This window comes from Haloarchaeobius sp. FL176 (assembly GCF_024609245.1).
Classification (GTDB): domain Archaea; phylum Halobacteriota; class Halobacteria; order Halobacteriales; family Natrialbaceae; genus Haloarchaeobius.
On the sequence record NZ_JANJYH010000002.1, the window covers coordinates 326,936 to 436,944 of the forward strand.

The 110,009-nt window shown below is 68.4% G+C and carries 121 protein-coding genes and 1 pseudogene (2 of these 122 running past the window's edge); 61 read left to right on the forward strand and 61 right to left on the reverse strand.

Annotated features, from left to right (window positions below):
* A protein-coding gene (locus NO978_RS04840; RefSeq protein ID WP_257298400.1) for an MATE family efflux transporter crosses the window boundary here: on the forward strand, positions 1-894 show its 3' portion. The gene continues 552 nt to the left of window position 1, outside the view; 894 of the gene's 1,446 nt are visible here — the last part of the coding sequence; its start codon lies beyond the left edge, outside the window; the stop codon is at positions 892-894.
* A 27-nt stretch (positions 895-921) separates the two neighbouring features.
* Here the strand turns inward: NO978_RS04840 and NO978_RS04845 are convergent, their stop codons facing one another.
* Entirely contained in the window at positions 922-1,488 is a 567-nt protein-coding gene (locus tag NO978_RS04845; RefSeq protein ID WP_257298401.1) for a YbhB/YbcL family Raf kinase inhibitor-like protein, read from the reverse strand.
* 131 nt (positions 1,489-1,619) lie between these two features.
* Positions 1,620-2,315, reverse strand: a complete 696-nt coding sequence (locus NO978_RS04850; protein WP_257298402.1) for a phosphoribosyltransferase — start codon at positions 2,313-2,315, stop codon at positions 1,620-1,622.
* A gap of 145 nt (positions 2,316-2,460) precedes the next feature.
* Between NO978_RS04850 and NO978_RS04855 the strand changes: the two genes are divergently transcribed.
* A complete protein-coding gene (locus NO978_RS04855; protein WP_257298403.1) occupies positions 2,461-2,784 on the forward strand; it encodes a CTP synthetase in 324 nt (107 codons plus the stop codon).
* Positions 2,785-3,280: 496 nt separating this feature from the next.
* Here NO978_RS04855 and NO978_RS04860 read toward each other — a convergent pair whose 3' ends face one another.
* On the reverse strand, positions 3,281-3,889 hold the full coding sequence (locus NO978_RS04860) for a molybdenum cofactor biosynthesis protein B (protein ID WP_257298404.1): 609 nt from the start codon (positions 3,887-3,889) through the stop codon (positions 3,281-3,283).
* An 89-nt stretch (positions 3,890-3,978) separates the two neighbouring features.
* Between NO978_RS04860 and NO978_RS04865 the strand changes: the two genes are divergently transcribed.
* Together NO978_RS04865 and NO978_RS04870 are read left to right on the forward strand one after the other, a co-directional pair.
* Positions 3,979-5,019 carry a zinc-binding dehydrogenase gene (locus NO978_RS04865; RefSeq protein WP_257298405.1) on the forward strand — a complete coding sequence of 347 codons (1,041 nt, stop codon included), beginning with the start codon at positions 3,979-3,981 and terminating at the stop codon, positions 5,017-5,019.
* Entirely contained in the window at positions 5,009-5,338 is a 330-nt protein-coding gene (locus NO978_RS04870; RefSeq protein ID WP_257298406.1) for a hypothetical protein, read from the forward strand. The genes NO978_RS04865 and NO978_RS04870 overlap by 11 nt, the downstream gene beginning before the upstream one ends.
* Here the strand turns inward: NO978_RS04870 and NO978_RS04875 are convergent.
* The 4 genes from NO978_RS04875 to NO978_RS04890 form a co-directional block, all read right to left on the reverse strand.
* Positions 5,335-5,649 (reverse strand): hypothetical protein, encoded by a 315-nt coding sequence (locus NO978_RS04875; protein ID WP_257298407.1) that lies wholly within the window; start codon positions 5,647-5,649, stop codon positions 5,335-5,337. The genes NO978_RS04870 and NO978_RS04875 overlap by 4 nt on opposite strands.
* Before the next feature lie 94 nt (positions 5,650-5,743).
* The gene (locus NO978_RS04880; protein ID WP_257298408.1) at positions 5,744-6,322 is read right to left on the reverse strand and encodes an NUDIX domain-containing protein; all 579 of its coding nucleotides are present in this window, start codon (positions 6,320-6,322) and stop codon (positions 5,744-5,746) included.
* A 169-nt stretch (positions 6,323-6,491) separates the two neighbouring features.
* Positions 6,492-6,758: a hypothetical protein gene (locus NO978_RS04885; protein WP_089733242.1), complete on the reverse strand. Its 267-nt coding sequence runs from the start codon at positions 6,756-6,758 to the stop codon at positions 6,492-6,494.
* 166 nt (positions 6,759-6,924) lie between these two features.
* A complete protein-coding gene (locus tag NO978_RS04890) occupies positions 6,925-7,338 on the reverse strand; it encodes an Lrp/AsnC family transcriptional regulator (protein ID WP_257298646.1) in 414 nt (137 codons plus the stop codon).
* 104 nt (positions 7,339-7,442) lie between these two features.
* On the opposite strand from NO978_RS04890, the gene carA reads away from it, so the two are divergent.
* Positions 7,443-8,507: a glutamine-hydrolyzing carbamoyl-phosphate synthase small subunit gene (carA, locus tag NO978_RS04895; RefSeq protein WP_257298409.1), complete on the forward strand. Its 1,065-nt coding sequence runs from the start codon at positions 7,443-7,445 to the stop codon at positions 8,505-8,507.
* Between the two features lie 83 nt (positions 8,508-8,590).
* Here carA and NO978_RS04900 read toward each other — a convergent pair whose 3' ends face one another.
* The 14 genes from NO978_RS04900 to NO978_RS04965 form a co-directional block, all read right to left on the reverse strand.
* Positions 8,591-9,322 (reverse strand): NAD(P)H-binding protein, encoded by a 732-nt coding sequence (locus NO978_RS04900; RefSeq protein ID WP_257298410.1) that lies wholly within the window; start codon positions 9,320-9,322, stop codon positions 8,591-8,593.
* A 70-nt stretch (positions 9,323-9,392) separates the two neighbouring features.
* Positions 9,393-9,683: a hypothetical protein gene (locus tag NO978_RS04905; protein ID WP_257298411.1), complete on the reverse strand. Its 291-nt coding sequence runs from the start codon at positions 9,681-9,683 to the stop codon at positions 9,393-9,395.
* Between the two features lie 192 nt (positions 9,684-9,875).
* Entirely contained in the window at positions 9,876-10,859 is a 984-nt protein-coding gene (locus NO978_RS04910; RefSeq protein ID WP_257298412.1) for a PrsW family intramembrane metalloprotease, read from the reverse strand.
* A gap of 91 nt (positions 10,860-10,950) precedes the next feature.
* Positions 10,951-11,550: a plastocyanin/azurin family copper-binding protein gene (locus NO978_RS04915; protein ID WP_257298413.1), complete on the reverse strand. Its 600-nt coding sequence runs from the start codon at positions 11,548-11,550 to the stop codon at positions 10,951-10,953.
* Entirely contained in the window at positions 11,547-12,200 is a 654-nt protein-coding gene (locus tag NO978_RS04920; protein ID WP_257298414.1) for a hypothetical protein, read from the reverse strand. The genes NO978_RS04915 and NO978_RS04920 overlap by 4 nt, the downstream gene beginning before the upstream one ends.
* On the reverse strand, positions 12,197-13,186 hold the full coding sequence (locus NO978_RS04925) for a (2Fe-2S)-binding protein (protein WP_257298415.1): 990 nt from the start codon (positions 13,184-13,186) through the stop codon (positions 12,197-12,199). The genes NO978_RS04920 and NO978_RS04925 overlap by 4 nt, the downstream gene beginning before the upstream one ends.
* Positions 13,183-14,742 (reverse strand): methyl-accepting chemotaxis protein, encoded by a 1,560-nt coding sequence (locus NO978_RS04930; RefSeq protein ID WP_257298416.1) that lies wholly within the window; start codon positions 14,740-14,742, stop codon positions 13,183-13,185. The genes NO978_RS04925 and NO978_RS04930 overlap by 4 nt, the downstream gene beginning before the upstream one ends.
* 123 nt (positions 14,743-14,865) lie before the next feature.
* Entirely contained in the window at positions 14,866-18,204 is a 3,339-nt protein-coding gene (gene carB, locus NO978_RS04935; protein ID WP_257298417.1) for a carbamoyl-phosphate synthase large subunit, read from the reverse strand.
* A 206-nt stretch (positions 18,205-18,410) separates the two neighbouring features.
* Positions 18,411-18,647 carry a hypothetical protein gene (locus NO978_RS04940; protein ID WP_257298418.1) on the reverse strand — a complete coding sequence of 79 codons (237 nt, stop codon included), beginning with the start codon at positions 18,645-18,647 and terminating at the stop codon, positions 18,411-18,413.
* A gap of 75 nt (positions 18,648-18,722) precedes the next feature.
* The gene (locus tag NO978_RS04945; protein ID WP_257298419.1) at positions 18,723-19,253 is read right to left on the reverse strand and encodes a DUF5815 family protein; all 531 of its coding nucleotides are present in this window, start codon (positions 19,251-19,253) and stop codon (positions 18,723-18,725) included.
* Between the two features lie 45 nt (positions 19,254-19,298).
* Positions 19,299-19,562 (reverse strand): hypothetical protein, encoded by a 264-nt coding sequence (locus tag NO978_RS04950; protein ID WP_257298420.1) that lies wholly within the window; start codon positions 19,560-19,562, stop codon positions 19,299-19,301.
* Positions 19,563-19,612: 50 nt separating this feature from the next.
* Positions 19,613-20,020, reverse strand: coding sequence for a hypothetical protein (locus NO978_RS04955; protein WP_257298421.1), 408 nt, complete (start codon positions 20,018-20,020; stop codon positions 19,613-19,615).
* A gap of 61 nt (positions 20,021-20,081) precedes the next feature.
* Entirely contained in the window at positions 20,082-20,318 is a 237-nt protein-coding gene (locus NO978_RS04960; RefSeq protein WP_257298422.1) for a hypothetical protein, read from the reverse strand.
* Between the two features lie 105 nt (positions 20,319-20,423).
* A complete protein-coding gene (locus tag NO978_RS04965) occupies positions 20,424-21,677 on the reverse strand; it encodes an NAD(P)/FAD-dependent oxidoreductase (protein WP_257298423.1) in 1,254 nt (417 codons plus the stop codon).
* A 116-nt stretch (positions 21,678-21,793) separates the two neighbouring features.
* On the opposite strand from NO978_RS04965, the gene NO978_RS04970 reads away from it, so the two are divergent.
* Positions 21,794-22,384: a DUF6149 family protein gene (locus tag NO978_RS04970; RefSeq protein ID WP_257298424.1), complete on the forward strand. Its 591-nt coding sequence runs from the start codon at positions 21,794-21,796 to the stop codon at positions 22,382-22,384.
* 101 nt (positions 22,385-22,485) lie between these two features.
* Here the strand turns inward: NO978_RS04970 and NO978_RS04975 are convergent, their stop codons facing one another.
* Both NO978_RS04975 and NO978_RS04980 read right to left on the reverse strand, forming a co-directional pair.
* Complete coding sequence (locus tag NO978_RS04975; protein ID WP_257298425.1) at positions 22,486-23,502, reverse strand: PQQ-binding-like beta-propeller repeat protein; 1,017 nt, start codon at positions 23,500-23,502, stop codon at positions 22,486-22,488.
* Between the two features lie 313 nt (positions 23,503-23,815).
* On the reverse strand, positions 23,816-25,201 hold the full coding sequence (locus tag NO978_RS04980; protein WP_257298427.1) for an NAD(P)/FAD-dependent oxidoreductase: 1,386 nt from the start codon (positions 25,199-25,201) through the stop codon (positions 23,816-23,818).
* A gap of 329 nt (positions 25,202-25,530) precedes the next feature.
* Here NO978_RS04980 and metG point away from each other — a divergent pair, with 329 nt between their 5' ends.
* The gene (metG, locus tag NO978_RS04985; protein WP_257298428.1) at positions 25,531-27,627 is read left to right on the forward strand and encodes a methionine--tRNA ligase; all 2,097 of its coding nucleotides are present in this window, start codon (positions 25,531-25,533) and stop codon (positions 27,625-27,627) included.
* Positions 27,628-27,666: 39 nt separating this feature from the next.
* Here metG and NO978_RS04990 read toward each other — a convergent pair whose 3' ends face one another.
* Positions 27,667-27,954 carry a GYD domain-containing protein gene (locus NO978_RS04990; RefSeq protein ID WP_257298429.1) on the reverse strand — a complete coding sequence of 96 codons (288 nt, stop codon included), beginning with the start codon at positions 27,952-27,954 and terminating at the stop codon, positions 27,667-27,669.
* Positions 27,955-28,095: 141 nt separating this feature from the next.
* On the opposite strand from NO978_RS04990, the gene pyk reads away from it, so the two are divergent.
* The 5 genes from pyk to NO978_RS05015 all read left to right on the forward strand — a co-directional run bounded on the left by pyk (position 28,096) and on the right by NO978_RS05015 (position 32,751).
* Positions 28,096-29,865: a pyruvate kinase gene (pyk, locus tag NO978_RS04995; RefSeq protein ID WP_257298430.1), complete on the forward strand. Its 1,770-nt coding sequence runs from the start codon at positions 28,096-28,098 to the stop codon at positions 29,863-29,865.
* A 24-nt stretch (positions 29,866-29,889) separates the two neighbouring features.
* Positions 29,890-30,210, forward strand: coding sequence for a hypothetical protein (locus NO978_RS05000; RefSeq protein ID WP_257298431.1), 321 nt, complete (start codon positions 29,890-29,892; stop codon positions 30,208-30,210).
* Positions 30,211-30,264: 54 nt separating this feature from the next.
* Positions 30,265-30,837, forward strand: coding sequence for an NfeD family protein (locus tag NO978_RS05005; protein ID WP_257298432.1), 573 nt, complete (start codon positions 30,265-30,267; stop codon positions 30,835-30,837).
* A 66-nt stretch (positions 30,838-30,903) separates the two neighbouring features.
* Positions 30,904-32,073 (forward strand): SPFH domain-containing protein, encoded by a 1,170-nt coding sequence (locus tag NO978_RS05010; RefSeq protein ID WP_257298433.1) that lies wholly within the window; start codon positions 30,904-30,906, stop codon positions 32,071-32,073.
* Between the two features lie 60 nt (positions 32,074-32,133).
* Positions 32,134-32,751 (forward strand): MarR family transcriptional regulator, encoded by a 618-nt coding sequence (locus NO978_RS05015; protein ID WP_257298434.1) that lies wholly within the window; start codon positions 32,134-32,136, stop codon positions 32,749-32,751.
* Here NO978_RS05015 and NO978_RS05020 read toward each other — a convergent pair whose 3' ends face one another.
* Together NO978_RS05020 and NO978_RS05025 are read right to left on the reverse strand one after the other, a co-directional pair.
* Positions 32,752-33,213, reverse strand: coding sequence for an HTH domain-containing protein (locus NO978_RS05020; protein WP_257298436.1), 462 nt, complete (start codon positions 33,211-33,213; stop codon positions 32,752-32,754).
* 191 nt (positions 33,214-33,404) lie between these two features.
* On the reverse strand, positions 33,405-33,644 hold the full coding sequence (locus NO978_RS05025) for a hypothetical protein (protein WP_257298438.1): 240 nt from the start codon (positions 33,642-33,644) through the stop codon (positions 33,405-33,407).
* Between the two features lie 189 nt (positions 33,645-33,833).
* Between NO978_RS05025 and NO978_RS05030 the strand changes: the two genes are divergently transcribed.
* Positions 33,834-35,672: a flippase-like domain-containing protein gene (locus tag NO978_RS05030; RefSeq protein ID WP_257298439.1), complete on the forward strand. Its 1,839-nt coding sequence runs from the start codon at positions 33,834-33,836 to the stop codon at positions 35,670-35,672.
* Here the strand turns inward: NO978_RS05030 and yjjX are convergent.
* Entirely contained in the window at positions 35,669-36,187 is a 519-nt protein-coding gene (gene yjjX / locus NO978_RS05035; RefSeq protein WP_257298440.1) for an inosine/xanthosine triphosphatase, read from the reverse strand. The two genes, NO978_RS05030 and yjjX, sit on opposite strands and share 4 nt — an antisense overlap.
* Positions 36,188-36,419: 232 nt before the next feature.
* On the opposite strand from yjjX, the gene NO978_RS05040 reads away from it, so the two are divergent.
* The 4 genes from NO978_RS05040 to NO978_RS05055 all read left to right on the forward strand — a co-directional run bounded on the left by NO978_RS05040 (position 36,420) and on the right by NO978_RS05055 (position 40,345).
* A complete protein-coding gene (locus NO978_RS05040; protein WP_257298441.1) occupies positions 36,420-37,382 on the forward strand; it encodes a transcription initiation factor IIB family protein in 963 nt (320 codons plus the stop codon).
* A 122-nt stretch (positions 37,383-37,504) separates the two neighbouring features.
* Positions 37,505-38,182: a type I 3-dehydroquinate dehydratase gene (locus NO978_RS05045; protein WP_257298442.1), complete on the forward strand. Its 678-nt coding sequence runs from the start codon at positions 37,505-37,507 to the stop codon at positions 38,180-38,182.
* Between the two features lie 62 nt (positions 38,183-38,244).
* On the forward strand, positions 38,245-38,619 hold the full coding sequence (locus tag NO978_RS05050; protein ID WP_257298443.1) for a zinc ribbon domain-containing protein: 375 nt from the start codon (positions 38,245-38,247) through the stop codon (positions 38,617-38,619).
* A gap of 220 nt (positions 38,620-38,839) precedes the next feature.
* On the forward strand, positions 38,840-40,345 hold the full coding sequence (locus NO978_RS05055) for a hypothetical protein (RefSeq protein ID WP_257298444.1): 1,506 nt from the start codon (positions 38,840-38,842) through the stop codon (positions 40,343-40,345).
* Positions 40,346-40,372: 27 nt separating this feature from the next.
* On the opposite strand, the gene NO978_RS05060 is transcribed toward NO978_RS05055, so the two are convergent.
* From NO978_RS05060 to NO978_RS05070, 3 genes are all read right to left on the reverse strand, one after another.
* The gene (locus tag NO978_RS05060; RefSeq protein ID WP_257298445.1) at positions 40,373-41,551 is read right to left on the reverse strand and encodes a 3-dehydroquinate synthase II; all 1,179 of its coding nucleotides are present in this window, start codon (positions 41,549-41,551) and stop codon (positions 40,373-40,375) included.
* A 212-nt stretch (positions 41,552-41,763) separates the two neighbouring features.
* Positions 41,764-42,135, reverse strand: a complete 372-nt coding sequence (locus NO978_RS05065) for a hypothetical protein (RefSeq protein ID WP_257298446.1) — start codon at positions 42,133-42,135, stop codon at positions 41,764-41,766.
* Positions 42,136-42,366: 231 nt separating this feature from the next.
* Entirely contained in the window at positions 42,367-43,683 is a 1,317-nt protein-coding gene (locus tag NO978_RS05070) for a phosphoribosylamine--glycine ligase (protein ID WP_257298647.1), read from the reverse strand.
* A gap of 193 nt (positions 43,684-43,876) precedes the next feature.
* On the opposite strand from NO978_RS05070, the gene NO978_RS05075 reads away from it, so the two are divergent.
* A complete protein-coding gene (locus NO978_RS05075; protein WP_257298447.1) occupies positions 43,877-45,157 on the forward strand; it encodes a carboxypeptidase regulatory-like domain-containing protein in 1,281 nt (426 codons plus the stop codon).
* 19 nt (positions 45,158-45,176) lie between these two features.
* On the opposite strand, the gene NO978_RS05080 is transcribed toward NO978_RS05075, so the two are convergent.
* Entirely contained in the window at positions 45,177-45,695 is a 519-nt protein-coding gene (locus tag NO978_RS05080; RefSeq protein ID WP_257298448.1) for a gamma carbonic anhydrase family protein, read from the reverse strand.
* Between the two features lie 149 nt (positions 45,696-45,844).
* Here NO978_RS05080 and NO978_RS05085 point away from each other — a divergent pair, with 149 nt between their 5' ends.
* Entirely contained in the window at positions 45,845-46,096 is a 252-nt protein-coding gene (locus NO978_RS05085; RefSeq protein ID WP_257298449.1) for a hypothetical protein, read from the forward strand.
* A 241-nt stretch (positions 46,097-46,337) separates the two neighbouring features.
* Here NO978_RS05085 and NO978_RS05090 read toward each other — a convergent pair whose 3' ends face one another.
* Positions 46,338-47,375: an NAD(P)/FAD-dependent oxidoreductase gene (locus NO978_RS05090; protein ID WP_257298450.1), complete on the reverse strand. Its 1,038-nt coding sequence runs from the start codon at positions 47,373-47,375 to the stop codon at positions 46,338-46,340.
* Between the two features lie 240 nt (positions 47,376-47,615).
* Entirely contained in the window at positions 47,616-48,812 is a 1,197-nt protein-coding gene (locus NO978_RS05095; RefSeq protein ID WP_257298451.1) for a redox-regulated ATPase YchF, read from the reverse strand.
* 212 nt (positions 48,813-49,024) lie between these two features.
* Between NO978_RS05095 and msrB the strand changes: the two genes are divergently transcribed.
* The gene (gene msrB, locus NO978_RS05100; RefSeq protein WP_257298452.1) at positions 49,025-49,441 is read left to right on the forward strand and encodes a peptide-methionine (R)-S-oxide reductase MsrB; all 417 of its coding nucleotides are present in this window, start codon (positions 49,025-49,027) and stop codon (positions 49,439-49,441) included.
* 3 nt (positions 49,442-49,444) lie between these two features.
* On the opposite strand, the gene NO978_RS05105 is transcribed toward msrB, so the two are convergent.
* On the reverse strand, positions 49,445-50,392 hold the full coding sequence (locus NO978_RS05105) for a PfkB family carbohydrate kinase (RefSeq protein WP_257298453.1): 948 nt from the start codon (positions 50,390-50,392) through the stop codon (positions 49,445-49,447).
* A 98-nt stretch (positions 50,393-50,490) separates the two neighbouring features.
* Here NO978_RS05105 and NO978_RS05110 point away from each other — a divergent pair, with 98 nt between their 5' ends.
* Positions 50,491-51,447, forward strand: coding sequence for a nucleoside hydrolase (locus NO978_RS05110; RefSeq protein WP_257298454.1), 957 nt, complete (start codon positions 50,491-50,493; stop codon positions 51,445-51,447).
* A 22-nt stretch (positions 51,448-51,469) separates the two neighbouring features.
* On the opposite strand, the gene NO978_RS05115 is transcribed toward NO978_RS05110, so the two are convergent.
* Positions 51,470-52,333 carry a VOC family protein gene (locus NO978_RS05115; protein ID WP_257298455.1) on the reverse strand — a complete coding sequence of 288 codons (864 nt, stop codon included), beginning with the start codon at positions 52,331-52,333 and terminating at the stop codon, positions 51,470-51,472.
* Positions 52,334-52,450: 117 nt separating this feature from the next.
* Between NO978_RS05115 and NO978_RS05120 the strand changes: the two genes are divergently transcribed.
* A complete protein-coding gene (locus NO978_RS05120) occupies positions 52,451-53,509 on the forward strand; it encodes a type IV pilin (protein ID WP_257298456.1) in 1,059 nt (352 codons plus the stop codon).
* Here NO978_RS05120 and NO978_RS05125 read toward each other — a convergent pair.
* The 4 genes from NO978_RS05125 to NO978_RS05140 form a co-directional block, all read right to left on the reverse strand.
* On the reverse strand, positions 53,492-54,337 hold the full coding sequence (locus NO978_RS05125; protein WP_257298457.1) for a bacteriorhodopsin: 846 nt from the start codon (positions 54,335-54,337) through the stop codon (positions 53,492-53,494). The genes NO978_RS05120 and NO978_RS05125 overlap by 18 nt on opposite strands.
* A gap of 385 nt (positions 54,338-54,722) precedes the next feature.
* Complete coding sequence (locus tag NO978_RS05130; RefSeq protein ID WP_257298458.1) at positions 54,723-56,072, reverse strand: S8 family serine peptidase; 1,350 nt, start codon at positions 56,070-56,072, stop codon at positions 54,723-54,725.
* Positions 56,073-56,496: 424 nt separating this feature from the next.
* Entirely contained in the window at positions 56,497-56,724 is a 228-nt protein-coding gene (locus NO978_RS05135; RefSeq protein ID WP_257298459.1) for a hypothetical protein, read from the reverse strand.
* Positions 56,725-56,916: 192 nt separating this feature from the next.
* Positions 56,917-57,756 carry a response regulator gene (locus NO978_RS05140; RefSeq protein ID WP_257298460.1) on the reverse strand — a complete coding sequence of 280 codons (840 nt, stop codon included), beginning with the start codon at positions 57,754-57,756 and terminating at the stop codon, positions 56,917-56,919.
* A 426-nt stretch (positions 57,757-58,182) separates the two neighbouring features.
* Here NO978_RS05140 and NO978_RS05145 point away from each other — a divergent pair, with 426 nt between their 5' ends.
* Positions 58,183-59,067 (forward strand): NAD(P)H-binding protein, encoded by an 885-nt coding sequence (locus NO978_RS05145; protein ID WP_257298461.1) that lies wholly within the window; start codon positions 58,183-58,185, stop codon positions 59,065-59,067.
* Here the strand turns inward: NO978_RS05145 and NO978_RS05150 are convergent, their stop codons facing one another.
* The 5 genes and pseudogenes from NO978_RS05150 to NO978_RS05170 all read right to left on the reverse strand — a co-directional run bounded on the left by NO978_RS05150 (position 59,068) and on the right by NO978_RS05170 (position 61,831).
* Positions 59,068-59,496 carry a hypothetical protein gene (locus NO978_RS05150; RefSeq protein WP_257298462.1) on the reverse strand — a complete coding sequence of 143 codons (429 nt, stop codon included), beginning with the start codon at positions 59,494-59,496 and terminating at the stop codon, positions 59,068-59,070. It lies immediately after the preceding gene.
* Between the two features lie 119 nt (positions 59,497-59,615).
* A pseudogene (locus NO978_RS19915) lies at positions 59,616-59,867 on the reverse strand (FAD-binding protein); the annotation flags it as partial.
* Between the two features lie 103 nt (positions 59,868-59,970).
* Entirely contained in the window at positions 59,971-60,678 is a 708-nt protein-coding gene (locus tag NO978_RS05160; RefSeq protein WP_257298464.1) for a DUF2270 domain-containing protein, read from the reverse strand.
* A 417-nt stretch (positions 60,679-61,095) separates the two neighbouring features.
* The gene (locus NO978_RS05165) at positions 61,096-61,545 is read right to left on the reverse strand and encodes a universal stress protein (protein WP_257298465.1); all 450 of its coding nucleotides are present in this window, start codon (positions 61,543-61,545) and stop codon (positions 61,096-61,098) included.
* 43 nt (positions 61,546-61,588) lie between these two features.
* Positions 61,589-61,831, reverse strand: coding sequence for a hypothetical protein (locus NO978_RS05170; RefSeq protein WP_257298466.1), 243 nt, complete (start codon positions 61,829-61,831; stop codon positions 61,589-61,591).
* Positions 61,832-61,920: 89 nt separating this feature from the next.
* On the opposite strand from NO978_RS05170, the gene NO978_RS05175 reads away from it, so the two are divergent.
* On the forward strand, positions 61,921-62,148 hold the full coding sequence (locus NO978_RS05175; RefSeq protein WP_257298467.1) for a hypothetical protein: 228 nt from the start codon (positions 61,921-61,923) through the stop codon (positions 62,146-62,148).
* 15 nt (positions 62,149-62,163) lie between these two features.
* Here the strand turns inward: NO978_RS05175 and NO978_RS05180 are convergent, their stop codons facing one another.
* Entirely contained in the window at positions 62,164-62,937 is a 774-nt protein-coding gene (locus NO978_RS05180) for a Nif3-like dinuclear metal center hexameric protein (protein WP_257298468.1), read from the reverse strand.
* Between the two features lie 312 nt (positions 62,938-63,249).
* Here NO978_RS05180 and NO978_RS05185 point away from each other — a divergent pair, with 312 nt between their 5' ends.
* The 6 genes from NO978_RS05185 (at position 63,250) to NO978_RS05210 (ending at position 69,006) form a co-directional block, all read left to right on the forward strand.
* Positions 63,250-64,083, forward strand: coding sequence for an RAD55 family ATPase (locus NO978_RS05185; RefSeq protein WP_257298469.1), 834 nt, complete (start codon positions 63,250-63,252; stop codon positions 64,081-64,083).
* Positions 64,084-64,140: 57 nt separating this feature from the next.
* Complete coding sequence (locus NO978_RS05190) at positions 64,141-65,025, forward strand: hypothetical protein (RefSeq protein ID WP_257298471.1); 885 nt, start codon at positions 64,141-64,143, stop codon at positions 65,023-65,025.
* Complete coding sequence (locus NO978_RS05195; protein ID WP_257298472.1) at positions 65,022-65,624, forward strand: hypothetical protein; 603 nt, start codon at positions 65,022-65,024, stop codon at positions 65,622-65,624. The genes NO978_RS05190 and NO978_RS05195 overlap by 4 nt, the downstream gene beginning before the upstream one ends.
* A gap of 2 nt (positions 65,625-65,626) precedes the next feature.
* Positions 65,627-65,947, forward strand: coding sequence for a transcription factor S (locus NO978_RS05200; RefSeq protein ID WP_257298473.1), 321 nt, complete (start codon positions 65,627-65,629; stop codon positions 65,945-65,947).
* Positions 65,948-66,032: 85 nt separating this feature from the next.
* Positions 66,033-68,720, forward strand: coding sequence for a phosphoenolpyruvate carboxylase (gene ppc, locus NO978_RS05205; RefSeq protein WP_257298474.1), 2,688 nt, complete (start codon positions 66,033-66,035; stop codon positions 68,718-68,720).
* 94 nt (positions 68,721-68,814) lie between these two features.
* Positions 68,815-69,006 (forward strand): hypothetical protein, encoded by a 192-nt coding sequence (locus NO978_RS05210; RefSeq protein ID WP_257298475.1) that lies wholly within the window; start codon positions 68,815-68,817, stop codon positions 69,004-69,006.
* A gap of 50 nt (positions 69,007-69,056) precedes the next feature.
* On the opposite strand, the gene NO978_RS05215 is transcribed toward NO978_RS05210, so the two are convergent.
* A complete protein-coding gene (locus NO978_RS05215) occupies positions 69,057-71,393 on the reverse strand; it encodes a bacterio-opsin activator domain-containing protein (protein ID WP_257298476.1) in 2,337 nt (778 codons plus the stop codon).
* A 126-nt stretch (positions 71,394-71,519) separates the two neighbouring features.
* Between NO978_RS05215 and NO978_RS05220 the strand changes: the two genes are divergently transcribed.
* Together NO978_RS05220 and NO978_RS05225 are read left to right on the forward strand one after the other, a co-directional pair.
* Complete coding sequence (locus NO978_RS05220; RefSeq protein WP_369684106.1) at positions 71,520-72,029, forward strand: hypothetical protein; 510 nt, start codon at positions 71,520-71,522, stop codon at positions 72,027-72,029.
* Between the two features lie 80 nt (positions 72,030-72,109).
* A complete protein-coding gene (locus NO978_RS05225) occupies positions 72,110-72,688 on the forward strand; it encodes a hypothetical protein (RefSeq protein WP_257298478.1) in 579 nt (192 codons plus the stop codon).
* 6 nt (positions 72,689-72,694) lie between these two features.
* Here NO978_RS05225 and NO978_RS05230 read toward each other — a convergent pair whose 3' ends face one another.
* Positions 72,695-73,588 carry a ZIP family metal transporter gene (locus NO978_RS05230; RefSeq protein WP_257298479.1) on the reverse strand — a complete coding sequence of 298 codons (894 nt, stop codon included), beginning with the start codon at positions 73,586-73,588 and terminating at the stop codon, positions 72,695-72,697.
* Between the two features lie 72 nt (positions 73,589-73,660).
* A complete protein-coding gene (locus NO978_RS05235) occupies positions 73,661-74,350 on the reverse strand; it encodes an SDR family oxidoreductase (RefSeq protein ID WP_257298480.1) in 690 nt (229 codons plus the stop codon).
* 113 nt (positions 74,351-74,463) lie between these two features.
* On the opposite strand from NO978_RS05235, the gene NO978_RS05240 reads away from it, so the two are divergent.
* From NO978_RS05240 to cruF, 3 genes are read left to right on the forward strand one after another with little or no spacing between them, the layout of a single operon-like run.
* Complete coding sequence (locus NO978_RS05240) at positions 74,464-76,047, forward strand: phytoene desaturase family protein (RefSeq protein WP_257298648.1); 1,584 nt, start codon at positions 74,464-74,466, stop codon at positions 76,045-76,047.
* 7 nt (positions 76,048-76,054) lie between these two features.
* Positions 76,055-76,945, forward strand: a complete 891-nt coding sequence (locus tag NO978_RS05245; RefSeq protein WP_257298481.1) for a prenyltransferase — start codon at positions 76,055-76,057, stop codon at positions 76,943-76,945.
* The gene (cruF, locus tag NO978_RS05250) at positions 76,938-77,867 is read left to right on the forward strand and encodes a bisanhydrobacterioruberin hydratase (protein WP_257298482.1); all 930 of its coding nucleotides are present in this window, start codon (positions 76,938-76,940) and stop codon (positions 77,865-77,867) included. Before NO978_RS05245 ends, cruF begins: the two co-directional genes overlap by 8 nt.
* A 3-nt stretch (positions 77,868-77,870) precedes the next feature.
* Here the strand turns inward: cruF and NO978_RS05255 are convergent, their stop codons facing one another.
* Entirely contained in the window at positions 77,871-78,527 is a 657-nt protein-coding gene (locus tag NO978_RS05255) for a hypothetical protein (RefSeq protein WP_257298483.1), read from the reverse strand.
* Positions 78,528-78,747: 220 nt separating this feature from the next.
* On the opposite strand from NO978_RS05255, the gene NO978_RS05260 reads away from it, so the two are divergent.
* Together NO978_RS05260 and dnaG are read left to right on the forward strand one after the other, a co-directional pair.
* On the forward strand, positions 78,748-79,620 hold the full coding sequence (locus NO978_RS05260) for a helix-turn-helix domain-containing protein (RefSeq protein ID WP_257298484.1): 873 nt from the start codon (positions 78,748-78,750) through the stop codon (positions 79,618-79,620).
* 146 nt (positions 79,621-79,766) lie between these two features.
* Positions 79,767-81,203, forward strand: a complete 1,437-nt coding sequence (gene dnaG, locus NO978_RS05265; protein WP_257298485.1) for a DNA primase DnaG — start codon at positions 79,767-79,769, stop codon at positions 81,201-81,203.
* Here the strand turns inward: dnaG and NO978_RS05270 are convergent.
* Positions 81,200-81,631 (reverse strand): GNAT family N-acetyltransferase, encoded by a 432-nt coding sequence (locus NO978_RS05270; RefSeq protein WP_257298486.1) that lies wholly within the window; start codon positions 81,629-81,631, stop codon positions 81,200-81,202. The genes dnaG and NO978_RS05270 overlap by 4 nt on opposite strands.
* Before the next feature lie 2 nt (positions 81,632-81,633).
* On the reverse strand, positions 81,634-83,013 hold the full coding sequence (locus NO978_RS05275; protein WP_257298487.1) for a DUF92 domain-containing protein: 1,380 nt from the start codon (positions 83,011-83,013) through the stop codon (positions 81,634-81,636).
* 112 nt (positions 83,014-83,125) lie between these two features.
* On the opposite strand from NO978_RS05275, the gene NO978_RS05280 reads away from it, so the two are divergent.
* From NO978_RS05280 to NO978_RS05305, 6 genes are all read left to right on the forward strand, one after another.
* Positions 83,126-84,523, forward strand: coding sequence for a PAS domain-containing sensor histidine kinase (locus NO978_RS05280; protein ID WP_257298488.1), 1,398 nt, complete (start codon positions 83,126-83,128; stop codon positions 84,521-84,523).
* 52 nt (positions 84,524-84,575) lie between these two features.
* Positions 84,576-85,184 carry an undecaprenyl diphosphate synthase family protein gene (locus tag NO978_RS05285; RefSeq protein ID WP_257298489.1) on the forward strand — a complete coding sequence of 203 codons (609 nt, stop codon included), beginning with the start codon at positions 84,576-84,578 and terminating at the stop codon, positions 85,182-85,184.
* Positions 85,185-85,298: 114 nt separating this feature from the next.
* Entirely contained in the window at positions 85,299-86,111 is an 813-nt protein-coding gene (locus NO978_RS19920) for a DUF4129 domain-containing protein (RefSeq protein ID WP_257298490.1), read from the forward strand.
* On the forward strand, positions 86,108-86,680 hold the full coding sequence (locus tag NO978_RS05295) for a hypothetical protein (protein ID WP_257298491.1): 573 nt from the start codon (positions 86,108-86,110) through the stop codon (positions 86,678-86,680). Before NO978_RS19920 ends, NO978_RS05295 begins: the two co-directional genes overlap by 4 nt.
* Entirely contained in the window at positions 86,677-87,930 is a 1,254-nt protein-coding gene (locus NO978_RS05300) for a DUF58 domain-containing protein (RefSeq protein WP_257298492.1), read from the forward strand. The genes NO978_RS05295 and NO978_RS05300 overlap by 4 nt, the downstream gene beginning before the upstream one ends.
* A complete protein-coding gene (locus NO978_RS05305) occupies positions 87,927-88,445 on the forward strand; it encodes a hypothetical protein (protein ID WP_257298493.1) in 519 nt (172 codons plus the stop codon). Before NO978_RS05300 ends, NO978_RS05305 begins: the two co-directional genes overlap by 4 nt.
* Position 88,446: 1 nt before the next feature.
* Here NO978_RS05305 and uppS read toward each other — a convergent pair whose 3' ends face one another.
* Positions 88,447-89,370 carry a polyprenyl diphosphate synthase gene (gene uppS, locus NO978_RS05310; protein ID WP_257298494.1) on the reverse strand — a complete coding sequence of 308 codons (924 nt, stop codon included), beginning with the start codon at positions 89,368-89,370 and terminating at the stop codon, positions 88,447-88,449.
* A 120-nt stretch (positions 89,371-89,490) separates the two neighbouring features.
* Here uppS and NO978_RS05315 point away from each other — a divergent pair, with 120 nt between their 5' ends.
* Together NO978_RS05315 and NO978_RS05320 are read left to right on the forward strand one after the other, a co-directional pair.
* On the forward strand, positions 89,491-89,685 hold the full coding sequence (locus NO978_RS05315; protein WP_089733403.1) for a cold-shock protein: 195 nt from the start codon (positions 89,491-89,493) through the stop codon (positions 89,683-89,685).
* Between the two features lie 132 nt (positions 89,686-89,817).
* Positions 89,818-90,222, forward strand: a complete 405-nt coding sequence (locus NO978_RS05320; protein WP_257298495.1) for a DUF5778 family protein — start codon at positions 89,818-89,820, stop codon at positions 90,220-90,222.
* A gap of 230 nt (positions 90,223-90,452) precedes the next feature.
* On the opposite strand, the gene NO978_RS05325 is transcribed toward NO978_RS05320, so the two are convergent.
* Positions 90,453-90,971, reverse strand: coding sequence for a GNAT family N-acetyltransferase (locus NO978_RS05325; RefSeq protein WP_257298496.1), 519 nt, complete (start codon positions 90,969-90,971; stop codon positions 90,453-90,455).
* A 215-nt stretch (positions 90,972-91,186) separates the two neighbouring features.
* On the opposite strand from NO978_RS05325, the gene NO978_RS05330 reads away from it, so the two are divergent.
* From NO978_RS05330 to hemA, 3 genes are all read left to right on the forward strand, one after another.
* A complete protein-coding gene (locus tag NO978_RS05330; protein WP_257298497.1) occupies positions 91,187-92,299 on the forward strand; it encodes an Lrp/AsnC family transcriptional regulator in 1,113 nt (370 codons plus the stop codon).
* A gap of 118 nt (positions 92,300-92,417) precedes the next feature.
* On the forward strand, positions 92,418-93,071 hold the full coding sequence (locus NO978_RS05335) for a bifunctional precorrin-2 dehydrogenase/sirohydrochlorin ferrochelatase (protein ID WP_257298498.1): 654 nt from the start codon (positions 92,418-92,420) through the stop codon (positions 93,069-93,071).
* Positions 93,068-94,387: a glutamyl-tRNA reductase gene (hemA, locus tag NO978_RS05340; protein ID WP_257298499.1), complete on the forward strand. Its 1,320-nt coding sequence runs from the start codon at positions 93,068-93,070 to the stop codon at positions 94,385-94,387. The genes NO978_RS05335 and hemA overlap by 4 nt, the downstream gene beginning before the upstream one ends.
* 22 nt (positions 94,388-94,409) lie before the next feature.
* Here the strand turns inward: hemA and NO978_RS05345 are convergent, their stop codons facing one another.
* The gene (locus NO978_RS05345; protein ID WP_257298500.1) at positions 94,410-95,225 is read right to left on the reverse strand and encodes a hypothetical protein; all 816 of its coding nucleotides are present in this window, start codon (positions 95,223-95,225) and stop codon (positions 94,410-94,412) included.
* Between the two features lie 102 nt (positions 95,226-95,327).
* On the opposite strand from NO978_RS05345, the gene NO978_RS05350 reads away from it, so the two are divergent.
* A complete protein-coding gene (locus NO978_RS05350; RefSeq protein WP_257298501.1) occupies positions 95,328-95,603 on the forward strand; it encodes a 4a-hydroxytetrahydrobiopterin dehydratase in 276 nt (91 codons plus the stop codon).
* Positions 95,604-95,605: 2 nt separating this feature from the next.
* Entirely contained in the window at positions 95,606-95,983 is a 378-nt protein-coding gene (gene lwrS, locus NO978_RS05355; RefSeq protein WP_257298502.1) for an LWR-salt protein, read from the forward strand.
* A 17-nt stretch (positions 95,984-96,000) separates the two neighbouring features.
* Here lwrS and NO978_RS05360 read toward each other — a convergent pair whose 3' ends face one another.
* On the reverse strand, positions 96,001-96,618 hold the full coding sequence (locus NO978_RS05360; protein ID WP_257298503.1) for a universal stress protein: 618 nt from the start codon (positions 96,616-96,618) through the stop codon (positions 96,001-96,003).
* A gap of 161 nt (positions 96,619-96,779) precedes the next feature.
* On the opposite strand from NO978_RS05360, the gene NO978_RS05365 reads away from it, so the two are divergent.
* A complete protein-coding gene (locus NO978_RS05365; RefSeq protein WP_257298504.1) occupies positions 96,780-97,454 on the forward strand; it encodes an HAD family hydrolase in 675 nt (224 codons plus the stop codon).
* A 13-nt stretch (positions 97,455-97,467) separates the two neighbouring features.
* Here NO978_RS05365 and NO978_RS05370 read toward each other — a convergent pair whose 3' ends face one another.
* From NO978_RS05370 to NO978_RS05380, 3 genes are all read right to left on the reverse strand, one after another.
* A complete protein-coding gene (locus tag NO978_RS05370; RefSeq protein ID WP_257298505.1) occupies positions 97,468-97,794 on the reverse strand; it encodes a hypothetical protein in 327 nt (108 codons plus the stop codon).
* A gap of 174 nt (positions 97,795-97,968) precedes the next feature.
* Positions 97,969-99,876 carry a molybdopterin biosynthesis protein gene (locus tag NO978_RS05375; protein WP_257298506.1) on the reverse strand — a complete coding sequence of 636 codons (1,908 nt, stop codon included), beginning with the start codon at positions 99,874-99,876 and terminating at the stop codon, positions 97,969-97,971.
* On the reverse strand, positions 99,873-101,102 hold the full coding sequence (locus tag NO978_RS05380; RefSeq protein ID WP_257298507.1) for a molybdopterin molybdotransferase MoeA: 1,230 nt from the start codon (positions 101,100-101,102) through the stop codon (positions 99,873-99,875). The genes NO978_RS05375 and NO978_RS05380 overlap by 4 nt, the downstream gene beginning before the upstream one ends.
* A 104-nt stretch (positions 101,103-101,206) precedes the next feature.
* Here NO978_RS05380 and NO978_RS05385 point away from each other — a divergent pair, with 104 nt between their 5' ends.
* The 8 genes from NO978_RS05385 to NO978_RS05420 all read left to right on the forward strand — a co-directional run bounded on the left by NO978_RS05385 (position 101,207) and on the right by NO978_RS05420 (position 107,204).
* The gene (locus NO978_RS05385; protein WP_257298508.1) at positions 101,207-101,986 is read left to right on the forward strand and encodes an E3 ubiquitin ligase family protein; all 780 of its coding nucleotides are present in this window, start codon (positions 101,207-101,209) and stop codon (positions 101,984-101,986) included.
* 237 nt (positions 101,987-102,223) lie between these two features.
* The gene (locus NO978_RS05390; protein ID WP_257298509.1) at positions 102,224-102,580 is read left to right on the forward strand and encodes an Hsp20/alpha crystallin family protein; all 357 of its coding nucleotides are present in this window, start codon (positions 102,224-102,226) and stop codon (positions 102,578-102,580) included.
* Between the two features lie 6 nt (positions 102,581-102,586).
* Positions 102,587-104,257, forward strand: coding sequence for an ABC1 kinase family protein (locus tag NO978_RS05395; RefSeq protein ID WP_369684107.1), 1,671 nt, complete (start codon positions 102,587-102,589; stop codon positions 104,255-104,257).
* A gap of 120 nt (positions 104,258-104,377) precedes the next feature.
* Entirely contained in the window at positions 104,378-104,629 is a 252-nt protein-coding gene (locus NO978_RS05400) for a hypothetical protein (RefSeq protein ID WP_257298510.1), read from the forward strand.
* A gap of 58 nt (positions 104,630-104,687) precedes the next feature.
* Positions 104,688-105,755 carry an aminotransferase class I/II-fold pyridoxal phosphate-dependent enzyme gene (locus NO978_RS05405; protein WP_257298511.1) on the forward strand — a complete coding sequence of 356 codons (1,068 nt, stop codon included), beginning with the start codon at positions 104,688-104,690 and terminating at the stop codon, positions 105,753-105,755.
* Between the two features lie 128 nt (positions 105,756-105,883).
* On the forward strand, positions 105,884-106,261 hold the full coding sequence (locus tag NO978_RS05410; RefSeq protein ID WP_257298512.1) for a translation initiation factor IF-5A: 378 nt from the start codon (positions 105,884-105,886) through the stop codon (positions 106,259-106,261).
* Positions 106,262-106,266: 5 nt separating this feature from the next.
* Positions 106,267-107,070: an agmatinase gene (speB, locus tag NO978_RS05415; RefSeq protein WP_257298513.1), complete on the forward strand. Its 804-nt coding sequence runs from the start codon at positions 106,267-106,269 to the stop codon at positions 107,068-107,070.
* Entirely contained in the window at positions 107,067-107,204 is a 138-nt protein-coding gene (locus NO978_RS05420; protein ID WP_257298514.1) for a hypothetical protein, read from the forward strand. The genes speB and NO978_RS05420 overlap by 4 nt, the downstream gene beginning before the upstream one ends.
* 1 nt (position 107,205) lies before the next feature.
* Here the strand turns inward: NO978_RS05420 and NO978_RS05425 are convergent, their stop codons facing one another.
* Complete coding sequence (locus NO978_RS05425) at positions 107,206-107,610, reverse strand: hypothetical protein (RefSeq protein WP_257298515.1); 405 nt, start codon at positions 107,608-107,610, stop codon at positions 107,206-107,208.
* A gap of 1 nt (position 107,611) precedes the next feature.
* Complete coding sequence (locus NO978_RS05430; RefSeq protein WP_257298516.1) at positions 107,612-108,064, reverse strand: DUF2240 family protein; 453 nt, start codon at positions 108,062-108,064, stop codon at positions 107,612-107,614.
* A 92-nt stretch (positions 108,065-108,156) separates the two neighbouring features.
* On the opposite strand from NO978_RS05430, the gene NO978_RS05435 reads away from it, so the two are divergent.
* The gene (locus tag NO978_RS05435) at positions 108,157-108,531 is read left to right on the forward strand and encodes a 30S ribosomal protein S8e (RefSeq protein WP_257298517.1); all 375 of its coding nucleotides are present in this window, start codon (positions 108,157-108,159) and stop codon (positions 108,529-108,531) included.
* 168 nt (positions 108,532-108,699) lie between these two features.
* Positions 108,700-109,059, forward strand: coding sequence for a DUF5830 family protein (locus NO978_RS05440; RefSeq protein WP_257298519.1), 360 nt, complete (start codon positions 108,700-108,702; stop codon positions 109,057-109,059).
* 5 nt (positions 109,060-109,064) lie between these two features.
* Here NO978_RS05440 and NO978_RS05445 read toward each other — a convergent pair whose 3' ends face one another.
* Positions 109,065-110,009 carry the 3' portion of a hypothetical protein gene (locus NO978_RS05445; protein ID WP_257298520.1) on the reverse strand. The gene runs 519 nt beyond the window's last position, so the window shows 945 of its 1,464 coding nt (coding positions 520-1,464); its start codon lies beyond the right edge, outside the window; it ends in the stop codon at positions 109,065-109,067.

The following is a 110,009-nucleotide window of genomic DNA, read 5'->3' on the forward strand; positions in this document are numbered from 1 at the left end:
GTGCTCGACCCGCTGGTCATCTTCGGCGTCGGCCCGTTCCCGGAACTCGGCATCGAGGGCGCGGCGCTTGCGACCGTGTTCTCCCGCGGCGTCGCCACGCTGCTCGGCCTCTACCTGCTGTTCTGGACGGATGCCGGTCCCGACGTGGGGGCAGCCGACCTCGCGCCCGACCTCGAGACCATCCGCGACATCGTTCGCATCGGCGTCCCATCGGCGGCCGAGCAGTCGATGACTTCGCTCGCGCTCATCGCGCTGACGGGGATGGTCGCGACGTTCCCGCCCGCAGTCGTCACCGCCTACGGGCTCGGCAACCGGGTCATCTCGCTCGTGTTCCTCCCCGCGATGGGGCTGGGACAGGCGACGAACACCGTCGTCGGGCAGAACCTCGGCGCGGAGCAGCCCGAGCGGGCCGAACGGGCGACCTGGCTCGCCGCGAAGTTCGCCGCGGTCGGCCTGTTCGGCGTCGCACTGGTCATCTTCGCGGTGCCGACGCTGGTACTGCGGCCGCTGCTGACTGCCGACACCGCCCAGGCCGCCGAGACGCTGGTCTACGGCGCGGAGTACCTCCGAATCGCCGCCCCCGCGTTCGTGTTCATGGGCCTGTTCCCGGTGTTCCTCGGCGCGTTCCGCGGGTCCGGCGACACCAAGACAGCGCTGGTGTTCTCCGTGGTCGCACTCTGGCTCGTGCGCGTTCCGACGACGTACGTCCTCGTGTTCGTCCTCGGCTGGGACGCCACGGGCGTGTTCACCGCCGTCGCGCTCGGCGACGTGGTCGGTGCGCTCGCCGCGATGGCCTGGTTCAGCCGCGGTACGTGGAAGCACACCGTCGTCGAAGGGGGCCGTGAGCGGGAGTCGGCCGTGACCGACGGCGGGACCGAGAGTAGCGCGGACTGAGGTGGGGGACGACGGGTCGGTGCCCGGTCAGGGTCGCAACCCGCGTGGCCCCTCCGTTACGAACACGGTCCCCTGGTCGGCGCCGTACTGCCCGGTCAGCTCCCCGGCCGCCAGGACCGACCCCTCCAGCCCGACCGTGGACGCGACGCGAGCTCGACGTGTCGCCGCCGGGAGGTCGAGGTCGATGTCGAGCGCGTACACCCGGAACCGGTACGTCTCGACCTGCTCTGGCGGCGGCGACGGGCCGCCCCACCCCCGTCGGAGGAAGTCGTTGTACCCCTCGGTCGCATCCTCGAGCGGTTCGCCCCGCCGGAAGACCGTCGTCTCGGGGTCGACGCCCCAGGCCTGCCAGTGCACCCACTCGTGGTCCACCACGTCGGCCGCCTCGGGGTGGACCATCGTCACGAGCAACGACTCGGCCGCGTCGGGGACGCCCTGAATCCGAAGTTCGGGGCGCTCGTTCTCGTTCACGAACCCGGTCCAGTCGGGGAGTCGCTCCCCGTCCTCGAAGTCGGGACTGGTCACCGTAATCGGGGCGGCGTCGTCGAGCGCCGCGGTCAGCTCTGCGAGCATGTCGGCGGTGTTCGTGACCATACCACAAATATTTTTGTCCCGATACGATGCTGCCTGAAAGATTCGCTCCTGGGACCGGGTACAGCGTCGGTCGCGTCGTTACGGAGCGGCGTCGAGAACCAGACGGCTGCGGTCGGGTCGTCCCCACCGCCTCACTCAATCAGCGTCCAGCCGCCGTCCTCCGTGGCGGCGACGACGTCACGGCGCTCCATCTCGGTGAGTACCTCGGTCATGCGGTTCGGCTGGGCGATCTCCATCTCGATGCGCTGGAGGTCGTGGTCCTCCGCGAGGAAGTGGCGGATGTCCGCCTTGTGGAACGACGACTGCTCGTGACGCTCCATCAGCCCGGCGATGATGTCGATCATGTCCTCGATGAAGTTCCACGGGTAGACCATCCACGCCCACTCCTCCAGGCGCTCGCCGACGTAGTCGGGCTCGAACTCGCTCGTCTGGAGCAGCTGGAGCGTCGCCGTCTTCACCGTGCCCGCGTTGCGCTCCTCGACGTACTCCTCGGCCCGGCGGATGGAGCCGCCGGTGTCCGCGATGTCGTCGATGATGAGCACGTCCTTCCCCTCGACGCTGCCCTCCGGCATCGGGTAGCGGACCTGCGGTTCGTCGGCCTTCTGTGCAGTGCCCACGTAGTGCTCCATCTTCAGACTCGTCAGGTCGTTCAGTCCGAGGAAGTCACAGATGGACCGTCCCGCGAACCAGCCGCCGCGGGCGAGTGCGACGATGACGTCGGGTTCGAAGGAGTCCGCCTTGACGTCCTCGCTGACGTCCCGACAGAGGCCGTAGATGTACTCCCAGTTCGTGATGGTGCAGTTAAAATCGTCCGGGAGGTCGCTCATACCCGGGACTCGCGCGTGTCGGCACTTAACCGTTTTCAGGTGTCCCGAGCGTTCGTTTCGCTGGGGCCCCGGGTGCGCTCACGAGCGACCGAACCGCGACCCGGACGGGAAAGGCACAAAGCCTCTCCCCTCGTTCGTCCACGTGATGCACGCGATTTTCGCTGGCCACGACGAGCACGAGTTGGTACGCGAGCTGGAGGCAGTCGGGTTCACCGTCCACATCGTCGACGGCGTGGCGAACCGACCCGGGCTGGAGGAGGCTGGAATCGTCGACGCGGACCTGTTCGTCCTGACCGACGTGGGGCAGGCGACCGGTATCCCGGTCGCGAAGGACCTGAACCCGGACGTGCGGGTCGTCGCCTACTCCGACGACTCGCTCCCGGAGTTCGTCAGCGGTCAGGCCGACCTGGCCGTCGACCCCGCGTTGCTCGACCCGGCGACAGTCGCCGAGGAGCTGGCGGGCCAGTAACGACGGCCGCTGCGAGCGGGCCCGGAGCCTGCGCGGGGTCCCTGTCACGAGAGCCACTGGTCCAGCAGTCGACGCGCTCGACGCTGTGGTGACGCGCCGAGCGCTGTCGCGAGCCAGCTATCGTGTCTTGTGTTAACGCACCTTTCGGATCTGGCTGGCGCTGTGAACGGTTTCGGCGGCCTGGGGCCTCTGGAGACGCGGATAATGCTGGTTCCCGGATGATTTTACGATGCTCGTACTATCACATGAAGGACATCACGAAACGGGGGAAGAACTGTTCAAGACCGTTCAGAACCGGTAAATCGTCTGGACAGTTGTCCGTGTTCAAGTAGATACGAATCTTCGGCCCAGATGGAGACCACGAGGACACAAATAGGTCGGTGTCAGAGGGTCACGCCCTCGTTCCCTGACAGGCGTGGTCTCCCGGTACTGGATATCGTCCAGTAACACTCCCCCTTCCCTTTCAACGCTCCCACAGCCCCCGCCAGGCTTCGGCTCAGTCGGAGCGGCGCGCCAGCCCGACCAGATGCGGTGCCTCGGGGACGACGAGCTCCGCGACGCCGAGGCGCACCGCCGCCTCGCTCCCCGGGAGACAGCAGACGAGCACGCCCTCGTCGACACCGGCCATCGCCCGCGTCGCGATGGCCCGGGTGCCGATCTCCTCGTGTGAGCGCCGCCGGAACAGCTCGCCGAAGCCGGGGAGCTCCTTGTCGAGCAACGGCTCGACGGCCTCGACGGTCACGTCGTCGGGCGTGACCCCCGTCCCGCCGGTCGTGACCACGAGGTCGACGTCCTCTCGGTCGGCGAGTCGGCCGACCGTTCCCTGCACGCTGTCGTACTCGTCGGGGATGAGTTCGCGGACGGTGACCTCGTGGCCCTCGTCGGTGAGGAGGGACTCGATGCGGTCGCCCGAGGGGTCGTCGTCCAGTGTCCGCGAGTTCGACACCGTGACGACCGCGACACCGAGCCTGTGCTCGTCGTGCTGATGGTGGTGGTCGTGGTTGTCGTCGTCGTGGCCGTGACTGTGTCCGTCGTCGTGACTGTGACTGTCGTCGTGGCCGTGTCCCTCATGGTCGTCGTGGTCGTCCTCGGCGTGTTCGCTCATGTCCGGCGCGTTCCGGCGGCGGCGGCATAGCTCTTGTCCGAGTTGCCCGCGTCGGCACGCTTTTGCCCGCGCCACGAGTCACCACGCGCATGAAGGCCGTCCAGTTTACCGAGCACGGCGACGCCGACGTCATCGAGTACGACGAGTATCCGACGCCGGAGCCCGACGACGACGAGGTGCTGGTCGACGTGAAGGCCGGCGCACTCAACCACCTCGACGTGTGGACCCGGCGGGGGCTGCCGGGGATCGATCTCGAGATGCCACACGTCCCGGGAAGCGACGCTGCGGGCGTGGTCGAGGCGGTCGGCGCGGACGTGTCACGCTTCGAGCCCGGCGACCACGTCGCGGTCTGGTCCGGCATCGCGACGGGCGAGGACGAGTTCACCCGGAAGGGCGACCCGACGCTGTCACGGAGTTTCAAGGTCATCGGCGAGCATCTCCCGGGCGTCCACAGCGAGTACACGACGCTGCCCGCGGAGAACCTGGTGCCGGTGCCGGACGAGGTACCCTGGGAGACGGCGGCGGCTGCACCGCTCGTCTTCGGTACCGCCTGGCGGATGCTCGTCTCGCGCGGTGACGTAACGGCCGGCGAGTCCGTGCTGGTGCTCGGTGCCTCCGGCGGCGTCGGTCACGCCGCCGCCCAAATCGCCGACTACGCGGGGGCGGAGGTGTACGCGACCGCGAGCAGCGAGGAGAAGCTCGACTACGCCCGGGACTGTGGCGCGGACCACGTCTGCAACTACGAGGAGGAGCGTTTCGCGACGTGGATTCGCGAGGAAACCGACGGCCGCGGCGTCGACGTGGTCGTCGACCACGTCGGCGAGGAGACGTGGGAGGACTCGCTGAAGTGCCTCGCCCCCGGCGGCCGGCTGCTCACCTGCGGGGCGACGACGGGGCCGAACGCGGAAACGAACGTCAACCGGGTGTTCTGGAGCCAGCTGGAGATCATCGGCTCGACGATGGCGACGCCCGGCGAGGCCGAGACGGTCCTCGAACTGGTGTGGGACGGCACGTTCGAACCCCGCATCCGGGAGACGCTCCCGATGAGCGAGACGGGCCGGGCCCACGAACTGCTGGAGAATCGTGAGGGCTTTGGGAAGGTGGTCGTAATTCCGGACAGTGAGCTCTGACGCCGACACGAAGGAACGGGCGGACGACGGACGCGGGACACCCACCATCGACGGCGCCGACGCGGCGGCGGGCGACGGTGACGACGAGGGCTACGTCCACCGGCCGGCCGACGGCGTCCACCCGGAGGCTGTCGACCGTGAGTGGGACTGGCGCGGCTGGGTGGTCGTCGCCGTCGTCGCCTTCTCGTTTCTCGTGATGCCGGTCGTCATCCTCTATCGGCCGCCGTCGCTGCCGTACTGGGTCGCACTGCTCGCGTTCCCGATGCTGCCGGCGCTGTTGCTCGGACTCGTCGCGGTCTGGGGGACGACGCGGCCCTAGCTCAGCGGCACCCGGCCGAAACTCGCCTCGAGCTGGTCGACGATGGCCTTGGCCTGGGCGACGTCCGACGCCGGCGTCGAGTCTCGCTCCGCGTACTCTCGTAGGTCACGCCGCAGCCGCCACGCTTCGAACGTCGTCAGTGCCGGGTCACCGGCCTCGAGCTTCCGGGCGATGCTGAGCGCCCACCAGGGCTGTGGGTCGTCGTCGTCGTGCCCGGTGAGTCGCTCGACCATCACGTGGTGGACGAGCCACAGTTCGCCGCGGGAGAGCGACAGGTCGGCCGTTTTCGGTTGCTTGCGTGCTGACGACATCTGTGGATGGGCACCTCCGGAAGAAACTACGACCCACCCCGACATAATCCTTGCTACGTGTTAACACATATTCTGCAGGGGTCCGTCCGGGCGCTCAGTCGAAGTCGCGGCGCATCGCGATCTCGAACCAGGGACAGAGCCGGAGCTGCCGGTAGAACTCCGGATTGTCGTGGAGATGCTCGTAGGGGACCCACATCAGACCCTCGACCTCCTCCGGGTCGGGGTCGAGCGTGGCGTCGGTCAGCGTGATCTTCAGCACGGCACAGACTTCGTGCTCCACGCCGGCGTTCTCGAAGTAGCGCTTGTACTCGAAGCGGTCCGTGAGCTGGACGGAGTCGTACTGCTCGGGCGTGATGCCGAGTTCCTCCTCCAGTCGCTCGCGGGTCGCCGCCTCCTGGCTCTGCCCCTCGACGGGGTGAGAGGCGACCGTCCCGTCCCACCAGGTGCCCCACAGCCGCTTCTCGGCGGCGCGCTGTGCGAGCAGGATGTTCCCGTCCTCGTCGAAGACGAGCGACGTGAACGCGCGGTGACGGATGCCCTCACCGGTGTGGGCGTCCAGCCGGTTGACGAGCCCCTGTTCGTTGTCGTCCGGGTCGACCGCGATGACCTCCTGTCGCGCGTTCTTGTGCGCGGTGTCGTTGGCCGCGCCGTCGGACGGGTCAGACGTGCTCATGGCTCTACAATCGAGTACCCTGCTAAAATGGACTTCGACTCGTCACGGGACACCACCAGCCGCCGGTGACTCCCGGCGGCGCCGCTATCCGGAACCGCGTGCCCGAGCCGCACGCCACTGCCGCAGCCCGCTCCCCTGGAATGACCACCCAACCCCTAGTTCGTGCCGTTTACGCCTCTGATTCGACCGTCTGCGCCATCAGCGACTTGATGCCGCCGTACAGCCCGAGCACGGCAGCGCCACTGAAGAAGCCCCCGATGGCAGTCACCAGCCGGACGTCCTGCGGAATACCGAACGCCGTCGGCCAGAGCGTGATCCAGAACGTGAACAACAGCACCATCTGAGCGAGCATCATCATCACGAACGCTGCGCCCGTGTCGACACTCGCCTCTAATTTGACATCTTCTTCACCGAACCGTTTGCTGGGGGTGGCCATGTGAACCAGCTAGCGGTACCGTTGGTTACCGGATATAGTTATCTGTTGGTTGCCTACCAGAACCACGTTGGTATAAAGTGTTTGTGGCCAGCGCTCCCGACAGAACCGACAGACAGCGACGGGGTATAATCGCGTCATACCGTGTGGCAACGAGGCGTTACTACCGTCAGCCGAGCCGTTCGTCGAGGATGAGCCGTGTCTTCGTCGAGACGACTTCCTCCATCTCGCGGGCCTGGGTGATGAGGTCGTTCACCCCCTGCGTGTCGGCACAGTCGACCACGAGCACCACGTCCTCCTCCCCGGAGACCTGCCAGACGAAGTCCACCTCGGTCCAGTCGGCCATCCGCTCGGAGATTCGGGTCGTTTCGACGTCCATCGCGACGCCGATCTCGATCATCGCCTTCACGTTGCCCGTGCGCGTGGCGACGGTGAATCGTTCGATGACGTCGTCTCCGGTCATTCGTTCGACCCGGTTGCGGACCGTCCCCTCGCTGGTACCGACCTCCTCGGCGATCTCGGTGTAGGGCGTTCGGGCGTCCCGCCGGAGGATGTTCAGTATCTCGCGGTCGAGTTCGTCCATGGAGGTGGTCATCTACCACCGGGGCGCACTTGATGATTACGAAATTCGTAACGAAGTTTCGAAAGCAAGGTTTATTGACTTGGCAACATACGTACTTCGTAACGATGGACGCCTACGTAGCACTGGAGGGCGGCCACGTGGTCGAGGCACGTGGTCGGGCTCCGGGCACAGCAAACGGCGAACTGGTTTTCACGACAACGTACACGGGATACGAGGAGAGCCTCACGGACCCGTCGTACGAAGAGCAGATACTCACCTTCGCGTACCCGCTCATCGGGAACTACGGCGTGCGCCCGGAGCGCTTCGAGTCCGACCGGGTCCACCCCCGCGCCGCGGTCACTCGCGAGATGACCGACGACGTGGCGGAGTGGCTCGCCGAGGAGGACGTGCCGGCGGTCGACCACATCGACACGCGTGACCTCGTCACCGACATCCGCGAGGAGGGAGCGATGGCCTGCGGCATCGCCGTCGGTGACGACGTCACCCCCGAAGATGCGCTTGCGGAGCTCGAGGACTGCGTGCCGATGAGCGACCACACGGATATCGGCGCACAGGTGTCCGTCGCCGAGCCCGTCGTCCACAACGCCGAGAGCGACGGCGCGACGGTCGCACTCGTCGACTGCGGCGCCAAGCAGTCCATCGTCGACTCGCTGGTCGAGCGCGGCGCGACGGTCCACGTGCTTCCCTACGACGTGACGGCCGACGACGTGGCCGAAATCGACCCGGAGCTCCTGTTCATCTCGAACGGCCCGGGCGACCCGGAGAACTTCGACGCCGCGGTCGACCTCGTGGACACCTACGTCGGCGAGGTGCCCATCGCGGGCATCTGCCTCGGTCAGCAGATCGTCGCCCGCGCGCTCGGCGGGACGACCGAGAAGATGGACTTCGGCCACCGTGGCGTCAACCAGCCCGTCCGCGACTACGACAGCGGGAAGGTCGTGATGACCACCCAGAACCACGGCTACACTGTCGCCGACGCGCCCGAGGCGCTCGAGGTTTCGCAGATCAACGTCAACGACGGCACGCCGGAGGGCCTCGACAGCGAGGACCTCGACATCATCACGCGGCAGTACCACCCCGAGGCCAATCCCGGCCCGCACGACTCGCTCTCCTTCTTCGACGACGTGCTCGGGATGACCGCCTCGAAGCGAACCATCGTCGCCGACTGAGCGGGACGTAGGCGTCCCACACCGTTCTATCGCCCAGACCGAGGAGCGGCGGCTCGGGCGTCGGCAGGACCCCTGTCACACCCCTACGACGGGATGGAGTAGCCGGAGCGGCGCGCGACCAGCCCCGCCTCGGGGCCGCGCCACTCGAAAGCCACGCCCTCGTGGGTCGGCGACGCGACCTCGGCCACCTCGAACGTCCGGTTCCTGGCCTCCGGCGTGGTGAGTGCGGCGACCATCACCCACGCAAGGTCCGGTCGGGGGATTCGCCCCGCGACGGTGTTCTCTCCCTCGCTCGTCGCTACCGACCCGGTCCCCTCGCGGTCGGTCGTCCGCCCGGTCCGCAGGATGGTGTGCGGGACGCCGGCGTCACGGAGGTAGCGCTCGGTGGCGTCGAGCGCACGGATGAGTCTGTACTTCAGCAGTCTGACGGGGAGCACCATGCCGCTGTGTGAGTCGCCGACACCGACCTTCGAGTGGAGGACCACGTACGGGCGGTCGGCACTGCTCGCGGCGTCGACGAGGTTCCTGATGCCGACGCCAGCCTCGAGTTGACCGACGACGTGGGAGAGGCCGGTGTCCCTCACACTACAGCAGATAGCGTCGACGTCGCTGACCGCACCGTCGAGTCCCTGGCCGGTGGTCAGGTCCGCGACGCAGACCTCCGCTGCGCCGGCCCGTCGTGCGGAGGCTTCCCGGTCGCGGTCGGTGACGAGCGCGCGCACCACGTAGTCGGTGTCAGCGAGGTAGTTCACGAGTGCCCGACCGACCGGTGTCGAGGCGTCGGCGACCAGCACGCGGTACGATTCGTGCGACACGTTGACACCCTACGCACTGGTGTGAGTAAAACGTTCCGCGCAACCAGTTGGTCAGTTCCGAAACGGCTGTTCAGTCGCCGAACTCGCCGCGTGTCGACCGACGGTTCTGGTGGCCCTCGTGGTGCTCCCGTGTCGGCGGGTGGACGTAGAGCGCGTCGACGACCACGATGCTGCTGACGACGCCCGCCGCCGCGATGAACAGGTGGAGCGGCAGCGCGGTTGCGACCCAGGCGGCGGCCGCCGTGAGCCACAGGAGCGGAATGACGCCGAGCACGAGATCGTACCGAGAGACCGAACCGAGTACTGTCGACGGTCGAACGGGCGATTCGACGTCCACGTGGTCGGTTTCAGTCCGCTTCATCGTCATCACCTCGTGTGGAACTACGCTAGCACCGATTGTAAAATTTTGGCCTGAAACCACGGGGGAACCGCCACCGAATACACTTCGAATCCATTTCGAAGCTACAAATATTATTCTAAAATAATATCGCACACGGACCCCCAGTCGCAATCGGGTGTCCTCCGGGTGTGACCGTCGCTGCGGTGCGGCGACCTACCCGTTCGCGTGGGTCGCACCGGCCCGGTAGTGGCGGTTGTACTTCGAGAGCTTCCGGTAGAGCACGTAGCCGACGGCACTCTCGAAGGCGAACACGAAGGCGATGAAGCCGAGGCTGCCGCCGACGAACGGGGCGGCCCCGAAGTCGACGATGCTGACGATGGTGTTGTACGTCGCGTGGATGCCGGCCGCGATGAGGAGCCCCTTGACGACGATTGGGCCCCAGTGGTCGTCGCTGAACTTCGCGAGCCCGAGGTAGTAGCCCGAGATGGCGGAGTAGAGCACGTGGCCCGGGCCGACGAACGAGCGGGCAGTCGCCGTTTCGACTGCGCCGGCGAGGCTCGCACTCGTCGAGACGGAGCCGGCCTGGATGACCGCCTGCGTGATGTAGAGCGCGTTCTCGATGGTGGCGAAGCCGAGTCCCGCGACCGCACCGTACACCGCGCCGTCGATGACGGCGTCGAACTGGTCGCCGTTGTAGGCGTAGACGCGGACGGAGAGCCACTTCACGGTCTCCTCGACGGGGCCGACGACGAGGAAGAAGAACACGACGAGCGTGACGGGGAACAGCGGCGTGCTCGGCAGCGCGGCCGCGATGACCGACCGCAGCGCGGAGTTCGCCACCGCGGCGAAGCTCGCGAACAGCACCGACAGCAGGAACGTCACCGCGAGCGGCCCCATCGGGTCGCGCCCGGTCGGGTTCGTCCGCCAGATGGCCCCGACGATGACGAGCGCCGGCAGGATGGACCCGGCCGTGAGTATCCCGAGCGTCGGCCGGACGGTGATGCCGTAGACGACCAGCCCGAGCTGGGCGGTGAACGTCGCCAGCGCGAGCAGGACGACCGCCCAGTGTGCGCTCCGGACGATGCCGCCGTAGACGAGCACGGCGAACCGGTCGAGACGTGTCCGTGGTTCCCAGCTCGTTACCTCGTACCCACCATCCGTGGCGACCTCCCTGTCGCCGTCGCCCCCGTCCGTCATCTGTCAGCGACGGTAAGACGTGATGCGTGTAGTAGGTGCGGCCAACGTACGTAGCCCATCGAGAACTGGCCGCGACGCCGTCTCGCGGTTCCTACTCGACCTCGAACGAACCCTCCAGGCCGAGCGTCTGGTGGGGCGCACAGTAGTACTCGTACCGCCCGCTCGCCTGGAACGTGTGGGCGTGCAGGTAGCCCTCCCCGTAGGTGTCCGAGGCCGTCCCCGGCGTCCCGGTCCAGTCGGAGTCGTCGGGTTTCTCGCGGACACGGACGTTGTGTCCGGAGCTCCGCCACACCCAGTGGACGGTGTCGCCGGCCGCGACGGTGAACGTCTCCGGCGCGAAGCTGAATCCGTCCGCAGCGACATCGACGACGAGCTCCGGCTCGCGCTCCTCGGCCGGCACGCTGGTCGTCGTCGGGGCAGCGGGCTCCGTCGCCGTCGGCTCCGTCCCCGCCGTCGTCTGTGGACTCTCGGTCGCGTCGGTCCCGGCTGTCGTCGAACCCGGCGTCGACGTAGCTCGGGTCGTCCCCGCACCGCCCGGCTCGTCACCGCTGCCACGGCGCTCCGGCCCCCAGGGGTTCGAAAGACAGCCCGCGGTGGCGACGGCGGCAGCGAGGGCCGCCCCAGTCGTCCGGAGCAGGTCGCGTCGGCTCCGCTCTCGACCGGCGGCCGAGTTGCGCTCGTCGCGGCTCACGGCTTCTCCTCCGTGCCCGCGGTGCGAACGTCGCGGAACTCGTAGCCACCGCCGACCGTCTGGTCGTCGCCGGCACCGCCACGGCGTGCGTCGACCAGCAGCGGGACGGCGTGGACGACGCCGGTCGCGGCGAACGCCCAGTCCGGCACCGTCGTCGGGAACAGCACGGCCGCGAGCAGCACGAGCCCGGCGGTCAGGCTGCCGACCAGGTACGCCGCACGGCTCCGGTGAGTGGCGACCACGCCGGTGACGAGGTAGCCGACCGCGAGCACGACGGGCCACGGCGTCCACAGCAGCGTGCGCGCCAGCTCCGGCGACGACACCAGCCCGTAGACGACCGCCGCGTCGAGTACGAGCGCGGTGGCGACGAGCGCGACCCACAGCCACAGCAGCGGGGTATACCGTACGGTCCGCGCACCGGCGACCAGGCCGAGGCCGACCATCGTGGCCGTCGCGGCCGCCCAGAAGCCGACCACGACGACGGTACCCTCGACGCCGACCACCTCGAGCGCGAACCCGGGACGGCCGGCGACGAACTGAGTCAGCGCCCAGCCGAGGAGGCCGAGCACGCCGCCGAGCGCGAGCAAGGCGTCGATACCGAGCCCGTCGCGCATCGTCTCGTCGGTCTGAGCGGCATCGGTGTCCATCATCGCCCGTCACCTCCGGGGAGCGCGGCGTAGTCGTAGGTGCCCGCGTACTCCGCGTCGGTGACGGGCACCGGTTCGGGCGGCTCGTCGTCGGTCGCGTCGCGCTCGTCGTCTACCGCCACCTCCTCGACGTGCTGGCCCCAGAGCCCCCGGTGCTTCTCGACGGTCACGTCGCCCTGCACGCGGGTCTGGCAGGCGAGCCGGAGCCCGCTCGCCTCGTCGTGTGGGGGGAGACCCAGCCGGCGCTGTTCGCGGGACTCGGGCTCGCTCACCTCGCCGTCGACGGCGACGGCGCAGGTGCCACAGAGGCCGTTGCCGCCGCAGTTGGCGACTTGGGCCACGTCGTTGTGCGGCGAGTGGCCCTCGGCCGCGAGCAGCACCGAACGCAGGCGGTCGCCCACCTCGCAGGTGACCTCGCGGCCCTCGAACCGGACGGTCGGCGTCCGCCGGAAGGTCGGGCTCCGGCCGTCGTAGACGAGGTCGATGGCCGTCGTCATCCAGCAGCCGTCGTACTTGCCGTCGGACTGGCGGCCGACGGTGAACTCGTAGGTGCGGTCGCCGGCGGGATGGCGAGCGAGGACAGCCTGCGTGAACGTCTCGTCGTCGCGTTCGGTGGGGCCGCGCTCGACCGCGTCCGCGCCGACGAGCCGGTCGTAGATGGGACCGAGCAGCGTCGTCGCGAACCCGTCGAGCGACCCGTGGGCCGTCCGGAAGGCCGGTGCCGAGAAGTCGAACAGGGTCCGCACGCTGTCGGGGACCGCACCGTCGGCCCGGGCCGCTGCGACGTCGACGTCGGCCGCGGCCAGCGCGTCGAGCTGTGCCCGGACCGCGTCTGCGGGCCCGATGTCGGGCGATGGACCGACCCGGGAGGCGAGCGGGTCGTCGTCGCCGGCACCGACCTCGCCCGTCGAGGCGTCGGCACCACCGGTCGCGTCGCCCGGCCCCGTGGTCTCGTCGCTGTCCGGCGTCGGGCCGACCTCGCCGGTCATCGACGACCCTCCACCGCGGTACCGGGCTTCGAGTCCGGCGACCGCACCGTGAACTGCTCCAGCGCGCGTTCGAGCTTCCCGGCGCTCTCGGCGAGCCAGTCGACGCGCTGTTCGATGGCACCGATGACCGTCTCCTGCTCTCCGGCGGTCGCCGCCACCTGCGAGGCCTCCGTCGCGGTCTCCGCACCGATCTCGCGGACCCGCTCGACGTTCGAGCGCATCTCGGCGACCCGTTCCGTCTGGGCGTCGGTCGCGGCGTCGATGCGTGCCGCGTCGGCGGCCGTCTCGTTCACCACGTCCTCGACCGCGTCGAACGCGCCCAGCGCCGACTCGATGGTGTCGGTGCCGCGCTCGACGGCGGCCTGCGTGCGCTCTATCTCCGAGAGCGCCGACGCGGTGTCGGCCTCGACGGACCCGAGTGCGTCCTCGATCTCGGCCGCAGCGGCCTCGGTGTCGTTCGAGAGCGTGCGTATCTGCCTGCCGAGGTGGGTCATGCTGCCGTCGTCGTTCGACTTCTTCGCCTCCAGCTCGGTGTTCATCGCGAGGTGCTCGGTCTGCTCGGTGAGGTCACGCACCTTGTCGGCGAGGTCGGACACGTCCGCGACTGTCCGGGAGAGCGACTCTATCTCGTCGACCGAAGACGCCGTCCGCTCCTCGATTGTCTCGACGGCGTCCAGTGCGTCGGTCGCGGCGGCCGCACCCTCGTCGGTCGCGGCGGCGGCCGCCTCGGATTTCTCGGCCACGGTCTCCGCGCGGCCGGCGACGGCCTCGACGCGGTCGACGAGGCCAGCCATCGCAGCCGCGGTCTCCGCCAGCTGGGCGTGCTGGCTGTCGACGCCCTCGCTGATGGACCGCGTCGCTTCCGTCACCTCGACGGTACCCTCGCGAGCCGTGGTGGCGTTCTCGTCGGCCTCGCGGGCGGCGTCGGCGACGGACTGGGAGAACGCCCGTACCTCGGCGACCATCGTCTCCATCTGGCCCATCATCCCGTTGAAGCTCGTCGCGAGCGCGTCGAACTGCGGGACGCCCGTCTCCTCGTCCATCCGGCCGGTGAGGTCACCGCGACGGGCCGCAGACAGCGTTCTGGTCTGTGCGGTCGCCGTCGTCGCCAGCTCGCGGTTCAGCGACTCGACGGTGTCGACCTGGGACGCGAGCTGGTCGCGCAGCTCGGCGACGCTCCAGGCCAGCTGGCCGACTTCGTCCCGGCGTGTCGGCTCGAACGAGGTCTCGAAACGGCCGGTCTCGGCGACCTGGCGCGTCTCCCGGTCGAGGTTCCTGACCCCGCCCACCACCGACCGTTCGACCAGCGCGAGCGCGACGACGTTGCCCGATACAACGACAGCAAGTGCCAGGATGCCGCCGCGGTAGATCGCCTGTGCTTCGCCGTACGTGGTCGCGAGGTGGACGGTCGCCTGCCACACCGCGACCGTGACCACGGCGACTGCGACGAGCGTGGACACGGCCGCCGCGGCCACGAACTTCCCCGTCAGCGACGCCCGTGGGTCGACGCCCCGGCGGAGCCGTCGTCTCGTCCCTCGAAGTACCCCAGTTACCATGGGCGTACCTGAACGTATTAGTTAAAGTGAATTTTCCCAGTTCCGTACCAAATTGGCACCAAATAGCGGCGCCTGCGGGCGAATTCGAGAACCGGACCCGACATCGAGACGGCAGGTGTCCGTTCAGCCCCAGCGCTGCTGGGTCCGCGGACGGTCCTGGACCGGCAGCACTTCGAGGTCGCCCTCTTTCGCGGCCAGCCCCTCGAGGAACGCCTCCGTAGAGGCCTCGGTGGAGAGGTACGCGACCTCCTCCTCGACGGCAGTCTTCAGCGCGTCGACGTCGTCGCTGACGACGAGGTCGACGGTACCCTCGATGATGGCGGCCTCCACGTCGTCGAACTCGCGTACGTCGAAGTACTCGTCGTAGCCGTCGACGTCGAGGTCGACGACGGCGACGCCGCCGGGCTCGATGGCGTTACCGGCGGCGTCCTGGGCCTTCCAGTAGGCCATCCCGAACGTGCTCGCGGTGCCCATGACCTCGCCCGTGGACTTCATCTCCGGGCCGAGGCGCGGGTCCGAGTTCGGCAGGCGGTCGAACGGCAGGACGACCTCCTTCACCGAGTAGTGCGTCGGCACCTGCTCGCTCACGTCGAGGTCGGCGAGCGTCTCGCCCGCCATGACCTTCGCCGCGAGCTTCGCGATCGGGACGCCCGTCGCCTTCGAGACGTACGGGACGGTGCGGGAACTCCGGGGGTTCGCCTCCAGCACGTACACCTCGCCATCTTTGACGGCGAGCTGGACGTTCATGAGGCCGACCGTGTCGAGCGCGTCGGCGATCTCCTCGACGACCTCGCGGACCCGTTCCGCCGTCGCGTCGTCGAGCGAGCGCGGCGGGATGACGCAGGCCGAGTCGCCGGAGTGGACGCCGGCGGACTCGATGTGCTCCATGATACCACCCAGGAGTACGTCCTCGCCGTCGCTCACGGCGTCGACGTCCAGCTCGATGGCGTCCGCGAGGAACTCGTCGACGAGGATGGGCTTGTCGGGTGAGACCCGCACCGCCTCCTCGATGTACTCCTCGAGCTCGGCGTCGTCGTTGACGATGCGCATCGCACGCCCACCCAGCACGTAGCTTGGGCGGACCAGGACGGGGTAGCCGAGGTCGCGGGCGAGTTCGAGGGCTTCTTCCTCGCTGGTCGCGCTTCCGCCCTTCGGCTGGGCGATGCCGCGCTCGTCCATGAGCCGGTTGAAGCGGTCGCGGTCCTCGGCGAGGTCCATCGCCTCGACGGCGGTGCCCATGATGTCGCACTCGATACCGCGGCGTTCGAGTTCGTCGGCGAGCGGCTCGCCGATGTCGACGGAGGTCTGGCCGCCGAACTGGATCATCGCGCCGTCCGCGGCGGTCACCTCGATGACGTCGGCGACCTCCTCGGCGGTGATCGGTTCGAAGAACAGCCCGTCGGAGGTGTCGTAGTCCGTCGAGACGGTCTCGGGGTTGTTGTTCACGACGTGGGCGTCGATGCCCAGCTCCTCCAGGGCCTGCACCGCGTGGACCGAGCAGTAGTCGAACTCGACGCCCTGTCCGATGCGGATGGGGCCACCGCCGACGACGACGACGCTCTCGGCGTCGCGGTCGACCTGCAGTTCGCCCGCCGCGGCCTCGGCCCCCTCGTAGGGCCCGGAGAACCACTCGGGCTTGCGCGAGGAGTAGTAGTACGGCGTGGAGGCCTCGAACTCGCCGGCGCAGGTGTCGACCTGCTTGTAGGTACGGCCCGGCACGTCGGCCTCGACCTGCCCGACGCCAGCACGCGCCGCCGACACCGGGACCCCTTCGTCGGTAGTCTCGACGTCCGCGCCGCCCGCGGCCTCGGCGCCGGCATCGCCCGCGACAGCCTCGGGCGGGTCGGTCGCCTCGGCGGTCCGCCACGCGCCGCGTGTCTCAGGCAGCCACGTGAGGCTGCTGTCCTCGAAGACGTTGCCGGCGAGCGCCGAAATCTCGGCGTTGGTGAAGCCCGCGGTCGCGGCGGGCGTGAACTCGCCGTCGACGACCTCCTTGCTGGCTTCGACGATGCGCTTGAAGCGCTCGACGTACCACTCGTAGATGCCGGTCGCCGCGACGACCTCGTCCACCGAGAAGCCGCGCTCGAACGCCTCGAACATCGCGTACGGACGGTCCGGGCTCGGGCGTTCGAGGTACTGCTCGGTCAGCTCGTCGTCGTCCAGCTCTCCGAAGTCCTCGGCGGGGTCGTACTCGGAGCTGCGCAGCGACTTGAGCAGGCTCTCCTCGAACGTGCGGCCGATGGCCATCGCCTCGCCGGTGGACTTCATCGCGGTCGAGAGCGTGAAGTCGGTGTCCTCGAACTTGTCGATGGGCCAGCGTGGCACCTTCGTCACGACGTAGTCGATGGCCGGCTCGAAGGCCGCCGTCGTCTCGCCGGTGATCTGGTTGTCGATCTCGTGGAGGCGCTTGCCCAGCGCGACTTTCGCCGTCACGCGGGCGATGGGGTAGCCCGTCGCCTTCGACGCGAGGGCCGAGGAGCGGGAAACGCGGGGGTTGACCTCGACGACGCGGTACTCGCCGCCGGGCGTGCCGTCGTCGTGCCAGGCGAACTGGATGTTACAGCCACCCTGGATGCCGAGCTCGCGGATGACCTCGAGCGCGGCGTCGCGCATCTCCTGGTGGCCGTCGTCGGGGATGACCTGCGAGGGCGTGACGACGGTGGACTCGCCCGTGTGGATGCCCATCGGGTCGAGGTTCTCCATGTTGCAGATGATGATACAGGAGTCGTCGGCGTCGCGCATGACCTCGTACTCCAGCTCGACCCAGCCGGCGATGGACTCGGTGATGAGCACCTCGTCGTTCCGTGAGAGGCGCAGACCCTTGCGCACGCGGCCCATGAGTTCGTCCATCTCGTGGACGACCCCGGAGCCGGAGCCGCCGAGCGTGTACGTCGTGCGTGCGATGACCGGGAGGCCACCGACCGCGTCGACGGCGTCCTCGACGCGCTCGACGAGGTCGGCCTCGGTGAGCGCGCTGACCGACTCGTCCTCGTCGAGCGAGATGGTCGTCGACGCCGGGACGGGCTGGCCGATCTTCTCCATCCGCTGGCGGAAGAGGTCGCGGTCCTCCGTCGCGTAGATGGTGTCGAGCGGCGTGCCCATTATGTCCACGTCGTACTCCTCGAGGATGCCCTCCTCGGAGAGCTCCGCGGTGACGTTGAGCCCGGTCTGGCCGCCGAGGCCGGCGATCACGCCGTCGGGCCGTTCCTTCCGGATGATCTCCGCGATGGCATCGGTCGTGATTGGCTCGACGTACACCTTGTCGGCCATCTCCGGGTCCGTCATGATGGTCGCCGGGTTCGAGTTGACGAGGACGACTCGTGCGCCCTCCTCCTGCAGTGCCCGGCACGCCTGCGCGCCCGAGTAGTCGAACTCGGCGGCCTGCCCGATCTGGATGGGACCGCTGCCGATGAGAAGTATCGTGCGTCCGTCGCCGGTGTCGTCCGGTGTCCCGCCGGTCATGGTTGTCTGTCGGTATCCAGTTCGTACATCGTAATAAGCGCCACGATGCACTACGAGAAACGTAACGCCGTTTCGAAATTCGAACCCGGGGCGTGGTGCCACGGGACGTAGCCGCTGCTCGACGGTCGCTGTCAGACAAACCGGTCGAGAACCGCCGTCGCTACTGGTCGCCTGTCATACGAACCACCCGTCGCGTCGGCACGAGTTCACCCCGACGCGTCCGAGGTCTGGACCCGATACCGGTACGGCTGTGACCGGATTACCTCCACCTCACCAGCCTCCGCGTGCCGGCCGAGCACCGTCGCGACGCGGTGCGGGCTGTCGATCTCGATGTCGTGGTCCTCGAGGAGTTGGACGATCTCGCGGGCTGACAGGGGCTCGTCGGCGTCCGCCTCCGCGAGAACGGTGCGTATCCGTTCGAACTCGCTCTGGCGGGTATGCATGTATGCTGTACACGGTCTCCGAGTGCATAAAACGGCGTCAGACGGGTGTTAGACAATCACAGCCGCCGTCTCGGTTCAGAGCGCGCGGTCGCCCTCGCTCTCGAAGTCGCGCTGCTCGCGGTACGCCTCGACGAACTCGCCCACGTCGAACTCGAGCATCTGGCGCTCGAACTCGGACATGGCACCGTCGTCGTCGCTGTGGCTGATGGCGTGCTCCATCAGCTCGACGACCAGTTCGACGACGATCTCGTGCAGTCGCCGGTCGTCGAAGTCGGTCAGCCAGATCATCGAGCTACCGACGGTGCCGTCGTCGGACACGTCCGCGCTGGCGACTCGTTCGGGGAACTCCTCCATCACGATGCCCATGATGTGGACCGTCCCGAACTCGTCGAACTCGTCGGCCGGCTCGATGGTGGCCCGCAGCACCTCGACGAGCGACTCCGGGAAGAACCGCGACGGCGGATGGACGTCCATCACGACGGCGTACCGTTCGCCGTCACGCACGTACTCCCGCATCCCGAGGTCGATCTCGCCGACGTCGACCGTCGGACCGTCCGGTAGCGACAGCTCCGTCCCGGACCCGCCGGGGACGCGTGGCTCGGTCATACGGGTCTCTCGGCGTTCCGAAAGGAAAAGTGGCGCGCTCTGGGCTTACGCTTCGTCGGTTTCGTCGTTTCCGGCTTCAGCTTCGTGGTCCTCCTCCTCGGGTTCTTCGGCCTCCGCTTCGTGGTCTTCTTCCCCATCCTCGGATTCCTCGTCGTCTTCCTCGACTTCGACCTCCACCTCGACCTCGATCTCGACGCCGTCGGCCTCCAGCTCGGCCTCCGCGGTGCGTGTGTCGCCGACTTCGATCTCGAGTTCGTCCCGGTCGACTTCGACCTCTACCTCGACGTCTACGGAGATGTCGTCTCCCATACATCGACCGACACCGCCAGTCGTAATAAAAGCAGATGTTGACGGGTCGCCTACGGCCAGTCGTCCCGCACCGGCTCCTCCGACTCCTCCTCGGTCTCGGGCTCGCCCATCTCCCAGCCCGCGGCGTCGGCGGCGTCCGCGACGGGGAGGTACTCCCAGCCGACCTCGTCGGCGAGGGCCGCGTCGTCGTCGGTGGTGCCGACGAAGACGTGGCGGTCGGTGTCGAACTGCTCGCCGACGCTCTCCAGGCTCTCGCCCTTGCCGCGCGGCCCCGAGAAGAAGTCCTGCCGGATGCGGTTCTTCCGGGTGAAGTTCGTCACGACGTAGGTCGGTTTGTCGGAGACGACACCGACGTACTTGCTCCAGCGCCGTGCGTCGTCGAACACCGTCTCGGGGTTCGCGAGACGCTCCAGCGCGGAGAGTTCGAGCGCCAGCGTCATCGTGCCGTCGCCGTTCATGCGAGACCCTCGCCTCGGAGCGCTGAAAACGATGTCGATTGGAAGAGGGTCGGGTACTCGGCTATCGGACCGTGACCCGGAAGTAGGCAGTGTGGACGATGATCTCGCCGTGTTCGAAGGGTACCTCCTCGGCGGGTTGTACGTTCACTGTGTCGCCGTCGACGAGTCTGCGGAACTGGTCGAACGCCTCGTCGTCGAGCTGGTCGACGTGGCGGAGCGCCGTCGCGTCTGCAGGAACCGGTTCTACCTCCCGTGCGCTGAGGTGAACGTGCTGTCCAGAACTGGTGCCAACTGCCATGAGTCATGGCAACGTATGTCATGGTACAGCTTAAATGTTCGCCTACCGGACCTGAAAGTCGGTGGGCGGCACCGCCGAGTCGAGAAACGGGTGTCGTCGCCGTGGCTACTGCTCCTGTGCTGCCGCGTCGAGCATCTCCATCTCGAAGTCCTCCTCGATCAAGAGGTCCTTCTGCCCCTCGAGGTCGCGCTCCTCGCGGATGATACGCTTGAACGCGGACTGGAGCTTGAGATTGCCGATGAGGACGCCACCGATGAGCTTCCCGTTCTTGAAGGTGAGCCGCCGCCACTCGGTGTCGGAGTACTTGCGCTCGCGGTCGTCGTCCCCGATGGTCGGGTGCCCGAAGGAGACGAACGGGAGGTCCTTGAAGTGCGAGATGGAGTACGAGGAGACGTGGCGGAACTCCTCGGCCTCGCCGTCGGCCGCGGTCATGTTCTTCGCGGCGACCGCGCCCTGCTTCTTCGCGGAGTCCCAGGAGCCGTTCTGGGCGTGCTCCTCGAGGATGACGTCGTAGAACCGCGTGATGTCGCCGGCCGCGTAGATGTCCTCTGTGTTGGTCTCCATGAACTCGTCGACGACGATGCCGTCGTCGGTCTCGATACCGCTGCCCCGGAGGAACTCGGTGTTGAAGTCGAGCCCGATGGAGACGCCGACGAACTCGCCCTCGAACTCCTCGCCGTTGGGGTCGACAGCGCCCGTGACGTGGCCGTCGTCGTCCGTGACGAAGTGGTCGACGCCGGACTGGAAGACGGGCTCGACGTCCAGCTCGCGAAGCGCGTCGTGGATGATGCCCGCACCGTCCTCACTGAGCGCGTAACGCCACCAGCAGTCGCCGCGCATGAGGTAGTTCGCCTCGATGCCGCGGGCGCCACAGATGGCCGCGAAGTCGATGCCGAGCAGGCCGGCGCCGACGACGATGCCCTGCTCCGACTCCTCGGCGTGGTCGGCGATGCTGCGGGCGTCTTCGAACGTCCAGAAGTGGTGGACGCCGTCGGCGTCGGAGTTGTCGACGGGGAGCTGTCGCGGGGTGCCACCGGTCGCGACGAGCAGCGCGTCGTACTCGTAGTCGTCACCCTCGTGCGTGTGGACGACGTGACCGTCCGGGTCGATGTGGGTGACGTGCGTGTTCAGTTCGAGGTCGATGTCGCGCTCCTCGTACCACTCCTCGTCGTGGAGGAACAGCGGGTCCTCCATCGGGATCTTCCCCTTTGCGTACTCCTTGATCAGGATGCGATTGTAGAGGGTCTCACCCTCGTCTGTGATGACGGTGATGTCGGCATCGGGTGACTCCTCCCGAAGTGTCTTCGCCGCGGACCCACCGGCGATACCATCGCCGATGATGACGTACGACTCGGTCATGTCCCGAGGGTTTGGTGCGGGGGTTAAAGTGGATTGCTATCTTCGCAAACGTTCGAATCGTTGTTGGCGAGGGCCACGGCGAGACGTTCTTGGTGGTCCACTCCCAACCGCCCGGCATGAAGATACGCCAGAACGTCAAGCACTTCGCCTTCAAGGCAGCGCTGACGGCCCCGGTCGTCGGCGACGTGGCGAACGACAAGCTGGTCGACATGCACACCGGTATCTTCCTCGACCGGGCCGACGAGCTCCACCGCGAGGAGCGGCGCGAGCACCTCGACGGCTTCTTCGACGCGACGATGGACACCTACCTCGCCGCGCTCGACTACATGCCCGAGGCGGAGGCCCGCGAGATCACCCACGTCCAGGCGAACTTCGACTTCTACAACCACGGCTGGACCGAGATGATGGAGTTCCCGGCCGACGAGCTGGAGGAGCACTACGAGCGCTATCGCGACTTCTTCACGGACTACGGCATCACCATCGACGACCCGCTCGGCGAGTTCACGCCCGCGGACGGCGTCGCCGAAGCGCCCTCGACGCCGGAGAAGCTCGACGACCCGGAGCACCCCCACGCCGAGGGCGGCTTCGCCGACGACGTGTACGTCGAGACCGACGACGGCGAGGTCGTCATCGGCGGGCAGGACGAACCCGAGGATATCTCGCCGGAGGACGCGCCCGGCGTCGACCCGGACGAGGTCGAGGGCTGAGACGGCGAAGGAACGTTCCGGCTCGAGCGGCCGATGGAGCGCTTCAGAGGGTATCGGACCTGCAGGGTGGCGCTCTTGAGCCGGCGGTGCGACGGACGCGCCTACTGCTCACCCAACGCGTAGAGGTAACTATCGTGACTTCCAACGAAGACGATGCCGTCCGCGACCGCGGGCGACCGCACTCGGTCATCGGTTTCGAAGACCCACGTCTGGTCGCCGGTATCCGCGTTCACTGCGTACAAATTCCCGTCGTAACCGCCGACGTAGACCGTGCCGTCCACGACTGCCGGTGACGACCCCACGGAGCCGTCTGTCTCGAATCGCCACTGTTGCTCGCCCGACTCGGCATCTACCGCGTAGAGGCTGTTGTCCAGACTACCGACGTAGACCGTGTCGCCGGCGACCGCCGGTGAGGAAGCGACAGACCCTCCGGTCTCGAAGAACCACTCCTGCTCTCCCGACGCTGCATCGACCGCGTACAGGTTCCCGTCGTAACTCCCGATGTAGACCGTGCCATCGACGACTGCCGGCGACGAGAATGCACCCTCGATCTGTTCGAACACCCACTGCTGGTCGCCACTCTCGGTGTCCAGCGCGTACAGGTCCGTCTGTGATCCAGCGACGTAGACCATCCCGCCGGCGACCGCCGGCGATGAATACATGCCGCTGCCCACGTCATAGCCCCACTGCTGAGTACCGGTCGTCCTGTCTATCGCGTGGAGAGTCTCGTTACTGCCGACGTAGAGCACGTCACCCACTACTGTCGGCGACGGTGACACGCTGCCGTCCGTTTCGAACACCCACTCCTGGTCACCTGTGTCCGCGTTCACTGCGTAGAGCCCCGAGTCAGTACTGCCGACGTAGACGACACCGTCCGCTACTGCAGGCGAAGAGAACGTACCGGCGATCGATTCGAAGACCCACTCTTGCTCGCCCGTAGCTGAATCCACTGCGTACAGCCTGGTTCGACTGTTCCCCACGTAGACGGTCCCGTCCACGATTGCCGGCGCCGTACTCACACCCCCGTCCAGCTCGAAACTCCATCGCTGGGTACTGTCGGCCGGAGGGCCGGTTCTGTCGCCGACCGAACCGCTGTTAGCGTGGTCGTAACGGAACATCGGCCACCCACCTCGCTCAGCGGCGGCGTCCGTCCCGGTCGACGACTCCGTTTCGGTGGGTGACGCTGCCTCAGTGGACGGGTCTCGGTCCGTCGTGGAGTTCCCCGCTGTCGTCGTCTCCTCGACGGCGGTGCTACAGCCTGCGATTCCGACGGTCCCGACGACTCCGAGCGTGCGAAACCACCCCCTTCGTGTTGTCTTCTTCACATGTTGTCCAGGCGACTCCGGCCAGGTTACTCTTTGGTCGCAGCAGTCGGCCCTCGCTTCGGGCTGGCAGACAGAGTGGCACCGGTCGTCGTCTCTCGAGCGTTGCTCAGAACTTCTCGTCGATACGGTCCGCGCACTCGAACCCGGCGAGGATGCCGCCGTTCAGCGACCGCTCGGGGTACTGCGCGCGGCTCGCCATCCCGGCGTAGTAGACGCCCTCGGCCACCTCGTCGGCGAGGTCGTAGGGGACGACCATGTCGAGGTAGCCGCGCTCGTAGACCGGCGCGGCGCGGGGGTTTCTGGAGATACGCACGTCCTCGACCTGTTCCTCGTCGAAGTCGGGGAACATCTCGCCGATGTGCTCCAGCCATCGCGTCTCGACCTCGTCGTCGTCGGCCTGCCAGAGCCACTCCTCGGGCGACTGCACGTAGCTCGCGACGTACAGCAGGTGGTCGCCACCGTAGCGCTCCGGCGGGACGAAGTTCGTGTGCTCGATGAGCGCGCCGAAGGGGGCGTCGTGGGCGACGTTCAGCCAGTACGTCTCCGACATGAGCGACTCGGAGAGCGTGACGACCGCACAGACCGCTCCCTGGAAGTCGATGTCGCACTCGAAGCCGGTGAGGTCTTCGAGGACGTTCGGCATCGCGGCGACGACGAGCGCGTCGAGGTCCTGTGTCTCGCGGCCGTCGGCGGTCTCGACGGTGACGGACTCGACCGCGGCGGACGCCGTGGTGTCCGGACCACCCTCGGCCGTCACCGCCCCGCCATCGGCCGTCGCGGAGCCGCCATCGGCGGTCTGGAGGTCGACGACGCGAGCACCGGTCTGGACGTTCTCCCGACCCACGCCCTCGATGAGCGCGTCGATGAGGACCGCGAAGCTGCCGTCGAAGTAGCCCAGCTGTTCGCCCTTCAGGAGGTCGCGCTCGCCGCGGAACTTGATGCGGCCGAGCAGCCACGCGGCCGACACCTCGTCTTTCCGGTCGCCGAACTTCGCGTCCAGCAGCGGTTCGAAGAAGTTCTCGTAGACGCCTTTCGTCGTGTGCCCGACGAGGAACTCGCGGATGGGGACGTCCTCGTAGGCTTCGAGGTCGTCGTAGGTGTCGAAGCTCGGCACCCCGCCCCGGACGTCGATCTCCATCGTGAGCATCCCGAGCCGGAACTTGTCGTAGAGGCTCATGTGGGGGTAGGCGGCGATCTCCCAGATGGTGTTGAGAGGGTGGACGACGCCGTCGACGTAGTAGCCGTCGTTGCCGTAGATCCACTCGACGTGGTCGCCGACGCCGAGGTCCGCGGCCAGCTCGACGATGGCCTCCTCGGACTTCGAGAGGTGGTGGTAGAACTTCTCGATGGGGTCGCCCGATGTCTCGTACACCGCAGCGAGGCCGCCGAGGTCGTCGCTCGCCTCGAAGACGCGCACGTCGTGGCCGTGGCGCTGGAGGCGGTACGCCGCGGCGAGCCCCGCGATGCCACCGCCGACGATGCCGACTGTCATGCTTCGTGGTCGGACACCGGGGGCGATGTGTCTTTTGGATGCCGGTGGGCCGGTTCGCGGCCGGCTCTGAAGTTTACAAATATGGTGGACCACCGCGGGCGGCGAAGTGTTTTTACAGATTCACCGGCAATCGGCTAGCAGTGACGCAGCCGACCCACCGCGTCCCGACGAACCGCCGTATGCCCCCCGCGTGAGCTGTGCGTGGGGATGGACGGCGGCCCGGGTCGGTCATACGACTGTTTGCTGCCGCACTGAACTCCCGACGCGACGGGCACCGATTGCTGACCGGAATCAGCGGGTTTTAGGCCCGCACGAGAGTTCACGACAACATGAGCCACGACGACTTCCCGACGGAGCAGCCAGCGGTGGTGACGTGTGGGTTGCCGTACGCGAACGGCGACCTGCACGTCGGCCACCTCAGATCGTACACGGCCGGTGACGTGCTGAGCCGCAGCCTGCGGAAGCTGGGCCAGCAGACGGCGTTCGTCTGCGGGTCGGACATGCACGGCACGCCCATCGCGGTGAACGCTGACGAGGAGGGCGTCTCGCCCGAGGCGTTCGCGACGCAGTACCACGAGCAGTACCGGGAGACGTTCCCGCAGTTCAACGTCGAGTTCGACAACTACGGGCACACGCACGACGAGACGAACACGGAGCTCACCCAGTCCATCGTGGAGACGCTAGAGGACGAGGGGTACGTCTACGAGAAGGAGATCAAGGTCGCCTGGGACCCCATCGAGGACCAGCCGCTCCCGGACCGCTACGTCGAGGGCACCTGTCCGTACTGCGGCGAGCACGCCCGCGGCGACGAGTGCGACGAGGGCTGCGGGCGACACCTCGAACCCGGCGAGATCGAGGACCCCGTCTCGACGCGCACCGGCAACCCCGCCGAGTACAGAGAGCAGCCGCACCGGTTCTTCGAGGTTTCGGAGCTGTCGGAGTACCTGAGCGGCTTCCTCGACCGGCTGGAGGGCACGTCGAACGCCCGGAACCAGCCCCGGGAGTGGATCGAGTCCGGGCTGGAGGACTGGTGCATCACCCGGGACCTCGACTGGGGCATCGACTACCCCGGCGAGGAGGACCTCGTGCTGTACGTCTGGGTGGACGCCCCCATCGAGTACATCTCGTCGACGAAGCAGTACTCGGAGCGCGTCGGTGCCGACGAGTACGACTGGGAGCAGGTCTGGCGGGAGACCGAATCGGGCGAGGCGGGCGGCGAGGTCGTCCACGTCATCGGCCGCGACATCATCCAGCACCACACCATCTTCTGGCCGGCGATGCTGGAGGTCGCGGGCTACTCGGAGCCCCGTGCGGTCTGTGCCACTGGGTTCGTCACCATCAACGGGAAGGGCCTCTCGACGAGCCGGAACCGCGCCATCTGGGCGCAGGAGTACCTCGACGAGGGGTTCCATCCGGACCTCCTCCGGTACTACCTGACGACGATGGGCGGCTTCCAGCAGGACCTGGACTTCTCCTGGGACCGCTTCCAGGAGCGAGTCAACGGCGAGCTGGTGGGGACGGTCGGGAACTTCCTCTACCGGAGCCTCCTGTTCGCGTACCGGAACTTCGGCGGGACGCCGGAGGCCGAGCTCTCCGCCGAGGTCGAGGAGCGCATCGAGCAGGCCGTCGACGACTTCAGCGCCGCGGTCAACGAGTACGAGGTCCGGAAGGCGGGCGACGCCGCGGTGAAGCTCGCCCAGTTCGGCAACGAGTACATCCAGCGCAACGAGCCCTGGAAGCTCGACGACGACGAGGCCGCGCCCGTCATCCGCGACTGCGTGCAGCTCGCGAAGGCGGTCACGGTGCTCATCGAGCCCGTCGCACCCGGGAAGGCCGAGGCCGCGTGGGCCCAGGTCGGCGGTGAGGCCGACGTGCACGACGTGACGCTCGATGCCGCGTTCGAGCCACCCGCGGCGACGTTCGACGAGCCCGCGGAGCTGTTCGAGCAGGTCGAGGATGAGCGCGTCGAGGAGCTGAACGGGAAGCTCGCCGAACGCGTCGCCGAGGCGGCGTCGGACGACGACGCGGACGACGACGGAACCGAAAGCGACGAGTCCACGGACGCCGACGAGGCGGACGTGAGCGACGAACTCGAACCCCTGCTGGAGGATCGCATCGGCTTCGACGACTTCGAGGCGCTCGACATCCGCGTCGGGCGCATCGAGAGCGCGGAACCCGTCGAGGACGCGGACAAGCTGGCGAAGCTCGCGGTCGACATCGGCGTCGAGACGCGCCAGGTCGTCGCGGGCATCAAGCAGCTCCACGACCTCGACGCGCTCCCGGGAACGAAGGTCGTCCTGCTGGCGAACATGGAGAAGGCAGAGCTGTTCGGCATCGAGTCCAACGGGATGGTGCTCGCGGCAGGCGAGCAGGCCGACCTGCTGACGACCCACGACGACGCGGAGCCAGGGACGAAGGTCCGCTGAGCGGGCGGCGAACCGGGCGCTGTCGTCCCGCGTGACGGCTCAGATGTCGGTGACGAGGTCGGCGAAGTCCTCGGTCGGGATGGCCTCCATCGTCTGCATGTCGAGCCCGTGGCGTTCCATCGCGAGTGCGACCCGGAACGCCTCGTCGCGGCCGGCCGCGTCGAAGACGACGACGAAGTCGTAGTCCCCGAGGATTGCGTAGGTGTCCTCGAGCGTCGCGTCGAACTCCTCGGTCTCGACCTTGAGTTCGCCCCAGACCGTGGCGAGCTCCTGCACGTTGCTGATGTTCCTGTCACGGAGCCGGACCAGCGAGATGTACGTGGCCATGCCCGGGAGAACTCACCGGGGGCTTGTGAGTCTGTTGCCGACGGAAATTGGGACTCCACCGTCGGTGGGTCTACGTGACAGAACTACTCGAAACCGAGTTAATCATGGGTCTTTTTCACCCGGTCGGCCGTAACGAGTGCCATGAGAAACGCGAAGATCGTCTGTACGCTCGGCCCGGCGAGCGAATCGGTGAGTGCGATCCGGGAGCTCGCCGAGGCGGGGATGTCGGTCGGCCGGATCAACTCGAGCCACGGCAGCCTGGAGAGCAGAGCCGAACTCGTCGAGCACCTCCGGCAGGTCGATCAGGAGACGGCCGACCCGGTCGCGACGATGGTCGACCTCCAGGGACCGGAGGTCCGGACGGCACCGCTTTCGGAACCCATCGTGGTCGAGACGGGGTCGACGGTCCGGTTCGTCGAAGGCGACACCGCTACGCCGACCGAGATCGGCCTCTCCTACGGCATCCAGGCCGTCAGTCCCGGCGACAGCGTCCTGCTCGACGACGGTCGCATCGAGACGACCGTCGAGCGCGTCGAGGACGATGCGGTCGTCGCACACGTCGAGGCCGGTGGCGAGCTCGGCGGCCGCAAGGGCGTCAACACGCCGGGCGTGGACCTGGACCTCGACGTCGTCACCGAGAAGGACCGTGACGACCTGCAACTGGCCGCCGAGTACGAGGTGGACTTCGTCGCGGCGAGCTTCGTCCGGAGCGCGAGCGACGTGGTCGAGGTGTCGGAGGTACTGGAGGAGCTGGACGCGGACATCCCGGTCGTCGCGAAGATCGAGCGCGCCGGCGCGGTCGAGAACCTCGACGAGATAATCGACACCGCCTACGGCGTGATGGTCGCACGCGGCGACCTCGGCGTCGAGTGCCCGATGGAGGACGTGCCGATGATACAGAAGCGAATCATCCGCAAGTGCCGGGGAACCGGGACGCCGGTCATCACCGCGACGGAGATGCTCGACTCGATGGTCGAGCAGCGCCGGCCGACCCGCGCGGAGGCCTCCGACGTCGCTAACGCCGTCCTCGACGGCACCGACGCGGTGATGCTCTCCGCGGAGACGGCAGTCGGGGATCACCCCGTCGACGTCGTCGAGACGATGGACCGTATCGTACGTCAGGTCGAGCGCAGCGGGGAGTACGAGGAGCTGAACGAACAGCGGGTGCCGTCCGCCGGCGACTCGCGGACCGACGCGCTCGCCCGGTCGGCACGCTACCTCGCTCGCGACGTCGGCGCGGCCGCGGTCGTCGCCGCCTCGGAGTCCGGCTACACCGCGCTGAAGATGGCCAAGTACCGGCCCGGGGTGCCCGTGGTGGCGACGACGCCGACGGACCGGGTCCGTCGCCAGCTCTCTCTGACCTGGGGCGTCGCCCCCCAGTACGCCCCGTTCGACGCCGACGGCATCGACGCCGTCATCCAGAACGCGGTTCGGGCTGCGCTCGATTCCGGCGTCGCCGACAGCGGCGACACGGTCGTCGTGCTCTCCGGCATGATGACCGAGCTCGAGGGCACCCAGACGACGAACACGCTCAAGGTCCACGTCGCGGCGGAGACGCTGGCGACGGGTCGGTCGGTCGTCTCCGGGTACGTCACCGGGCCGGTCGTGCGCGCGCCCGACGGTGACATCTCGGACATCCCCGAGGGTGCAATCCTCGCGCTCGATCCCGGCTTCGAGGGCGAGTTCGAGGGCGACGTGACTCGCATCGGCGGCATCGTCGATGCACGGCCCGGGATGACGGGCTACCCCGCGATGGTCGCCCGGGAGGTGGAGGTGCCCATGGTCAGCGGCGCGAACCTCGGGGACATCGTCGACGGGACGAGCGTCACACTCGACGCCGACCGTGGGGTCGTCTACGACGGCGAGATAGGGCGGCGCGAGGACGCCGGTTCGCGACCCACCGGGGTTTAGTAGCCGCATCACCAAGCGGGAGTCATGGAGGACGAATCGACACGGGCCGGCCCCGAGGACGACACCGGCACGTCGCGTACCGCCCCGTCGGCAGCTGCGGACGACGCAGCCGACGGCCCCGCCACCGCGGACGACGAGTTCGAGTGGGTCGACGACGGCGACTGGGACCCGCCGAACGTCGAGCAGCGCGCGAGCGACGACGCACAGGCCGTCTCGGTCGGCTACGTCGACATGGACGAGATCATCGAACCCGGCGACGTGACAACCGAGAACGCGGTGTTCGTCGCCATCGGCGTGCTCGGGACCATCGGCCTGCTGTTCTACATCGTCCAGCTCGCGGGTTGACTCCAGCCTGCGGCTCTGCGAAATGTTAATCGGTCGGGGCTCCTAACTCCGACCATGGCACCGCTACTCGACGTCGACTTGCTCCCGTTCCTGCTGTTTCTGGCCGGTACGGGGCTGATGATACTGGAGGCGCTCGCACCGGGCGCGCACTTCATCGTCATCGGCGTCGCCCTGTTCGTCGCGGGGCTGATAGGGATGCTGTTCTCGCCGCTCGGCACCGCGCCGGCGATGGCGATAATGGTCCTCGCCGTCGGGCTCGCGACCCTCTGGGTGTACCGGGAGTTCGACTTCTACGGCGGGAAAGGTAGCGGGCAGACCAGTAGCTCCGACGACCTGCGTGGGAACCGCGCGACGGTGACAGAGACGGTCACCGCGACCGACGGACAGGTCCGTATCGTCGAGGGTGGCGGATTCAACCCGAACTACAGCGCCCGGACGGAGTTCGGCGAGATATCCGAAGGGACCGAGGTCATCGTGACGGACCCCGGCGGCGGCAACGTCCTCACCGTGGCACCGACCGACCGGGAGGACGAGATCGACCGGGAGCTCCGACGCGAGCGGGAACGTCGGGACCAGGAGGCCGCGACGGACCGCGACAGCGAGAACGAGGACGTCGAACCGGCCTGACCTCACGACGTGTCGGTTGGGTTACAAACGGGAAGGCTTTTGTCAGTCTCGCCGTGAACTTTAATTATGGAACCGACTCCGCTCCAGACACTCCCGGCGCTTGGGTTCGTCTTCGCGATTATCGGGATTCTGATAATCGTCGCCCTGGCGTCGGCGGTCAAGATCGTCCAGCCGACTGAGAAGCGGACGCTCACGGTCCTCGGGCAGTACCGCGGACTGCTCGAACCGGGCATCCACTTCGTCCCGCCCTTCGTCTCCAGCACGGTGAGCTTCGACATGCGGACACAGACGCTCGACGTGCCGCCGCAGGAGGCCATCACCCGGGACAACTCCCCGGTCGTCGCGGACGCCGTGGTCTACATCCGCGTCATGGATGCGGGGAAGGCGTTCCTCGAGGTCGAGGACTACAAGAACGCCGTCGAGAACCTCGCCCAGACCACCCTCCGGGCGGTCATCGGCGACATGGAGCTCGACGACACGCTGAACAAGCGCCAGGAGATCAACGCCCGCATCCGCGAGGAGCTCGACGAACCCACCGACGAGTGGGGTGTGCGTGTCGAGTCGGTGGAGGTCCGCGAGGTCAACCCCTCGAAGGACGTCCAGCAGGCGATGGAGCAGCAGACGTCCGCCGAGCGCCGTCGCCGTGCCATGATCCTCGAGGCACAGGGTGAACGGCGCAGTGCGGTCGAGAAGGCAGAAGGTGACAAGCAAAGCGAAATCATCCGCGCACAGGGTCAGAAGCAGAGCCAGATCCTCGAGGCGCAGGGTGACGCCATCTCGACGGTGCTGCGTGCGAAGTCCGCCGAGTCGATGGGCGAGCGTGCGGTCATCGACAAGGGTCTGGAGGCACTGGAGCACATCGGGACCAGCGAGTCCACGACGTTCGTGCTGCCCCAAGAGCTGTCGTCGATGCTCGGCCGCTACGGCAAGCATCTCACCGGCAGCGACATCAAGCAGAGCGAGAGCGACCTCGCCAGCAACGACTTCGACGCCGACACCCGCGAGATGCTCGGTCTCGACGACATCGAGGAGATCATCGGCCAGATCGACGAGGAGGCCGAGATGGACGTCGAGAAGATGGAACAGCAGGCAGAAGCCGTCAAGCAGGGACAGGACCCCCGCCGAATCAAGGAATCCGACGAGGTCATCGACGAGGCCGACGAGGAGTTCAGCGGCGGCGACTACGACGTCGCCCAGGATATGGGCGAGGACGAGGAGCTAACCGAGACCGAGTAGCCACCCGGTCGTTTCAAGCGAAGCGGTTTTATCGCTGGAGAAGGTATCGAATATTAGTACATGGGGGACCCTGGCGACGTCGACGAGCGTAAACGGGCCACGCTCAAGCGGTTCGCAGCGGTCGGAGCGGCCAGCCCGTTCGCTCGGTTCGCCGACGTCGATTCGACTGATACCGGCGAGAACGAGGTTCGTGACGCCATCACGGGCTACCTCACCGCCACCCCCGGCGCACACTTCTCGAAGCTCCGCGACGACCTCAAACTCGGTACCGGCGAGACCCAGCACCACCTCCGCCGACTCGCCGACGACGGGAGCGTCGAGGTGTACCGCGACGGCGACTACAAGCGGCTCTACCCCGCGGGTCGGTTCACCGACTTCGAAAAGCGGGCGCTCGGCTATCTGCGCCGCGAGACGCCCCGCGGCATGCTGGTCGAACTGCTCCGGACGCCGGAGGCGACTGGCAGTCACCTCGCAGACGTTCTCGGCGTCTCCCGGCCGACGGTCAGCAAGTACGCGGGCGAACTCGACGATGCGGGCCTCCTCTCGCGCGAGGACGGCTACCGGGTCGAACGCCCCGAGACGGTGCTGATGCTCGTCGTCAGGTACGCGGACTCGTTCGACGAAAGCGCGGCGGGTCTGGCGGCGGAGGCGGACTCGCTGGTCCGCTTCGACGGCTGATCACGCGACAGTCGGCGTCGGCAGTTTCTCGCCGACCAGATGGTCGGCATCCTCGTCGAGTGCCGACAGGTACGTCAGCACGCTGACGTGGTCCGACTCGCCGCGACAGCACGGTAGCACGGCGGCGATGTCGTCGCCCCGGCGGACCACGGTACAGACAAGCGGCGTGACGAGCGTCTCGATGTGGTCGCCGGTGATGGCGTTGTTCTCGATGCGGTGCGAGAACGCTGGCTCGAGCGTGACCCCTGCACGCTCTGCCCACTGCTCGAACTCCCGGTACTGGGTTGTCACTTCGTTGGGCACGGTCACGTCGACCGCGCTCGGCCAGGTGTGGAGCTCGTAGTCCGCGACGACGCCGCGGTCGACGAGCTCTTCGACGGTCTCGATTGCGTGTTCTCTCGGCCCGGTGACCGACGTGTGCGCCCTGACGTACACGTCGATCGTGAGCGGTTCTGTCTCCATAACTCCCGAACTGTATAACATCATCGTTGATTATAAATATGCGTGGTCGCGGCACAGGCTGCGGAAGATGCTGGTTCGTGGGGAGAGTCGCGGCGTGACTGGGGGACCACGCCGCTCTCGAACGTTGTGTACCGCGGACCCATCAGGGGTCCGCGACGAAAGATGACAGACGATTGGGATTCTGAGCCGAGTCAGACCGTGACCTTCCAGGTCGTCGAGGAGGAGTAGCCCCACTTCTCGACATCCACGTCGAACTCGCCGCGCTGGATGGCGGTCATGTTCGTGCCGACCTCCTTCGCGGTCATCTCGAGGTCGTCACCGATGAGCCTGGACTTGAAGTAGGTCTTCGTCTGCGCGTTTTCGCGGAGGTACTCCAGAATCCGGTGCTGCTTGTTCGAGAGGTCGGTCGTCGCGGCCGTGCTCGTGCTCATACATCCTCGTATGTGAACGACCCCCTTAGGGGGTTTGGTACGCCCGGTTAATCGTCCGCAGTCTGGCGGTTTTCGACCGAAGAGTTCCCGAAACGAACCGCGCTCACCCCCCGGTTGGTACGGGTGGTTAACGTCCCGGGACGGAGCGGTTCAGAAAGTTCTTACCGACGGCTCGCAGAGAAACGGCCAATGAGCGAGGAGTCGGTCTCGGTGAGCGTCGTCCTCCCGGCCTACAACGAGGCCGCGACCATCAGGACGACCGTCGAGACCACGGTCGCGACCCTCTCGGCGTTCCTCCGGGACGACGAGTTCGAGGTCATCGTCGCGGAGGACGGCTGCGAGGACCGCACACCCGAGATCGCCGACGAGATGGCCGCCGAGGACGACCGGGTGCGACACTTCCACGCCGACGAGCGACTCGGCCGCGGCGGCGCGCTCGAACGCGCGTTCCGTGCCAGCCACGGCGACACACTCGTCTACTTCGACACCGACCTCGCGACGGATATGCGCCACCTCGAGGAGCTCGTCGAGAGCGTCCGCACCGAGGGGTACGACGTCGCCACCGGCTCGCGCTGGATGGCCGGCAACGTCGCCGACCGCCCGGCGAAACGCGGCGTCCCGAGTCGCGTCTACAACGGGCTGACGCGGCTGTTCCTCCGGTCGGACCTGCGGGACCACCAGTGCGGCTTCAAGGCGTTCGACCGGGCGGCGCTCTTTGCCCTGCTGGACGACGTGCAGGACCAGCACTGGTTCTGGGACACCGAGGTGCTGGTCAAGGCACAGCGCCGCGGCTTCCGCGTGAAGGAGTTCGCCGTCGACTGGGAGCCCAAGGGCGACACGAAGGTCGACCTCGTGCGGGACGTCTTCGGGATGGGCAGCCAGATCCTCCGGACGTGGTGGGAGCTGTCGGTCTCGCCGCGGGTCAACCGCCGGGTCGGCATCGTCGCCGGGACGCTGCTGACGTTCGTCGCGGTGTTCCTCATGGCGTTCCACTACCTCGAGCCCGACAAGGTCTGGTCGAACCTCCAGGCGGCCGACCTCACGCTCGTCGGCGTCGCGGCGGCCGTCTACGTCCTCTCGTGGCCGCTGCGCGGGCTGCGCTACCGCGACATCCTCGAGGAGATCGGCTTCCGGTCGAAGGTCGGCTTCCTGACCGGGGCCATCTTCATCAGCCAGACGGGCAACCTCGTGTTCCCGGCCCGCCTGGGCGACGGCGTCCGGGCGTACGTCATGAAGGCCCGGCGTGACGTACCGTACTCCTCCGGCTTCGCGTCGCTGGCGGTCGAACGCGTCTTCGACCTGCTCACCATCACGGTGCTCGCCGGGACGGTGATGCTCGCGCTCGTCGCCAGCGGGGACGCGGGTTCGGTCGCCAGCGCGCTCGCCGGTGAGACGGTCGGCCCGCGCTACGAGTCTGCCGCCCGGTACGCGAGCTACGTCGCGGCGTTCGTCGGGACTGCGGCAGTGGTCGCCGTCGTCGCCATCGTCGCCTCGGCGCGGTCGGACCGGAACCTCGTGCGTCCGGTCGTCGACCGCCTCAGCGACGACTCCTACGCGATGGAGGTCGTCGCCGTGATCGAGCGTTTCGTCGGGGACGTCCAGACCGTCGCGGGCTCCCGGCGCTCATTCGCCGTCGTCGGCGGGTCGAGCCTGCTCGTCTGGACCCTCGACGTGGTGACTGGCATCGTCGTGATGCTCGCTGTCGGCATCGAGCTTCCCGTCGCGACACTGGTCGCGGTCGGCTTCTTCGCGGTCAGCGTCGGCAACCTCGCGAAGGTGCTTCCGCTGTCGCCGGGCGGGGTCGGCCTGTACGAGGGCGCATTCACGGCGCTCGTCGTCGGGCTCGCTCCCGGTATCGCCGTCGAACTCGCGTTGACGGCCGCCATCGTCGACCACGCGGTGAAGAACGTCGTCACCGTCGTCGGCGGACTCGGCTCGATGCTCGCGCTGAACGTCTCGCTCACCGAGGCCGTCGAGGAGAGTACGGAAGCCCGAGAGGGTGGTGAGACGGTCCCGAGCGAATCCTAGTCGTCGTAACTCGCGGTGACGAACGGGCCGAGCGCGCCCGCGACCGCCGAACGGAGTGCGTCCTCTCTGTCCACGGTTCCACCGGTGAAGATACCGATGGCGCCCTCGCTACGGGCGACGCCCTCGCGGTCGAACGCGTCGTCCATCACCGGGCCGAGCTCCTCGCCCGTCCGGATGCGTTCGGTCACGCTGTCGGGCAGGCGAACGCTCGGACCGGCGGCGAGTTCGACGCGCTCGCCGTCGGTGACGGCGGCCCACATCACCAGGTAGAGGTCGTCGGTTCCCAGCGGGGCCACCCCACCCTCGATGCCGACGCCGAGGGTGTAGCCGCCGGTCCCGTAGGCGCGGCGCGCACGGTTCGACGCACCGGTTCTGGTCTCGTCCAGCCCCGACGGCTGTTCGGCGACGCCGGAGTCGACCGCCACCGCGTCGACGGTCGCTCCGGGGAGGTCGCCGATGGCCGCCTCGGTCGCCGCGACTTTCACCGGATTCTCGCTGCCGACTGCGACTCGCATATCAACGCGTCACACTGCGAGCGGGATGTGTGTTGTCCTCTGCGGGCCGAAACGACAATATATGAATGTTATGATTTTTATTCACGAACCGCCGCTTCGGCCCACGAATCGAGAGGATACGAAAAGAGTTCCAAAACGTTTATACGTGGAGACTACGACTCGTGTCTACAGTACCAGCGCTTCCGGTTTCTCCAGGCTGAACCCCTGGCCGGCAGCCCCCGCCTTCGCACCCATGACGAACGCACGAACCCGAACACGACCACGAAACGAGGAACAGAGCGACGAACAGACCAAAGACAGCAGCCTCAGCTGCCCCGAATGCGGCGGCCAGGTCCTCAGCGAGGGGTCTGAGACCGTCTGCGGTGACTGCGGCCTCGTCGTCGAGGAGGACCAGGTCGACCGCGGCCCCGAGTGGCGCGCGTTCGACGCCCAGGAGAAGAACGAGAAGTCCCGCGTCGGCGCGCCGACGACGAACACGATGCACGACAAGGGCCTCTCGACGAACATCGACTGGCGGAACAAGGACGCCTACGGCAACTCGCTGGGCTCGCGCCAGCGCGAGAAGATGCAGCGCCTCCGCAAGTGGAACGAGCGCTTCCGCACCCGCGACAGCAAGGAGCGCAACCTCAAGCAGGCCCTCGGCGAGATCGACCGGATGGCCAGCGCCCTCGGTCTGCCGGACAACGTCCGCGAGACCGCGTCGGTCATCTACCGCCGCGCGCTCAACGAGGACCTGCTCCCCGGCCGCTCCATCGAGGGCGTCGCGACGAGTTCCGTCTACGCCGCCGCGCGACAGGCGGGCGTCCCGCGCAGCCTCGACGAGATCAGCGACGTCTCCCGCGTCGAGAAGAACGAGGTCGCACGGACGTACCGCTACGTCGTCCGCGAGCTCGGCCTCGAGGTCCGGCCGGCCGACCCCGAGAGCTACGTCCCGCGCTTCGCGTCGGGCCTCGAGCTCTCCGACGAGGCCGAGCACCGTGCCCGCGCGCTGCTCCAGAACGCCAAGGAGAAGGGCGTCCACTCCGGCAAGTCGCCGGTCGGCCTCGCGGCCGCTGCCGTCTACGCTGCCTCCCTGCTCACCAACGAGAAGACGACGCAGGCCGCGGTCAGCGATGTCGCCGACATCTCCGAGGTCACCATCCGGAACCGCTACCACGAGCTGCTCGAAGCCGAGGACAACCTCGGCCTCGTCTGAGCGGCCGATACCACCGGAACGATATCGTACCCCGAGCCGACACTCGTTCTCCGACGCGGAACGCATCCCCGAGCCGTGCCACCACCGCGTACGCTTTTCACGGTCGGCACGACAGTCAGTCCATGGACTTCGACTCGTTCGTCCTCTGTGCGAGCACGGCGGACCTCGGTGCGGAGCCGGCGGCTCGCGAACACGCCGACGCCGTCGAGTTCCGGATGGACCTCGCGAGCGACCCGCTCGAAGCACTCGACGACTACGACGGCGAGCTACCGGTGCTGGCGACGAACCGGGCCGGCTGGGAGGGTGGCGAGGGGGGTGACGACGGCGCGCGACTCGACGCCCTGGCGACGGCCGCGACCGTAGAGGCGGTCGAGGCGGTCGACGTCGAACTGGCGTCGGTACAGGAGGGCGACGGGCGGCACGTCGTCGAGCAGGCCCGCGAGGCAGATGTGGGCGTCGTCGTCTCCACGCACGACTTCGAGGGGACGAGCGACTGCGAGGCGATGGCGTCCGCGCTCGATGCCGGGCTGGAACACGCCGACGTGGCGAAGCTCGCCGTCACGGCGACGGACCGTCAGACCGTGCTTTCTCTGCTCGCACTCACGAACGAGTACGATCACGCGGGCGACCCCATCGCGACTATCGCGATGGGCGAGGCGGGACGACACTCGCGGGTCGTCGCACCGCTGTACGGCTCGCGCATCGGCTACGCGCCGCTCGACCCGTCGGACGCGACCGCGCCGGGACAGTTCGACCTCGCGACGACGGCGCGGCTCGTCGACCAGCTGTCGCCCCAGTGATGCGGTCGCGGGGAGACGACTCGACCCGAACCGTATTCAGGCGCGACGACGGACGTGAGTGTATGGGACGGATTCGACGGCTCGTCGCGGTGCTGCTCTCGTTCCTGTTCCCGGGGCTCGGCCACGTCTACGTCCGCCGGTTCCGTCGCGGGCTCGGCTTCGCGGCGATGGCGGTCGGGGTCGTGCTCGTACTTGGGCCGACGATTCCGACGAGCGGTCCAGTGGTCGAGCGGGCGCTCGCGGCCTGGGAGTCGGCGTCGTTCGAGACCAACCTCGCGCTGAGCGCCATCGAGTTCGCCGCGATGCTCGACGTCTACCTCCTCGAGCGCCCGACCGACGACCCCGATACTGCAGCCAGCTGTCCGAACTGCGGCCGGGAACTCGACGAGACGCTCTCGTTCTGCCCCTGGTGCGCCCACGAACTCCCCGCCGAGTAGCCGCGATTCATGACTTTCAGGTTACATAGTTTCGTCCAGGCAATGCGCCAGAGCGGCCGCTGGCGATTATGACGACGCGAAAACCGTTATCGAACCGTCTAGCTGGTGGTAGCGACTGGTTATTGTCTCTAGGAAACTCCTAAAAAAGGCGTGCTACTGTCTGAAAATAAGAGGTAGCTTCATACCATCGTACGAGTATCTTGTGGCTAGATACAGGCACATGGAAAACGAAACCTCGGAGACCCAAAATAGGGGGGTCTCGGAGCTGCTGGGGCTCGTCTTGCTGTTCGGGATGGTGGCGGTGGGCATCGCGGCGATACTGCTGGCCGGCTCGGTGGCCGTCGACAGTATTCAGGAGGAGGCATCGGTCAGTTCGGCACAGATGGGCATGCACGAACTCGACGCCCGGGTCGGCGACACAGCCGGCGGTCCGGTGGGCATCGACCTCGGGAGCCATGACGGCGTCTACCGCGTCGTCAGGAACGGTTCGGTCAGCTTCACGGTCAACGAACAGACGAACTGTTCGGCGACGACACCGCTCGGGAGCGTCCAGTACCACGACCGGCGGGGTAATCGACTCGCGTACGAGGCCGGCGGCATCTGGCGACTCGACAGCGACGGCGATATCTCGATGGTGTCCCCGCCGGAGATCGAACACAGGGACGGTAAGCTGTCGATGGACCTGACGAACATCTCGGGCAAGTTCGACGGCGGACAGGCCGTGATGCGGTCGGACGAGACGGACGACGACATCGTCAAGCAGCTCTACGAGGGTGGTTCCGGCTGTTATCCGCCCCAGAACATCACCATCACGGTCGAGAGCCAGTTCTACGAGGCGTGGGGTCGCTACTTCGCCAGCACGCTGAACGAGTCGACGACGGTCGTCGACGACAGCGCAGGCACTGCTTCGGTCCGGCTCCCCATCGACTCGGCGCTCTCGGCGAACACCTCGAACGACTCCGTGACCTCGGGCGAGCAGTTCAACGCGACGGTCGAACTGCTCGGTACGGAGCTCTCCGGACTCAGCGGTGACGATGCTATCTACGGGCCGACGACGTTCCGAATCGTCGCCGATGGCAACGAGTACACGCCGTGGCCAGACGGCGACCCGAACGACTCCATCGCCACGGAGCCGGCCGAAGACGACGTGAACGATCCGACAGAGGGCGAGTACCAGTCGTACCAGTTTACGGACCGTGACCCCGGCACGGCGATCACCGTCCGGGCGACTTCCTGGAGTTGTAGCTGGAACTACGCAGACTCCGAAGATACGGGTCTGGACATTTCTGTCGGCGGTAGCAGCTACGACCAGTGGCGCTGCACCGACGTCGACAGCCAGCGCATCTCCCTCAACTCCTCCGGCGAGAGCTCGAACCTCGTCGTGCTGGAGGACGGCGAGCAGGTGCCCGACTTCGGTGCGGCCGGCCCGGAACAGCGCGGGCTCGACGAGGTTCTCGGCTCGCGCATCGACGGCACCGGCACGCTCCAGCTCGCGCCCAACGAGTTCGTCTTCCTCTACGAGCTCTCCGAGGAGAACGCCGACCCGGACGACGCCAGCGACTCCGACGACCCGGACTACAACGACGCGGTCGTGCTCGTGACCATCGAGCAGTCGTGGAACAGCACCAGTGACTTCTCCATCCGCATCGAGAAGGACCAGATCATCGTCGAGGAAGACGACGACGAGAACGTTCACGCGGTGCCGGCGCTGTCCCGCCCTGCCTGAGCGACGGGGTCCCGGCCACGTCGACCGCTACTTCTCGACGATGCTCTCCTCGATGGCCTCGCCGAAGTGCCGCGCCGTGTCCTCGTAGTAGACGAGCAGCTCGTCGCCCTCCGCCAGGTCGGTGACGGCCTTCCGGCCGTCGCGCGTGTGGACCTTGATGGTCTCGGCGTTCTGCAGCAGCGTCTCGAAGCGGTCGCCGTCGCGTTCGAGCTCGACCCGGAACATCGGGCGTTTCTCGATCTTCGCACGGCCCACGATGGCCTCGCGCGTGTTGCCCTCGATGTCGACGACCTGCACCTCGTCGCCGGAGCCCACCTCGCTCAGGTACTTGGTGCCGCCCCCGGGCGTGCGAACGTACGCGTGGACCGCCCCTGCGTTCACGCGGAACGGCCGGGAGGCCACGTACGGCGACTCTGCCGTCTCGCCGTGGACGAACACCAGCCCGCGGCTCATCGACCCGACGAGCATCCCCTCGTCGTGGTCGAGCAACGAGCCCGTGTCCACGCAGACCCGGTCCGCGCTCCCGGTCTGCTCGACGGTCCGGACCGTCGCCCACGAGAGGTCGAGCTGTTCGCGTTCGGACTCGTCGCGCACCTCGACCGTGCGCCGAATCTCGTCGGGGTCGTCGCTGTCGAGCAGGACGGCGTCGGCACCCAGCTCCAGCGTCTCGAACGCCGTGCGGGCGTCCTCGGAATCGGAGACGCCCGCGACGAGGGAGGTCTCCTCGCCGATGCGTGCGATGAGGTTCTCCAGGGGGATGATGGTCCAGTCCGCCCCGACGACGATGGTGTAGTCGGCCGTCTCGGCGGCCGCCTCGGCGAACCGCTCGTACTCCTGTCCCAGAATGCGGACGTAGGCCCCGCTGGCGTTCCCCCGGCGCAGCGTCGAGAGATCCGCAGAACCCGACAGGTCAGCCGGGAACTCGACCGTGCCGTCGCCCTCGCCCTCCTTCCCGACGACGTACGCGTCGGGCTCGGCCGGCTCCGCCTCGTCCGCCTCTCCCTCGGCGTCGTCGATGACGTCCACGTCGCCGCCGCTCCGGAACGCCGCGACGTTTACCGCACCGAGCTCGCGCACCCGCTCGACGTCCCAGTCGTCGACGAGTACCCAGTCGACGCCGGCCTCCAGGCCAGCGGTGATGCGGCGCTTTCGCGCCTCCCAGTCGCCGACGTCGTCGTCGGCTTTCAGCCAGACTTCGCGTGTCATGGTCGACCCGTCGGCCGGTGGTGGCTTGAACGTGGCGTTCGTGACGAGTACGGCAGGTGTCGGCTGGAGGTGTGAGTGACGACCCACGCCGGCCATCGAACTCTGCGAGTCTCGGACTCCGCGCGGGTTCTCGTGAAGCTATCCTTCCGAGGGCGGTCCGTCGTGTGCCCGCGGTGCGTGAGAGCGAACGGCCGACAGCGCTTGCAGCGTCGTTATCGGTCGAACCGACCGGAGTTGTCGGCCGAACTGATGACCCACGAGAGCTCCCCGGACCGGTCGACTCTGCCGCCGAGAAGCGCCCCGTTCTCTCCACCCGATTCGGACGGGTTGAACGCGACCGGCCCTCCGGTGTCCTCGGGAGCCGAGCCGTCGAGGAAGAACTGGACACCGTAGTAGATCGGCTCGGTGAACACGTCCTCGTACAACGTACTCTCGTTCGGGCTCAATTGCTCCGTTACGGTGAGGTTACGTTGCATAGGCGGAGCGACCGCGTCGCCAGCGACCTCGCCGGGCTCCGCACCGGGTTCGGCTCCGACGTCGGTGACCGCCAGCCGTATCGAGTGTGGGAGGTCGTGGTCGTTCACGAACCGCAGACTTCCAGCCGGGGGAGACCGATCGGAGAGCGCTCCACAGCCGGCGAGACCGCCAGCAGTCACGGCCCCAACAGTGGCCAGAACGCTCCGTCTCGTCAGGGAGGGCATGGGGAAGCATGGAGCCGCGAGAGGGATAATAATTCGCCAGTGTGGCGGTGCCGTTCCGGAGCACTGCTGCTCCTGGTGGACCGGTACCCGGGGTCGTGAATCGTCCGGAGGCGGCTACACGTTCGGCCCCAGGTAGCCCCACGCCTGCAGCCGGTCCCCCTCGCCCTGACTCCAGCGCTCGCCGATGTCGTCGCGGTAGTACATGTTGGGCATGACGATGTCGCCGATACGGCCGTAGCACTGCTCGCGGGCCTCCTGCATCGTCTCGCCCATCCCGGTGACGACGATTGGCATCCCCGACTCGCCGGCGGCCCGCCACTGACCGTCGACGCGCTTTGCGTCCTCGATGTGGACGCCCTCGCGGCTTTCGGTCTCGAAGACGACGGCGGCATTGCGCGAGTTCTCGTCGTACGTCTGCTCGTCGTCGAAGGGGAACGGCGGGAGCACGACGCGGACGCTGATCTGGTAGCCACGATGGACGTCGAGGTCGGGGTCGTTGCCGTGGGCGAGGTCGAAGAAGAACTGGCCGGTGTTGGACCGGAAGGATTCCTCCTGGAGCGCGATGGTCGGGTAGCCAAAGCGCGGCGTGAACTCGAGCGGGTAGATACCGGTCTCGTTGACGATGCAGTTGACGTCGATGCTGCCGACGTACCCCTCGTCGGCGAGCCAGCCCTCCAGCCTGCCCAGGGTCTCCTCGAACAGCCGGTTGCGCCCGGCCCAGAACATCGCGGTGCCCATCTCGCCCGTGGAGGGGCCGATGTTGCCCGGGAAGAGCTTCTTGTGCTCGAAGTTGAAGTTCACCTGGTCGACGAACGAGTCGCCGTCGAAGAAGCCACAGACGGCGACCTCGACCCCCTCGACCTTGCGCTGGAGCTGGAACCCCTTCATGCGGTGTCCCCACGCCTTCTTGTAGGCCTTCAGTACCTCGACCACGTCGCTGCCGTCGTCCTCGTTGCCGACGTACAGCAGCCGCTTGACGTTCTGCACCTCGCCGAGCGGCTTGATGACGTACGGGGCAGGGTGTTCCTGGACGTACCCGATGGCTTCGTCGAAATCCTCGAAGATGTGGTGTTCGATGGTGTTGACGCCATGGTCCTCGAGGACGTCCATCGCGTAGCCGCGGTCCTCCTCGAGCCGGTCGGTGTTCGGTGTACCGCCGACGACGGCGGTGCCCTGCTCGCGGAGCTCCCGGGCGAGCGTGCCGGTACCGATGTCGTCGCCGACCCAGATGTCGTCGAAGACGACGACGTCGGCCCAGTCGACCTCGGCCTCCCAGTCGTCGGTCTTCGGGACGAAGCCGTCGCCGATCTCGTCGTCGCTCTCGGCCTCGATGTAGTACTTGACGTCGTGGCCCTCGCGGTGGACCTGCCAGGCGAGGTCGGTGATCAGTGCGGCGTCGGCGGAGACGAACAGGAAGTGTTTGGAGTCCATGGGTGTGGTCGTGTCGAGGCCGCCCGTCGCGGCGTCCAACTGAGACCCACGAGTGCCAGGCTGAAAAAACGGGCCCGTGATGTGTCCGGAGTGTGACCGATGGACCGACGCGGCGGTTTCGGCAGTTCGACAGGAATTACAGGGTGGGATACCGGAGAAATTTAAGTGAGTACGGGTTCCACTCTGCAACAGCATGCGACTGATAGTGGTACTCGTCGGCCTCTCGTTACTCGTCTCCCCCATGGCAGTGGCCGCCGGCTCCGCGGTGGCACCGGCGAGCGCGAGCGACACCGACGTGACGCTCCGTGTGACGGTGGTGAACCAGCAGGGTGACCCCCTGGGCAACGCCGAGGTGACAGTCTCGTACGACGACCAGGAACGGACGAGCGAGACGTTCGCGACGGGTGAGGCGTTGTTCGACGTGCCGGAGGGCGCGACCGTCGAGATAACTCCGACCCACCCGATGCTCGTGAAGAACAACCCGGTGACGGTCGAGAACGTTCAGGGCACCACCGACGTGACCGTGACGATGTACCCGTCTGCGACCGGGGAGATATCCCTCGTCGACGGGAGCGGGAACGCTGTGAGCGATGCGGACGTCCAGCTCCGGAAGGACGGTCGCACGGTGCTCGCCGACACCGGGACGACCGGCAGCGACGGGACGTACACGACCCCGGCGCTCGAACGCGGCAACTACACCGTCAGAATCACCAAGCCGGGCTACTACGAGGAGCGTCGGACGGTCACGCTCTCGGGCGACACGGACGTCCCCGTCGAGGTCGAGCAGGGCAGTGCCACGGTGGACTTCAGCGTCGTCGATGCCCATTTCGAGCCCACCGAGCCGCTCCAGGCCAACATCGAGATCGAGGACGCGGGGGGGACCGTCGGCACGTTCCGGACCGGCAGCAGCGGGAGTCGGAGCGTCAGCCTCGACGTGAACACGCGCTACACGGTCACCGTCGAGAAAGAGGGCTACGAGACCGTCAGTACGACCTTCCGCGTCGGCGAGCGCGACCGGAGCCGGACGTTCGCGATCGTGCGGACGCCGCGGTTGACGGTCGAGCCGATGAACTCCCAGGTCGTCGTCGGCCAGAGCCTTCGGGTCGATGTCACCAACGAGTACGACGAGCCCGCGGCCGGCGCGGAGGTGCGTATCGACGGCGAGGCGGTCGCGACGACCGACGAGAGCGGCACCACCACGCTCACCGTCGAACAGACCGGCGAGGTCGAGCTCACCGCGGTCAACGGCTCGGTCGAGTCACCGGGCGTCATCATCGAGGCCTTCGAGCCGCGGACCGACGCGCCGACGGCGACCGCGACGCCGAACGGGACCGCGACGCCGTCGACGACCGCGACCACGCAGGCACAGGGGACCACCGAGGAATCGGACGACGGTGGGACGCCGGGCTTCGGCGTGGCCGTCGCTCTCGTGGCGCTGGTCATCGCTGCACTGCTCGCGCGCATCCAGGACTGAGCGGGTCCCCGGGCGTGGGCTACTCGAACAGTTCCTCGTGGCGCGACGCGAGGTCTGTGTAGGCACCCGACGAGTAGGCGGACGCTATCTCCTCCGGTTCGACGGTCGTCTCGGACAGCGGCACGACCGTCGCGGGGACGCCGCGCGCGAACGACTCCGGCGGGACCTCGAACCCGTCCGGGAGGACGGTCCCGGCCGCGACGACGCTCCGTTCGCCGACGGCCGTCCCCGAGTTCAGGGTCGCGTTGATGCCCACCAGCGACCCGGCCTCGACGGTGGCATCGTTCAGCACCGCGCCGTGGCCGACCATGACCCGTTCGCCGACCTCGCTGGCGTGGAACACGGCGGTGTCTCCCACGTGTGACTCCGCACCGACGCGGACGGTTCCCACGTCACCCCGGAGGACGACGCCCGGCCAGACGCTCGCATCGGTCTCGACGCGGACGTCACCGACCAGGGTCGCGTCGCGGGCGACGAACGCGTCTTCGTGAACGGTCGGCGTCGTCGACTCGAACGCGTAGCTCCGACGGTCTGCCATGTCGTTTGGTATCGTGGCACAGTAATAAAACGGTTCGTGTCGAGGGCGGCCCCGGTTCCGTTTCTACCGATTTCGCCCGGTAAATGCCACTCAAACGTGTTTTAGTGGCAACCTTTGGGCGCTCATACCGCGTACACTGGTCGGTCAGGATGGGGTGCGAAGAAACAATCGGGCAGTCAGAGGACCACGAGACCGACGCAGGGGAGTCGGTCGACGTCGTGGGGGAGGGGACCGACAGCGCCATCTGGGTGGTTTTCGACGAGCATCTCGTCGAGGACCGCGTGGTCAGGCCGGACGACGAGCACTGGAAACCGGACCGCGAGGACGAAGAGCTACACGACCTGGTGCTCTGGGTCGACGACAGCTCGACGCCAGTGTACTTCGTCCCGTCGTACACGTAACCCGGCTGTGCGGACCGGCCATCGTTCCCCGTTTCGAACCCTGATTCGGCCCTCGATTCTCTCGTGACGGTTAATGACTCCGCGAGCGATGCTATGGACGCAATCGGGCGGCGGGCGACGACGCAGTCGGTGCCATCCGCGGGTGGGGCCGCGATGGCCGAGGCGAGACTGCCAGCACGACTCCTGTCATAGTCCGGCGGGGCGGCACCCGCCACTGTCCTACAGCCGACGAGCGACGGCGCTACTCCTCCCCGGTGATGCGCTCGCCGACCGTCCGGCCGTTCTCGAAGGCACGGTGGACGCGCCCCTCGCCTGCGACCCAGTCACCGGCGACGTAGAGCCCAACATCCTCCGCACAGCGGGCCTCCTCGGCGTCGATGTTCGAATCCGGCAGCGCGTAGCGCCAGCCCTGGTCGTCGACCCAGTCCGGCTCCGTCAGTCGGTCGTCGTCGAGGAGCGCCGCGACGAGCGAGGCAACGGCGTCGCCAGCGGCGTCCAGCGGCTCGTCGTAGTGCTCGACCGACCAGTCCGGGGCCATCTGGGCGACGAGCAGGCTCTCGCCGTCGGGCACGTGGTCGGGTTTGCACTCCTCGCGGGAGAGCCAGCCGACGGGGTGCTCGCGGTCCGGGTTCACGAGCGCGTACCACGGTCGGTCGAGTTCGAACGGATAGTGCAGCAGCACCGACCGGATGGTCCGGAACTCGACGGCGTCGACGGCGGTGTGGAGCCGACGCAGCCGCTCGTCGTCCCAGTCCATCGCGGCAAGCAGGTCGGCGGTCTGCGGTGCCGGCGGCGTCAGCACCAGCTCGTCGAACGGGCCGTAGGTCTCGCCGTCGGTGTCGGTCAGCGTCCACTCGCCGCCGCTCGTGCGGGCGATGGACTCGATGCGGGTCTCGGTGTGGACGGACACACCAGCCCGCTTCCTGACCCGCTTCGCGAACTGGGTGATACCCCGCGTGTAGGTCCACTTCGGTCCGTCACCGGCACGGCCTTCGGCGATCTCGCCGTCGGCGTCGTGGGTCCACACCGGCAGCTCGATGTCGGCGAGACCGTCGTTCCCGAGTTCGTCGAGGAGCCCCTCGACCCAGTCGTCGCCGCCGGGTTTGATGTAGTTCGCGCCGTGGTCGTAGCGACAGCCGTTCTTGCGTCGGGTCGCGGCACGCCCGGAGATCCCTCTTGCCTTGTCGAACAGCGTCACCTCGGCCGCCTCGTCTCGGCAGGTATCAGCCACGCCGATACCGGCGACGCCCGCACCGACGACGGCGATAGTTCTGGTCATCGGCCGACACTGGGGACCGCGCCCCCATAGTCCCCGCGCCGGACTCGTTGGGAGAGGGTAGGGGAGGCGGCCGATGCGTAGTCGGCTGCACCGCTTGTGCTGCCCTGAAGATGGCGAACAGACGACGTGCTGGCGGCTTCCGGGTCACGCGGCGGTGCGTCGCACACCGGCCTCGGCCGTCGCGTGGCGAGCGGTCAGAACACGCTCCCGCTGGCCGCGGCTTCCTACAAAAAAGGCGGGTCAGTTCGTCGTGACGAGTTCGACGACCTCGCGGTGGTCGAGTTCGGTGTCGCCACCCATCTGCCGCTTCGTCCGGCAGTTGAGCCCGTGGAGGAGGCCGTCGCCGATGTCGGAGTGGAGGTGGTAGGCGAAGTCGCTGGTCGTCGAGCCGCCGGGGAGGAGGAAGCAGTCGCGCATCACGCGACCCTGCTCGTCGCCCATGGCTTCGGCACCGCCGGGGAAGACGGCGATGACGCCGAGTTCGTCGAACAGCGCGGCCTCGATGGCCTGCTGCACGCCCGTGCCGCCGAAGGTGGTGACGAACTCGCGGATCTGCTCGAGACCCTCCTCCTGCTCGTCGGAGATATCCGCGACGATCTCGAAGTCGTCGTCGCCGGCGTGGTAGTCCACGACGCCCTGCTCGGCGGCGTTCTTCAGCGCCTTCTCGGCGTGGGCGCTGACGGGGACGAACTGGAGGTGGTCGTAGTCGGGGTCGTCGGTGATCTCGTCCCAGTTCTCCTGGGCGGCGGGCGTGTCCATCTTGTTCGCGGCGACGACCATGGGCTTCGTCCGCTTCCGAATCTCCCGGGCGAGCGCGTCGCGGTCGTCGTCGTCCCACGTCTCGGGGTCGAGTTCGAGGTCGAGCGCGAGGATGATCTGCTTGATCTCGTCTTTGTTCGTGCCGAAGGCGGACATCTGGTCGGCGAGCTCGATCTCGATGGAGTGGTCGTCCTTCGCCTGGTAGCGGTTCTGGAACTTCTCGATCCCCGTCTCGAGGATGCCGACGTACCACTGGTCGAGCTCGTTCTCCAGGAAGTCGATGTCATCGCGAGGGTCGTGGTCCTCGGTGGGTTCGCCTTCGAGGTCCGTCTCGCCGGAGAAGTCGACGACGTGGACCAGTACGTCCGTCTCGTTCAGGTCGGTGAGGAACTGGTTGCCGAGCCCGCGCCCCTCGTGCGCACCGGGGACGAGACCGGCCACGTCGACGAGTTTGGTGGGGACGTAGCGTGTGCCCTCGCGGCAGTAGCCCGTGTCCGGCGTACAGGATTCGTCGAACTCCGGTGCGGCGCAGTCCACCCGGACGTACGCCTCGCCGATGGCGGGGTCGATGGTCGTGAACGGGTACGCGCCCTCGGGCACGTCGTTCATCGTCGCGGCGTTGAAGAACGTCGACTTGCCCACCGAGGGCTTGCCGACGAGACCGATGTTGTAGCTCATTGCACCATCGGACGCAACCGGGCGGCATAAGGCTTGAAATCCGCGTTCGCGGTGGTTGAGACTGTCTTGCACGGGGTTTCCGGTCGGTCCCGTCCGCAGTAAGCTCCGCGTGGGAGCGGTCAACCCACGCCGGAACTCCCCGTGGGGGTTTACAATTTTTGTAAACCCCTCCGACCATGGCACCTTTGCCGTTCCCGCGCCTACCTCGTGCTATGAGCGACAGTCCCCAGGAGTCGACGGAGGACGTTCCCAGTTCCGACGCGGAGTGGCGCGAGCGGCTCGACGACGAGGAGTACGAGATACTCCGAAACCAGGGTACGGAGGCGCGGTTCTCCGGCGAGTACGTCGACCACTTCGAGGACGGCAAGTACCGCTGCAAGGGCTGTGGCGAGGTGCTGTTCGACTCGGAGACGAAGTTCGACCACGGCTGCGGCTGGCCGTCGTTCTACGCCGGAGACGACGACAAGATAGAGAAACGGGAGGACCTGAGCCATGGAATGCGTCGCATCGAGGTCGTCTGTGCGAACTGCGAGAGCCACCTCGGGCACGTGTTCGACGACGGGCCAGCCCCGACTGGCAAGCGGTTCTGCATCAACTCGGTGGCGCTGGAGTTCGAGGACGACGAGTAGGACTCAGCTCTCGCCGTCGCCCAGCACGTCGAGCACCTGCTCTCGGGTCGGTACAGCGGTCTGTACCCCCGTCGCTGTGGTCGAGAGCGCGGCGGCGACGGCGGCCAGTTCGACCGCATCACGCAGCGCAGCCCCGTCACCGAGTTCCGCCGCGAGGTAGCCGGCAAACACGTCGCCCGCGCCGGTCGTATCGACGGCGTCGACGGTCGGCGAGTCGACGTGGAACGCGTCGTCGCCGGTCTCGACCGCGACGCCACGTGCGCCGAGCGTCCGGACGACCGTCCCGTCGAAGTCGGCGAGTCCCTCGTCGAGTGCGGCCGCCTCGCTCTCGTTCGGGGTCACCACGTCGACGGCGTCGTGGGCGAGCACCTGCGCCGCGCCGCCGGCGGGCGCGGGGTCGTAGACGACGGTCGGCCGCCGCCCGGCAGCCGACAGCTCGTCCAGCGCGGCGAGGGACGCGGCGGCCGACAGTTCGTTCTGGAGGAGCAGACAGTCGGCCTCGCGAAGTCGGTCCGCGTGTCGACGGGCGTACGCCGGCGTCACCCTGCCGTTCGCGCCAGCGACGATGGCGATGCGGTTCTCGCCCGTCTCGTCGACGACGATGGCCGCGTAGCCCGTCGGCCCGTCCACGCGCTCGACCCCGTCGACCACGACGCCGCGTTCGGCGAGCGTCCCCAGGACGGCGTGCTCGTCCTCGTCGTCGCCGACACAGCCGAGCAGGCTCGCGTCCCCCCCGGCTGCTGCCGCCGCGACGGCCTGATTCGCGCCCTTCCCGCCGAGGAACGTCTCCGTGAGGTCGTCGCGGACGGCGGCGGGCACGGCGTCGACGCGTACCGTCTCGCCCGCGTCGGGGAACCAGCCGTGGGCGTCGGCGAGGGCTGCGATGCGGTCGTGCGAGAGGTAGCCGACGTGGTCGACGTTGACGCTGCCGAAACTGACGACCCTGGGCATGGGCGCACCGACGCACGCGTGGACAAAGACGGTTCGCCTGCGTCGGCCACGTTGCCACCTCCGGACGAACTAAGCCCCGGCGGGGCGGACACCCGCGCATGACCCGTCGCGTCATCGTCGACACGGACACCGCGGGAGACGACACGCAGGCGATCCTGCTTGGAGCGCTCTCCGACGCTATCGAGCTGGAGCTGCTGACCATCGTCGCGGGCAACGTGGAGTTCGACTACCAGGTCGAGAACGCCAAGTACACGCTCGAGCTGGCCGGCGTCGCGGACGAGGTGCCGGTGTACGAGGGGGCGCGGCGGCCGCTCGTCAAGGAGTTCGAGCACGTCGACCACGTCCACGGCGCGGGCGGGCTCGGCGGCGACCTGTTCCCCGATACTGGCATTGAGTCCGCGGCCGGCTACGGGCCGGACGCCATCGCCGAGGCGGTCCGCGAGTCGCCGGGCGAGCTGACGCTGGTCTGCATCGGCCCACTGACGAACGTCGCGCTGGCGCTCCGCCGCGAGCCCCGCCTCGGCGACCTCGTCGACGAGGTCGTCGTGATGGGCGGCGCGGTGAACACGCTCGGCAACGACACGCCGTCGGCGGAGTTCAACTTCTGGGTCGACCCGGACGCGGCGAAGGTCGTGCTGCGCGAGCTCGACGTGACGCTGCTCGACTGGGGGCTGACGATGCGCCAGGCGACGCTCGAGGCCGGCGAACTCGCACCCATCGAGGACGCCGATACGCCGTTCGCCGACTTCTTCACCGAGATCACGGCACACCTGCGCGAGTTCAGCGCGGAACGCTTCGGCTCGGACGCGACCACGCAGCCGGACTCGCTCGCGATGGCGTCGGTCATCGAACCCGACCTCGTCGAGGAGGCACCGCGATACCACGTCGACGTCGACGAGCGCGAGGGGCTCACCCGGGGCTACAGCATGGTCGACGAGCTCGACATCACCGAGGGCGAGGCCCGCACCCGCGTCGTCGAGTCCATCGACGAGGAGCGCTTCAAGACCATCTTCACCGACATGCTCCTCCACGGGGACCCGGACCACTCGCGGTGACGCGGCCCCAGCCGATGCGCCCTCAGTCCGCCCGCAGGCGGAGCCCGATGCCGTCGGGGTCTGTCAGCTCGATACCGTTGCCGTCCTCGAGCTGGCGGATGGCGATGTCGGCGTCTCGGAGGCTGTCCTCGATGGAGCCGAGCGTCGACTCGTCCGGCAGAAGTAGTTCGTACCAGTCGAGCCCGCGGCCGGTCGGCGGGTCCTGCCGATTCTGCCACGTGTTCAGGCCGACGTGGTGGTGGTAGTCCCCGGCCGCGAGGAACACCGCGGCGTCCGCGTACCGTTGCCTGACGTTCAGCCCGAGCGTGTCGACGTAGAACCGTTCTGCGCCGGGCAGGTCGCTCACCTCCAGATGGACGTGGCCGACCGTCGCCTCGTCGGAGACGCCCGCGCTCCCACAGGCCAGGTCGGCGAGCGCGTCGACGTCGAGCGGGTCGACGCCCATCCGGACGCGGCCGTCGTCGGTCACCGGCCACTCGGCTCGGGGGCGGTCGCGGTACAGTTCGACGCCGTTGCCCTCGGGGTCGGTGAGGTACAGCGCCTCGCTCACGCCGTGGTCCGAGGCGCCGTCGAGTCGCCAGCGGCCGCGGACGCGACGGAGCACCTCGGCGAGTGTCGCCCGGGAAGGGAACAGGAACGCGACGTGGTAGAGCCCCGTCTCGGTATCAGCGCGTTCGGATGCACCGGGGTCCGCGCGCAACTCCAGCAACGGCTCGTCCGGGGTGCCGAGCGTGGCCGTCTCACCGTCTCGCGCTCTGACGACGAGCCCGAGCACGTCCCGGTAGAAGGAAACCTGCCGGTCGAGGTCCGTCACGGCGAGTGCGACCCGACCGGGGCGGATGCCGTCCGGCAGCCCTGGCGATGGCTCTCTGTCGTCGTCGGTCATCGTCCCCACAAAGTGGTCGATGGACAAAAACGCTCCTGCCGCCGGACCGACAGGAGCCACCAATCAGGGTCGGGGGCCGCCACAATCCTCTACTGTGAGGCGTGGCAAACGGTCGGCGTGCCCTTCCCTCGCCCCGTCGGTGCCGAGCGACGCCAGCGTGCTGTCTCCCCCGTCATCGGGAGCATCCTCCTCGTGGCCATCGCGGTCGTGCTGGCCGCGCTCACGTTCTTCATCGCGGGTGAGCTCGCCGACGACACCCAGCCGGCCCCCCAGGCGTCGCTCGACCTCCAGGAAAGCGAGGGGAGCCTCGGTTCCGAGCTCGTGCTCCGGGGCGGCGAGGAGCTCGGCGAGGGCGAGGGGCGTGTCGTCGTCGAGGGCGTCGCGGACGCCGACGTGTTGCAGGACGAGACGCTGACGCTCGACGACCCGGTTGCCATCCACCCGGTCGAGGAGGAGGTGACGGTGTACTGGCACAGCCCGGGGAGCGACGAGAGCTACGAGCTCGCGTCGTTCGATGCCGATCCCGTCCCGTCGCGGCTCCGGCCGGACGTCGGCTGTTCGTGGGTGCAGAACCAGACCGCCGGCGGCACGGGCCCCGTGACCGTCGACGTCGTCGTCGACTGCGACGTGGCTACGGCTGGGGACGTGGACGTCGTCGCGGGCGGCGCGGTCCTCGGGGACGTCGAGGGGACACAGCTCGACGCCACGGACGCGACCATCACCGGCGACGTCGACAGCGGCGGCGACGCGGACCTCACGAACACGACGGTCGTCGGCGACCTGAACGCCAGTACCCAGGTGACGGGTGACACCGGCTCGGTCGTCGAGGGGTCGGTCGCGGGCAGCAGCGTGGACTTCACCGCCTCGGACATCAGCGGCGATATCGACAGCGGGAGCTACGTCGATCTCTCCGACACTACCGTCGGCGGGACGGTCGAGGCCGACGGTGACGTGACCATCGACACCGGGACGAGCGTCGACAGGGCTGTCGTGACGACGGGGGATGTCGCCGTCACGTCGAGCAGCGTCGGTGGCGACGTCTACGTCGACGGGTCGTTCTCCTGCAGTTCCAGCACGATAGCGGGCGCCGGTTGTGGGCCGTACTCGCCCGAGGACGAGGACGACTACTCGCTGGTCCCCGTCGACGGCCCCGCTGCCTCAGTCGTCCGTGGGTGAGCGCCCGCCGATGACCGGCTGGTTGCTCGCGACGACGCTCTGGTTGTTCGCGACCCACCGGAGCAGGAGGAAGGCGAACACGTACTTCGCGAGGATGTCGAGCCCCGAGTACCCCCACGAAGTGGCACCGACGCTCAGGATCGCCAGTCCCTCCGAGCCGAGCGCCCAGAGGACCGGGTAGCCGAACCAGAGCACGACGGTGAGGTTCTTGAGGGTGCCGAATATCTCGCCGGTGCCAGCGGCGCGTGCGTCGTCCGGCCACTCGAACAGCAGGACGTAGACGACCGCGAGGAAGAACGCACAGCTGACCCCGTAGAACAGCCAGCGGTACAGCACCGAGGAGTTCGTCAGCGCGGCCGCCAGCCCGGTGATGCACATCGCGATGTCCATCGTGATTGCCGTGAACAGCTTCGTGAAGTCGGTGCCGGCGAGGAGTCCCAGCGCCGCCAGGATGGCGGGTGTCGAGAACGTCCAGGTGAGGTACCGGCCCCAGGGCGAGAGAATCTGGCCCTCGCCCGCCAGCGCGTGTCCGGACGGCATCTCGAGGAAGCCGACGGTCAGCCCCGACGCCAGCCCGATGTACGACGAGATCGAGACGAGTGGCACGAGCAGTGTCGCGACCCAGATGAGCTTCGCGCGCGAGTCCTCGACGTCCCGGCCCATGTAGACGAACAGTAGTATCGCTACGCCGGCGAGCGCGATGTTCGCCCAGAACGACGAGTAGAGCAGGTCGTTGTTCTGTATCTCGGTCAGCGCGTCCCCCTGCGTCTGGAGTTCGAGTACGGTCTGTGCGACGGTCGGTAGCTCCGCGGTTGCTGGTTCGATCATTGGTGTGCCTCGGTGAACGTACCGTGGCCACGACGGACTGCCGTCGATGCCATCGTGACCATGTCCCTTGCTAACAGGTACTGCTGTAAAAATAGAGAACCTGACCAGTTGTGGTCGAGAGCTGTCCGGCTCCGGCGCTACTCCGGAGACGAGCGGCCGAGCGGTGCGATGAGATATCTGGTGCGGTTGGTCGGTGTGCTGACAACGATGGCCCAGGACGGTCGCGAACGGATTGCCCACCCATCGGCGTGCCGCCACGCACCGACGCTGACCCCGCCGACGCCTGTCCCGGTAGGCTCGTCGTCGGACAGGTCCGGAGCGATTGCGGCACCGTCGAGAAAATCGTGGTCGGCGACGCGGTCCCGAACGCGCGTCGCTGGTCCCCCTACAGCGCGTCGAGGATGTTCAGGTAGCCGCTGCCGTAGTACGCCTTGTCGTAGCCCGCCGGCACGTCGGCGGCCTGCTTGAGCGCGGCCTCGACCTGGTTGGCGTTGTAGTTCGGGTTCGCGCTCTTGACCAGCGCGGCGGCCCCGGCGACGTTCGGGGCGGCCATCGAGGTGCCGGCCTTCCAGCCGTAGCCGGGAACCTGCGTGTCCGGTTCGTCGTCGCCGTCGGTGTCCTCGTACGTGAACACCGTATTGAACACGAGGTCGTTGAAGTAGGGAACGCCGGTGCCGATAGCGCCGAGGTCGGCGTCACCCCCCGGTGCACCGAGGGTGACGGCGTTCGTGCCGTAGTTCGTGTAGAACGCCGGACTCTCCGGCGGCGAGACGAGGTCCGTCAGCTCGCCATCGCCGTCGGCGTCCCAGCCGTAGCCGATGGGACCGGTCGCCGCCACGGAGAGCGCCTGTGCCCCCTCGTTCGGCAGGCTGATGAAGTTCTTGTCGTGCTGGAGGTCGGCCTCGTCGTTGCCGGCCGCGATGACGAGCAGGGTACCCTCCTTGTTCGCGTACGTCATCGTGCTGTTGAGCACCTTCCCGTAGAAATCGCCTTCCCCCTGCCTCGGAATCGGGTACGCACCCAGTGAGAGGTTCGCAACGTCCGCATCGATGTTCACACTGTAGACGATGGCCGCGAGAATGTCCGCGAACGAGGCACCGCCCTCGTCGGAGAACACCCGGCAGTCCACGAGGTCGGTCTTCGGCGCGGTGCCGTTGACGCCGAGACCGGCACCGTTGTCGGCCGCGACGATACCGGCGACGTGTGTGCCGTGGTCGTCGCCGCCGACGGGATTGTGGTCGCCGCCGTCGTCCGTGAAGTTCCGCGAGAGGTCGAGGTTCAGCGGCCCCGCCAGGTCCGGGTGCGTCTCCAGCACGCCGGAGTCGATGACCGCGACCCGTGTCCCCTCGCCCTCGGTCACTTCGTGGGCCTCGGGCACGTCCAGGTCGGCCTTGTCCCACTGCAGGAAGTCGCCCGGCTGGCCCTCGTAGTCGGATGCGTCGAACGTGGGAGCCTCCGCGTTCGTCTCCGGCTCGTTCAGTTCGAGTTCGATGTCGGCCGCGAAGTCCTTGACGCCCTTGGAGGACCGTAGTGCCGACTCGTCGCCGGTGACCACGGCCAGGTCGGTGCCCGGCATCTCGTGGACGACCTCCACGCTGTTCGGTAGCCCTCGTCCTTTCGTCTGGGCGATGAACCGGTCCGTCGATGTCGCCGCTGTGACCGTGGTCCCGACCGCGATTCCTCCGAGCAGTGCCCCGCTCACCTTGATAACATCTCTTCTGGTACTGTGTACCATGGTGTCACTCGACGGCCATATGGCCATAAGCGTTATGTAATGCCTCAGGTTCTTCCGGTAGCACAGTTTCGTGCCGAGGTAATCGCTACTCGGGCTGCCTGCAAGTTCAGAAAACCAAATAGCGCGACATGCGGTCGGTTTCGTCCCGCAGTAGGACTGTACGGACCACTGTGATGGCACCGTCACCGCGACGACGGTGTCGTTGGGAACCACGAACTCCGTCGGAAGGACACCGAGGTGGCGATCTCGCCGGAGTGCCCGTCGATGGCCACCCCGTCGCCGCTGCAGAGGGCTGCTCGGCGACGACCGTGAGTTCGCCCGTGGCCGTCCAGATGGTCCTCGACGGCCCCACCATTGCTCGCTACGGACCCGTTACATCAGGTCGATCAATCGTGTGGGCTCGACGGGGGTGGGTTCGTCGGGCTCAGACGCCGCTGTGCATCGCCTCGTTCTCGTCGTCGGCGAGGTTCTTGCAGCGGCTGGTGTCGGCGCTGCTGAACTGCCGCTGACACTGGGCAGTCCAGGAGACGTCGGTGGACGGCGAGTCGCGTTCGGGCTCGCCTCTTGGTTCGGGTCGGGAGAAGTCGGTCGACTCGTCGATGCGCGGGTTCGTGCTGGTCGCGTCGGGCGTGGCGTCAGTGCGTGTGCTCATGTGGTGCGTCGTCTGGGTGGTGTGGTGGTCGTCCGCTGGCGATTCTGGCTCGGGCGTGACGGGCGTGCTGCGAGTACGTGACTCATCGTGTCCCTACCTCTGCACCAATCTATCATAAATGTTCATGTTGGTACTGGCGTTGCCGCGACTCTCAGTGCCCGACCGAGAACGGTACGCGAGCGTCGGCGCGGTTCAGGGGTCCCCCTCCTCGGAGAGGTCGGTCATCGCGCCGACCATCTCGACGGGCTCGCCCGACTCGAAGCGGACGATACCGCGCGAGAGACAGGGGACGTAACTTCCCTCCGCAGACCGCCAGCGGTACCGATGCGTGAACTCGCCGAACTCGCCCTCGATGTCGTCGAAGCCCGTCGGCTTCCCCTCGTGCTGGCGCGAGTTCAGGTCCCGGGACTCCGACCTGTCGTCCGGGTGGACCCGTTCCGCCCACCACTCGAACCCATCCTCGCGGACGCCGGGCTCGTAGCCGAACCGGCGGATTCCTTCGCTGTACCGAGTCCGACCGGTCGACATATCCCGAATCCAGAACGCGTCCGTCGCGGTCCGGGCGATGAGTTCGTATATCTCCTCCATCCGGTCTGCCCGCTGGCTCGCCCACAGCCTGTCGACGAGCGTCTCGATGCGGTTCGCGAGCACCACGTACTGCGACGACGACGTCTCCTTCCGGAGGTACGCGTCGACCCCCGCGTCGATTGCCTGCGCCGCGATCTCCTCGCTTCCCTTCCCGGTGAACAGGATGAAGGGTGTCCGGTCGTCCGACTCACGGACCAGTTCGAGGAACTCCAGTCCGTCGACGTCGGGCATCTCGTAATCGCTGACGATGCAGTCGACGCGCTCCTCCGCGAGCAGGTCGAGCGCTGCGACGGGGTCGGTCTCGGTCGTGACCGACAGTCGCCCGCCCTCCCGGTGCAGGTAGGTCGCCGACAGGTCGATGAACGCCTCGTCGTCGTCCACGTGAAGCACTCTGATGTCGTCGGGTTCCGAACGGAGGGGTTCCATCGTCTGTTGGACCCACATTCGTCGTCGCTTCTCTTCATATTTGTGACCACGTGTCACGACTCTGGACGGGTTCTCCACCGTTTCCGTCACGTTCGCGTCCGCCCCTGTACAGTCCATCCGCCGGCTGCAGGGTCGAGAATCGGCATCCCCACGGGATTCCCACCAGCGGACCTCGAAACCGCCGAGAACGCCTGTCTCGGACCGGTTACATCGTCACCGGCCGCCCGAGTACTTTGACCGGTCGTCTGCTGGTACGAACAACAGTATGCGTACACACACCACTGACCGCCACCGGTCACGCTGGAGTTGCAGGCACCCGGACAGGGATGGCTGACGATGGCCGACGGCTCCCCGCTGACGAGCGACGGCATGACACGGACGGCTCGCTCCCGGGTCCGAGAACGCAACCGAACACCCTTGCCGCCGCGGCCCGTACGTCCAGTAATGCGTGTTCTCGTCGTTGGCGCGACCGGGTTCGTCGGCGGTCGACTCGTCGAATCGCTGTGCTCGGCCGGCCACGAAGTCGTCGCCTTCTCGCGGAGCGCGAGCCGGTCGACGTTCCCGGACGAAGTCGAGATATTCGAGGGTGACCTCGGCGACCCGGCGTCACTGGACGGGCTCTGTGAGGGCATCGACGCGGCCTACTACCTGATTCACTCGCTGACGGCCGAGAACTTCGCGGAGCTGGACCGGACCTACGCCCGCCGGTTCCGGGAGGCAGCGTCGGCGGCCGGCGTCGACAGAGTGGTCTACCTGAGCGGCATCAGCGGCGACGAGCGGAACCTCTCGCCACACCTCGCCTCCCGTCGGGAGGTCGAGTCTGTGCTCGAGTCCGGGAGCTTCGACCTGACCGTCCTCCGGGCGGCGATCATCATCGGCGCCGGCAGCGCGAGCTTCCGCATCGTCGACGACCTCACCGACCGGCTGCCCGTGATGACGGTCCCGAAGTGGGTACGGACGCCGTGTCAGCCCATCGGCATCGACGACGCCGTCGCCTACCTCGTCGGCGTTCTCGATGCCGACGAGACCAGAGGCGGCATCTACGACATCGGCGCACCGACGGTGTGGTCCTACGAGTCCCTGCTGAAGTTGACCGCGAGGGAGAAGGGCAAGCGCGTCCTGATCGTGCCGGTGCCGGTGATGTCTCCGGCCCTCTCCTCCCACTGGCTCCGGTTGACGACCGACGTCCAGTACGCTATCGCCCGGCCGCTGGTCGAGAGCATGCGGAACCCCGTGACGGTCGACCCCGACCGGGACCTGCAGTCGGTCGTTCCCATCGAGCAGACGTCGGTCGAGGTGGCGGTCCAGCAGGCGCTCGCCGAGGGCTGATCAGGGCTCCCCGGTGCCGGCCTCCCGGACGGGTATCTTCTGGACCTGACGGAGCCCCGCGAGGTGGCCCGCGGCCGCCGCCGACAGCGAGAAGGAACCGTCGAGGTCCGCAACCGTCCGCCCGTGGACCAGCCGGCCGAACGGGTCGCCCCCGACCGCGTAGGCACGTTTCAGCTTGTCGACGAGTGGGCTGGCAACTCCCGCCCGACGGAGGACTCGCCCGACGGTCTCCTGACCGACGTGGACGGAGTCTCCCTCGACAAAGATGAACGCGAAGGGGCGAGCGTCGAACTGCGCCTCCAGGAACGCCTGCACCGGCTCGGCGTCCCAGCGAACGGCAACGACGTCGTCCGACCGGTGGGTCGCCGCCTCGGCGGCAGCCCGGAACAGCGCGTTGCTACCGTCGTAGATGAGGACCGACTTTCTCACGACTCCGCTAGGTCCGTCGTCGGTTTGAGTGTTTGCAAGCCGGGTCATCACGACGGCCGTTTCGGGCGCACTCTCACCACGTCAGTCGCCTCCCTGGGACGGTCTCGTACCGGCCGGTCAACGAGCGCGTCCAGCATCGACTCGCCGGTGTGGTCGCCGGCGAACGCGGTCCGGCGGAACGACTGGGCACCGAAGAAGCGCCGGTCGATCTCGCCGCCCGTGGTCCGGGAGAACTCCATCCCCCACTCGTCGAGTTCGCGGAGCCGGTCGGGCATCTGCTTCGTCACCGTCTCGACCTTCTCCGGGTCGTTGACGAAGTGCCCCTCGTCGAGCGTGTCGGCGGCGTGGATCGCCCACGAGTCCTCTGTGTCGAGTGTCGCAGGGGTAGTTACACGCCTCGAGCGTGCGCGCCCACGTGTGGAGGGTCCAATCGAGTATTCTGGACAGGACTTTCGTGGTTCCCGACCGGGCGCTTCACTCTTCCGTCTTCCAGTCACCGGGCTCTTCGCCGTGAAATTCCCCTTTTGCCTCCCGTGATGTCGGCCACAGAGCCAGCAACAGTGCTCCGAGATACGCCACGCCGACCACAACGATCACCACGATCCCGGGGACGCCGGGGATCGCCGCCGTCTCGAGTGGGCTTTCACCCGATACGAAGACCGTGATCCGAAACAGCCACGCGAGTAGTAACACGGTAACCAGCGGCAGATAGACGCGTTTGAGCCGCCGGGACAGCGCTTCCAGCGTCGAGACCTTCAGCGTCGGCTTTCGCAGGTCATCAGCGATCTCCTTCCGCCAGTCTCGGTGGATCGTCCCCACCGGGTCGAACGCGTTGGCGAAGACGTTCTCCTCTATCAGGCGGACCCGTGACCGCGTCGCATCGTACGTCCGGTAACGGCGAACGTCGAACAACAGGAACATGACCAACGCAACCATGCCGAGCAGGAGAAAGTACGGCGGACTGTCCACGCTCCCGAACGAGAGCGCGAGGACAGCAGTCAGGAGGGCGATCGCCCAGTCTGTAGTCAGGTCGAGCCGGCTCAGATGGGTCGACATCTGTCCAACTTCGCCCCGGTAGTAATGCGGCAACAGCGAGAGAAACTCTTCCTGATCGCGGCCTGCTTCCGCAGCCACTTCCCGAGCTTCGTCGGCCTCGGGATCGAACGAATCGTCGTCTGTCATGTGATCGAGTTCGTTGCGACAGAGTAAATACCCACTGCGAGGCACGTGTGGTGTCTTCAGCACGCGGTTCGTGGCAGTACTGAAGGATTTCGATAGAGCCAACATCGTACTCTAATTCAGCTAGCCGACTTGTGAGTGTCTCACAGTCGTACTCACCCAACCTCGCTGATCTCTTCGCTATCACTAGAAGAGCCTCAGGGAGCTCTCCCCATCAACCGTACCCAGCAAAACGCTCTCCTCCAGCGTACAGAATCAAGCGTGGGCTACTGTTCTACGACGAACGGAGGTCACGAAGAGTCGGTGATAGGTCGGCCTCGGCACTCATAGGGCTCGTCACCGTCGGGAGCCACCCCGGCTCGGAGCGGGTGCGTCGTCATCGGCCAGTCGGCGCTACACCGCCCGGAGAGAAGAGCGTTCTCACTCGTCGCGTCGGCGGGCGATGTACACGTCGTACTGCGGGGTATCGGCGACGGGAGAGCCGACGCTGGAGAGCGGGTTCGTCACGCGGCCGGCGTTCTCGCTGCCGACGAAGACGACGCTGGCGTCGACCTCGCCGGCGACCTCGCGGATGCGGCGGGCCACGTCGGTCGCCTCGCTGGCCACCGGCTCCACGTTCTCGATGAGCTCGCAGCGGAAGTCGGCGTCGGGAGCGAGGTCGCGGACGCGCTGGCGGAGCTTGCGCTCGATGACGCCGACGTCGAAGGTGTCCTCCGGGTCGAGCCAGCCGCGCTCGCGGGCGTAGGCTGGGTCTTCCGGGACGATAGTGAGGACGACGAGCTGTTCGTCGCGGAACGTCGCGAACTCCGTGGCGCGCCGGAGTGCCGTGGTCGACAGCGCCGCGCCGTCGAACGGGACGAGGAGGGTCATGGGCGATGCTACCGTCGCCGGTGACAATACCCTTTCCCCCGGCTCAGGCGACCCGTGCACCGACGTAGCCGCCGAGCCCGCCGAAGACGAGCGGGAACGCGAGGCCGGCGTACAGGACAGTCCCGACGAGGGCTGAGGCCGCAGGGAACGGTGGGGTGAGGGCCGTCACGAGGAGGAGTCGACAGGCGACCGTACCGAACAGGTAGCCGGTCGTGACGGCCGCGCCGGTGACCGCGGCGTCGCCCGCCTGGGCGTCGGTCGGTCGCGGCGGTCGACAAGCACCCACCCGGCGAGGACGAGAACCGCCGCGAGAACGATAACCGGGACGAGCCCGTCGGTACCGACGCGTGCACCGCCGGCGAGGATAGGGCCGCCGTGGCTCGCGTAGAACTACCAGCCGGTCCTGACGAACGTGTCGGTGAGCAGGGAACCACCCGCTACGGCGGCACGGACGACGAACAGGACGCCGGTCAGCAGGTAGCCTACGACGAAGGCGGCGAGCCCGACGCCGCCCCCGGCGTAGAGCGTCGCCTCGTCGAGCGTGGTGTCGCTCGTACGGTGGTGTCACCGGGCCGCCGTGTCATTAGTTCCGTTTCCTGTTGACCTGAATTTAATCGTTCAGAGCCCGGTTGGCACGTCGAAGAACGTCGTCTCGACCTCGGCATCCCAGCGTTCGACCCAGTCCTGCAGGTTCCGGACGCCGAAGGTCTCCGTGGCGTAGTGCCCGGCGAGGAACACGTTCAGGCCGGCCTCGCGTGCCTCGTGGTAGGTCTTCTGCTTGCCTTCACCCATCACGAGTGCGTCGACGCCCGCCGTGTCGGCCTCCTGGACGTAGTTGGAGCCGTCGCCGGTGGCGATCGCGATGTCGCGGATCTCGTCGGGACCGAAGTCGATCGTGCGGACGGGCTGGCCGCCGGTCGAGAGCTCGCTGGCCAGCCTGTCGCGCAGCTCGTCGACGCTGAACGCGTCGCTGGCACGGCCGCGCTGCCCGACGTGCTCCGGCCCGATGGGACCGAACGGCTCGCGCGCTTCGAGACCGAGCAGGTCCGCGAGCCCGGCGGCGTTCCCGAGTTCGGGATGGGAGTCGAGCGGGAGGTGGGAGACGTACAGTGCCACGTCGTGGTCGACCAGCGGGGCCACCCGCCCGTACGTCTGCCCGGTGATGCGCTCGATGCCGCCCCAGGAGATGCCGTGGTGGACGACGACGGCGTCCGCGCCCCAGTCGGCCGCGCGCTCGAACGTCTGTTTCACGCCGTCCGTGCAGAAGGCGACACGCTCGACGCTCCCGCGTTCGGGGCCGACCTGGAGCCCGTTCGCGCTGGCGTCGAGGTCGGCGAAATCAGCCGTCCGGAGCTCGTCGTCGAGTCGCTCGCAGAACTCGGTGAGTCGCATGCCTGAAGCGAGGACCGCCGCGGAGAAAGACCCTGCGCTCCCACCACAGCTGCCGCTCCAGCGCTGGCGAACAGGCACCACTGGCTTCCCGACGACGACGTGGCGCGCAGCCGCTACCCGCCGTCGGACCGCTCTCAGGTCACGCGGGCTCTGGCCGCGGCCTGTGGTTTAAACGATTGCACGACCGCCGGGGCGTTCTGACTGTTCGCGGTTCCAGAGATTCCCACGACTGCTCTACCGGAGCCAACTCTCACGGCCCGACCAACCGGGAGCCGCCGTAACGGTTACTTGCGCACCGGCCGACCTTCGGGTATGGAACGGTTGCCGACGGGTATCTCCCGGCTGGATTCGATGATCGGCGGCGGGGCACCACCCGGGAGCGTCGTGTTGCTCGCGGGCGAAGTCGGTGCCGGCGCCCGGGAGTTCGTCTACACGAGCGTCGCGATGAACGGGCTGAAGGAGTCGGACCAGGAGCTGTTCGACCTGTACTACGGGAACGCTCACGACGCGGCGCGCTTCCCGGAGGAGGTCCACTACATCTCCTTCACCGCCGACAGCGACGCGCTGCTGGAGGAGATGCGGTACGTGATGGACGACGAGCTGGTGGATGCAGGGACCAAGCACGTCGAGTTCGCGGATCTGTCGAGCCAGTACTTCCAGCTGTCCCAGGTGCCACGCGAGTGGTACTCCGATGCGACCCCGAACATCAGCTCGCTCGGTGACCAGGACCGACGGGGGACGCTCGACGCCATCGGGGAGTACCTGAACGAGAACGGGACGGGCAACCTCGTGGTCATCGACTCGGTGACCGACCTGCTGAGCGCGGCCGAGGAGCAGATGGACTGGAACCAGATCACCCTCCTGATGAAGGGGCTGAAGAAGGCCTCGTACCGGTGGGGCGGGCTGGTGCTCCTGCTCGTGAACACGGAGGCGTTGCCGGAGGAGCACCTGGGCCGGCTGATGGACGCGACGGACGGGACGCTCCTGTTCGAGTGGGAGTCGGGTGGCTCAGAGCGGGCGCGGACGCTCGTCGTCAAGCAGTTCCGGGGGGTCCTCTCCCGGCTGGAGGACGAGAACATCATCCAGTTCGAGACGGAGATCCACGACGGCGGCTTCGATATCAGCGACGTGCGGAAAATCCGTTGAGGGCCGTGGCGTGACCTGCAACAAGTCTTAAGCGTATCCCAGCCGAACTGCGCACGAATGGCGAGCGAGGAGCATGTCGACCTATCCGTGCAGCTACCACCGGAACTGGGGGAGTGGCTGCACGACGAGGCGAGCGAGCAGGGTGTCCCTCCGGAGGCGTTGCTGGAGCAGCTCCTGTCCGCCTACCGGACGGTATCAGCGGCGAACGGGGGAGATTCGCACGACCTCGCAACGCTGCTGGAGGACCGAGAGGGGGAGCTGGACGAACAGCTCGAGACACAGCGCGAGGAGTACACCGAGCTGATTCAGGACGTTCGCGAGCGCGTCATCCAGGTCAAACGCGAGACGGACCGGAAGGCGGCCGCGGACCACACCCACGACGAGCTGCGCGCTCGACTGGACGAGCTCGCGGCGACGGTCGAGGGGCTCGAGGGCGTCCGAGGAGACCTCGACGACCTCGACGATTCGGTCGCGGAGCTCTCGTCGGAGCTCGACGCGGGGTTCGACAACTACGAGACCATCCTCCGGTACCTGAGCGACACGACCGACGACCTCGAGACGAAGCTGACGAAGCTGGCGCGCCTGACCGTCGACCTCCGCGAGGAGGTGCTGCGGCTGGCGGCGGCGGACGCGCGGCGGTCGGCGGTGGACACACTCCGGCTCGCAGCCAACCGCGAGGGCATCGAGCGCGCGAAGTGCGAGGAGTGCTCGTCGACGGTCCGCATCGGACTGCTGACCGAGGCGGCCTGCCCGCACTGTGCGAGCACGTTCACGGACGTCCAGGCCAGCGACTCGTTCGGGCCGTTCGGGTCGAACCGGCTGCTCACGGGTGAGGCGCCGGCGCTGCCCGAGGGCGCCGAGCCCGACCTCGACGACGACCTCGACGAGGCGTTCTTCGAGGAGGACGACCGCTCCGCACCCGACATCGAGGGGAGAGAATGACGGACGACGACCACGACCCGCTCGACGACCTCGTCGACGAGATGGTGGATACACAGTCGGTGCCGCCGGAGGAGGCGGGGTCCGACGACGGCGAGCACGCGGACACTGCAGACGAAACGTCCCAGAGCGAGGAAGACACCAGCCAGAGCGCTGCCCCCGACGGAGAGGCTCCGAGCCTCGAAGACGTGACCCACGAGGTCACCGGACCGGACGGCGAATCGCCCCCGGAACTGGAGGGCGAAACGGCCGGCCCGCTCGGCGAGATGGCGGACGAGTTCGAGCGCCGCCGCGAGGAGCGCGACGCCGAACCGGACGACGAGCTGTTCGAATCCGTCGACGTCGGCGACGTGGATAGCGAGGCGCTCTGGGAGCAGGTGTCGACGGACGAGCCAACGGCCGAGCCCGAGCCCGACGCGCCGGAGGTCCGGGTCATCTCCAAGAGCAAGTACTGCCAGCGCTGCGAGTACTTCACCGACCCACCGGCGGTCGGCTGCACGAACGAGGGGACGACCATCGAGAGCGAGGCGAGCATGGACGAGTTCGAGGTCGTCGACTGTCCGAAGATACTTGAGGACGAACGCCTCGAACGCACACGATAACGATGCAGTTCTGCGACGACTGCGGTTCGATGATGAAGGCACAGGGCGAGGAGTGGGTCTGTTCGAGCTGCGGCGCGAGCGAGGCCCGCGGCGGCGACGAGAGCGAGTTCGTCAGCACGGAGTCACAGACCGACAGCGAGGTCATCGAGACCGAGGAGAACGCGGAGTTCGAGGGGAAACCCACCGCGACCGACGTGCGCTGCGACGAGTGCGGTACCGAGGAGGCGTGGTACTACATCCAGCAGACCGCCTCCGCCGACGAGCCGCCGACGCGCTTCTTCAAGTGCACCGAGTGCGGGAAGAAGTGGCGCGGTTACAACTGACGTTCACAATTCTTTACTCACAATCGAGTGGCAATTTTCTCCACGGTCGCGAGCCGTTATACCCCTCGCTACCGTACACCGTGGTATGAGCTTGCACGACAGGGACGTTCGGCAGGACGTCAGGGAGCTCGGCGCGCTCCTGGGCGACGTGCTCGAAGCGCAGTCCTCCACGGGGGCGTTCGAGACGGTCGAGTCCGTCAGGACCGCAGCCATCGACTACCGACGCGGAACCGAGGATGACCGGGAGACACTCGCCGCCGAACTCGAGGGACTGACGCCGGAGCTGTCGAGCGTGGTCGCACGGGCCTTCACGACGTACTTCGAACTCATCAACCTCGCCGAGGAGCGCGAGCGCGTCCGGTCGGTCCGGCGCGGCGAGCAGGACGGCACGCTCGCCGACGGCGTCCGCGAGGCCGTCGAGGACCTCGCCGCGGACGACCCGGAGACGGTCCAGCAGGTGCTTGACGACGTGCTCGTCGAGCCGACGTTCACCGCTCACCCGACCGAGGCGCGCCGGAAGACGGTGAAGGCGAAGCTGCGCTCGGTCGCGAACCACATCGAGACGCTCGACGAGCAGCGGCTGACGGACGGCGAGCGCGAGCGGGTCGAGCGCGCGCTCGAGGCCGAGGTGACGAGCCTCTGGCAGACCCCGCAGGTCCGGGACCGCCAGCCACACCCGACCGACGAGGCGCGCAACGTCCAGTGGTACCTGGAAAACACGCTGTTCGACGTGACCGCCGACGTGTACGCCGACTTGGAGGACGCCCTCGGTGAGTCGTTCGACGACCTCGACGTGGACAAGCTGTTCGAGTTCCGGTCGTGGGCGGGCAGCGACCGCGACGGCAACCCGTTCGTGACACCGGAGGTGACGAGCGAGACGCTCTCGCGCCAGCGACGGGTGGTGCTCGAGCGCTACCGTGAGCGGCTGAAGGCGCTGTCCGGTGTCCTGAGTCAGGACGCCGCCCGTCTCGACGTCGGCGAGCAGTTCGAGGCGTCGCTGGCCGCGGACCGCGACCGGCTCCCCGGCGTAGTCGACGAGGCCGAGGCGCGCTACCCGAGCGAGCCGTACCGCCAGAAGCTGAAGCTGATGCGCGAGCGCCTCGACCGCGTGGACGACGTCCGTCCGGGCGGCTACGGGGACGCCGGAGAGCTGGTCGACGACCTGTCCGTGCTCGCGGAGAGCCTGCGGCAGAACGGCGGCGAAGCGATCGTCGACGCCCACGTCGAGCCCGCGCGGCGGCAGGTCACGACGTTCGGGTTCTCGCTGGCCAGCCTCGACCTGCGCGACCATCAGGAGAACCACACCGAGGCTGTCGGCGCGGCACTCGCCCGCGAGGGCATCGACTACCCGTCCCTCGACGAGGACGAGCGCGTCGAGACGCTGACAGCGGCCATCCTGCAGGACGAGACCATCGTGGACGTTGCCGACACCGAGGGGCTCTCGGAGACGGCGGGCCGCGTCCTCCGCCGGTTCGATCACCTCGCCGACTGGCAGGACGAGTTCGGTGTGCAGGCCATCGACACCTACGCCATCTCGATGACCGAGGAGCCGAGCCACGTCCTCGAGGTGCTGTTTCTGGCGGACCAGGCCGGCGTCGTCGAGCTCCCTGGCTACTGCGGGCTCGACGTCGTCCCGCTGCTGGAGACCGAGAGTGCGCTCTCGGGAGCGCGGCGCATCATGGGCACGCTGTTCGAGAACGAGGCCTACGCGAGCGCACTCGAGGCCCGCGGGGGCACCCAGGAGATCATGCTGGGCTACTCCGACTCGAACAAGGAGAACGGCTTCCTCGCGGCGAACTGGTCGCTGTACGAGAACCAGCGCCACCTCGCGGACGTCTGCGACGAGTTCGACGTGACGCTGCGGCTGTTCCACGGGCGCGGCGGCTCCATCTCGCGCGGTGGCGGCCCGATGCACGAGGCGCTGCTCGCGCTCCCGAACCGCACGGTGACGGGCCAGGTGAAGTTCACCGAGCAGGGCGAGGCCATCGCCGAGAAGTACGCCAATCCGCGGGTCGCCGAACGCGAGATATCCCAGATGCTCAACGCGCAGCTCAGGGCCCGCCGGAACGCCATCGAGATGCCCGAGGAGTCGGTGTCCGACGAGTGGGTCGACGCGATGGCGACGATGGCCGATGCCGCCCGCGACGAGTACCGCGACCTGCTGGAGACGGAGGGGTTCGTCGAGTACTTCGAGCAGGCGACACCCATCACTGTCATCGAGGACCTGAACCTCGGCTCGCGGCCGGCCTCGCGCTCGGGCGACCGCAGCGTCGAGGACCTCCGGGCCATCCCGTGGGTGTTCTCGTGGACGCAGTCGCGGTGCATCCTCCCGGGCTGGTACGCCCTGGCGACCGGCATCGACGCGTACCTCGACGACGGTGGTGACGTGGAGACGCTACAGGAGATGTACGACTCGTGGCCGTTCTTCCGGTCGACGCTCGACAACGCCGCGCTCTCGCTCGCCCGGACGGACCTCGAGATTACGACCTACTACACCGAGCTCGCCGAGCCGGCGCTCCGCGAGCGGTTCTTCCCGCGCGTCACCGCCGAGTACGAGCGCGCCACCGACCTCGTGACGGCCATCACCGGCCGAGAGACGCTGTACGCCCGCGACTGGTACGGCGAGAGCCTCCGTCGGCGCAACCCGTACGTGGACCCGCTGAACCTGCTCCAGACGCGACTGCTCGCCCAGAGCCACCGCAGCGAGGCCGAGGAGCGCACGTTGCGACTGACGGTCAAAGGCATCGCCGCGGGGATGCAGAACACCGGCTGAGGCGGCCTATCGTTGTAGGTTCCCCGGCGGGAACCAGAGTGCGTTGGTCGCATCCTTAGGGTGGCTCGTATCGTAGCAGGCACCCGAAGGGAGAATGACCGCAGTCGAGCCAGACCCAGACACACCGACCGAGAACGCCGCGGCGACGTGTGCCACGTGTGGTGACCCCGTCGAGACGGACGAGTGGCATCCAGCCGCGACCACGAGGACCGACGATGGGGCCGTCCAGATACGCTCGTTCTGCGACCGGAGCTGTCGCGACCGCTGGCGGGAGCGAACTGAGTAGCCCGCCGACCGGGCCGTACGCCGCCTTGCAACGTTCGGACGCGGCCGCGGTCAGGAGCGCTCGCTCGCCGAGAGGTCACGCTCGCGGTCGGACGGGCTCGCCTCGAGCAGGTCCGTGAACAGCTTCCCCTGTGCCGTCCGGAGGTGCTCGTGGAACGTCGGCGAGGAGATGCCCAGTGTCGCCGCGATCTCCTCGGCGTCGTTCTCGCGCGGCCACTCGAAGTAGCCGTGCTGGAGCGCGGCCACCAGGGCCTCGTGCTGGCGGTCGGTGAGCTGCTCCTCCAGTGTCGACCGAAACTCCGAGACGCGCCGTTCGGGGCGCTTTCGCTCGCGCTTCGCCCGGAGGTCCACGGAATCGAACATCTCCTCGAAGGACCCGACCAGCGACCGTACCGACGTCGACTTCGGGAGCTCCGCGACGAGTTCCGCCGAGCCGTCGTCGACGACGATCTCGCGGACGGTGCCCCCGTGCTCGGCGAGGAGCGTCGAGATCGGCGGGTCGACCACGGTCATCGTCACGAGCGCCTCCCCGGCGGCGCTGTCCAGCACGGAGAGCCCCTCGACGAGGTCGAACGACCGGATGGTGTCGAACAGCGTCTCGTCGGGGCTGCCGGTGATGGTGAAGTACTCGACGAAGGTGTGGTCGTCGAGCGCGGTCGCCCCCTCGAGTTCGGCGGTGACGCCGTGTTCCGCGACGGCCCGGAACATCGGATTGGAGCGGTCGTGGATGGTCAGCTCGAGCTGGACCGTGCCGTCGGCGATGAGTGCGGCGCGGCGCTCGGTCGCGTTGATTGCGAGGCCGACGACGCTCCGGAGCTGCGAGAGCGCCTCCACGACGCCGTCGGTGAACGCGTCGGGCTTCGTCGCGAACATGGTCACGACGCCGTACTGCGAGCCCTTGTACGTGACCGGAACCGCAGCGGCCGACGCGAAGCCACAGTCCAGAGCTGCCTGGACCCAGGGCGATCTCGCGTCGAGCGCCGAGAGGTCACCGACACGTTCGACGGACTGTGACGCGGCCGCCTGGCCCGCCGGGTGGGGTGCCGCCTCGTTCATCGGCACTGCCGCCGCCGGTTCGAACTCGCGGGGGCCCGCGTTCGCCGCCAGCTCGACCGTGTCACGCCGGGAGTCGACCCGGCCGAGCCAGGCCGCCGCGAACAGCGACGAATCGACGAGCTGGTCACAGACGGTTCGCTCGACCATCGTCCGGTTCGCGGCGTTGACGAGCGCCTCGTTCACGCTCTGGAGGACGCGGTTGAGCTGGGCCAGGCTCTCCAGCTCGTCCCGCTGGCGTTCGAGTGCCTGTTCCCGCTCCTTGCGTTCGGTCACGTCCCGGAAGTACACCGACAGCCCGGTCTTGGAGGGGTACGCCTGGACCGAGAACCACGTCGAGAGGGGTGGGAAGTACTCCTCGAAGGAGACCTGTCGCTGGGTCTCCATGGCGTGCTCGTATCGGTCCTGGAAGCGGCTGTCGACGGCGGCGGGGAAGCGGTCCCAGACCAGGTCGCCGATGGCGCTGTCGGGGTCGACTTGGATGAGCTCGGCGGCGCGTTCGTTGACGTAGCGGAACCGGAACTCGGTGTCGAGCGCGAAGAAGGCGTCCGTAACCCGTTCGAGGTGGGACTCGAGTTCGGACTCCAGCCGCTCGCGCTGTGACACGTCGCGGACGACGCCCGTGTAGTGCGCCCCGGCGCTCGTCTCGAACCGGCCGAAGGTCGCGAGCACCGGCACCTCGTTGCCGTCGGCGTCGGTGGCGGTGTAGCGGACCGGCTGCCACTGGAGGCTCGCGTCGTCCTCGGAGCCGAACGGCGGCAGGAGAGTTCGGTCGCCGCCGTCCTCGGGCAGGAGCGTCGAGAGATGTTCGCCGACCAGTTCACCGTCCTCGAAGCCGAAGATGTTCGTCGTGGCAGGGTTGGTCTCGGTGATGTACCCGTCCGTGTCGACGGTCACGACGCCGTCCTGTGCGTGGTTGGCGAACACCGCGAAGCGGTTCGCGGCGTCGGTAACGTCGACGCTCGTGGAGACGTATGCGGCGAGCTCGCGGAACGGGACGGGCTGGTCTTCGGAGAGAGTGTGGAGGACCCCGTCGCCGACGACCTCGCTCGCGTCGCGGTCGCTGTCGGTCGTCACGTGGACGAACGGGACCCGGTCGGCGTGGGTGTCGTGAACGTCGGCGAGGCCCTCCCAGTTCGCGCGGACGTCGTCCTCGCAGACGACCACGCAGTCGGCGGCGTCGGCCCGGAGCCGCTCGTCGAGGGCCCCGACGGACCCGAGTGTCTCGACGGTGAGTCCCGAGCCCGGACCGTCCGGGAGCTTCGGTTCCGGAGTCGGGTCTGCGGTGAGATAGAGCACCCTGAACGCCTCGGTCATCACATCCTCCCGTTCCACGTCTCGCCCGGTAAATGCGTTGTGTCCCGCTGCATACCAGCTACTCGACTCCGGATTCGTATAAATCACTCCCGCAGCCGTCGGGCTCGGAGACAACCCATTTGAGCCTCGGTCCCCGACTGTACGGTGATGGCCGACTCCAGACGCGTCGAGGTCCACTCCGGTCGTGAGGTCGTCGTCGACTTCGACCCGTCGCTCACGTTCGAGTGCGTCGACGACTGCACCTGGTGCTGTCAGCACGGCGTGTTGCTGTACGAGCCGGACTTCTTCGCGCTGGCCGAGCACGCGGACCTCGCCGACGCGACCACGGACTTCCGGGGAGAGGACTTCGTCCGCAAGGAGGAGAAAGAGCGCGAGGAACACGTCGGCGAGGACGGACAGGCCTGCTACTTCCTGCGGGACGATGGGCTCTGTACGCTCCACCTCGAGCACGACTGGAAGCCGGCTCGCTGTTCGGTGTTCCCGCTCGCGGTCACCGTCGAGGACGGCGACATCCACGTCGACATCCGCGACAGCGCCCACGAACACTGCGAGGGACTGGACGTCTCCGAGCGCAAGGTGATCGACAACCTCGACGCGTTCCTCCCCGAGGTGCTGTGGGAACTGGACGACCCGGCGAGCGACCGCGAACTGTAGGCTCGGTGCCGTCGTCGCTGACTGAAAGCAGCGTTTCACCCAGAGGAGGACATTTGGTGGCCAGTCACGTCGACTCACACGTGCAACGGCGTTCCCTCCTCACCGCGTTCGCAACCGGCGTCGCCGGCATCGCTGGCTGCGTCCAGGGACCCTTGGACGCTACGGGCGGCCGGTCGTCCGACCCGGGGAGCGATAGCTGGGGAGATACGCCGCCGTGCCCGACGTTCGACCCACGGGTGGACCGGACGGTCTGTACTGGCGCTGGGCAGTCGGCGCCGACAGCGACACCGGTCACGCTGACGCTGCCTGCGAAGGCATCGATCACTCCCGAGACGCAGTTCGACGTGGCGCTCCGTCCTGGCGGCGACGAGCCGGTGACGTTCGACCCCGCTGCCTGGGGCCTGTATCGGTACGAGGACGGCGAGTGGCGTGCCGTCGCGTCCGGGCAGTCGACCGGCCGGTACGCGACCGTCTACCCCGACGAACGGCACGACTGGGTGTTCGACGGCAGCGGCACGACGACCGAAGAGAAGACTGTCGTCCGTCACTCGTTCGCACCGGGCCGGTACGCTTTCGCCGTCACCGCGAGCGTCGGCCGGGGGTGGACGTTCGGCGACCGGTTCGAGTGCGTCGTCCTGTTCGGGGTGCGTGAGTCGTAGCTGGCCTCACCCGACGAGTAGCCACGCGACGAACACGAGGGACCCGCCGAGGAAGGTGCTCCCGACGGCGTGGACGCGGAGCCGGTCGAGCAGGTGGTGTGCGTCGTCGGAGACCTGGGCGACCTCGTACACCTCGCCGCCGATCTCACAGCGCGGGAGGAAGTCCATCGCGACATGGAGGAAGACGCCTGCAGCGAAGCCGAAGACGGCGGCGGTGACCACCGGCTCGCCGGAGAGGTCGAGGAAGCTCGCCGGGATGGCGGTCAGCCCGACGCCCGTCGCGGGCAGCAGGATGACCGTCGGCGACTGCCCGTTGCTGGCGAGGCGGCGCGCGGCGGCGTAGCCGGCGGGCCCCTTGTGCGAGACGATGGCGAGCCCGAGGCCGACGCCGAGTTCCGGCATCGTGCCGTAGACGATGCCGATGATGACGCCGGCGGCGAGTGCGTGTGCGGAGAGCTCGACTGCCGTGTGGTCGAAGCCGATGTCGACGTGGGCGAAGCGATGGCCGAGCGTGTGCGAGCCGAAGCCAGTGAGCAGCCCGGCGGCGACGCCCGCGCCGGCGTACTTCATCGCCGTCGCGGGACTGGCCGCCCCCTGTGCGAGTCCGAAGGCCTGCGGGAGGAGAAAGAGCGCGGCACTGACGATCATGGCTCCCGAGGCGAGCCCGTAGCCCCAGACGAGCGCCTTGGCGTGCTGGTCGCGGGCCTTGACTCCGAGCGGGATGGCGACCGCCATGGCGAAGAACGCGACCCACGCGATGCCGACGGGCTTCAAGGCGTCGGTGCTCGGCGCGGAGAGGGCGGCGGCAGCACTCAGTGCGAGGAGCAGCGCGACGGCGAGGAGCCCGACCCGCGAGAAGTCGTCGACGCTCCGCCAGCTGAACGTTTCCGTGGAACCCATTGTTACTAACAATCCGATTCGAGTTAATAAGAGGTTCGATTGTCGTGGTCGCTTCCGAAGAACGACGGCCGGTTACCGTGTCGCGGACTTCCACTCGCGAAGGCCGACCACCGCGCCGTCGACGTCCTCGGCCGGACAGTCCGTGGCCGCCCAGACGAACATCGGGGCGACCTCGCTCGGGTCGCGCCCCGCGGGTCCCGAGAGGTCGGTCGCGACCTGACCGGGGTCGACACAGCCCGCGACGAACTCGGTGTCGGCAGCGAACGCGCGAGTGACCGCCTCGGCGGCCGCCTTCGAGACCGCGTAGGAGCCGATGCCCGGCTTGGCGTCCCGCGCGATGGAGCCGGTCGGGACGAGCAGGCGGCCCTCGTCGTTCAGGTGCGGGACCGCCTCGCGCAACGTGGCGAACACGCCACGCGCGTTCGTCCGCACGTGGTCGTCGAACGCCGAGTACGCCTCCTCGTGTACGGGCGTTTCGCCGGGGTCGCCGTGGTAGACCCCCGCGTTGGCGACGACGAGGTCGATGCCGCGACCGTCGCCGTCCCGCGAGGCCGTCTCCATGAGCCGCTCTACGTCGAACTCGTCGCGCACGTCCGCCCTGACGATGGTGACGGCGTCGCCGTGCCGCTCGGCCAGCTCGTCGAGGTCGTCCGGGTCACGGGCGCAGGCAGCGACGTGGGCCCCTGCCGCGACCAGTTCGTCCACGACCGCTTCGCCGATTCCACGACTCGCACCGGTGACGACCGCCGTCTTGTCGTTCATACCGCTCCTTCGGTCTCCGTCCGAAGGAAAGCATCGGTTCCGGTGGTCACCGCCCGCTTCCAGTCGTCTCGCGCCGTCGGCCGGTCGTTCCGCCGACGTACTCGGCCGGGACTATCGCTCGCGGGGCCACCCGCCGTCGCTCGGGTTCGCCGTCCGACCACCCCAACAAGGTTTGCGGCGACTTTATGCGGGTCTCGTTACAACAGTCGGGTATGAATTCCCTCGAAGGAGAGTCGGTCGTCGTCGTCGGGAGTGGGTTCGGTGGGCTCTCGACAGCCTGCTACCTCGCCGACGCCGGTGCGGACGTGACGGTCATCGAGAAGAACGAACAGCTCGGCGGCCGTGCCTCCGTCCTCGAACGCGACGGGTTCCGGTTCGACATGGGGCCCTCCTGGTATCTGATGCCCGACGTGTTCGAGCGCTTCTTCGGCCACTTCGACCGCGAGCCGACCGACTACTACGGGCTGGAGCACCTCGACCCGCACTACCGGATGTTCTTCAAGGACGGCGACCAGGTCGACGTCACCCGCGACCTCGAACGCACGAAGCAGGTGTTCGAGTCGTACGAGACCGGTGCCGGCGAGGCGCTCGAACGCTACCTCGACAAGTCCAGGGAGAACTACGAGGTCGGCATGGAGCACTTCGTCTACGAGGACCGCGCCTCGTTCCGGGACTTCGTGGACATCGACGTGGCCCGCCAGGCCCGCGGCCTCTCGCTGCTCGGCTCGATGCAGGACCACGTCGAGAACTACTTCGACCACCCGAAGCTCCAGCAGATAATGCAGTACACGCTCGTGTTCCTCGGCGGCTCCCCGAAGAACACGCCGGCGCTCTACAATCTGATGAGCCACGTCGACTTCAACCTCGGCGTCTGGTATCCCGAGGACGGCATGGGTGGCGTCGTCGACGGCATCGTCGAGATGGGCGAGGAGCTGGGCGCGGAGTTCCTCGTCGACGAGCCGGTGACCGAGATCAAGGGCCGCTACGGCGGCTTCCTCGTCGAGACCGAGCGCGACAAGCACCTCGCCGACATCGTCGTCAGCGACGCCGACTACGCCCACACCGAGCAGGAGCTGCTCCCACCCGAGAAACGGCAGTACAGCGCCGACTACTGGGACTCCCGCACCTACGCGCCCTCCGCGTTCCTCATGTACATGGGTGTCGAGGGAGACGTGCCCGAGCTGGAACATCACACGCTCGTGCTGCCGACGGACTGGAACCAGCACTTCGACCAGATCTTCGAGGAGCCCGCGTGGCCCGAGAACCCGGCGTACTACCTCTGTGTCCCGTCGAAGACCGACGACACGGTCGCACCCGAGGGATACAGCAACCTGTTCGTCCTCGTCCCCATCGCACCCGGGCTGGACGACGACGAGGAGACCCGCGAGTGGTACCGCGAGCTCATCCTCGACGACATCGCGGCCTTCACCGACACCGACCTCCGCGACCGCATGGTCGTCGAGGAGACGTTCTCCGTCTCGGAGTTCACGGACCGCTACAACTCGATGCAGGGGACGGCCCTCGGGATGGCCCACACGCTGCCCCAGACCGCGATGTTCCGGCCGCCGCACCGCTCCGAGGCCGTCGACGGCCTCTACTTCACGGGCTCGTACACGACGCCCGGCATCGGCGTCCCGATGTGCCTCATCAGCGGCGACATCACCGCCGACGCCGTGCTGGAGGACTACAGCGCGTAACCCGACGATGAGCGGAGTCGTCACCAGTCTCGCATCGAGCCTCACCCGGGTGGTCCCCTCGGAGGACCGGCTCTCCGGCTACCTCCTCCGGCTCTCCCGGCCACGGTTCTGGTTCTACCTCGCCGGGCCGGTCGTCGTCGGCGTCACCTACGCCGCGAGCGGCACCGCCGACCTGTTCACGCCGGTGACGCTCGCGCTGTTCGCGTACTTCCTCCTCCCGGCGAACGTGTTCCTCTACGGCGTCAACGACGCCTTCGACCGCGATATCGACGAGCACAACCCGAAGAAAGAGGAGAAGGAGGTGCGGTTCCGCCGGGACGCCGTCGTCGGCGTCGTCGTCACGTTCACCGGCGCACTCGGCGCGCTGTTCCTGTTCGTCCTGCCGACCGCCGGCGTCCAGGTGCTCCTGCTGTACTTCTTCCTCGCCGTCGAGTACAGCGCGCCGCCGCTGCGGTTCAAGACGACGCCGTTCCTCGACTCGCTGTCGAACGGGCTGTACGCGCTCCCCGGCGTCATCGCGTTCGTCGCCGTCGCCGACGTGCTCCCGCCGATGGCGGCCATCGCGGGGGCGTGGCTCTGGACGATGGCGATGCACACGTTCTCCGCGATTCCGGACATCGACCCGGACCGCGAGGCCGGCATCACCACGACCGCGACGTTCCTCGGCGAGCGGACCACCTACGCCTACTGCGGGCTGGTCTGGCTCGCCGCCGCAGCCGCGTTCGCGCTGGTGGACTACCGCCTCGGCCTGCTGCTCGGCGTCTACCCCCTGTTCGTCACCGGCGTCGCCCTCTCGGACGTGGCAGTCGACCGCGCGTACTGGTGGTTCCCGTTCCTCAACACCGTCGTCGGAGCCGTCATGACGATGGGCAAGCTCTGGGTGATGGTGAATGGCTGAGCCGAGCGGGGCCGACGGCGGGCCTCCGGACGCCCGCGATGGCGGCGGCTCCTCGGACAGCGTCGATGGCTTCGACCGCCGCGGGTTCGAGGCACGCCTCGACGAGCTCGTCCGCGAGCACCGCTTCACCATCGCCGTCGTGTTCCCGCTCGTCGGCGCAGTCACGCTCGTCGCCAGCGCGGAGGGCTGGCTCCCCGAGCCGCTGGCGTTCAACCCGCTGTTCGTGCTGTTCGGCGTGCTCGTCATGCGGCTCCCGCTCGTCGCCGGCCTGCTCCCGCTCGTGGGCAAGCGCGCCGCGGCCAGCCTCGGCCTGCTGACGCTGTACGCATACGGCATCGAGCTCGTCGGTATCCGAACCGGCTGGCCGTACGGCCCCTTCGAGTACGAGGTCCCCCTGGGGCCGATGCTGTTCGGGGAGGTGCCGGTCGCGCTCCCGGTCTTTTTCTTCCCGCTGGTGCTCAACGCCTACCTGCTGATGCTGCTGTTGCTCGGCAGCCGAGCTCGCTCGCGGGCGGTTCGGCTGCTCGTCACCATCGCAGCGGTCGTCGCCATCGACCTCGTGCTTGACCCCGGCGCGGTCGCGGTGGACTTCTGGGAGTACGCCGCACACCCCGACGGCGTCGGCGGCTACTACGGCGTGCCGGTGTCGAACTACCTCGGCTGGGTGCTCTCGGCGACCGTCGCAGTCGTCGCGTTCGACGCGGCGTTCGCCCGGGAGGGGCTGCTCGACCGGCTGGAAGCCTGCGAGTTCATGCTCGACGACATGGTGAGCTTCGTACTGCTCTGGGGTGGCATCAACGCCCTCTACGGCAACTGGATACCGGTGCTGCTCGCGGCCGGCTTCGGCGTCGGCCTGCTCGCGACCGACCGGTTCGACTTCGCCGTGGGCGACAGCGCGCTCGTCAGGGTCGTCCAGCGGTAGGGGTCACTCGACCCGGCGCATCGCCTCGAACGCGCGGTCCCTGTCCCGCTCCGGCTCCGGGCTCACCTCGACATCGACGGCCAGCCGCGCGCCCGTGGCCTGCCGGTGGATGGCGTCGCCGACCTCCTCGGTGGGGAACATGCCGCCGGCCATCGCGTAGGCCCCTCGCGTCGGCCAGATGCAGGCCCACAGCGTCGACTCCAACGTGAACTGGCCGTCGACCACGTCCTGCTCGATGACCTCGTCCGAGAGCGGGTAGGCCACCTCGTAGCGGAACGCTCGGGCGGGGCGGCCGTCGCCGCGGTCGAAGTCGCGCTCCTCGACGGTCTCGACCGCGGTCAGGCCGTCGGCCTCGATGCTCTCCTTGAACTCGCGTTCGGCGTAGCTGGTGGCGATGCCGAACACGGAGGCCGGGTCGACGCCGAAGGAGTCGAGCGACGGGTCGAACACCAGGTCCGTGGTGAAGAAGGAGCGGCCGGCGAGGTCGACCCTGGAGTCCGCGATGGCGTCGTAGGCGTCGACGCTCGCCGAGTCGACGTAGATGGCGTTGAACGCCTCGATGGAGAAGAAGGGGAGTTCGAGCGCGAGTTCCGACTCGGTCCGGGCCAGCTCCCAGCCGAACTCGGCGAGCAACGCGTCGGGGAGGCGCGGGGCACTCATCGGGACCGGCTACGCCCCGGAGTGCCTTCGGCGTGCCGGTCGCGGACCCGCCCACCCACCTGCAATCGCTGTTTCACCTTCGAAAATACCTGGAAACTGTCATTCTGGTCCGGATCGAGAGACCAAACAGAAACGCAAGACGGGGAGCACCCGAATAGCTCAAAACGAGTTTTCAGCTTGCACAATTGGTTTACCTGTACCTGTTGTAGACCGGAGTAGCATGTCGCGGCTCCTCCCGTTCCGCTCGGACGAGACGACCCCCACCCCAGAACAGCCGCCGCGGGTGGTCGACCTCGATAGCGACGACGCGGACCAGGTGTTCGGGGCGCTCTCCTCGGACACCGCGAGACGCATCTACACCTGTCTGCACGAGGAGCCGCGGACCCCGAGTGACATCGCCGACGAGATCGACTCCTCCATCCAGAACGTCCGGTACCACCTCGAGAAGCTGGAGGACGCCGGCCTCATCGACGTGGTGGACGTCTGGTACTCCTCGCGGGGCAACGAGATGAACGTCTACGCGCCCCAGTCCGGCCCGCTCATCGTCTCCGGCGACGAGCAGCGCTCCTCGCGGCTCCGGTCGGCGCTCAGCCGGTTCGTCGGCGGCGTCGGCGTGCTCGCCGCCGCGAGCCTGTTCGTGCAGTACGGGCTGCCGCGCCTGCTCGGCCGCACCGGGTGGGGAGCAACCGGCGGTTCGAGCGGTGCGGTCGAGCCGAGCGGTGGGAGCGGTGACGGCGTCGAGTTCGTCGCCGAGAGCACCAACGAGACCGCGCCGTCCACGACGACCGGTGGGGACATCGGAATCGCGGCGGAGACGAGCACCAGCACGGCACAGCCGACGGCGACCGACAGCGGCGACGTGGGCGTGTTCAACGACCAGGCTACGCCGACCGGGACCGTCGACGTGACGAATGCCCCGACCGAAGCGGCCCAGACGACCACGGACGGTGCGGCGGGAGGCGCGGACGCCGCCGCATCGGGCGCGGACGCACTCCTCGGGACTATCGAACCGGGGCTGCTGTTCTTCGCGGGTGGCCTGCTCGTGCTGACTCTGGTGCTCGGCTACTGGTACTGGTCCGGCGACCGGTACTGAGCCGCGCCGTCTCAGTCAGCGATACGTTCACCTCACTTCTCCCGATAACAACAGGTATGAACGGGGAGCACGTAGCTGCTGTCCGTCCATGAACCAGTTCATGGCACCATCACCATCACCCGCCCCGTTCACGGGGCAGATCATCAATGGACGATACATCGAAATATCTCATTCACGCGACGGTAACGGCCGACGGGGTGGTCGAGCGGAGTGACGTCGTCGGAGCCATCTTCGGCCAGACCGAGGGGCTCCTCGGCGACGAACTCGACCTCCGCGAGCTACAGCAGTCCTCGAAGGTCGGACGCATCGACGTCGAGATCGACAGCGACGCGGGTCGCTCCCACGGGAGCGTCACCATCGCGACGAGCCTGGACAAGGTAGCGACGGCGACGCTGGCGGCCGCGCTGGAGTCGCTGACCCGCGTCGGCCCCTGCAAGGCGACGCTCGAGGTCGAGGACATCGAGGACGTGCGGGCGGCGAAGCGCCGCCGCGTCGTCGAGCGAGCGAAGGAACTGCTCGCGACCGCCTTCGACGACTCGATGATGAGTTCGGAGGAGATCCTCCGCGAGGTCCGCGAGCACGCCCGCGTCGCCGACATCTCCGAGTACGACGGGCTGCCAGCGGGACCCCGGGTCGAGGAGAGCGACGCCATCGTCGTCGTGGAGGGCCGTGCCGACGTGCTCCAGCTCCTGAAGTACGGCATCAAGAACGCGATCGCCGTCGAGGGGACCGACGTTCCCGAGGCGGTCGCGACGCTCACGCAGGACCGGACCGTCACCGCGTTCCTCGACGGCGACCGGGGCGGCGACCTCATCCTGAAGGAGCTCTCGCAGGTCGGCGAGGTGGACTACGTCGCCTTCGCGCCGGAGGGCAAGTCCGTCGAGGACCTGCTCCACCACGAGGTGTTCGAGTCGCTCCGCGAGAAGGTGCCCTTCTCGGTCGTCGCGGAGACCAGTGCACCCCACGAGGCGGTCGGGACGCACGAGGCCGTCTCGTTGTCGACGACGGCCGAGAGCGGGTCTGAGACCGCCGCGGACGGTGAGGCCAGCGGCTCCGCATCGTCCGAGTCGGCGGAGACGGCGACCGGGTCGCGGGTCGTCGAGGCAGCGCCCGATGCTGCCGAGTCCACGACGACCGCGGCCGACGGGTCGACGGCCACCGAACCGGAGCGCGCTGCGTCCCCGAGCTCGGATGCAGACACGCCGGCCGACGCCGGGTCTGACGGGCAGGGGACAGCACCGGACGATGATGCGCCGGCGGAGGCCGACGAGCTGGCACCGCCGGATACCCTCCGGGGGCACGTCGAGACCGTCGTCAGCGCCGGGACCGGACAGGTCAGGCTGGTCGACGACGTGTTCGACCCCATCGCTGAGGGGCCGGCGACCGAGGCGTTCGACCTCGTCCGCGGGGCCGAGGCGGTGCCCCACGCCATGGTGCTCGACGGCGAGCTGAGCCAGCGCGTGCTCGACGTGTCTGCCCAGCGCGGCGTCGACCACGTCGTCGCCGCGTCGCTCGGCGAGTTCGTGAAGCGACCGACCGGCACCAGAATCCGCACCGCCGAGCGCCTCCTCGGCGGCCGCTAGAGCTGCAGCCGGTATCGGACTGCGTCGCCGGCCTCTTCCTCCTCGTCTCCACTGTCGTAGTAGCCGTGCAGCCGTTCGCCGGCCTCGAAGCCGAGCTCCTCGTACAGCGCCCGTGCCGACGTGTTCTCCGGCGCGACGACCAGCTCCGCCGCCCGACAGCCCTCGCGCCGGAGCCGTGCGAGCACCGCGAGGAACAGCCGGCGACCGCGCCCCTCGCGGCGGTGTGCGGGCGCGACGAATAGCTCGGCGACGTGGGCGACCTCGCCGGTGAACGAGTGGACGTAGCCGACGGGGACCCCGTCGGCCGTCGAGACGAGCGTCACTCCGGGCGGGAGGCCGTCGAACAGGTCCGGAACGGGGGCGTCGAGAAGCCCGTGGAGCGCCCGGAGCGCGGGCAGGTCAGCCCGTGTCGCCTCGCGGACCGACATCGTCACGGGAGCGTCGCCCCGCCGGCCACGAACGCGGCGAGCACCGCGACGATGGCCCCGGCGAGGGTAGCGAAGAAGTTCACGCCCTGGTTGCCGAGGAAGTCGCCCTCGAGCGTCGCCCCGAGCAGGCTGTCGACGGTCATCCCGCCGATGCCGGCGAGGAACACCACCCCCGCGCCGGTGGTGGAGAGCGTCACCGAGCCGTCGACCGCCGGGAAGACGAGGAACGAGATGGTGGCGACGACCGCCGCGCCGACGATGCCGGCGAGTTCGCCCTGCCAGGTCACCGCGCCGTCCGTGCCCGGCTCGACGGGCTGGAGCGTCGTGATGAGTCGTGGCGAGTCGAACACCGCGCCGATCTCGCTGGAGAGGGTGTCGCTGAGCGCCGTGGCGACGGAGCCCGCGAACGCGAACAGGAAGATGGTGCCGTCGACCCGAAGCAGTGCCACACCGGGGTCTGCGGCGGCGAATCCCAGTACGGCGACGATGGCGACTGCCGCGTTACCGAGGACGTTCCCGGTGCCCCGGGCACCCCCGTTGTCCTCCGCGATGCCCCGGGCCTCCTTCGCATCGTAGCGGTACTTCGTCGACAGCGCGCCGATCGCGAAGAAGGAGATGAGGACCGCGAACCAGCCGATGCCGCCGAGGACGATGGTGAGGATGGAGAGCAGGACGCCCGTCAGCATCCCCTCGACGGAGGCGGTCTGCAGGGCAAAGGAGAGGTAGCCGAGGACGAGTGTGACCCCGAGTGCGGCCACGATCTCCTGGTTGTGGACCGCGGGCGCGAGTTCGAACAGCAGCCAGAGCAGGAGACCGACCGAGAACAGCACCAGCGGGTCGTCCCGCTCGAACAGCGCGGCACGCAGCAGCGCGCCGAGGAACGCGCCGCTGACGGCCAGGAACACGACCTTCGGGAGCGTTCCCGCGAGTGGCTGGTCGAGCAGCACGCGAGTCGCCAGCTGGCCGGCGATGCCCGCGGTGACGCCGCCGGCGACGAAGCCGGCGCTCACGTGGAACGGGGAGGGGTACCGGGTCTTGACCAGCTCCGACACCAGATTGCCGTAGACGAGGAGGAGGACGGTGCCGACGAACACGTCCACCTGTAGCGGTGGCACCCGACCGGTGCCGACCAGGTCGGTCACGGTCAACAGGCCGAGCCCGACGACCGCGAGGCCGAAGCCGATGAGGCCGAACAGGCGTTGCTCCTTCCGGTCGCCGGGGCGAGCGAACAGTTCGAAGAGGGGGCCGTCGGTGACGACGGCGGCACCGATGAGCACGGCTGCGGCGACAGTCGTCGCCGCCTCCGGCCCGACCGCTGGCAGGAGCAGTACCAGTGAGCCGACCGTCGCGAACGCACCCGCGCGTCGAACTGGTGAAGTCACGCGGGCGCTTCTTTTCCCGGGGGTTACTTACCGTTTCCGAACGCCCGGCTCGCGGATCACGCTCCGAAACTGCCGTAGGGCCTATGCCACTCGAACGTCTCGGTAAAGAGAGATGGTGTCTCCGCCGGACGCGTCACTGCTCCTCGACTACACACAGGCGAAAATCACAATCGTCGACGAGGAGGGGACGATTACGTACGTCAACGCCGCTGCCGGCCGGATTCTGGGGTACGAGCCGGGGGAACTCGTCGGCACCAACGCCTTCGACTACGTCCACCCCGAGGACCGCGAGCGCGTGGCCGCTGCCTTCGCGGACGTCGTCGCGGACGACCCCGACGCGGCGTCGTTCATCGAGTACCGCTACCGGGCGGTGGATGACGGCTGGGTCTGGCTGCAGAGCCGCATCACGGAGCTCGACGACTCCGAGGTGGACGGCTACGTCGTCAGCTCCCACGACGTGACCGAACGTATCGAGGCGGAGCGCGAGCGCCAGACCACCGAGACGCGACTGCAGGAGATCGCCGCGAAGACCGGCGACGTGCTGTGGATGTTCAGCGGTGACTGGTCGGAGTGTCTCTTCGTCAACTCCGCCTACGAGACCATCTACGGACTCCCGGTCGAGACGCTGCACGACGACCCCCGGAGCTTCCTCGAGGCGATTCACCCGGACGACGTTCGGGGCGTCCAGGCGGAGATGCGACGACTGTCGACCGGCGAGGCCGTGGACATGGAGTACCGGGTGAACCCCGACCACGAGTACCGGCGGTGGGCGTGGGTGCAGGCCGAGCCGGTCGTCGTCGACGGCGACGTCGAGCGCATCGTCGGCTTCAGCCGCGACGTGACCGAGCGCCGCCGCCGCGAACAACAGCTCGCGGTGATGGACAAGCTCCTCCGACACAACATCCGGAACGATATGAACGTCGTCATCGGCGAGGCCGAGCACATCGAGGCGAAGGACGAATCCACCCTCTCCGAGCGGACGCGAGTGATCCGCGACACCGCCGCCCAGCTCATCATGACCGCGGAGAAGCAGCGGGAGATAATCGAACTCCTGACCGACCCCGGCACGCCGGACGAGGTCGACCTCTCCGTGGCCGTCACCCGGGTGGCCGAGCGGATTGGGGAGCGGTACCCGGACGCCGAGATCGATATCGACGTACCCGAGCAGGCCGCAGCGTTCGCGCTCCCCGGCATCGAGACCGCAATCGCCGAACTCGCCGAGAACGCCATCGTCCACGCGACCGGCGAGCCCGCGACGCTCCAGCTCGTCTGCCGGACGACGGCGGAGACGGTGGTGGTCGAGGCCCTCGACGACTGCGAGCCGATTCCGGAGTACGAGTACCGGGTCATCACCGGCGAGCACGAGATGGACGACCTGTACCACGGCAGCGGCGTCGGCCTCTGGCTCGTCTACTGGCTCGTCGAGCTCTCCGACGGGGACATCGAGTTCGAGACGCCGGAGCGTTCGGGCAACCGAGTGCGGCTCACCTTCACCCGGGTGGCCGACTGACGCGCGACCACGAGTCGACAGGTACAGGCACTCCCATCCGCAACTGGATGGCGTGGGACTGTACGACCGCTATCTCGCCTATCGCATCCGTCGCGACGAGGCCGCACCGCCGGCACACGTCGCGCTCGTCATCACGGAGCGAGACCTGCTGGAACAGGGCGCCTACGAGACGCTCTCGCGGTTCTTCGAGCTCACCTTCGAGGTGGGTGCCGACCGCATCACGGTGTACGTCAGTGTCCTCGACGAGGCGGCGGCTCCGACGCTCGCCCGCCAGTTCGACGACCTCGACGCACCGCGTCCGGTCGCGGTGCGGGGGCCGGACGACGACGAGCGCGCGGACGCACCGATACAGGTGAGCATCGGACTCGGTGGGAAACACGAGTTCACCGCGGCCGTCCAGGGCGTCGCGAAGGAGGTCTCGCGGGGCGAACTCGATCCGGACGCGGTCGACGAGACGGAGATCGAGCGCCGACTCGTCTTCCCCGCCGAGCCGGACCTGGTGATCAAGACCGGCGCCGAGCGGCTCTCCGACTTCATGATCTGGCAGTCCGTCTACTCGGAGCTCTACTTCACCGACCTCAACTGGCGGGACTTCCGCGACCGGGACTTCTACCGGGCCATCCGGGAGTACCAGAAGCGACAGCGCAGGTTCGGTCGGTAGGCAGGGATTACTCGGCCCCGTCGTGGACGGACGACGAGGCCCCTGACGTATCGGGATGTTCTGGCCCGGAAAACGAGGGGGTGTTTTAGGGCGGTTCGTGTCCTCGGGTCGACCGTGACGCGACGTGCCCTCCAGACGGTCGCGATAGCCCTGCTGGTCACCGCCGCGCTCGGGGTGGCAGCCGGCTCGCTGGGTGGGCTTTCGGCGGACCTCGGCCCGGACGATGGCGGGGTCAGGTCCCCCGATGACCCCAGCGAGGAGACGGCGCCCTCGAGCGCGGCGACGAGCGGCGACACCATCGGCCAGGAGACGTACCTCCGGCTACTCGCCGCGCTCCTCGCGACCGCGCTGGTCTGTTGCTACGTGCTGTTCCCCAGCTACCGTCGGGTGGTCGTCCTCACGGGCGGTGCCGGGGCCGTCGGTGTAGCCGGCTACCTGCTGTACCGGCCGAGCGCGACCGTCTCGGTGCCCACGTTCGGAACGAGCGACGCGCTCGGGCTGGTGGGCGTCGTCGTGCTGGTCGGACTGGTTCTCGTCGGCGCGGGCCTGCTCTGGCGGTTCGACGGACTGTCGTCCGGCGGCGGACGGCCCGGTGACGACGAGCACTCGACGCCCGGCGGGGAACCCAAGCGGGAGGTGGGTGACCATCCGGCCAGTGCCCCGTCCGACGACCCGGTCCGGCGTGCCTGGCAGCGGATGGTCGCGGACCTCCGCCCGCCCTCGCCGGGTACCAGAACGCCGGGCGAGTTCGCGGACACGGCGAAGGACGCCGGTCGCGACCCCGACGCCGTGGACCGGCTGACCAGCCTGTTCCAGGCGGTGCGCTACGGTCGCCGCGAGCCCGACGAGTGCACGGACGAGGCGCAGCGGCTCGCCGAACGGGTGGCGGACGACGAGACGGACGGAGCCGCCGGGGGAGAGCGATGAGCCGGCTCCCGACCCCGCGCGGACTGCTGCTCGCGGTGGGTCTCTCGTTGCTCGCGGCGGGACTGCTCGGGACCGTCGTGCCCGGACTCGTCGTCGGCGACGCCGCTGCGCTGGTCATTCTGGTCGTGGGGAGCGTCGCGGCGGTCGCGCTGGCGCTCGTCTACGCGCGGACGGACACCCGAACGTGGGTCGCCCGGGCGACTCGTCCGGAGCCGACGGGGCCACGCGTGCCCGGACGGGGCGCCGAGGACCTGCTCGCCGACGTGACCGCGGCGGGGCGCGTCCGCGGCGACGATGCCCGGGAGGACGTGTACGAACGACTCACCGCGGTCGCGGTCGAGACGCTCGTCGCTCGCTACGACTGCACGCCCGACGAGGCGCGAGAGCGACTCGAGACGGGGTCGTGGACCGACGACCCGCTCGCGGCGGCGCTGTTCGTCGACGGCGTCGAGCCCGGGTGGACGACGCGGGACCGGCTCCGGACCCTCCGGACCGGAGAGCCACCGCTCCGTCGGCGTGCCCGACACGCGCTCTCGGAGCTCTCGGCGCTCGCGGGAGGTGAGCGATGAGCTGGCACCGGACGACGACGGACCGCTGGCGCTGGCTCGTCCCCGTCGCGCTCGTGCTCGCACCGGTCGGCGTCGTCTCGGCGAGCCCGGCGGTCGTGCTCTGTGCGGTCGTCTGCGTCGGCGTCGCGGCGTTCGCCCGTGCGTCGCCCGCCCCCGAGCCGTCGGTCGACTGCGAGCGTCGGTTCCGGGAGCGCGACGACGGCACCGTTGCCGTGTCGCTCCGCGTCGAGAACGACGGCAGCGCCGCCCTGCCGGACGTCCGGGTCGTCGACGGCGTCCCGGCGGACTGTACGGTGCTGGACGGGACGCCCGAACTCGCCTGCTCGCTGGCGGCCGGGGCGTCGCGCACGCTTCGCTACCGCGTCGACGCACCCGAATCGACCCGGCGGTTCGACGACCCGTTCGTCGTGGTCGCGGACCGGGCCGGACGGGTGGAACTCGACGCACGGGTCGACGCCGGCGCGGACCGACTCGGGAGTTCGCGGCCACTGCCCGACGCCGAGCCAGTTGCGCTGCGTCCGCCGACGGGTGGCCCGCCCGGGCCGCTGACCGGCACCGAAGCCGGCCAGGGGCTCGCGTTCCACTCGGTCCGCGAGTACCGCCGTGGCGACCCCCTCGGCCGGGTTGACTGGTCGCGGTTCGCCCGCACCGGCGACCTCTCGACGGTGACGTTCCGCGCCGAGCGCGCCCCGACGGTGGTGCTGGTCGTCGACGCCCGGCCGGCCGCCTACGTGGCACCGGCGCCGGACGCGACGTCGGCACGTGACCACGCTGTCGACGCCGCGCGGACGCTCGTCACCGGACTGGCGGACGCGCAGGTCGGCCTCGCGGTGCTCGGCTCCGGCGTGTCGTGGACGTCGCCGGGGACCGGACGGACACACCGGGCGCGGCTCCGGCGGCAACTCGACACCGACCCCGCGCTGGTCACGCCACCCGAAGGTGACGACCCCGCGGTCGCTCCCCTGGCGACGACGCTCCGGGCGCGGACGCCGGCCGACGCACAGCTCTGCCTGCTGACGCCGCTCTGCGACGACGCCGTGGCGAGCCTGGCTCGACGGCTCGACGCCGGCGGGACGCCCGTCTCCGTGGTGAGTCCGGACCCGACGACGACCGACGGGCCGGGCCCCCAGCTCGCACATCTGGAGCGCGGTGCCCGGGTCCGTGACCTCCGACGGGCCGGGATTCCGGTGCTCGACTGGACCGAGGGCGACGCCCGCGAGGCGTTCGCCCGCGCGGGGTGGTCCCGATGAGTCGGCCATCGCTCGGCCGTGGAGAGCGCCCCGGCTCCAGTCTGACCGGCGGCACGCCCGCGGTGCTCCTCGCGCTCGTCGGCGCGCTCGCCGCGACGTTCGTCGCCGCGGTGACGCTCCCTGGAACCGCGATTGCCGTCGCGGGAACCGCAGCGCTCGGCGCCGGAACCGTACACGACGGTCGCCGGACGCGCCTCGCCGGCGGCGCACTGCTGCTCGGGGCCGTCGCCTACGGCGCGTACGGGGGGCTCCCGATACCCGCCGTCCTCGGTGGGGCCGTCGCCGCGCTGGTCGCCATCGACGGGGCGGAGCGGTCCGTCGCCCTCGACGCGCAGGTGCCCGACGCCGCGACGTTCCGGCTCGTCCTCCAACGGACGGGAACCACGCTCCTCGTCGCGACGGTCGCGGCCGGCCTCGGCTACGGCGCGTACCGGATCGGCTCCGGCCAGGCACCGGCCCCGGCGGCCGCGTTTCTGGTCGTCGGTGCGTTGCTGTCGGCGGCCGCGCTCAGGTAGCTCAGTCCGCCGTCGTCGACTCCTCGGCGACGCGGGAGGCTTCGTCGTGCTCGCTGCCCGAGAGCGAGTCGCGGAACTTCCGCACGACAGTGGTCGCTTCGGCGAGCTCGGTCGTCCCGAACGCCTTTACCAGCGCCAGCGCCCGCCGAGCGCGGGTGCGTCGCCAGGACTGCTCGCGGTTCTCGTACGTCCGGATGGCGCGAAGGAAGTCCACCTTCGAGAACTCCGGCCAGTACGGCGCACAGAAGAAGACGGCGGCCTCGTTGCCGTTGGCGTGCCACGGCAGGAAGTTCGAGGTGCGCTCCGCGCCGCCGGTCCGGATGATGAGGTCAACGTCCCGGACCGGCTGCCCGTAGAGCCGGTCCTCGACGGTCTCGACGGTCACCTCCTCGGGGGCGAGCTCGCCGTCGTCCACGGCGCGGGCGATCTGCTGTGCAGCGGTCAGCAGCTCGTTCCGGCCGCCGTAGGCCAGCGCGATGTTGAGGACGAACTCGTCGTAGCCGCGGGTCCGTTCCTCGGCGTGGCGGGCGGCGGAGCGGACGCGCTCGGGGAGCATCGTGGCGTCGCCGATGACCCGGATGGCGACCTCGTTCTCGTGGATCTGTTCGTGGTCCGCGAAGTCCCGCAGCTTCTCGGCCATCAGGTCGAACAGCGGATCGAGCTCCTCCTGTGGCCGCTCGAAGTTCTCGGTGGAGAAGGTGTACAGAGTCAGCTCCTCGACGCCGATGTCGCGACACCACTCGAGTATCTCCTCGCTGGTCTTGGCGCCGGCTTTGTGCCCGTCGGGCGCGTCGTCGCCGCGCTGTCGGGCGTATCTGCGGTTCCCGTCCTGGATGACCGCGACGTGGGCCGGCGAGCCGGATATCTCACGCTTGAGCAGTTGCTCGTACGCCAACTGCCATCGCTCTTGCACCCACGCTCGCATTAGCGACACGTTCGACGGAGCAGCTAATGGGTCTTGTGTTGTCCCACAGGTGGATCGGCCACGGTACAAGAGAGCACGCCACATACATTTTTATTGGATGCTGCCGTGATTCCATGTGGAATGGCAACAGGTACTGTCGATTTCTTCAAGGAATCGGGCGGTTACGGCTTCATCGCGACCGAGGACCACGACGAGGACGTGTTCTTCCACATGGAGGACATCGGCGGCGAGGATCTGGAAGAAGGCCAGGAGGTCGAGTTCGACATCGTCGACACCGACGATGGCCCGCGGGCGCAGAACCTCACGCGACTGTAGGTCGTCCCCACAGGCGAGCGGTGTCCGGGCGGGCGGCGTGCCGTCTTTCCCGTGTAGCAACCCATTCTGGATGCGGTCAGCGACGCGTCCGGACCGTGACCGATTTGAGTGACCGGACCCACCGGTCGACCAATGAGCGAATCCATCGACGACGACCTCGTCCGACGGACAGAGGCACTGCTGGAACCCGGCGATGTCGCACTCAACGGCGCCATCGTCCACACGGACTACTCCGGCCAGGACGACCTCGAGATGATGCAGGCGACGCTCGACGCGGGCGACGTCATCGCCGAGCACGCGGGCCACGACCCGAAGGACGTGTACGTCCACTCGGGCAACGACGACCCCGACTTCTCCTCGAACCAGCATCAGGGCCTCACCATCGACGGCGAGGAGTTCGTCTGGGAGTGCCAGCAGCTGCTCCGTAACGGCAGCTTCGACGTGGTCATCTACTACGAGGCGTCGGCCGACCACGACGCCATCCTCGCCGGCATCGAGGAGCTGGGCTACGACGTGACGGGCGTCCGCGGCGACTGACGGCGCGAGGTGATGTGTCCGGAGCCAGGCCGCCTGCCGTCTCTCTGGGCCGGTGTGCGAGAGATGTCCGTATGCCGAAGCGCACGGGGGCATCACACACATTCTCTGCGTTCGTGACGATTCCAACAGAAGGTATATGAGGGCCGTTCCTCGCCGTCGTCCGGGGCTCCGTCTCCCAGCGGATGCTGCTGTGACGGAGGCAGCCGGGCGCCCGGCCGTCTGCTCCGTCACTACTGGTCGAGCTGTTTCCTGAGTATCGTGTTCGCCGTCCCGCCGAGCCCGCGCTGCAACTCGACGCGCAGGGACGGCTGGTACTCGTCGAAGCCGTAGTACAGGAATCGGGTGCCGTCGGCGCCCCGCTCGTCGACGAGGTCGCCGCGGCTCGCGTAGTCGACCGGCAGGTCGGCTTCGAGGACTTGCACCAGTATCAGCGACGGTTCGTAGCCACAGGCCAGGTAGAACCCCTCGACGTTGTCGGCAGCGGCGACGCCGACGATGTCGCCGTACTCGCGTGCCCCTGCCTCGAACGCCGCCAGCAGTTCGCGGCCGATGCCGTTCCCCTCGTAGCCGTTCCTGACGCCGATGGCGGCGAGAGCGACGGTGTCACCGTCTACTTCTGGACCGTCGGCGTAGCCCGACGCCGCACCGAGCAGCCCGCTGTCGGTCCCCTGCCCGTCGTCGGTCGATTCACAGAGCACGAACAGTTCGGGGCACCGCTCGAACTGCCTGCGGAACGTCTCGGCGGTCACCTCGCGCCGACGAACTCGCGCTCGAAAGCCCGCATGGCGTCGAGGTCGGCCGCCGTCGCGGTGTGCGTGGTCCGCATCGTCTTCCGGTTCGACCGCCGCCTATCAAGTTCGTTGTGGTGGTGTGCGAAGCGGTTCCGGCGTCCGGTTCTCCGCCGTTCCGGGGCCGCGCGAGAGAGAGCGCGCCGCTTTTACCCCCACGAACCCCAGGCGAGGGTATGGGAAGGGCCGTCGACTACGAACTGGACAGAACCGACCGCGCCGTCGTCAACGCCTTCCAGGGGGGGTTCCCGGTCGTCCGCAGGCCGTTCGACCCGGCGGCGGCCGCGCTCCGGGACCGAGGCGTCCAGGTGAGCGCCGAGGAGCTGGTCGAGCGCATCCGAACGCTCGACGACGAGGGGGTCCTCAGTCGCTTCGGCTCGCTCGTCAACGCCCAGAAGATCGGTGGCACCGCGACGCTCGTCGCGATGCACGCTCCCGAGGAACGGTTCGACGAGGTCGCCGAGCAGGTCAACGCGCACCGCGAGGTCGCCCACAACTACGAGCGCGAGCACCCTCACCTCAACATGTGGTTCGTGCTCTCGGTCGCCGACGGCGAGGACGAGACCGCCGCGGAGCGCGTCGACGCCGTGCTGGCCGAGATCGAGGCCGAGACTGGCCAGGAGACGTACAACCTGCCCAAGCAGCAGGAGTTCCGCGTCGAGGCGAAGTTCTACCTCGACGGCCCCATCGCCGACGGCGACCTCGACCTCACGGGGCTGGGGCCGAGCGTCGAGCCGTCCGGGCGCAAGTCGCTGACGCCACGCGAGCGCGACCTCGTCCTCGAGATACAGGACGGGTTCGCCGTGACGGCGACGCCGTACCTCGATGTCGCGGAGACGCTCGGGGAGGACGTCGACTGGGTCGTCGAGACGGTCCGCCGGTTCGAGCGCGAGGGGAAGATCCGCCGCATCGGCGTCATCCCGAACCACTACGCGCTCGGCTACACCGAGAACGGGATGACCGTCTGGAACGTGCCCGACGACGTCGTCGACGAGGTCGGCCCCGTCGTCGCCGGCCTCGACTTCGTCACGCACTGCTACGAGCGCCCGCGCCACGAGGGTGTCTGGCCGTACAACTTCTTCGCGATGACACACGGCCGGTCCGAGGCGGAGAGTCAGGAGCGCATCGAGCAGGTCCGCGAGACGATGGCCGAGTACTGGAACGTCGCGGACGAGGACTGGGACTCGCTGTTCTCGACACGTATCCTGAAGAAGACGGGTATCCGCCTCGCCGAACGGGCCGACGCGAACACGGCGGAAGATGCGGTGCAGGCGGCCGAGACCGAGTGACGGCCGTCATGGCGACGGCGCCACTCGATTCCCAGCGACCGGGACCCCCCGGTGAGCTTTTGTCCCTCGCTTCCCTCGCTCCGGTAGAGCTGATGGCACTACACCGGAGGCGACCGCGATGATTCCGCTGCTCCACGACTTCACTGGCACGACCGTGCTCGTCGTCGGCGGCGGCCGCGTCGGCGCACGCAAGGCCCGGCGCTTCACCCGGGAGGCCCGCGTCGTCGTCGTCGTGAGCCCCGACTTCGCCGACGACGCCGACTTCGGCGGGGCCGAGCGCGTCCGGGCCGCACTCGACCCCGACGACGTCGACGACTGGCTGGACCGGGTCGACCCGGCCCTGGTCGTCGCCGCGACGAACGACGGCGAGCTGAACGCCGCAATCGAGCACGCCGCGGCCGACCGGAACGTGCTCGTGAACCGGACCGACACGCACGGCGACCGCGACCCCGGGAGCGTCGTCGTGCCCGCGACGGTGCGCGACGACCCCGTCGTCGTCTCCATCTCGACCGGTGGCGCGTCGCCGGCGCTGTCGAAGCACCTCCGGGAGACGCTGGAGGACGATATCGGGGGGGCGGGCGCGATGGCCGAGCTAACTGGGCTCATCCGCGAGGAGCTGCAGGCACGGGAGACACCACCCGAGCGACGGCGCACCGTGGTACGGGACGTGGTTCGGTCCCCCGACGTTTGGACAGCTTTACGTACAGGAAACCCCAACCTCCGCCAGATAGCGCGCGAGGTCGTTGCCGACCGCGCACTCGACGAACTATGATAGGTGCCTCTGGCGTCATCTCCGGCGTTCGCGTCTCGCACTCGGTCGCCAGTGTCGACGACATCGCGGCGGCCAGCGGGGCCACCCAGCGCGAGGTCGTCACCGACCTGACTGCACGGGACGGCGTCCACGAGTCGTTCTGTCTCCACACCTGCAACCGTGCCGAGGCGTACGTCGTCACCGACGACCCGGCCGCCGGCCGGGCGGCCCTCGAATCGTACGCCGAACACGTCGAGAACGACGACGTCGTCGTCCGGATGGACCACGAGGAGAGCCTCCGACACCTGCTCCGGGTCGCCGCCGGGCTGGAGTCCATCGTCCTCGGCGAGGACCAGATACTCGGCCAGATTCGCTCGGCCTACGAGGAAGCCCGCGGTATCGACGGACTCGGGCCGATGCTCGACGACGCCGTGCTGAAGGCCATCCACGTTGGCGAGCGCGTCCGCGACGAGACCGACATCAACGAGGGCGTCGTCTCCCTGGGGTCGGCCGCCGCGAACCTCGTCGCCGACGAGCGGGACCTCCCCGAATCGACGGCGCTGGTCGTGGGCGCGGGCGAGATGGCGACGCTCGCGGCCCGGGCGCTCGCCGACCGGGGCGTCGCCGAACTCGTCGTCGCGAACCGCACGCTCCCCCACGCGGAGCACCTCGCGAGCGAGGTCGACGTCGACGCCGAGGCGGTCACGCTGGCCGCGCTCGACAGCGCGACACGCGGTGCGGACGTGGTCGTCACGGCGACGGGCAGCGACGACCCCATCATCGCCCAGCACGACCTCGACGACGGTCGCGACCGGACCGTCTTCGACCTCGCACAGCCCCGCGACGTCGCGGCTGCTGCCCGCGACCTCGACACCGTTGACGTGTACGACCTCGACGACCTCGAGGACGTGACCGACGAGACGCGGGCGAAACGCCGCGAGGCGGCCCGCGAGGTCGAGCGGATGGTCGAGACGGAGTTCGACCTCCTGCTCGACCAGTACAAACGAAAGCGCGCGGACGAGGTCATCGCCGCGATGTACGAGTCCGCGGAGCGCGTGAAGGCCCGCGAACTCGAGACTGCCCTCGCGAAGCTGGACCTCGACGACGAGGAGCGCGAGGTGGTCGAGTCGATGGCCGACGCGCTCGTCGGCCAGCTGCTCGCCCCGCCGACGAAGAGCCTGCGCGACGCCGCCGCGGAGGACGACTGGGCGACCATCAACACGGCGCTCCAGCTGTTCGACCCCGAGTTCGGCGGCTCGCCACCGGCGTTCGTCGGTGCGGTGGCCGGCGACGAGGACACCGACCTGCAGACCGGCGTCGTCACCGACGACGACTGACGTTCCCGCCGACCCACGATTCTCAGCGGAGGTACTCGTCAACGTAGCGCGTCGTCGCCCGGAGCGTCGCATCGCTCAGCTGCCAGGTGTGCGTCCAGTACTGTGGTCGGAGTTCGCGGCCGTCGTGGATCGAGAACGACGCGTGGTCGTAACAGCCCGAGCCGTGCCACCGCGTCTCGCCGCCGAACAGCGTCGTGTCGGCGTAGCTGGTGGCCAGCGGTGTCACCACGACCGTCTCGAGGTCCCGCCGGGCGACCACTCCGAGGTCGTGCTCGCAGCGACTGCCGTTGACCGCGGCGGCGATGTCGGGCCGGACGACGGTGTGGAGCCACTCGTGGACGGCCATGTTCTCCGAGACGGCGCGGTCGTCCCAGAACTCGGTCGCGCCGAGGTTCGCGAACGCGACGGCCCCGCCGCTCGCCACGTCGCGGTTCGCGGCCCCGTAGCCGAGCACTTGGTCGAACGGGAGTCGTGGGAGGTAGAGGTGACAGGCGCCGTCGTCGTAGGCGTCGCGGTCGCGGAGCCAGCGCTCGACGCTGTCGAACAGCGCCTGCTGGTCCGCCGTCGAGACCGCGTCGGGCGGGACCGGCTTACCAGCGGTGACGCTCGTTTCGACGCTCACGTCGAGGCTACGCTCGGCGCGTGTGGCGACCTGCTCGACGCCGACGCGGACGGCGTCCCTAGCGGCGCGGGTGGTCTCGTTCCAGCCGAACCGCCCGTCGGGGTGGACGGAGACCGCGAGCCGCGGGGGCTGTCGCGCCGGGCATCCCGCGGCGAGCCCGCCGAGGGCGGCCGTCCCGACGGCCCCGAGCAGTCGCCGTCTGGAGGGCGAGTGCACGTCCGGACGGTCGCGGCTTCCCGACATACGCTTTGGGGCGCAGTCAGCCGACTGCGCCGCCCCGCCCCAACGATTATCCCGACCCCCGCCCATCTCTCAGGTATGGCAGACGTGCTGTCCGACGAGGAGGTCGACGAGCAGCTCCCCGAGGGCTGGGACCGCGACGGCGACGAGGTCGTCCGCGTCTTCGAGTTCGACGACTACATGAAGGGCGTCAACTTCGCCCAGCTGACGGGCGAGATCGCCGAGGCACAGTTCCACCACCCGGAGCTCATCATCCGGTACAAGGAGGTCGAGGTCCGGTTCACCAGCCACGAGGCGGGTGGCATCACCGAGCAAGACATCGAGATGGCGGAGATCCTCAACGCGGAAGTGTAAGGGTGGAGGCGGCGTACGTCGCCCGGCTCCGATTCCGCCTCGCGCCGGCCGAGGGGCGGGTCTCGGTCGACCCGGCGACGTTCGAGACGACCGTCTTCCGGGAGGCGGCGGAGCCCGGGAGCGACGGCTGGCTGTTCTTCCGCGACCACTGCTGGCGCGGCGAGTTCAACGACCCCGAACACGTCCGGGCGCTGCTTTCGGACGCGCTCGGCGTCCCCGTCGAGGACGCCACGTTCAGCGAGCTACGGACCGACGAGGCGTACCTCGACGCGTTGCGAGCGGCGGTCGATGAGAACCTCGACCTGTTCAACGCCGACTCGACGAGCGAGGCGCTGACGAAGTACTTCGGGAGCTCCATCCACGTCGTCGACGAGTTGTGAGCGCCGAGCGGGCGGGGTCAGTCCCGTAGCCGTGCGATGCGCGCCGACCCCGAAGTGGCGTCGATGTGGACCTGGACGGTCTGGTCGCCGGCTTCCGCGGGGACGATCCAGGAGCCCGTGGTCCGGTACGGCTCCTCGGTGACCCTCGGGTCGTCGTAGCCGTGAGCGGTCAGCTCCTCGATTGCGAGTTCCTCGGCCTCGTCGGCGTCGTTGATCGTCGGCTCATCGGTCATCCGGATGGTCACCACCGGCACGTGGGCGGTCCGGACGACGCGTTCGGTGACGCTGCCGATGATGGCACGGTCGACGCCGGTCCGACCGTGGGTGCCCATGACGATCATGTCGGCCTCCGCCTCGTCGGCGTAGTCGAGGATGGTCTCGTGCGGGATGCCCTGCCGGACGGCGGTCACCACCTCGACACCGTCCTCGCGGGCGGCGTTGCCGACGGTCTCGACGGTCCGCTCGGCCTCCTCGCTCGCCCGCTCCGCCGCGGTCTCGTCGCGGTAGGGGTCCTCGGTGACGACCGAGAGCACGTGCAGAGTCGCGCCGTACTGCCCGGCGAGGTCGATGGCGTGGCGTCGTGCCCGGTTCGTCGCGTCACTTCCGTCGGTGGGATACAGCACGGTGTCGTACATACGTCACCGTTGAGACTCAGCGGACTTAAACGCGGGCGGCGATTCCCGTCTGCTGGCGTCAGGCGCAGACGGCGGCGACCGGCGGACCCATAGCCACCACGGTACAGTGGAGGCACAGCCCCGGAAGACACTTACCGGCAACCGTCCTAGCCTCGACTCCGATGCCGCCCGAGTACGACTACTGGCTGCTGGACCTCGACGGCACCCTCGTCGACGTGGACTGGTCGTACACCCGCGAGGTGTTCGACCGGGTCGGCGACCGGCTCGGCTACCGGTTCACCGACCGAGAGGCCCACACCCTCTGGCACGGCCTCACCGGCAAGCGGGACGACCAGCTCCGCGCGTGGGGCATCGATCCCGCCGAGTTCTGGCCCGCCTTCCACGCGGTCGAGGACCCGCAGGTCCGCGCCGAGAACACGTTCCTCCACCCCGACGCCGAGTTCGTCGGCGACCTCGACTGCCCCGTCGGCCTCGTCACGCACTGCCAGCAGTTCCTCGCCGACCCCGTCATCGACGAGGTCGGCATCCGCGACTGGTTCGACGCCATCGTCTGCTGTACGGACGACACCGGCTGGAAGCCCGACCCGTCGCCCGTCTACCACGCGCTGCGGGACATGGGCGTCGCGAGACCGCCCGTCGCCACCGACGGCGGCGTCGCGACCGACAGACGGGGCGTCCTCGCCGGCGACGGCAGCGGCGACGTCGGCGCGGCTTGGAACGCCGGCCTCGACGCCATCCACGTCGAACGCCACGGCCACGAGTTCCGCGGGCACTGCGTGATGGGCGACCACCGCGTCGAGACGTTCGCGGACCTGTGGGCCGACGACCGGTACTGACCGCGCCGCAGAATCAGTCCTCTTCGTCCTCGCCGTCCGGCAGCCGATGCACCGCCCGCAGCCACCGCTCCTTGGCGGCCTGCCCGGGGAAGGCGTACCGGTCGGACGTGATGTCCCAGGGCGTCCCCATCACCGGACCGACGGCCTTCCCGTGCAGGCTCCGCCAGCTCCCGACCGCGACGAGGACCGCAATCAGCGAAAGGAACACGCCGACCGCGACGCCCATGAGGCCGCCGATGGAGACCGCGACGAGTACGACGGTCAGCAGGAGCCCGCCCGCGGTGACCCCGAACAGCGCCAGTCGGGCGTGGCTGCCCGTTATCTCGACGGAGTCCGACATTGTCGGCGGTTCGTCCCGGACAGATATAATGTTTCGCACCAGTGGGGTACCCCGACTTGGGCCGTCCGCCGGTCACTGCAGTCGAGCGGTTCGGTGACGAGAGAACTGCTGTCCAGCTCCCGACACGCCCGGCTTGCTATCGGATCCACGGAACGAGGATGGTGCGTTGACGGGCTACAGCGAGTAGCCTGCCAGTCCGTCGGCTACCCCCTCCGCAGAGTCCAGCGCCGCGACCAGCGTCTGCACGCCCGCCTTCTCGACGCGGTCGGGGTTGCCCAGCAGCCGGACGCGCTCGGTCCCACAGGGGACGAACCCCATGTCCAGTTTCTCGGCGGTCGCCCGGAGCCCGAGCGCCACGTCCGCGTCGCCCCCGTCGACGACCCGTGCGGGGCTCTCGTGCGCCCGCCGGCCGGCGTCGAAGCCGTCGATGGACTCGACGATGTCGTGGCGGTCGACGCCGCGTTCCTCAGCGAGGTCGGTCAGCGCGTTCGCGAGCGTCGTCCGCAGGCCCGAGGACGTGGTCCGGTTGACGAACCGCAGGTCCCGGTCGGCGAGGTCGTCGAGTCCGGACACATCGTCGGGGTTGCCGTGCGGGACGACGAGCCCCCACTCACGGGTCCAGTCCGCCAGCAGCGCCGGCTCCTCGGCCTCGCTCTCGCGGTCGAGGTCGACGGGTCCGGCGACGACTGCAACGTCCGGCACGTCGGCTCGGAGCCGCCGGAGCCCCGGGCGCGTGCCGACGCCCAGGTAGCGCGCGGTGGGGACCCGGTCGAGCGCGAGCGAGAGCAGCGGGTCGTCCTCGCCGACGCCGAAGACGGCCGGCGGACGCACGTCCGGCGAGAACAGCTGGACGGTGACGGTCTCGCCGGCGTCGAGGTAGGTGACGTCTGCGGGCATCTCGACGACGCCGTCGGCTTCGGCGAGGCTGGTCGTCGCGCCGGAGCCCTTGTCGACGGGGTAGACGAGCGTTCGGCCGTCGCCGTCCTCGACCAGCCCGACAGAGACGAACCGGTGGCGACCCTCGGCGTGGCGCTCGCGCTCGGCGAGCTCGCCCGTCGTGGTCGCCATCGCGGACTCGGGGAGCCCGGCGGCCCGACGGATGGCGGGCGCGACGAAGGTGCGGAAGATGGTCAGCGCGGAGACGGGGTAGCCCGGGAGGCCGACGTACGCGCTGTCTTCGAGTTCCCCGACGAGCATCGGCTTGCCGGGCTTGACGGCGACGCCGTGGACGAGCAGCTCGCCGCGCTTCTCGACGACGCGATACACCACGTCGACGGCGCTCGCGCTGGTGCTGCCCGAGGAGAGCACGAGGTCGCACTCGTCGGCGGCCCGGGAGAGCACGCGCTCCATCTCGTCGTAGTCGTCGCCGGTGTGCGGGTAGAGCTCCGGAACGCCGCCGGCGTCGGCGACGCCCGCAGCGACGCTGTAGCTGTTCACGTCGTAGATCTGTCCTCGCTCGTCGTGAAGTTCGTCGCCCGGTCTGACGAGCTCCTCGCCCGTGGAGACGATACCCACCGTCGGCTGGCCCGTCACCGGTACCTCGTCGACGCCCAGTGCCGAGAGCAGGCCGACCTCGCGGGGCGTGATCCGGGTGCCGGGGCCGAGCGCGCGTTCACCCGCCGCGACGTCGGTGCCCGCGAAGGCGACGTTCTCGCCGGGCGTGACGCTCGACCTGACCGCGACGTGCTCCACGCCGTCGCCGTTCTCGACCAGGTCGGTCTCCTCGACCATCACCATCGCGTCCGCGCCGGCCGGCATCACTGCGCCCGTCGATATCTCGACGCACTCGCCGCCGCCGACGGTCACGTCGGGTTCCGTGCCCGCGTCCACGCGGCCGACGAGGTCCAGCGTCGCCGGCTCCGTCTCGCCCGCGCCGAAGGTGTCCGCCGCCCGGAGCGCGTAGCCGTCGAGCTTCGCGCGGTCGAACCCCGGCACGTCGCGCTCCGCGTCGATGCGCTCGGCGAGCACGCGACCGCGCGCCTCACCGAGCGATACCGTCTCCGGCTCGGGCTCGAGGTCGAGGCTCGCGATGGCCTCGTGGGCCTCCTCGGGCGGTGCCAGCTCGCGGAACTCCTTCCTCATGGCGACCACCCCCAGCGCTGGACGGCGACGAGGTCGCCCTCCGGCAGCCCTTCGATGCCCTCGCGTATCTCGATCCAACCGTCGGCGAGGCCGACGGAGGAGTGCGACAGCTCCCCGTCGGTCCGGATGGGGACGGCGACGCGCTGCCCGCCTTCGGCGTCGAAGCGCACCCGGACGTACGTCCTGACGCCCGGCTCGGAGGGGACCTTCCGGGTGAGCATCGCGGGGCCGGTCGGCGGCTCCTCGTGTTCGCGTCCGTCCGCCCACGTCACAGCGGGCCTGAGGAACTGTACCGCGCCGACGACGCAGGCGGCGGGCCCGCCCGGGAGCATCACGACCGGTGTCCCGTCGACCGCGCCGAGCCCGAGCGACTCGCCGGGTGTCGCCGCGATGCCGTGGACGTCGAGGTCCCCGACGGTCGTCAGCGCGTCCGGCACGAGGTCGTTCTCGCCGAGCCCGGAGCCGCCGGTGGTGGCGACGACGTCGGCGTCGGCGGCCGCGTCTCGGAGCGCGTCGGCGATAGCTCCCCGGTCGGCCGGAACCGGCTCGCGGCGCTCGGCGACGCCACCCCAGCGCTCGACCAGGCGGGCGACCGTCAGCGAGTCTGTTTCGACGCTCTCGCCCCGTCCCGGCTCGCCGGTCACGAGGCCATCACCGGTCGGTACGACCGCGACCCGGGGCCGGTCACTGACTGCGACGGTCTCGACGCCGGCAGCGAGCAGCAGCCCGAGGTCCGGCGGACGGAGGCGATGCCCCGGCTCGTACAGGGGCTCGTCGGCAGCGACGTCGGAGCCGACCGTCACGACCCCGTCGCAGACCGCGACGGGGTCGAACACCTCGACCGTGTCGTCGATCCGGGTCGCCCCGCCGACCGGGACGACGGCGTCCGCTCCCGACGGTAACGGGTCGCCCGCGTCGACGCGACGTGCGCCCCCCGTCTTCTCGGTGTCGCCGATGGCGGCATCGGCCGCGAGCAAGGCTGGCGAGCGGTCGCTCGCGCCGAAGGTCGCACTCGCGCTCACGGCGAACCCGTCGACGGCGGCCCGCGACTCGCCCGGCACGGGCCGCGTCGACGCGACCGACTCGGCTAGCGTCCGCCCGTCAGCCGACGCCACGGCGACGGTCTCCGCCCGGTCGACCGCGGCGACACGCTTCTGGAGGGCTGCCCTCGCGTCGTCGATGCGAGTCCGCTCCCGGAAGCCGGACTCGCGCCTGCGTTCGTCCATGTTCGCAGAGTCCGCGGGCTGGAGCAAAAACGTGCGGGGCTGTCGCACGAGACCGCATCCGAAAATTATCAATTTTTATATGAGTCCGCACGAAACCCACGACGATGATGACGCCCTTCCACCAGCTGGCCGTCCTCGCCGGGCTCCTCGTCCTGGGTTACGGCGGCGCCGTCGGCACGAAGGTCTACCGCATCACCCGCGCCGACCCCATCCCGACGTACCGACTCCGCCACGGCGGGAGCTGCGAGGTCCAGGGCGTCGCCGGGGTCCACGAGGAGACCGTCTCGGCCCCGTTCACCGGCACCGACTGTCTCGTGTGCCGCTGGACGGTCGAGGAGTACCGGCAGTCCGGCAAGCACAGTCACTGGAAGACCGTCGATTCGGGCGTCTGGTCGCGACCGTTCGTCCTCGCGGACGACACCGGCCGGGTGCTCGTCGAGCCGGACGGTGCGGAGTTCTCGCTCGCGACGGACGACACCGTCCGGGTCGACGGCGGCGACACGCCACCCCACCGCGTCCAGCAGTTCATCGACGCCAACGACCGCGTCGACGACGAGGACAGCGAGCTCGACCTCGGTGTGATCACCCTCTCGACGGGCAACGACCGCCGCTACGTCGAGGAACGGCTGGACCCGGGCGACAGCGCGTACGTGTTCGGCTCCGCCCGGGCGAACCGCCGACCTGGGAGCGGCGTCGAGGGCGTCGTGGCCGGCCCCCCGGCCGACGGCACTGGCTCCCGGCTCGATGCGCTGTTCGGCCCCCTTTTCCTCGTCTCCGATACGACCGAGGCCGGCGTCGTCGGCCGACTCCGTCGGAAGGCGGTCGTTCCGATGCTGCTCGGCGTCGGCCTGGTCGCACTCGGGCTCACGCCGCTGCTTCCGTGAGGAGACGTTCTTTCGTTCACGGTCGAGGTCGCGGCCGGCCACCCGGAATGGCTCCGTCTCGTCCTTCGCCTCTCGTGCATTCGTGTGGGGCGGTACGGCCACGGCGACCGTGGTTCTCCTCGTCATCGGTTTCGGCACCGTGGCCCGGCTGGCTCTCTGAGAAAGGTGTGCCTGTCTGTGTCACGCGTCGGTTCCGTCTCCGCGGCCTTTTTCGTCCCCGACCCCCAAGGGAGTCTCATGTCAGCGCTGCGTGACGCGTTGCGGGACCTGCCCGACGCCGTGTTCGCCGACTTCCTCGAGTCCGAGGAGGCGTACCTCCTCGTCGTCGACCTGCCGGGCGTGTCCACCGAGACGCTCGACATCGTCGTGAGTGACGGTCGGGTCCGTCTCGAAGCGCGCCGCGAGAAGGACGTACCCCCCGAGTTCCGCTACGAGCGCGAGGAGCGGTCGATGTTCCTCGACGCCGAGTTGCCCCTCCCCCCGGACGCTACCTCCGAGGGTGCCGAGGCCTCGGTCGAACGCGGCGTCCTCGAGCTCCACCTCCCGAAGCGGCGCGCCGAGGAGACACGAATCGAGATCAGCGACGACGAGTAAGCCGGGGTGATCACGCTGGTCAACCTTCGTGCATACTGGCGCTTCTTCGTCGTCGCGAGACAGTTCCTCCCGCTGCTGCTCGCGTACGCCCGTGACCGACGCCAATATCTGCTGTTCGGCGGGCCCCGGGAGGTCGACACAGAGACGCGCGTCCGTCGCGCCGAGCACCTGCTCGACTCGCTGTTGACGCTGGGGCCGACGTTCATCAAGCTCGGCCAACTGCTCTCGACCAGACCCGACATCCTCCCGGCGGAGTACATCGAGGTTCTGGCGTCGCTCCAAGACGACGTGCCGCCGGCCGACTGGGACGGGGCGCGCGCCGTCCTCGAGGAGGAGCTCGGACCCGTCGCGGAGACCTTCGACGAGTTCGACACCGAACCGATCAGTGGCGCGAGTCTCGGGCAGGTGTACCGCGCCCGGGTTCGGGGAACCGACGTGGCAGTGAAGGTTCGCCGCCCCGGCGTCCAGTCGCTCGTCGAGGCCGACCTCCGCGTCATCAAGTGGTCGCTGCCGCTCCTGATGCGCTTCGTGGGCCAGGCCCGGGCGTTCTCGCTGGAGAACCTCGCCGACGAGTTCGGGAAGACCATCCGCGAGGAGATGGACTACGGGCGGGAGGCACGGATGCTCACGGAGATCCGCGCGAACTTCGCGGAGTTCGACGGCGTGCGCATCCCGGCGGTCCTCGACGACTACTCCGACGCGCGGGTGCTCACGATGGAGTACGTCGGCGGGACGAAGATCAACGAGGTCGACCAGCTCGACGAGCAGGGTATCGACCGTAGCGAGGTCGCCGAGACCCTCCAGGAGGCGTACCTCCAGATGATCATCGAGGACGGCGTCTTCCACGCCGACCCGCACCCCGGCAACCTCGCCGTGACCGACGACGGGACCATCGTCTTCTACGACTTCGGCATGTCCGGGCGGGTCGACGAGTTCGTCCAGGACCGCATCGTCGAGTTCTACATCGCCGTCGCGAACCAGGACATCGACGGCATCCTCGACTCCCTCATCGCCATCGGGACGCTCTCGCCCGAGGCCGACCGTGACGTGATGGGCGACGTGATGGAGCTGGCCATCGCCGACGCCCGTGGCGACGACATCGAGCAGTACCGCGTGAACCAGATCATCGGCCAGATCGAGGACTCCATCTACGAGTTCCCGTTCCGGCTGCCCGCGAACCTCGCGCTCGTCCTCCGCGTCGCGACCGTCGTCGAGGGGGTCTGTGTCACGCTCGACGAGGACTTCGACTTCATCACCACCGCGACCGAGTATCTCACCGAGCAGGGCTACCGCGAGGAGTCCATCAAGCAGTACGTCGAGGAGACCGGCGAGCAGGCCTGGGAGTCCGCCCAGTCGATGCTCCGCGTGCCGACGAAGCTGGAGAACACCCTCGACCGCGCCCAGCGCGGCAACCTCACGCTGCAGGTCGAGCTGAACGACCAGAAGGGCGTCATCGACCGGCTCGCGAAGCGCATCGTCTACGGGCTCGTGTTCTCCTTTTCCATCCTCGCGACCGCGTACCTCTATCAGGGGGCGTCGCTCTACGCGGCCGGGGTGTCGGGTGCTATCGGAATCATCGGTGGCATCCTGCTGTGGCTCTCGTTCCGCGACAAGAAGGGGCTCCGCGCCCAGCCGCAGTTCACCAGGCAGAACATGCGGAAACGGCGCGAGGAGTGAGTTCGTCGGGTCTACGGCCTCGTGCGTGTCAACCTACCGGACGCGGTGAGGTGACAGTAGCCGACGACCGGCAGCTGGAGTCCCACGTCGTATTTATGCTGCCAGCAGGGACTGTAATCTATGCCCGCCTTCGGTCTCGGTGCGCTCGTCCTCCCGGTCGTTCAGCTGCTCGTCTCGACGTTCGTCTACTCCGAAGCGAAGACGTACGGCTCTCGCTCCCCGGTACTCGCTGGCGCAGCCGTGTTCGTGTTGGGGATTGGGCTCGTGCTGGTGCTCGGTGCCGTCGTCGAACCGCTCGCGGTCGAACTACTCGTCGTTCTGGCCTACAGTATCGGACTGCGCACCGGGAGCAGACGTTCGTCGTCCGTCTGACCGTCTCGGGAACTACCGGTGCCGGTACACGTTTCTCGTCGCCGCACACAGGTCCGGTATGGACATCGCCGAGTTCGGACTGGAGCGGTGGTTCGGTGAGTACGAACACGAAGCGGACATCATGCTCGCGGAGTCGGGCATCCGCCCGCTCGACTCCTCGCGGTTCGACACGGACCCCGGCGAGTTGAACTACGTCATCCCGACCGACGGCGACCCCGAGTTCCGCGCCGAGGTCGGCGAGCGGTACGACCGCGGCCCCGACGAGGTCTGTTTCACCTGCGGGACACAGGAGGCGAACCTGCTCGTGTTCCTCTCGCTGCTCGACGCCGACGACCACGTCGTCGTCGTGACGCCCACGTACCAGGCGCTGCAGGCGGTGCCCGAATCCATCTGCGACGTGACGACGGTCGACCTGCAGGAGCCGGCGTGGACGCTGGACGTGGACGCCGTCGCCGACGCGATGCGCCCGGAGACGAAGCTGGTCGTGCTGAACAACCCGAACAACCCGACGGGGCGGTACCACGACGAGGCGGTCGTCGGCGAGCTGTACGACCTCGCGGCGGCCCACGACGCCTACCTGCTCTGTGACGAGGTGTACCGGCTGCTCGACGACGAACCCCTTCCGCCCGTGGCGAGCATGGGCGACTACGGCATCTCCACGACGAGCCTGACGAAGGCGTACGGGCTCGCGGGCCTGCGCTTCGGCTGGATAGCCGGCCCCGAGGACGTGGTGCAGGACGCGGTGCGCTGGAAGGACTACACGACCATCTCGCCCCCGATCTTCGGACAGCACGTCGCCCGGCAGGCACTCGGCGAGCAGGAGGACGAGATACTCGCGGAGAACCGCGAGCTGGCCGCGAGGAACCGGGGCATCGTCCGCGAGTTCGTCCACGAGCACGGGCTTGACTGGCACGACCCCGTCGGCGTCAACGGCTTCGTCACGGTCCCCGACGGCTTCGAGGATGCCCGCGAGTTCTGCGTCCGGGTCGTCGAGGACGAGAGCGTCGTCCTCGCACCCGGCGACCTGTTCGGCTTCCCCGGCTACTGGCGGCTCGGCTTCGGCCTCCCCACCGACGAGCTTGAGGCGGGCCTCGACCGCGTCTCACGGGTCATCGAGGCGGCGTGACCGACGCATCCGCGATGCCTGCCAGACGGGTCGAAACAGTCTGACGCGGGCCGTGTCTGTACGCCCACAGACCACCTCGTTGACGCCGTTCCAAACGGTTTATACAGTCGCGGCCAGAATCCGGGGACATGGCTAAAACGCAGAAGCAAGTCCGAGACCTTCAGGAGGGAAGCTACGTGATGATCGACGACGTTGCCTGCAAGATCAACGGCTATTCGACTGCGAAGCCGGGCAAACACGGCAGCGCGAAGGCTCGCGTCGAGGCCGTCGGTGTCTTCGACGGCAAGAAGCGTTCCATGTCCCAGCCTGTCGACGCGAAGTGCTGGGTCCCCATCATCGAGCGAAAGGGCGGACAGGTCGTCTCCGTCGAGTCCGAGACCGTCGCACAGGTCATGGACCTCGACACATTCGAGACGTTCTCGATGTCCATCCCGTCGGACCTGGAACTCGAACCCGACGACGAGATCGAGTACCTCGAGCTCGAGGACCAGCGCAAGATCGTCTGAGGCCGATGTTTCCCGGAGCCATCGCCGACCGCGACGACGCAGACTACGTGGTCGTCGGGGCTCCGCTCGACATCTCGACGACCTTCCAGCCCGGCACCCGGTTCGGACCGGACCGCATCCGGCGCTTTGCCGAGACCTTCGACGACTACGACAACCGGACGGGGAGCCACTTCTCCGACCTCGGCGTCGCCGACCACGGCGACGTGCGTGCCTGGGACGACGCCGCGGAGTACCTCGACTACCTCGAGGGCGTCTGTACGGACGTGGTGTGGGACGACGCGGTCCCACTGGTCCTCGGCGGCGAGCACACCGTCACGCTGGCGAACGTCCGCGCGACCGACCCCGACACGTTCGTCTGTCTCGACGCACACCTCGACCTCCGCGCCGAGTACGACGGCAACGAGCTGAGCCACGCGACCGTCACCAGGCACGTCCTCGACGTGGCCGACGAGGCCGTGATTCTCGGTGCCCGGACGGGCAACGAGGCCGAGTGGAACCGCGCCGCCGAGGCCGACGTGAGCGTCGTGGCACCCGACGCGGTCGCGGACTGGGAGCCCGACTTCGGCGACCGCGACGTGTACCTGTCCGTGGACATCGACGGTGCCGACCCCGGCTTCGCACCGGGAACCGGCACGATGGAGCCGTTTGGGCTCGCGCCACGAGAGATGCGGGACGTTGTCCGGGCCGTCGGTGGGACCGGCGACGTGGTCGGCTTCGACGTCGTCGAGGTGAACGACCGCGACGCGGGGCAGGCGGCCTCCCTGGGCGGGAAACTCCTGCGGGAGTTCGTGTTCGCGGACGCGGCGTGAGCCGCCGCCTTCGCCGTCGCGACGTACTCGCGATGAACGTCCTCGGAGCCGTGCTGATGACGACCGCGCTGCGGCTGGAGCAGTACTTCGAGGAAGGCTCCACAACGCTGGACGAGCACGCCGAGGGAGTCTGACTCAGGATTCGGCGTCGACCGCCGCGGCGAGTACGTCCGCTGCGCGTTTCACCGCCGCGCCGGACTCGACGAACAGCACGACGCGGGGCGGTTCGACCGCCTTCGGGCGGACCCGCAGGTCGACGGTCCCGTCGGCCGCCGTCGCCAGCTTCTCGGCCGTCTCGACGGCGGCGTCGAGGCCGCTCCGGAGTTCGACCCGGGCGCGGTCGGGCTGGACGAACACCTCGGCAACCGGCTCGTCGTCACAGCGCACCCGGTAGGCGCGTGCGCCGTCGACCGTCGGTGCCACGTCCGGGTCGGCGTCGACCACGGCGAACCGACCGAACGTCCCGTCCTCGCGGCCGTCGAGCTCCGAGGAGAGCAGCTGGGCGATGCGGACGCCGTCCGTCACGCGGTCCTCGACCACGCTACTCCGCCCCCGTCAGTTCCGAGACGGCCTTCTCACGAACCGCGCTCACGTCGAGCCCGTTCCGCCGCGCGTAGACGACCGCGGCGGCCTCGATGGTCACCGCCAGCTCGCCCTGCAGCTGGTTGATCTCGCCGACCGCCTCGTGTTTCTCGTGGCCGTCCGCGACGAGGTCGTCGAGCACCTGCTCGAACGCCGAGCGCGAGCGCAGGACGTCCTCGTCCGGGACGAACCCCTCCGGCACGGTCACCTGCCCCGGGTCGAACGTCGGCCGCAGTCCGTCGTCGTCGCGCTCCAGCAGCCCCTCGCCCGTCGCCACGTCGACCAGTCGCTTCGCCTGGTCCGGCGAGAACCAGTCACGGTCGAGCGAGAGGGCGACCACGAACTCGTTCTCGGCGAGTTCGTCCTTGCCGCGCTGGCGGAACGGCGCGGCCACGGCGACGCGAAGACTCATGTCTCGCCGGTCGGCCGAGGACGGCCTAAACCCTGCGATTCCGCCCGTGCCAAGTCGAGCGATTCAAGTAGCTCCTGGGACTCTTCCCGGGTATGCAAGACCAGGGACGCTCCACTCGCAAGCGCACCGGTGGGCGACTGCGCCCGATTCGGAACCGAAAGAAGCACCAGCTCGGCCGTCTCCCCACGGAGACCCAGGTCGGCGGACCGCGCTTCCGAACCGTCGACGCGCGCGGCAACAACGAGAAGACCCGTGCCCTCGCGACCAACGTCGCCAACGTGAACCAGGGCGGCGAGACCGTCGAGGCCACAATCGAGGACGTCGTCGAGAACGACGCCAACCCGAACTACGTGCGCCGGAACATCATCACGAAGGGCGCGCTCATCGAGACCGACGCCGGCACCGCCCGCGTCACCTCCCGCCCCGGCCAGACCGGACAGGTCAACGCCGTCGTCGTCGACGAGTAACCGACTCTCTCTTGCGGTCTCTCTCGACTGACCCACGTAGCGCCCGGTGTGTCCGAGCCGGTGTTCGTCGCTCTCCCGCACGGTACCGGCGCGGCCACGCACCGCCGACACCACCTGCGGGCGGCACGCTCGCAAGGCTTAATCACGTCACGCTACCACGTCGGAACGATGGCAGACGAGCGGGTCGAACTCGGCGTGGAACTCCTCTCGAAGCTCGAGGACGACGAACTCGCCCTCGCCGAGGCGATGGACCGCATCGAAACGGTGACGCGGGACCCCGCCATTGTCCGGGAGATACTCGACACGGCGGTGATGCGTGGGGTCATCGAGCGCGAGGACGGCGTGGTACAGACGACGGGGAGTGGCGGCTTCGTCAGCCAGACCGCGGACGTGGTGCGCCGCGAAGGCGAGTACGAGTGCCGGCGCTGTGGGGCGTCGATTTCGACCGGACACTTCGTCCAGATGGAGTCCGGCGAGCTCGGACCGTTCGGTCCGGAGTGCGTGCGGAAGGTCACCGGCCGGGAGTGAGGGAGCTACTGACTGCGGCTGAGTTCGTCGACGAGCTGCTGGAGGAGGTCGTGCTGGCGCTGGAGCAGCTCGTTCTGGTGCTCGACCTTCGACTCGAGCGTCTCGATGCGTTCGAGCAGCTCCTCGTCGCTGGCGGCCGTCGCGGGCTGGAAGCCAGCTTCGGCGAACTTCGAGTCGGAGAGGATTTCCTCCTCGTCGCTCTCGCCGGCGTTCGGGTCCTCGTCGGCCGGTTCGTCGACGCCCGCCGCTCCGCCGGTCGGGGTCGACTCCGGCTGCCGTGACTGCTGGGGTTGCTGCGTCGACTCCGCACCCCCGGCCGCATCCTGTGCGTCGCTGCCTGCCTCCTCGACCATCGAGCTGAGCTCCGCCTTGGATGTCTGCTCGACGGCTTCGCGCATCGGGTCGACGCCGTCGTTCTGCTGTTCGGGCTGCTCCTCGGCGGACGGGTCGGTCCGCTCTGCCGGCTGGGACTGCTGTGTCGACTGCCCCTGTCCGGGTTGCTCGGCGGGCGGCTGTTCGGTCCGTGTCCCGTCGACAGCGGGTTGGTCCGCCCGCGCTTGCGTTTGCTGTTCGGCCGGCGGCTGCTCGGTCGGCGGTTGCTCGGCCTGTGGCTGGCCCGAATGCGACTGTCGGGCCGGTGACTGACCGGGGTCGTCTCCCGCCGCCGACTCCGCGCCTGCGCGCTGGGTCTCGACGGGCTGTTCGGCCGGCGGACCCGGGTCGACCGGCTCCTCGCCCTCGTCCGGCTGGACCGTGTTCCCGGCGTCGAGCGGGTCGACGCCCTCTCCGAAGTCGACGGCCGCTGCCTCGTCGCCCTCGTCGGCCTCCTCTGGGGCGACGGCCTCGTTCAGCGCGTCCAGCGAGTTCACGCCGTAGTACGAGAACAGCGAGCGCTGGAGGTACTCCTTCACCTCGGCGGCGCGCTCGTTCGAGACCTTCATCCGCTCCGG

Coding starts and splice junctions, on each gene's coding strand:
- NO978_RS04845 (WP_257298401.1), bottom strand. CDS start 1,488: ATGGTCACGAACACCGCCGACATGCTCGCAGAGCTGACCGCGGCGCTC.
- NO978_RS04850 (WP_257298402.1), bottom strand. CDS start 2,315: ATGAGCGACCTCCCGGACGATTTTAACTGCACCATCACGAACTGGGAG.
- NO978_RS04855 (WP_257298403.1), top strand. CDS start 2,461: ATGCACGCGATTTTCGCTGGCCACGACGAGCACGAGTTGGTACGCGAG.
- NO978_RS04860 (WP_257298404.1), bottom strand. CDS start 3,889: ATGAGCGAACACGCCGAGGACGACCACGACGACCATGAGGGACACGGC.
- NO978_RS04865 (WP_257298405.1), top strand. CDS start 3,979: ATGAAGGCCGTCCAGTTTACCGAGCACGGCGACGCCGACGTCATCGAG.
- NO978_RS04875 (WP_257298407.1), bottom strand. CDS start 5,649: ATGTCGTCAGCACGCAAGCAACCGAAAACGGCCGACCTGTCGCTCTCC.
- NO978_RS04880 (WP_257298408.1), bottom strand. CDS start 6,322: ATGAGCACGTCTGACCCGTCCGACGGCGCGGCCAACGACACCGCGCAC.
- NO978_RS04885 (WP_089733242.1), bottom strand. CDS start 6,758: ATGGCCACCCCCAGCAAACGGTTCGGTGAAGAAGATGTCAAATTAGAG.
- NO978_RS04890 (WP_257298646.1), bottom strand. CDS start 7,338: ATGGACGAACTCGACCGCGAGATACTGAACATCCTCCGGCGGGACGCC.
- carA (WP_257298409.1), top strand. CDS start 7,443: ATGGACGCCTACGTAGCACTGGAGGGCGGCCACGTGGTCGAGGCACGT.
- NO978_RS04905 (WP_257298411.1), bottom strand. CDS start 9,683: ATGAAGCGGACTGAAACCGACCACGTGGACGTCGAATCGCCCGTTCGA.
- NO978_RS04910 (WP_257298412.1), bottom strand. CDS start 10,859: ATGACGGACGGGGGCGACGGCGACAGGGAGGTCGCCACGGATGGTGGG.
- NO978_RS04920 (WP_257298414.1), bottom strand. CDS start 12,200: ATGATGGACACCGATGCCGCTCAGACCGACGAGACGATGCGCGACGGG.
- NO978_RS04925 (WP_257298415.1), bottom strand. CDS start 13,186: ATGACCGGCGAGGTCGGCCCGACGCCGGACAGCGACGAGACCACGGGG.
- NO978_RS04930 (WP_257298416.1), bottom strand. CDS start 14,742: ATGGTAACTGGGGTACTTCGAGGGACGAGACGACGGCTCCGCCGGGGC.
- carB (WP_257298417.1), bottom strand. CDS start 18,204: ATGACCGGCGGGACACCGGACGACACCGGCGACGGACGCACGATACTT.
- NO978_RS04940 (WP_257298418.1), bottom strand. CDS start 18,647: ATGCATACCCGCCAGAGCGAGTTCGAACGGATACGCACCGTTCTCGCG.
- NO978_RS04945 (WP_257298419.1), bottom strand. CDS start 19,253: ATGACCGAGCCACGCGTCCCCGGCGGGTCCGGGACGGAGCTGTCGCTA.
- NO978_RS04950 (WP_257298420.1), bottom strand. CDS start 19,562: ATGGGAGACGACATCTCCGTAGACGTCGAGGTAGAGGTCGAAGTCGAC.
- NO978_RS04955 (WP_257298421.1), bottom strand. CDS start 20,020: ATGAACGGCGACGGCACGATGACGCTGGCGCTCGAACTCTCCGCGCTG.
- NO978_RS04960 (WP_257298422.1), bottom strand. CDS start 20,318: ATGGCAGTTGGCACCAGTTCTGGACAGCACGTTCACCTCAGCGCACGG.
- NO978_RS04965 (WP_257298423.1), bottom strand. CDS start 21,677: ATGACCGAGTCGTACGTCATCATCGGCGATGGTATCGCCGGTGGGTCC.
- NO978_RS04970 (WP_257298424.1), top strand. CDS start 21,794: ATGAAGATACGCCAGAACGTCAAGCACTTCGCCTTCAAGGCAGCGCTG.
- NO978_RS04975 (WP_257298425.1), bottom strand. CDS start 23,502: ATGTTCCGTTACGACCACGCTAACAGCGGTTCGGTCGGCGACAGAACC.
- NO978_RS04980 (WP_257298427.1), bottom strand. CDS start 25,201: ATGACAGTCGGCATCGTCGGCGGTGGCATCGCGGGGCTCGCCGCGGCG.
- metG (WP_257298428.1), top strand. CDS start 25,531: ATGAGCCACGACGACTTCCCGACGGAGCAGCCAGCGGTGGTGACGTGT.
- NO978_RS04990 (WP_257298429.1), bottom strand. CDS start 27,954: ATGGCCACGTACATCTCGCTGGTCCGGCTCCGTGACAGGAACATCAGC.
- pyk (WP_257298430.1), top strand. CDS start 28,096: ATGAGAAACGCGAAGATCGTCTGTACGCTCGGCCCGGCGAGCGAATCG.
- NO978_RS05000 (WP_257298431.1), top strand. CDS start 29,890: ATGGAGGACGAATCGACACGGGCCGGCCCCGAGGACGACACCGGCACG.
- NO978_RS05005 (WP_257298432.1), top strand. CDS start 30,265: ATGGCACCGCTACTCGACGTCGACTTGCTCCCGTTCCTGCTGTTTCTG.
- NO978_RS05010 (WP_257298433.1), top strand. CDS start 30,904: ATGGAACCGACTCCGCTCCAGACACTCCCGGCGCTTGGGTTCGTCTTC.
- NO978_RS05015 (WP_257298434.1), top strand. CDS start 32,134: ATGGGGGACCCTGGCGACGTCGACGAGCGTAAACGGGCCACGCTCAAG.
- NO978_RS05020 (WP_257298436.1), bottom strand. CDS start 33,213: ATGGAGACAGAACCGCTCACGATCGACGTGTACGTCAGGGCGCACACG.
- NO978_RS05025 (WP_257298438.1), bottom strand. CDS start 33,644: ATGAGCACGAGCACGGCCGCGACGACCGACCTCTCGAACAAGCAGCAC.
- NO978_RS05030 (WP_257298439.1), top strand. CDS start 33,834: ATGAGCGAGGAGTCGGTCTCGGTGAGCGTCGTCCTCCCGGCCTACAAC.
- yjjX (WP_257298440.1), bottom strand. CDS start 36,187: ATGCGAGTCGCAGTCGGCAGCGAGAATCCGGTGAAAGTCGCGGCGACC.
- NO978_RS05040 (WP_257298441.1), top strand. CDS start 36,420: ATGACGAACGCACGAACCCGAACACGACCACGAAACGAGGAACAGAGC.
- NO978_RS05045 (WP_257298442.1), top strand. CDS start 37,505: ATGGACTTCGACTCGTTCGTCCTCTGTGCGAGCACGGCGGACCTCGGT.
- NO978_RS05050 (WP_257298443.1), top strand. CDS start 38,245: ATGGGACGGATTCGACGGCTCGTCGCGGTGCTGCTCTCGTTCCTGTTC.
- NO978_RS05055 (WP_257298444.1), top strand. CDS start 38,840: ATGGAAAACGAAACCTCGGAGACCCAAAATAGGGGGGTCTCGGAGCTG.
- NO978_RS05060 (WP_257298445.1), bottom strand. CDS start 41,551: ATGACACGCGAAGTCTGGCTGAAAGCCGACGACGACGTCGGCGACTGG.
- NO978_RS05070 (WP_257298647.1), bottom strand. CDS start 43,683: ATGGACTCCAAACACTTCCTGTTCGTCTCCGCCGACGCCGCACTGATC.
- NO978_RS05075 (WP_257298447.1), top strand. CDS start 43,877: ATGCGACTGATAGTGGTACTCGTCGGCCTCTCGTTACTCGTCTCCCCC.
- NO978_RS05080 (WP_257298448.1), bottom strand. CDS start 45,695: ATGGCAGACCGTCGGAGCTACGCGTTCGAGTCGACGACGCCGACCGTT.
- NO978_RS05085 (WP_257298449.1), top strand. CDS start 45,845: ATGGGGTGCGAAGAAACAATCGGGCAGTCAGAGGACCACGAGACCGAC.
- NO978_RS05090 (WP_257298450.1), bottom strand. CDS start 47,375: ATGACCAGAACTATCGCCGTCGTCGGTGCGGGCGTCGCCGGTATCGGC.
- NO978_RS05095 (WP_257298451.1), bottom strand. CDS start 48,812: ATGAGCTACAACATCGGTCTCGTCGGCAAGCCCTCGGTGGGCAAGTCG.
- msrB (WP_257298452.1), top strand. CDS start 49,025: ATGAGCGACAGTCCCCAGGAGTCGACGGAGGACGTTCCCAGTTCCGAC.
- NO978_RS05105 (WP_257298453.1), bottom strand. CDS start 50,392: ATGCCCAGGGTCGTCAGTTTCGGCAGCGTCAACGTCGACCACGTCGGC.
- NO978_RS05110 (WP_257298454.1), top strand. CDS start 50,491: ATGACCCGTCGCGTCATCGTCGACACGGACACCGCGGGAGACGACACG.
- NO978_RS05115 (WP_257298455.1), bottom strand. CDS start 52,333: ATGACCGACGACGACAGAGAGCCATCGCCAGGGCTGCCGGACGGCATC.
- NO978_RS05125 (WP_257298457.1), bottom strand. CDS start 54,337: ATGATCGAACCAGCAACCGCGGAGCTACCGACCGTCGCACAGACCGTA.
- NO978_RS05130 (WP_257298458.1), bottom strand. CDS start 56,072: ATGGTACACAGTACCAGAAGAGATGTTATCAAGGTGAGCGGGGCACTG.
- NO978_RS05135 (WP_257298459.1), bottom strand. CDS start 56,724: ATGAGCACACGCACTGACGCCACGCCCGACGCGACCAGCACGAACCCG.
- NO978_RS05140 (WP_257298460.1), bottom strand. CDS start 57,756: ATGTGGGTCCAACAGACGATGGAACCCCTCCGTTCGGAACCCGACGAC.
- NO978_RS05145 (WP_257298461.1), top strand. CDS start 58,183: ATGCGTGTTCTCGTCGTTGGCGCGACCGGGTTCGTCGGCGGTCGACTC.
- NO978_RS05160 (WP_257298464.1), bottom strand. CDS start 60,678: ATGACAGACGACGATTCGTTCGATCCCGAGGCCGACGAAGCTCGGGAA.
- NO978_RS05165 (WP_257298465.1), bottom strand. CDS start 61,545: ATGACCCTCCTCGTCCCGTTCGACGGCGCGGCGCTGTCGACCACGGCA.
- NO978_RS05180 (WP_257298468.1), bottom strand. CDS start 62,937: ATGCGACTCACCGAGTTCTGCGAGCGACTCGACGACGAGCTCCGGACG.
- NO978_RS05185 (WP_257298469.1), top strand. CDS start 63,250: ATGGAACGGTTGCCGACGGGTATCTCCCGGCTGGATTCGATGATCGGC.
- NO978_RS05190 (WP_257298471.1), top strand. CDS start 64,141: ATGGCGAGCGAGGAGCATGTCGACCTATCCGTGCAGCTACCACCGGAA.
- NO978_RS05195 (WP_257298472.1), top strand. CDS start 65,022: ATGACGGACGACGACCACGACCCGCTCGACGACCTCGTCGACGAGATG.
- NO978_RS05200 (WP_257298473.1), top strand. CDS start 65,627: ATGCAGTTCTGCGACGACTGCGGTTCGATGATGAAGGCACAGGGCGAG.
- ppc (WP_257298474.1), top strand. CDS start 66,033: ATGAGCTTGCACGACAGGGACGTTCGGCAGGACGTCAGGGAGCTCGGC.
- NO978_RS05210 (WP_257298475.1), top strand. CDS start 68,815: ATGACCGCAGTCGAGCCAGACCCAGACACACCGACCGAGAACGCCGCG.
- NO978_RS05230 (WP_257298479.1), bottom strand. CDS start 73,588: ATGGGTTCCACGGAAACGTTCAGCTGGCGGAGCGTCGACGACTTCTCG.
- NO978_RS05235 (WP_257298480.1), bottom strand. CDS start 74,350: ATGAACGACAAGACGGCGGTCGTCACCGGTGCGAGTCGTGGAATCGGC.
- NO978_RS05245 (WP_257298481.1), top strand. CDS start 76,055: ATGAGCGGAGTCGTCACCAGTCTCGCATCGAGCCTCACCCGGGTGGTC.
- cruF (WP_257298482.1), top strand. CDS start 76,938: ATGGCTGAGCCGAGCGGGGCCGACGGCGGGCCTCCGGACGCCCGCGAT.
- NO978_RS05255 (WP_257298483.1), bottom strand. CDS start 78,527: ATGAGTGCCCCGCGCCTCCCCGACGCGTTGCTCGCCGAGTTCGGCTGG.
- NO978_RS05260 (WP_257298484.1), top strand. CDS start 78,748: ATGTCGCGGCTCCTCCCGTTCCGCTCGGACGAGACGACCCCCACCCCA.
- dnaG (WP_257298485.1), top strand. CDS start 79,767: ATGGACGATACATCGAAATATCTCATTCACGCGACGGTAACGGCCGAC.
- NO978_RS05270 (WP_257298486.1), bottom strand. CDS start 81,631: ATGTCGGTCCGCGAGGCGACACGGGCTGACCTGCCCGCGCTCCGGGCG.
- NO978_RS05280 (WP_257298488.1), top strand. CDS start 83,126: ATGGTGTCTCCGCCGGACGCGTCACTGCTCCTCGACTACACACAGGCG.
- NO978_RS05295 (WP_257298491.1), top strand. CDS start 86,108: ATGAGCCGGCTCCCGACCCCGCGCGGACTGCTGCTCGCGGTGGGTCTC.
- NO978_RS05300 (WP_257298492.1), top strand. CDS start 86,677: ATGAGCTGGCACCGGACGACGACGGACCGCTGGCGCTGGCTCGTCCCC.
- NO978_RS05305 (WP_257298493.1), top strand. CDS start 87,927: ATGAGTCGGCCATCGCTCGGCCGTGGAGAGCGCCCCGGCTCCAGTCTG.
- uppS (WP_257298494.1), bottom strand. CDS start 89,370: ATGCGAGCGTGGGTGCAAGAGCGATGGCAGTTGGCGTACGAGCAACTG.
- NO978_RS05315 (WP_089733403.1), top strand. CDS start 89,491: ATGGCAACAGGTACTGTCGATTTCTTCAAGGAATCGGGCGGTTACGGC.
- NO978_RS05320 (WP_257298495.1), top strand. CDS start 89,818: ATGAGCGAATCCATCGACGACGACCTCGTCCGACGGACAGAGGCACTG.
- NO978_RS05330 (WP_257298497.1), top strand. CDS start 91,187: ATGGGAAGGGCCGTCGACTACGAACTGGACAGAACCGACCGCGCCGTC.
- NO978_RS05335 (WP_257298498.1), top strand. CDS start 92,418: ATGATTCCGCTGCTCCACGACTTCACTGGCACGACCGTGCTCGTCGTC.
- hemA (WP_257298499.1), top strand. CDS start 93,068: ATGATAGGTGCCTCTGGCGTCATCTCCGGCGTTCGCGTCTCGCACTCG.
- NO978_RS05350 (WP_257298501.1), top strand. CDS start 95,328: ATGGCAGACGTGCTGTCCGACGAGGAGGTCGACGAGCAGCTCCCCGAG.
- NO978_RS05360 (WP_257298503.1), bottom strand. CDS start 96,618: ATGTACGACACCGTGCTGTATCCCACCGACGGAAGTGACGCGACGAAC.
- NO978_RS05365 (WP_257298504.1), top strand. CDS start 96,780: ATGCCGCCCGAGTACGACTACTGGCTGCTGGACCTCGACGGCACCCTC.
- NO978_RS05370 (WP_257298505.1), bottom strand. CDS start 97,794: ATGTCGGACTCCGTCGAGATAACGGGCAGCCACGCCCGACTGGCGCTG.
- NO978_RS05375 (WP_257298506.1), bottom strand. CDS start 99,876: ATGAGGAAGGAGTTCCGCGAGCTGGCACCGCCCGAGGAGGCCCACGAG.
- NO978_RS05380 (WP_257298507.1), bottom strand. CDS start 101,102: ATGGACGAACGCAGGCGCGAGTCCGGCTTCCGGGAGCGGACTCGCATC.
- NO978_RS05385 (WP_257298508.1), top strand. CDS start 101,207: ATGATGACGCCCTTCCACCAGCTGGCCGTCCTCGCCGGGCTCCTCGTC.
- NO978_RS05390 (WP_257298509.1), top strand. CDS start 102,224: ATGTCAGCGCTGCGTGACGCGTTGCGGGACCTGCCCGACGCCGTGTTC.
- NO978_RS05400 (WP_257298510.1), top strand. CDS start 104,378: ATGCCCGCCTTCGGTCTCGGTGCGCTCGTCCTCCCGGTCGTTCAGCTG.
- NO978_RS05405 (WP_257298511.1), top strand. CDS start 104,688: ATGGACATCGCCGAGTTCGGACTGGAGCGGTGGTTCGGTGAGTACGAA.
- NO978_RS05410 (WP_257298512.1), top strand. CDS start 105,884: ATGGCTAAAACGCAGAAGCAAGTCCGAGACCTTCAGGAGGGAAGCTAC.
- speB (WP_257298513.1), top strand. CDS start 106,267: ATGTTTCCCGGAGCCATCGCCGACCGCGACGACGCAGACTACGTGGTC.
- NO978_RS05430 (WP_257298516.1), bottom strand. CDS start 108,064: ATGAGTCTTCGCGTCGCCGTGGCCGCGCCGTTCCGCCAGCGCGGCAAG.
- NO978_RS05435 (WP_257298517.1), top strand. CDS start 108,157: ATGCAAGACCAGGGACGCTCCACTCGCAAGCGCACCGGTGGGCGACTG.
- NO978_RS05440 (WP_257298519.1), top strand. CDS start 108,700: ATGGCAGACGAGCGGGTCGAACTCGGCGTGGAACTCCTCTCGAAGCTC.